We start from the raw sequence: 114,670 nt of genomic DNA on the forward strand, positions 1-114,670 counted from the left end.
AGGGACACTTCATGTTGCAGACTCGCGTCATTGCCCCTGCCGAGGGCGCTTATGAGTACCCGTTGCTGATCAAGCGCTTGCTGATGTCTGGCGGCCGCTACGAGAAAACCCGCGAGATCGTTTACCGCGACCAGTTGCGCTACAGCTACCTCACCCTGAATGAGCGTATTGCAAGGTTGGCCAACGTATTGACCGAGGCTGGGGTCAAGGCGGGCGACACGGTGGCGGTGATGGATTGGGACAGTCACCGTTACCTGGAGTGCATGTTTGCCATTCCGATGATTGGTGCGGTGGTGCACACCATCAATGTGCGGCTGTCGCCGGAACAGATTCTCTACACGATGAATCACGCCGAAGACCGTTTCGTGCTGGTCAACAGTGATTTTGTCGGCCTTTATCAGGCTATTGCCGGTCATCTGACCACCGTTGAAAAGACGCTGCTGTTGACCGACGGTGAGTCAAAAACCGCCGAGTTGCCAAACCTGATCGGTGAGTACGAACAGCTGCTGGCTGCGGCCAGCCCGCGTTACGACTTCCCGGATTTCGATGAAAATTCGGTAGCAACGACGTTCTATACCACCGGCACGACCGGCAACCCGAAAGGGGTGTACTTCACGCACCGGCAACTGGTGCTGCACACCTTGGGTGCAGCGGCTGTGACCGGCAGCATCGACAGCGTCCGCCTGCTCGGCAGCAACGATGTGTACATGCCGATCACCCCGATGTTTCACGTGCATGCCTGGGGTATCCCTTATGTGGCGACCATGCTCGGCATCAAGCAGGTCTACCCTGGGCGTTACGACCCGGAGCTGCTGGTGGAACTGTGGCGCAAGGAAAAGGTCACGTTCTCCCATTGCGTGCCGACCATCCTGCAGATGCTGCTCAACGCCAAGGGCGCGCAGGCCGAGGACTTTGCCGGCTGGAAGATCATCATCGGCGGCAGCGCCCTGAACCGTGCGCTATATGAGGCGGCCAAGGCCCGCGGTATCCAGCTCACGGCGGCTTATGGCATGTCGGAAACCTGCCCGCTGGTTTCCTGCGCTCACTTGAACGATGAGTTGCTCGCGGGCAACGAGGATGAGCGCATCACTTACCGGATCAAGGCCGGTGTACCGGTACCCCTGGTAGAGGCGGCGATCATCGACAGTGACGGCAACTTCCTGCCTGCTGACGGTGAGTCCCAGGGCGAGTTGGTGCTGCGAGCCCCTTGGCTGACCATGGGGTATTTCCGTGAGGAGCAGAAGGGCGCCGAGCTCTGGCACGGCGGCTGGTTGCATACCGGCGACGTGGCCACACTGGACAGCATGGGCGTGATCGACATTCGCGACCGGATCAAGGATGTGATCAAGACCGGCGGCGAGTGGGTGTCTTCCCTGGAGCTCGAAGACCTGATCAGTCGTCATTCTGCGGTGCGTGAGGTCGCGGTGGTCGGTATCGCCGATCCGCAGTGGGGGGAACGGCCGTTCGCATTGTTGGTGGTGCGCGAGGGGCACAGCATTGACGCCAGGGGCCTCAAGGAGCACCTGAAACCGTTCGTGGAATTGGGCCATATCAACAAGTGGGCTATCCCCACTCAGATCGCCCTTGTTACCGAAATTCCCAAGACCAGTGTTGGCAAGCTCGACAAGAAGCGTATCCGCCTCGATGTCATGCAATGGCAGGCCAGTAACAGTACCTTTCTTTCCACGCTCTGAGCCCCCGGGGTTCGCGCCGGTCGCGGTGCGAACCCCGAGCCAGACACCTCGCGACTTGTAAAACGGTAATTTTCAGCCATGCTTGGCGCCGCTCAGGCAGGGGTAGGCCCATTAGGGCCATGCCTGCCTGCTTGTACACAACAAATCACACTTTAGAGGGATCAAGCCCTGGTACCTGCTGGCTATAGTCGGCCCAGGGGATTTTTAGGAACGGGGGGGACGTGCAATTGAGCATGTATTCCATTGCGCCGTTTTTAGAAGGACTCACTGCCATAAAAATAAAGAACATGGAGTAGCGTCGATGACATCTGCACATCTGTTTTGGCGTCGGGCAAAACTGCCTTTGGCCGTCAGCCTCGCTTCTACGCTCGCTGGCCCTGCATTCGGCGTCAGTTTCAACATCGGTGAAATCGAAGGCCAGTTCGATTCGTCGCTGTCCGTTGGGGCCAGCTGGTCGACAGCCAAGCCGAACGAGAACCTGATCGGCGTCAACAACGGCGGCAAGGGGCTTTCGCAGACTTCTGACGATGGTCACCTGAACTTCAAGCGCGGTGAGACCTTCTCGAAGATCTTCAAGGGCATCCATGACCTGGAGTTGAAGTACGGCGATACCGGCGTATTCGTGCGCGGCAAGTACTGGTACGACTTCGAGCTCAAGGATGAACACCGCGAGTTCAAGGACATCAGCGACTCCAACCGCAAGGAAGGCGCACAGTCTTCTGGCGGGCAGATTCTTGATGCTTTCGTGTACCACAACTATTCCATCGCCGATCAACCCGGTTCGGTGCGCCTGGGCAAGCAGGTGGTGAGCTGGGGTGAGAGTACCTTCATCGGTAACGGCATCAACTCGATCAACCCGATTGATGTGGCGGCTTTCCGTCGGCCAGGCGCCGAGGTGAAGGAGGGCCTGATCCCGGTCAACATGTTCTATGTTTCCCAGAGCCTGACCGACAACCTGTCTGCCGAAGCGTTCTACCAGATCGAGTGGGACCAGACCGTAGTGGACAACTGCGGCACCTTCTTCTCGCAGCCGGACATCATCGCGGATGGTTGCTCGAACAACCTGCGCCTGCTGAACAGCAGCCGTAGCGTTCCAGGAGCGTTCCTGCCGTTTCTCGCTGCCAACGGCGTCGATATCAACGAGGAAGGTGTTCTGGTGCGCCGCAGTGCCGACCGTGATGCGCGTGACAGCGGTCAGTTCGGGGTGGCGTTCCGCTACATGTTCGAACCGCTGGATACCGAATTCGGCGCGTACTTCATGAACTACCACAGCCGCGCGCCAATTTTCAGCGCTACCGGCGCAGACCCGGCTGTGTATACGGGGGTTGCTGGTAACCCGCTGGCGCCGCTGATTGTCGCGGGCAATTCCAGTTATTTTGTCGAGTACCCCGAGGACATTCGTCTATACGGGCTGAGCTTCTCGACCACCTTGCCTACTGGCACGGCCTGGAGTGGTGAAATCAGCTACCGGCCAAACGCTCCGGTGCAACTCAATACCACCGATATCCTGTACTCCGCTGTGGTTCCACTGGGTGGCCGATACACCAACGCCTCCCTGCTGACCGGCGTGCCGGGCGAGGACCAGCACGGCTACCGTCGCAAGGAAGTCACCCAGTTCCAGACCACCCTGACCCATTTCTTCGATCAGGTCATGGGGGCCAGCCGCCTGACCGTTGTCGGTGAGTTGGGTGTTACCCATGTGGGTGGCCTGGAGGACTCCAGCAAACTCCGTTATGGCCGTGACCCGGTCTACGGCCCTGGCCCACTGCCAGCTACCGGAGGGTTGAATACCTGCTCGGCAATTCTCAACACCGGCACAATCAACGGTGCGGGCCCAGGTGCTTCAACCGCCAACCTCAGCCGCAATTGCGAAGATGACGGTTTCACCACCAGCACCTCCTGGGGTTACCGCGCACGGGCCATCTGGGATTACAACGACGTCTTTGCCGGGGTCAACCTCAAGCCGAACATCGCCTGGTCCCATGACGTTTCCGGCTACTCCCCAGGCCCTGGCGGCAACTTCGAGGAAGGCCGTAAAGCCGTCAGCCTGGGCCTGGATGCCGAGTACCAGAACACCTACACCACCAGCCTGTCGTACACCAACTTCTTTGATGGCAAGTACACCACGGTGGACGACCGCGACTTCATCGCCCTCAGTTTCGGCGTGAACTTTTAAGCGCACTGATTCAGGAAGAGCACAACTATGAAAACAACCAAGAGTCTGCTGCAAGCCGGTGTGCTGGGCCTGACCCTGCTGGCCAGCAGTGTCATGGCCGCCGTTCCCGCCAGCGAAGCTGCCAAGCTCGGCGCCAGCCTGACACCGATGGGGGCTGAAAAGGGCCCTAACGCCAATGGTTCGATCCCGGCCTGGAGCCCGTTGCCGAAAACCGCCGGCTCGGTGGATGCCAAAGGGTTCCTCGCCGACCCTTACGGTAACGAGAAGCCGCTGTTCACCATCACGGCGCAGAACGTCGATCAGTACAAAGACAAGCTGGCGCCGGGCCAGGTTGCGATGTTCAAGCGCTACCCTGACACCTACACGATTCCGGTCTACCCAACGCACCGTGGTTCTACCGTTCCCGACGAGGTGTTTGCGGCGATCAAGGAAAACGCCACCGCCACCAAGCTGGTGCAGGGCGGTAACGGCCTTGAGAACTTCAAGACAGCCATTCCGTTCCCGATTCCACAGAGTGGTGTCGAGGTCATCTGGAACCACATCACCCGTTATCGCGGCGGCAGCGTGACCCGTTTGGTGACCCAGGCCACCCCTCAGGCCAACGGTTCGTACAGCCTGGTGTACTTCCAGGACCAGTTCGTTTTCCGCGACAAGATGAAGGATTACGACCCGAACAACCCGGGCAACATCCTCTTCTACTTCAAGCAGAAAGTGACGGCGCCAGCGCGTTTGGCCGGTGGTGTGCTGCTGGTTCACGAAACCCTCGACCAGGTCAAGGAACCGCGCCTGGCGTGGGTCTACAACGCCGGTCAGCGTCGTGTGCGGCGTGCCCCGCAAGTGTCCTATGACGGCCCGGGTACGGCGGCGGATGGCTTGCGTACCTCCGACAACCTGGACATGTACAACGGCGCGCCGGATCGCTACGACTGGAAGCTTGAAGGCAAGAAGGAGATGTACATCGCCTCCAACAGCTACAAGCTCGACTCGCCGAACCTGAAGTACGCGGACATCCTCAAGGCCGGCCACATCAACCAGGACCTGACCCGTTATGAGCTGCGCCGTGTCTGGCATGTGGTGGCAACCCTCAAGCCTGGTCAGCGTCATATCTATGCCAAACGTGACTTCTACATTGACGAAGACACCTGGCAGGCAGCAGTAATCGACCACTACGACGGTCGCGGCCAGCTGTGGCGTGTGGCGGAAGCCCATTCCCAGGACTACTACAACGTTCAGGTGCCGTGGTACACCCTCGAGACGATCTACGACCTGCAGTCCGGTCGTTACCTGGCGCTGGGCATGAAGAACGAAGAGAAGAAAGCCTACGACTTCGGCTTCACGGCCAACACCAGTGACTTCACCCCTGCAGCGCTTCGCCAGGACGGCGTGCGCTAACGCTGTAACCTCCGTGTGATCCCCAGAACGCCCCGGCTTGCCGGGGCGTTTCTGTTTGCGCCGGTCGCCTGTCTGGCAATCCGTCGGTGGCTGATGCGATGTGCGTGCGGGGCGCTGACTTTTTTTGTTGTAGTCTTTTTTGGGTAATACGCGGCAATTGTCTTCAAATGTGCAGGTTAAGCCGTTAGTCTGCCCTGATCCGTTCTGCCGACAATCCAAACCAAAACGAGCCGGTCATGACTGATCTGTCCCGCACGCAAGGATTTTCCAGCCTGGCCGTCAGCGCCCTGGAGGGACGTTTCTATCGTCCGCCATTGCCCGACGCTCATGTGCCGCGCCCGAGGCTGTGCCAGCGTTTGCAGGCCGGATTGGGCGGGCGCCTGTTGTTGGTCAGCGCACCGGCCGGTTTCGGTAAAAGCTCGCTTGCGGTGGAGTTCTGTCAGGGCCTGCCAGCCCACTGGCAAAGCCTGTGGTTGAGCCTGAACCGACGCGACAGCGACCCGGGGCGTTTCCTTGAACGCCTGCTTGAAGGGCTGCAGCATCACTGCCCGGCACTGGGCGCCCAGGCCTTGGGCTTGTTGAAAATGCGCCAGCGGCATCAGCCATTCGCTTTCGAGGAGTGGCTCGACGGCCTGCTGGATGACCTCAGCCGGCATTTGCAGCCCAACAACCCGCTGTTGGTTGTGCTGGACGATTACCACTTGGCACAGGGGCCGGTGCTCGACCGTTGCCTGCAGTTCTTTCTCAACCATCTGCCGCCGGGGCTGGTGCTATTGGTCACCAGTCGCCAGCGCCCTGACTGGCACCTGGCGCGTCTGCGTTTGTCGCGCCAGTTGTGTGAGCTCAATGAACAAGACCTGCGCCTGACGCCGGATGAATCCCATGCGGTGCTCGTACAGCACCCCACAGCCCTGCGCGGTCAGGCCCTGGACAACCTGATCCAGCGCAGCGACGGCTGGGTCGCCGGCCTGCGATTCTGGCTGCTGGCAGCCAGCGAATCCGGTACCGACAACGCCTTGCCCCAAGCCCTGCATGGCGGGGAGGGGTTGATTCGTGATTACCTGCTTGAAGAGGTGATCGACTGCCTGCCCAGTGAGGTCCAGGCGTTCCTCTACGACACGGCCTGTCAGGAGCGGTTCTGTAGTGAACTCTGCGATGCCCTGCGCGAGAGCCATGACAGCGCCGACATTCTGCGTTTTCTGCAGGCGCATCAGGTGTTCCTGGTGCCGCTGGACGAGAACGGTCGCTGGTTCCGTTACCACCACCTGTTTTCCGACCTGCTGCGTAGCCGGCCGACCAGCTTGCCGCTGCCGAGCCTGCATCTGCGCGCCTGTCGCTGGTTCCACAGCCAGGGATTGCTCGATGAGGCTGTCGAGCAGGCGCTGCGTGCCGGGCATCTGGACGTAGCCGCCAACTTGGTGCAGAACCTCTCGGAAGAGCAACTGCTGGCCGAACAGAACGTTGGCATGCTGCTGCGCTGGAAGATGGACTTGCCCGACAGCCTGCTGGTCAGTACGCCACGGTTGATCGTGCTGTACAGCTGGGCGTTGGGGCTGGCCTGTCAGCTGGATGCCGCCGAAGAGCTGGCCAGTCACCTGAGCCGCTTTCTGCCGGCGCCGTCCGCCACGGCGCAAAAATCGATGCTGGCTCAGTGGCTGGCCTTGAGTGGGGTGATCGCCCGCGGGCGTGGTGACCGCGCGCGCACCTTGGCCTACTGCACCGAGGCCCTGCGCAGCCTGCCGCAGAAGCGCTACGGGCAGCGGTTGGTGTGTTTGTCGACCTTGTCCAACCTGGCGATTGCCGATGGTGATTTCTGGCGTGCACGTGGCTGGAACCGTGAGGCCCTGGAGTTGGCCCAGCGTGTGGGCAACCCGTTATTCGAGGCCTTGGCCCATTACGACCGGGCGCGCGTGCTGCATGCCCGTGGCGAAATACTCCGGGCGCAGGATGAAGTGCGCCAGGGGCTGCAGCGCCTGCAAGGGCTTTCGGCCCAGCGGCTGTACGCGGCGCGCGCCCGCTTGACCCTGTATGAGGGGTATCTGCTGGCCGCGCGTCTGCAGCCCCAGGCGGGTCGCAGCCGCTTGCGCGCGGGAGTGGTCGAGGCGCGGGCGTGTCGGGACATCAGCGTGTTGATCGGTCATTGCATGATCGCCACGCTCGATGGTCGTGAAGGACGCTTTACCGAGGCGTATGCCGAGCTCGCCGAAGCCGAACGGCTGATGCATATCTGGGACGTGCCACCGATTTTCTATCTGGCAATGATCACCTTGGTCAAATGTGAGCTGTGGTTGGCGCAAGGGCGCATCGACCTGGCTGACGCCTGGTTGCAGCGCCTGGGGCAGACCTATGGCGGCAAACTGGCCGCCGCTGCACCAGAGTTTCACCCGCTGTTGCCGTTGCATATCGAGCTGCAGCAAGCACGTTTGGAGCGCGTACAGGGGCGCAACGAGCAGGCCGAGCAGCGCTTGCTGGCCCTGAATGAGCGGGGGCAGGCCAACGGTGGGCAACTGCTGTGTGTCATGGCGTTGTGTCAGTTAGTGGCCTTGAAGCTGGCCGGCGGTCGCGAGAGCGAAGCCCGCAGCCTGTTTGTGCAAAGCCTGGACGCGGCGAAGGGCGGTACCCTGCAACCGTTCCAGATATTGCTGAACGAACAACCGGGCTGGCTGCGCGAGCAACTGCTTGGGCAACCTGTCGGGCCGGTTCGAACCAGTTTGCTAGCCATGTTGCCGGCGCCTGAAAGCGACACCTCTGGGGCGCCCAGCGAGGCCCTGAGTGCGCGGGAGCTGGCAGTGCTGGAGCTGATCGCCCAGGGTTGCTCGAACCAGGAAATCAGCGAGCGCCTGTTCATCTCCCTGCACACGGTGAAAACCCACGCCAGCCATATCAACAGCAAGCTTGGCGTGGAGCGACGCACTCAGGCGGTGGCGCGCGCCAAGGCGTTGGGCCTGTTGAACTAGCGATAAACGATGCTTGGTGATTGCAGCAAGCTTTACGTTAACGTAAAAGAGCAGGAGTGGTGTCCTCGCCGTTTCCTTGGCGTGGGACTTGCTTGAATCGGACAATCCGATCCGGAGCAGCTCATGAACAGAATAAAAACAACAACTGAAGTTCCGCCGTTCGATGCTCGCCTTGCGCGTGAGCGGCTGTCGCTGGAAGGGCAATTGCCCGACGGTATTCTGCGTGCCGAAATCGATGCGTCCTGGCGCCGTAGCCTGGGCCATGGCGTGCCGCTGAACAGCCGTCACGACTTCGACTTGAGTTCGTCGGCCAACCTCGACCTGCTGCTGGCCAGCAACCGCGTGTTGCTGGATGCAGCCACTGCCGAAATCGATTACCTGCGTGCGCGTCAGGGCAAGGACAGCGTGATCATCCTGGCCAACGCCGACGCCACCATCCTGACCATCGAAGGCCAGGCTGACGCCCTGAAGCACGCAGGCCTCGGTGATATCAGGCCGGGCACGTGCTGGAGCGAATCGGCGCGTGGCACCAACGCTCTGGGTACCGCACTGGTTGAGGCGCGTACGGTGCAGATCGATTGTGGCGAACACTACCTGGAGCGGCTCAGTGATTTTTCCTGCACCTCGGTGCCGATCCATTGCCCGCAGGGCGACCTGCTGGGTGTCCTCGACCTGACCCGCCAAGGGCCGTTGGGCAGGGTGCAGGATCGCACCGCGCTGCTGGCGCTGGCAGTCAGTCAGATTGAAGGCCGTTTGTTCAACACCAGCTACCCGGACCAGGTGGTACTGGCATTTCACAGCCGCCGACAGTTTCTCGACTCGCCCTGGCAGGGGCTGGTTGCCCTTGGGCTGGACGGGCAGATCCTCGCCGTCAGTAATCAGGCCTGCCAACTGCTGGGTGTGGCCCGTCCCCAGTTGGTCGGTCAACAGTGTGAAAGCCTGCTGGGCATGCGTTTGGAACAATGGTTGGCGCGCCTGCAATTGGGGCGCGTCGACGCCATCGAGACCGCCAAGGGCGCATTTTTCTACAAGACCCTGCAAGTGCCGCTGCGAGCGGTGAGCGTGCCTGTCACGCCCCGGCGCAGTCCTCGCCCGAACATGGAGCATCCTGACCTGCAAAGCCTGGGTGCAGGCAATAGCCGCTACGCCCGCGCCCTGCGCATGGCCCGCCAAGGGCTGGTCGGTGAGTTGCCGGTGGTGTTGTTGGGGGAGACCGGTAGCGGTAAGGAAGTGGTGGCGCGTGCGTTGCACCTGGCCAGCCCACGGGCAGCGAAACCCTTTGTCGCGGTCAACTGCGCGGCGATTCCCGAGGGCCTGATCGAGTCTGAACTGTTTGGCTACCGTGAGGGTGCCTTTACCGGTTCTCGGCGTGGCGGTGTGGTCGGGCGCTTGCAACAGGCCCATGGCGGCACACTGTTCCTCGACGAAATCGGTGATATGCCACTGGCTTTGCAGGCTCGCCTGTTACGGGTGCTGCAGGAGCGCAAGGTGGCGCCGTTGGGGGCCGCCGAAGAACAGGACCTGGATATAGCGTTGATCTGCGCCACTCACCGTGACCTGAAGCGTCAGGTCGAAGAAGGCCACTTCCGCGAAGACCTGTACTACCGCGTCAATGGCATCAGCGTGCAACTGCCGCCCCTGCGTGAGCGGGAAGACCTCATGGCGCTGGTTGCCAGCCTGTTGGAAAAACTCGGCGGCAAAGGGGCGTACCTGTCCGATGAATTGTCGGCGCTGTTCATCGGTTATCACTGGCCGGGCAACATCCGCCAACTGGAAATGACCGTGCGCACCTTGCTGGCCATGCGCGAGGAGGGCGAGCTTGAATTGGGCCTTGAACACCTGCCGGACAACCTGCTCGAAACCTTGCGGGGCACCCAAGCGGCTCAGGCCAGTGGGCGGATACGGGACAACGAATTGACCCTGATTCGTCAGGCGCTGGAGCGCCATCATGGCAATGTTTCGGCGGCCGCCCAAGACCTGGGCATCAGCCGTGCGACGCTCTACCGCAAGTTCAAGCAGTTGCAGTCATGATGCGCTGGCTTGCCCGGTTGATCGATCACAAGGACCCTGAAGCCTTGCAGCAGTCCCTGCGCTGGTTGTACGGCTTCGTTCGGCCGCAGCGCATGGCGATTGCCGGGCTGCTGGGGTTGTCCTTGTGTGCCACGCTGCTGGTGCTGGTGCAGCCGTGGCTGACCAAACTCTTGATCGATGATGGCCTGCTGGCGCGTAATTTCCCGGCCCTGGCCACCATTGCCGGCGTGATGGTCTTGGCCGGTATCCTCGGCACGCTGCTGTCGGGGCTTAACCGCTACCTGCACACGCGGCTGTCCGGGCGCATTCTGTTTGCCCTGCGCGATGAAATCTATCGCCACCTTCAGGGCTTGTCGCCGACCTTCTACGGCCAGCGGCGGATTGGTGACTTGATGTCGCGGCTCGACGGTGACGTGGCCGAGATCCAGCGCTTTGCTGTCGACTCGCTGTTCTCGGCCGTGTCCAGCGTGATCGGCTTGGTCTGTGCGCTGGGCATGCTGCTGGCGTTGTCATGGAAGCTGTCGTTGCTGGCGTTGGTGTTGATCCCGCTGGACGTGCTCTGGCTGCGCTGGATGCGGCGCAAGGTCGAGCGTGAGGTGCGCCAGTTGCGCGAGCGTTCGGCGGATGTGTCTTCGTTTCTGGTCGAGACCCTGCCCGCGATGAAGTTCATTCAGTCTGCTGGCCAGCAGCAGCGTGAAGCGCGACGCCTTGACGGGCTCGGCCAGGGTTACATGCAGCAGTTGCTGCGTTTGCAGGTCACTGAGTTCTTCACCCAAGCCGTACCCGGTACCCTGACTTCGCTGTCACGCGCCTGCGCCTTTCTGGTGGGCGGCTATTGGGTTGTGCAGGGTACCTGGCAACTGGGTGCACTGATTGCCTTTTCGACCTACCTGGGCATGGCCGTGGGGCCTGTGCAGAGCTTGCTCGGCCTGTACGTGGCGATGCAGCGCATGAGCGTCAGCCTTGGGCGGGTGATGGAGCTGCGCGGTGAGGTGCCGAACGTGGTCAACCCGGCATCACCCCGTGCGATGCCGAGCACGGCTGACTTGCAGTTCGAGGGGGTGTGTTTCGCCCACCCCGGTCGGCCGCCGTTGTTACGTGAGGTACAGGCGTCGATTCCTCAAGGCTGCAAAGTGGCATTGAGTGGTATTTCCGGCGCGGGTAAATCGACCCTGATCGACCTGCTGCAGCGTTTTTACGATCCCCAGGCCGGGCGAATCGTGCTGGGCGGCTGCGACCTGCGTGAGCTGGACCTGTTCGAGCTGCGCCGCCGGGTCGCGGTGGTCAGCCAGGACATTGTGCTGTTTCGCGGCAGCCTGGCCGACAACCTCGCCTACAGCGTGCCGGATGCCAGTCGTGAAGCCATTGCCGAGGTTGCACGTCTGGCGCAACTGGACAGCCTGATCGCCAGCTTGCCCGAAGGCCTCGACAGCCCTTTGGGCGAGCGCGGCCAGCAGTTGTCGGGTGGGCAGAAGCAGCGCATCGCGATTGCCCGGGCCTTGCTTCAGGATCCACTGATTCTGGTGCTGGACGAAGCTACCTCTGCGGTCGATGAAGCGACTGAGCGTGAGGTAATCGGCGCAATTGATCAGCTGTTCCGTCGGCGTACGCGGATTTTGATCAGTCACCGTTCTTCGACCCTGGCCGATGCCGATCTGCGCCTGGAATTGTTTGACGGTCAGTTATCCACAACTGGAGCCGTGAGCCATGAAGCCTGAGGTGCGTATTGGCGTGGTCGACAGTGGCCATGACCTCAGCGGGCAGCCGCCTGCGGCTGCCCGCCGGTTTGCCTTGGCGCACGCCGGTTTGCTTGAGCACGAAGCTGAAGCAGATGCACTGGGCCATGGCAGCGCGGTATCTGCGGCCATCCTTGAGCGTGCTGGCGAGGCGCGTTTGTATGTGGCGCAGGTGTTCGATGGCCGTGGGGTGACCAGTGCCTTGCAGGTTGCCGCTGCCATTGAGTGGCTGCTGGCCTGCCAGGTGCGGGTGATCAACCTGAGCCTGGGGCTGCGCGAAGATCGCCCCGTACTGCGCCAGGCCTGCGCCTTGGCGGTGGAGGCCGGCATCCTGCTGTGTGCTTCGAGCCCGGCGCAAGGTTCACCGGTGTACCCAGCAGCCTACCCAGGGGTGTTGCGGGTGACCGGCGATGCCCGTTGCCTGCCGCAGCAGTGGAGCTGGCTGGGCAGCGCCCAGGCCGATGTGGGGGCTTGTGTGCGCAGTGCCGATGGGCGGCTGTCGGGGGCTAGCCTGGGGTGTGCGGCCCTGACCGGACATCTCGCAGCATTCTTGCAGCAGCACCCGGATGCCAGCAATCAAGGGATCCGTGACTGGCTGCATGAGCAGGCACACTATCACGGCCCTGAACGGCGGCTGGCGCCATGAGCCGGGTACTGGTGCTGGGCGCCGGGCCGGCGGGTGCTGCCGTCGCCCTGGGCTTGCGGCGGCTCGGCCATGACGTGTGCGTGGTCAGTGAGTGGCGCCGTTTTGCGGCCCTTGAGGGCGTTTCACCGCGTGTACTCGAAGGCCTGCGTGGGGCGGGGTTGTTGCGTGCCTTGGCCGCTGCCAGCGAGCCTTCGCAGCGGCAGGTGCAGTGGAACGGGCAGCGCACGGCGCAGAACCTGGAATACCTGCTCGACCGACCGCGCTTTGATCAAGGCCTGCGCGATGATCTGCACGCGGCGGGGGTAGCGCTGATCGAAGGGCGGGTGCTGAGTGTCGAGCGTGACGCTGGTCAGATGGGTGTCACGCTTGAAGGTGCGGCGCCCGTGTTTGCTGATTTTCTGGTGGAGGCCCGTGGTCGACAGGCACCGCAGGCGAGCAAGGCGTCGTCGGGCAGGGCCTGGCGCGGGCCGGAAACCCTGAGCCTGTTGAACCGTTGGCAAGGGCAACCGGGCCCGAATGCCAGCGCGGTGCAGAGTTTTGCCGATGGTTGGGCGTGGATGGCACGCCAAGCGGATGGTCGTTGCTACTGGCAACTGACCCTCGACGTTGTCAGCACTCAACTGCCGGACAAGGCCGCGCTGTTGGACTACTGCCGTGCACGGCGTCAGCAATCGGAAATGGCCTGTCGCTTTTTCGGTGCCGCCGAGGAACACGACCTGCACCTGCATGCCCGCAGCAGCACAGCCATTCTCAGCCGGCAGACCGGCGCAGAGGGCTGGCTGCGTGTTGGCGATGCAGCGATGGCCGTTGATCCCTTGTCGGGCAACGGTATCTTTCAATCGCTGTCGTCGGCATTGCAGGCGCCAGCGGTGATCAATACGCTGCTGCAACGGCCTGAACGTGCGGCGTTGGCGTTGCAGTTTCACCAGCAACGGGTCGAGCACCTGTTCTGGCGCTTTGCCCGTAATGGGCGAGACTTCTACGCCCAGGAGCAACAATGGCCTGATGCGCCGTTCTGGCGGGCTCGCAGCTGCTGGCCCGACCAGGCGCCCGCACACCGGGAGGCGGACTTTGCTGCCTTGCAGGTGCAGGCCGGCCCGGTGCTTCGGGATGGCTGGGTGGATGAAGTGGAGCTGGTGGTCAGCCCTGATCAGCCAATGGGGATCTGGCATGTACAGGGCGTGGCGGTGGCGCCGTTGGTGAAGCGTCTGAAGCACGAACCGGCCGAGCAGGTGCTGGCCGGTCTGGAGCCTGAGCAGGCGCGGATGATCCGCAGCTGGTTGCTCAGTCAGGGCTATCGCCCCTGAGGCTTACAGCTTGATCAACACCGACTTGAGCTCGGTGTAGTGCTCGATGGCTGCTGCGCCCATCTCGCGGCCCACACCGGACATCTTGTAGCCACCGAACGGCAGCGCCGGGTCGAGGGCGCTGTGGCAGTTGACCCAGACTGAGCCGGAGCGAATGCGTGGGATCATCCGGTGGACGGCGGCCAGGTCGTTCGACCAGATACTCGCACCCAGACCATAAGGGCTGTCGTTGGCCATGCGCAGGGCGTCGGCCTCGTCATCGAATGGAATCGCCACCAGCACCGGGCCGAAGATTTCTTCCTGCACCAGCGGGTGACGCTGATCGACATCGACGATGACCGTTGGTTTGACGAAGTAGCCGGGACCGAACTGTTCACCACCACAGGCAATGCTGGCACCGCTGTTGCGGCCTTGCTCGATGTAGTTGAACACCCGCTGTTGCTGCCGTGCGGAAATCAGCGGGCCCATCTCTACGCTGGGGTCCAGGCCGTTGCCGAGCTTCATGGCGTTGGCAATACCGGCGATATCGGCGACCACATTGTCAAAATGCTTGCGCTGCACATATAGCCGCGAACCGGCGCAGCAGACCTGCCCCTGGTTAAAGAAAATCGCACTGGCAGCACCCGCCGCCGCGCTGGCAAGGTCGGCATCGGCCATGACGATGGTGGGTGATTTACCGCCCAGCTCCAGGGTGACCCGGGTCATGTTGTCCATGGCGATCTTGCCGATCTGCTGGCCGACAGCGGTCGAGCCGGTGAAGGTCAGCTTATCCACCCGTGGGTTACGGGTCAGGGCATCGCCAGCGACGACGCCGGTGCCGGTGACCACGTTGAAGACCCCGGCCGGGTAGCCGGCTTCGAGGGCCAGTTCGGCCAGCTTGAGGGCGCTCAACGGGGTTTCATCGGCGGGCTTGAGTACCACCGTACACCCGGTTGCCAGCGCCGGGCCGAGCTTCCAGCAGGCCAGCAGCAGCGGGAAGTTCCAGGCCACGATAGCGCCGACGACACCGACGGCTTCACGGCGAATGAAACCGTGAAACTGATCAGCGGGCATCAGCGGCATCGACACATCCACCGTGCTGCCTTCGACCTTGGTGGCCCAGCCGGCCATGTAGCGCAGAAAGTCGATGGACAGCTGCACGTCCATCACCCGTGCCACGGCGGCGCTCTTGCCGTTGTTCAGGCATTCGAGCTGGGCCACGATCTCGGCGTCCCGCTCCAACAGGTCGGCCAGGCGCCACAACAGGTTCTGCCGTTCGCGCGGGCGGGTGCGGCTCCACTCAGAGTCGTCAAAGGCCTTGCGGGCGGCGAGCACGGCGCGTTCGACATCGGCTGGCGTGGCGCTGGGCACCTGGCACAACGGTTCGCCAGTGGCAGGGTTGCGCAGCGTCATCAGCGCACCGTCGGTGGCTTCAACCCAATCGGCACCGATCAACATACGGGGAGCACGCTGCAGAAACGCCTCAACGGCAGGCAGCAGGGGGGCAGTGGCGGACATGGCAAACCTCGTTCTTGTGAGTGAATGCCGTGGGTATTCGCAACCCTTGTGCCAAGCTCAAGAACCCCTGAAAACAGGGGGCTTGGCTGCTCGAGGCGGGTTCTGGCGTCTCAAACTGAGACAGTGTTGAGACGCGACAACTGCCCTGTTGAAAACAACGCCCTGCGCAGAGGGCGTTGCTACAGGGTCAGACTTTGAACTGTGCCACCAGCCCGTTCAGTTGCACGGCCAGGTGTGCCAGTGATTGGCTGGCGGCGTTGCTCTGGTTGGCGCCGGCCGAGGTTTGCATCGACAGGTCGCGGATGTTGATCAGGTTGCGATCTACCTCGCGGGCGACTTGGGCCTGCTCCTCGCTGGCACTGGCAATCACCAGGTTGCGTTCGTTGATGGCGGCAATGGCCTGGGTAATCTGTTCCAGCGCATGGCCTGAGGCCAGTGCGGCATCCAGGGTGGCGTGTGCCCGTTCATTGCTGCTGCGCATGGCACTGACTGCGCCCTCGGTACCCTGTTCGATGGTGCCGATCATCGACTCGATTTCCTGGGTCGACTGCTGAGTACGGTGCGCCAGTGCCCGCACTTCATCGGCCACCACGGCAAAACCACGGCCCGCATCGCCAGCGCGCGCCGCTTCGATCGCGGCGTTGAGGGCCAACAGGTTGGTCTGCTCGGCAATCGCTCTAATCACTTCAAGCACCTGGCCAATGTTGCGCACATCACCGGCGAGGTGTTCAACCTGTTCACAGGTACGGGTGACGTCTTCGGCCAGCAGGCCAATGGAATCGACGGTCTGTTGCACCTGCTGACGACCATGGCGTGCGGTCTGGTCGGTTTCGCCCGAGGCCTCGGAAGTGCTGACCGCATTGCGGGCGACTTCCTCTACCGCGGTGGTCATTTCGTTGACCGCCGTTGCCGCCTGTTCCACTTCGTTGCTCTGCTGGAGCAGGGTCTTGGTGGAGTCATTGGTGACGGCTTGCAGCTCTTCTGCGGCCGACGCCAGTTGGCTGGAAGAGTCGGCGATGCGCTGAATGGTCGTGCGCAGGCTGGCCTGCATGCGCTTGAGTGCCTGCAGCAGTTGTGCCGGTTCGTCGCTGCCGACCACGGTCACTTCGCTGCACAGATCGCCACTGGCGATCACTTCGGCGACGCTCACAGCCTGGCTCAGCGGGCGCACGATGCTGCGGGTCAGGACAATGGCGAGCACGACCGTCAGCAGCACGACGACAATCATCATGGTCATGACCAGTTCATTGGCATTACTGAATACCGTGTCGCTTTCCAGAGAGGCCTGCTTGGCCCCTTGCTTGTTCAGGTCGACCAGTGCGATCAAGGCCTTGACCATGGCATCGGCATGTTCATAGAGGCTGCCGTTGGCAACATCAATGGCCTGGTCTTGATGCCCTTGCTGCGCCAGCGCGCTGAGTTTTTCCTGCTCAGTCATGTACAGCGCCTTGGCGCGCAGGAAGCCTTCGTAGGCGACCTTTTCTTCGTCCAGGCTAATGAGCTGCTCATAGTTGTGCTGTTGAGTTTGCAGCTGTTGCTTGAGCTCAGAGAGACGTTCCAGGTTGCTTCGCATGTCCGCGTCGGTGCGTACGGTCAGCAGGCGCAGGGTGATTGTCCGTATGCGCGATACGCTCAGAGCCGTGTCATTGAGGGCGAGAATCGAAGGCAGCCAGTTGCGATCAACCACACGCGACTGTTCGTTCATGCGGCGCATTTCCAGCAGCGAGAAGCTTCCGAGCAGCAGCGCCATAAGCGCGATCAAGGCAAAGCCAAGGCCCGCGCGGCGGGAAATTTTCATCGTTCTCAAGAGCATCTGTGTATTCCTTGTGGCAGCAACAAGCGCGACCTGCGAAGCCATTCGCGGGCCAGCGTCAATGCGGCGCTCTTAGGGTGGTAGACCACGGCGTCGTCAGGTTGTGCAGGCAAGGGGTGATGCAACGCACCGTCGAGTCACGCGAGAGGTGCTTGTCTTATGATGGTTTTTTATGACATGCAGGGCGTGGGAGCCCTGATGGAAAGTGGCTCAATGATGGCATTTTGTGCCAGAACGGTAAAGTGCAAGCCGTTCTGTCGCGCCGTCTCAGAGTGCTACAGCTGTCGCGAAATTAAACGCAGCGCAAGCGGTAAAAGTGCTGGAAGCCCTGTAGGAACGGGGTTTTGAGTTCTTGGCATGCAATATGTATCGCTACTGACAGTACCTCTTCAGCCTGTGCATTGCCTGATCCATCCCGGCCGGCAGGAAGAGACCACTAAAAAACAACGATAAGAATAAGCCCCGTGGGAGGTCAGACATCGATGAAGAGAACATTCCGGTTCGCCAGTGCCGGTGGCCTGCTGGCGTTGGCGGTAAGCCTTGCCTTGCAGCCCCAGACCAGCCAGGCACGCGAAGCCCAGGCCATCCTCAAGGAAACCTGCATGGGTTGCCATACGCCTGAGGGTGAGAATGCCTTTAGCCGCATCAGCCATCAGCGCAAAACCCCCGAGGGGTGGCTGATGAGCATTGCGCGCATGCAGACCATGCACCAGTTGAAGATCAGCGATGAAGATCGCCGCACCTTGGTCAAGTACCTGGCCGACAACCAAGGCCTGGCACCCAGCGAAACCGACGGTGTGCGTTATGCATTGGAGCGTCGCCTGAACACCGTCGAGCAGTTCGACGACCAGACCAAGCAGATGTGCGGTCGTTGCCACTCGGGGGCACGGGTGGCCTTGCAGCGTCGCCCGGCGCAGGAGTGGGAGCACCTGGTGAACTTCCACCTCGGTCAGTGGCCGTCGCTGGAGTATCAGGCACTGTCTCGCGACCGCGACTGGTTCGACCTGGCCCGCAAGGAAATGGTGCCATTGCTGGCCAAGCGTTACCCGCTCGACAGCAAGGCCTGGGCCGACTGGCAAAAGTCGATGCCCAAGGCTCAGGCCCTGGTCGGTGACTGGACGTTCAGCGGCCACCTGCCAGGCAAGGGCGAGCTTAACGGGGTGATGAAGGTTACCGCTGCCGAGGGCGATCATTTCACCCTCAGTGTTGATGGCCAGTACGCCGATGGCAGCCCGTTCAAGGGCCAGGGTACGGCCATTCTCTACAGTGGTTATGAGTGGCGCGGTAACGTCGATATCGACGGGGTGAAAATGCGCCAGGTTTTTGCTGCCAATGGCGCGCAGCTCAAGGGCCGGATGTTTGAGACCGCGCACGATGAGCGTGGCCTGGACTTTATCGCCGCGCGGCATGATCACCCACAACTGCTGGCGGTTCAGCCGGGTTACCTGAAGGCCGGCAGCGAAACCGAAGTCAGCCTGATCGGCAGTGGCCTGAACGGTACGCCATCGTTCGGCAAGGGGGTTGAAGTGGTCAAGGTGCTGGAGCAGAGCCCGCAACGTGTGCGCGTGCTGCTCAAGGCCGCCGCCGATGCTCCGGCAGGGTTGCGCGAGGTGACTGTCGGTGCACTCAAGGGCCAGCAATTGGCGGTGTACCGCGACATTGCCGAGGTCAAGGTAGTGCCGGCGTTCTCGGTGGCCCGTATCGGTGACAACGGTGGTTCGACACCGAAGGTTCAAGGCCGCTTCGACGCCGAAGCCTGGGGCCGCAGCGCGGACGGCAAGGCCTACCGCATTGGTGTGTTCCCGGCGCAATGGAAGGTCGAGCCGTTTGATGACCGTGCCCGCGAAGATGAAGACGTCAAGTTTGCCGGCAGCATGCAGGCCGATGCGGGTGTGTTCACCCCAGGCGATGCCGGGCCAAACCCAGAGCGCAAGATGTCGACCAACAACGCCGGCAACCTCAAGGTCATTGCGGCGGTGGACGATGCGGGTAAAGCCCATACGGGTGAAGGGCACCTGATCGTCACGGTTCAGCGCTGGAACAATCCACCGATTCCTTGATACGGGCCTCTTACCCCAGCCATATCAGCGGAATGAAAAGGGGGCCGGCATTACCCGGCCCCGCTTGAGGAGGTTGCGATGGGCGTTACCTTGAACCTGGTGGAGCGCAACCTGCACGAAGTGCAGGTTGATGACGCACGCATGTTGTTCCATATCCCCAGCAGCTCGCTGTTCGCCAGCGATGCGCTGACCGGGGAAATCATCGACGTCCTGCGTGGTGAGGGCTGTTCCAGCGAAACGCTGCAGCAGCGCCTGGCCCCGCGTTTTGGCGGCGAGCAAATCAATGAAACCCTGCGCGAACTGATAGCCCTGGAGCTGGTCAGCGACGGTTCGCCGTTGACCCCCGAAGTGGCGACCAGGCGGGTCGAGCGCACGGCGATCAATACGGTGGTGTTGAACGTCAACACCGGCTGTAACCTGAGCTGCACCTACTGCTACAAAGAGGACCTGGACAAGCCTTCGCAAGGCAAGCGGATGGATGTCGAGACCGCCGTGGCCTCGGTGGAAATGCTGCTCAAGGAGTCGCCGGACGAGTCGGCCTACACCGTGGTGTTCTTCGGCGGCGAGCCGCTGAGCAACCGCAAGCTGATCGAGTACATGGTCGACTACTGCGAGCGGCGTTTCAGTGAGGCGGGCAAGCGGGTCGAGTTCGTCATGACCACCAATGCCACCTTGCTCACCGAAGACATCGTCGACTACCTCAATGCCCACCGATTCGGTTTGTCGGTGAGTATCGACGGGCCGAAGACCGTGCACGACCGCAATCGCATCACGGTCGGTGGGCAGGGCACCTACGATGTGGTTCGGCGCAAGGTCGACATGTTGCTGTCGCGCTATGACAGCCGCCCGGTCGGCGCCCGTGTCACCCTGACCCGGGGCGTCACCGATGTCGAAACCATCTGGAACCACCTGTTCAACGAACTGGGCTTTGCGGAGGTCGGCTTTGCGCCGGTGACCTCTGGCGATATCAGCGATTACAACCTGAGTAGCGAAGAGCTGGTACAGGTGTTCGCCAACATGAAAGCCCTCGGGCGGCGTTACCTGGAGGCAGCGCTGGAGCACCGAAGCATCGGTTTCTCCAACCTGCACCAGTTGATCACCGATATTCATGAAGGGCACAAGAAGGCGCTGCCTTGCGGGGCCGGGCTGAAGATGCTGGCGGTCGATCACAAGGGGGAGTTGAACCTCTGTCATCGCTTCACCGGCTCGTCGTTGCCAACGTTCGGTAACGTCCACAGCGGGGTCAAGCAGGTCGAACTCAACGACTTTCTCTCACAGCGCCTGGACCGCACCAACACCGGGTGCGACAGCTGCCGCATTCGCAACCTGTGCTCAGGCGGCTGCTACCACGAAAGTTACGCCCGCTATGGCGACCCCGCTCACCCGACCTATCACTACTGCGAACTGATGCGTGACTGGGTGGACTTCGGCATCGAAGTCTACAGCCGGATCATGGCCGAGAACCCGGCCTTCATCAGCCGCTACATCACTCCGCGCAAGGTCCACTGACATGAAGCATCTCAAGCCGATCAATAACAAAGCGCTCAAGCTCGAACAGGCTGCCGACGAGAACCGCATTGAAGAGGTTGTGGCCATGAACTCGGTGGCCGGGTGTGCCTCGACCACGGACCCGGGCTGGGAAATCGATGCCTTCGGTGGCGTTTCGTCGCTGTGCCAGCCGATGGAATCAGACCTGTATGGTTGCTCTGACCCTTGCTGGTGGCCGGCCCAGGTGCCGGACATGATGAGCACCTACCCGGACTGGAACAAAGACGCCCAGGCCTCCAACGACAATTGGCGCAACCTGGGGACCGTGTTCCCGGAAGACAAATGAGCCCCCAGCCGAACAAGAGGGATACCCGCATGCTTCAGACTGCAACGCGCGGCCTGGCCGCCATTCTGGTGCTTGGCGCCTGCTCCGGGCCACTGTTGGCCGACGAGGGCAAGGCGCTCAACCGTGGCCACGAGTACATGGTCACCACCAACTACCCGAACAACCTGCACATTCTCGACCTGGCCACCGACAGCCTCTACAAGACCTGCCAGATGCCGGACGCCTTTGGGCCGGGCACCGTGCAACTGTCGCCAGACCGCACAATTGCCTATGTGTTGAACAACCATTACGCCGACATCTACGGGGTCGAGCTGGACACCTGCAAACAGGTGTTCCATGCCAGCATTACCCAGCAGCCGGGGGAAAAGGCTCGTTCAATGTTTTCCTTCACTGTCAGCCATGATGGCAAGGAGTTGTACACCGTCGCCAACCCGACACGGATGCTCAACGATCGCTATGAAGTGCAGCAGCCGCGCCTGGATGTCTACGCCACCAATGCCGGCATGAGTGCCAAGCCCGTGCGCAGCTTCCCGGCGCCACGCCAGCTGACCATCATGCAGACCGGTGACGACGGCAGCCTGTACATCGCCGGGCCGGACATCTACAAGGTCAACGTGCAGACCGGCAAGTTCGACGTGCTGGTGCCGAGCCGGCACTGGAAGCGCCCGCTGTACAGCGCCCCGGATGTGCTCTACGTGTGGAACCAGCAGACCTACCGGCATGATTTCTCGCTGCTCTACACGGCCGCCAAGTTCAAAGACAAGAAGGAAGACCCGGCAACCGCTGACTATGTTTACGGCTTCTTCAACATCGACCTGGCCACCGGCAAGACCAAGACTGTCGACTTTGGCCCGCTGACCGAGATCTACTTCAGCGGCATGGTGTCGCCCAAGGACCCTAACCTGGTCTTTGGCGTGCTCAACCGCTTGGCCAAGTACGACATCAAGCAGAAAAAAATGCTCCAGGCAGCCACCCTGGATCACTCCTACTACTGCATCTCGTTCAACAAGGCCGGCAGCAAGATCTACCTGGCCGGTACCTTCAACGATGTGGCGATTTTCGATGCCGACAGCCTGAAACCGCTGGGCAAGATCAAGTTGCCGGGGGGGGACATGGCAATCACCACGGCCCAGGTCTTTACCCGCTAGTAGAACCGGCGTGGATCTGGCGAGTCGATCAGGCTCGCCAGTTCCCGCCTCACCGAAACGGACCATCGGGTTAGCAGGCTTTTGTGTACAACTTGCTTCGATTAAGATGGCGATTAGCCATTTATTATCGAGTGCCCCGCTGTCATGACGGCAGTCCTGAACGTGCTACTTCTCTGGATGTGCCTTGGCATCGTGGTGCTGCTGATAGTGTGGCGCCGTGCGCTGCACCGCGAGCGCGACCTGAGTGCTCGCCTGGCTGAGCTTCAGGCGCAACTGGCGGGCTCGCCGCCGGGCGTTTGCAGCCAATGTGCCCAAGCGCGCGACATCCTCCCTGATGACATCGAGCGTTTCAAACGCAGCCAGTACTTTGCCCGTATCGGCACATGGGACTGGGATGTCGACACCGAGCAGTTGTACTGGTCTGAAGCCATCTACGGCATGTTCGGCTATCAGGTGGGCGAGATCACCCCCAGTTATGAACACTTCTGCAACAGTGTCCACCCGGACGACCGTCAGCAGGTCAGGGCGGGCGAGTTGCGCTGCATTGAAACCGGCGAAAACCATGACGAGGAGTACCGGGTGATCTGGCCCGATGGTACGGTGCGTTGGCTGCGCGAGACCGGCAATGTGATCAAGGACGCCCACGGCAAGGCCATCAAGATGATGGGGGTGGTACGCGACATCACCGAAGAAAAAGCCTGGGCCAACCAACTGCACAGCATGGCCCATCAGGATGCGCTGACTGGCCTGGCCAACCGCCTGGTCCTTGAGCAGCGGCTGTCGGCGGCACTTGAGCAGGCACGCATCCAGCGCACCCGAGTGGCGCTGATTTTTCTCGACCTCAATGGCTTCAAGGCGATCAACGACAGCTACGGTCATGCGGCGGGTGATCAGGTCCTGATTAGCACGGCCAAGCGCCTCAAGAATCTGGTGCGTACGGCCGATACAGTGGCACGTATCGGGGGCGATGAGTTCGTGCTGGTGCTCGAAGGTTTGTCGTCCGACCTGAACATACAACAAGAAATTCATGTGCTTTGCGAAATGATTATCCGGGCACTTTCAATGCCGATGGAGATTGCCAGTGAAACGTGTGTGATCGGCACCAGCCTGGGTGTGGCGGTATTTCCCGACCACGCCATGAGTATGGATAACCTGATCCACACCGCAGACCTGGCGATGTATGACGCCAAGCGCTCGGGGAACAATCAATATCGTCTGGGGAGCCAATTGGGTGTGTGACAGGGCGGTGTTGTATTGCGTGATAGCCCACTGTCGTTGGTTGTCAGCTACGCGCCGTAGTGGGCTGAAAGGCTGAGCCTGTCGTTGTAATCGTTGCGTGCGTGTGTCTCCTTACTACCCATGACAGGTTCCTTGGATGTTGGTTTACAGCCAAAAAAGTTTTCTTATCGTCGATGATTTCTCCGACTTCCGCAGCTCCGTCCGTTCCATGCTGCGCGAGCTGGGCGTGCGAGACGTCGACACTGCTGACTGCGGCGAGCAGGCGCTGCGCATGTGTGCGCAGAAACGCTATGACTTTATCCTGCATGACTTTCACTTGGGCGATGGCAAGAAAAACGGCCAGCAAACCCTTGAAGACCTGATGGTCGACAAGCTCATCAGCCATGAGTGCGTGTTCATCATGGTCACGGCTGAGAGCAGCCAGGCAGTGGTGCTCAGTGCTCTGGAACATGAGCCTGATGCCTACCTGACCAAACCGTTCAACCGGATCGGCCTGGCCCAGCGGCTGGAAAAGCTGGTACAGCGCAAAACCTTGCTCAAGCCGATTCTGCAGGCGCTCGACCGTGGCAAACCCGCCGAGGTCCTGGCCGCGTGCGAGAACCTCTGCCGCCAGGACCAGCGTTTTGCGCCGTTGTGCCTGCGCTACCGGGCCAACGCCCTGCGTGACCTGAACCGCTATGAAGACCTTGAGCGATTCCTCAAGGCGATTCTCAGCAGCCGTGCCACGCCCTGGGCTTATGCCGCCCTTGGCGCATTACTGTTCAAACGTGGCCAGATTGGCCAGGCCCAGGGCATCTATGAGCAAGCCTTGAAGGCCTTCCCGCTGATGCCTGGCCTGTACGACGGCCTGGCCGACGTACTGACGGCCACCGGCGAAACCAAGCGCGCTCAAAGCGTGCTTGAAGAGGCGGTGCGCCTTTCGCCACTGGCAGTGCGTCGGCAGATGCTGTTGGGCAAGCTGGCGCTGGGCAACGAAGACTTCGACAGCGCTTCACGCGCCTACCGTCAGGCGGTCAGCCAGGGCCAGCACTCGCGTTTCAAAGACCCTGAAAGCAACCTGGGCCTGGCCCAGGCCTTGATCAGCAAGAACGGTGGCGGCGGCATGGATGCGCGTACGCGCGTAGAGATCAACTCGGCCTTGAGCGAAGTGGCCAAGGAGTACACCGACGATCAGGGCCTGCAAGTGCGCGCCCGCCTGATGAAAGCCACCAGCCTGATCAAGGCGGGCGACCCCGAGACCGCCGCCAAGCTCACCGAGCAGGCCATGGCTCGCATCGAGGGCATGGACCAGTTCTTCTCTGCCGAAGCCGCCTTGCTGGTGGCGACCCAGCTGCAACAACTCGGGCAGGAAGCGGCCAGTAACGGCATCTTGAAGAACTGCGTTGAGGTGTATGGCGACGACCCGGCGGTGATGAAAAACATCGCAACCCTGACCGATGACCCGGCGATTCTGGGTGGGGGCAACGAAGCCGTCGACCTTAACCGTCAAGGTGTGCGCAGTTACCAGGCCGGCAACCTGGGGGGCGCCCTGGACCTGTTCCGTCGGGCACTGGTGTTGCAGCCGAAGAACATCAGTATCGCCCTGAACACTACCCAGGCACTGCTGCGCCTGGCCGGTGATACGCCAACCGCAGCCGTACTGGAAGAGTGCCGCGCCTGCCTCAGCCGGGTGGCCGGGATTCCTGAAAGTGACGCGCGCTACGAGCGCTATCGCAAACTGCACATACGGGCATTTGGTGGATGAGCGAAAACAAGCAGGGGCTCGACTTCTCCACGGTGATCGCCTCCACCGTACACGACATGAAAAACTCCCTGGCGATGCTCATGCAGACCCACAGCCAATGGCTGGCCCGTTTGCCTGATACGCAACGTGGCGGCAGTGAGCTGGGCGTCATGGAACACGAATTCGCCCACCTCAACGGCATGCTGGTGCAACTGCTGGGCCTTTACAAACTGGGCGTCAACCAATTGCCGATGTGCCCTGGCTACCATGAGCTGGACGACTTCATCGAAGCGCAACTGGCGGCTCACCAGGACGTGCTGAGCCACCGCGACCTGCTGGCCAGCTACCGGATCGACACCGTCAACCCGCTGGGCTTCTTTGATCGTGAGCTGATTGGATCGGTGGTGTCCAACATCCTCAACAACGCCATCCGTTACGCCGGCCACGCCTTGCTGATAACCGTTAGCGAAGAAGACGACCAACTAGTACTGAGCGTCAACGATGACGGCCCGGGTTATCCCCTGCAGATGCTCGAACGCCAGAGCGACTACGTGCAGGGCATCAACCCCAGCAGCGGCAGCACCGGCCTGGGCCTCTACTTCGCGGCCCGCATTGCTGCGCTGCATGAACGCGATGGGCTGCAGGGGCGCATTGAAATCGGCAACGGCGGGCCGTTGGGCGGCGGCGTGTTCAGGCTCTACCTGCCGTAAGTGCGCTGTATCGTTGCCATTGTGCTAATACTCCAGCATGTAGCATGGCTTAATGCTGGAATATTGGCACTTTGGGTCTTCTGTACCGTCTTTGGAATGAACTGCATACGCAGGGAACCCTGCGGGTTCCATCGCCACCAAGGTGTGCTCCCACGGTAGGTGCGCCACCGTGCTCACTTCCAATTTTATTCCTGCCTCAAGACACAAGTCGGCTTGGCGTTGAGATTGCCCAGGTTTTTTACTGCCTGCGAGTTACCGTCATCAGCCAATCATATCCTGCGCACTGAAGCTGTTGACGCCCACCAGGTGAATCTCGAAGTCTGCGTCCGGGGTGGCGTTGACGTTGCCGTAGAGGATGTGATCGACAAAGCGCACTTGCCCGGCGGCGCTGAACGCATCGGCACCAATGAAGCTGAAGGTGTTGATGCCTTTGGCGAGGACGTTGGCGTCGAGTTTCGACAGGTCGATCTTGTCGCCCTCGGCGCTGTTGAAGTCGGTGATGATATCGCGTGCATCGCCTTTGCCCAGTTCGTTCAGCAGGTTGAAGACGAACCGGTCGGCACCGCTGCCGCCTGTGAGCGTGTCGGTGCCGAGGCCGCCGATCAGCAGGTCGTTGCCCGCGTCGCCATTGAGTTGGTCATTGCCTGCTCCACCGATCAGGGTGTTGTTGGCACTGTTGCCGATCAGTACGTTGTCGAGTCCGTTACCGGTGCCGTTCAGGTTGGCAGTGCCGGTGAGGGTCAGGTTTTCCAGGTTGGCACCCAGGGTCCAGTTGACCGAGGCGCGCACGGTGTCGATCTCGCTGGCCAGGGTGCTGGTTTCAATGAGGGTGTCGCGCAGATTGTCGACCACGTAGGTGTCGTTGCCAGTACCACCGATCAGGGTGTCGATACCCGCACCACCGTCCAGCAGGTTGTCACCTGCGTTGCCGGTGATGCGGTTGTTGAGGGCGTTGCCGGTGCCTTCAAGGTTTGCGCTGCCAGTGAGCGTCAGGTTTTCCAGGTTGGCGCCCAGGGTCCAATTGACCGAAGAGAAGACGCTGTCGATTTCCTTGAGCGATGTCCCTCGTTCAATGATGAGGTCGTCGGTGCTGTCGACGTAGTAGGTGTCGTTGCCGGCGCCGCCGTCGAGGGTATCGGTACCACCTGCACCGTCGAGAATGTTGGCGCCACTGTTGCCGGTCAGGGTGTTATTCAGTGAGTTGCCGGTCAGCTTGAGTGCGCCCCTGCCCAGCAGCAAGCCGTCTTCGACGTTGTCGGCCAGGGTGTAGCTGACGCTGCTGCGCACCATGTCTCGGCCTTCGTCGCTGGCCTCGATGACTGTGTCGGCGATGTTGTCGACTACATAGATGTCATTGCCGAGGCCGCCGCTGAGGGTATCGGCACCCGCACCGCCGTTTAGCAGGTTGTTGCCTGCGTTGCCGATCAGGACGTTGTTGCGCGTGTTGCCGGTACCGCTGAGGTTACTGCTGCCGGTGAGTACGAGGTTTTCCAGATTGGCGCCCAGGGTCCAGTTCACTGAGGCACGAACCGTGTCGATTTCACTGGTCGAGGTGCCCTGTTCAATGATGACGTCGCGCAGGTTGTCGACCACGTAGGTATCGTTGCCAGCGCCACCGATCAGGGTGTCGATACCCGCGCCACCATCGAGGATGTTTGCTCCGGCATTGCCCGTGATGCGGTTGTTGAGGGCGTTGCCGGTGCCGTTGATCGCAGCCAGGCCGATGAGGGTCAGGTTCTCCAGGTTGGCGCCCAGGGTCCAGTTCACCGTTGAAAAAACGTTGTCGATTTCGGTGAGCGAGGCGCCTCGTTCGATGATGGTGTCTGCGAGGTTGTCGACGTAGTAGGTGTCGTTGCCGGCGCCCCCGTCGAGGACATCAGCACCGCCTGCGCCGTCCAGCACGTTGGCGCCACTGTTGCCGGTCAGGGTGTTGTCCAGCGCGTTGCCCACCAGCTTGAGCGCGCCACTGCCCAGCAGCAAGCCGTCTTCGACGTTGTCGGCCAGGGTGTAGCTGATGCTGCTGCGGACCAGGTCACGGCCTTCGTCGATGGCCTCGATGACCTTGTCGGCGATATTGTCGACCACGTAGATGTCATTGCCGAGGCCGCCGCTGAGGGTATCGGCACCCGCACCGCCGTTTAGCAGGTTGTCGCCTGCGTTACCGGTCAGCACGTTGTTGCGGATGTTGCCGGTGCCGTTGAGGTTACTGCTGCCCGTCAGGGTAAGGTTTTCCAGGTTGGCGCCCAGGGTCCAGCTCACTGAGGCACAAACGGTGTCTATCTCGCTGGCCAAGGCGCTGGTTTCAATGATGATGTCGGCGCTGTTGTCGACCACGTAGGTGTCGTTGCCGGTGCCACCGATCAGGGTGTCGACCCCAGCACCGCCGTCCAGCACGTTCGCTCCGGCGTTACCGGTGATGCGGTTATTGAGTGCGTTGCCAGTGCCGTTGATGTTGGCTTTGCCGGTAAGTGTCAGCACTTCGACGTTGTCACTAAGGGTGTAACTGACTGAGGCGAGAACGGTGTCGATCTCAGTGCTGAGCGTACTGGTTTCACTGACGATGTCGCCGATGTTGTCGACAATATAAGTGTCGTTGCCCGCACCGCCGATCATTGTGTCGCTGCCGCCACGACCATCCAGCACATTGTTCAGGGCGTTGCCAATCAGGGTGTCACCAAAGGCCGACCCCGTGGCGTTTTCGATTTTTGCGCCATAGGCGATAGCCAGCCCGTTGTTGATGGCAGCTCCGCTCGGGTCATAGAAGGCCTTGCCGATGTTGCTGAACTGGCCTTCATTCAGATTGAGCAGCACCGAGGCGTTCTGGTTGCTCGCATCAAGTGTATCGATGCCGCCGGCATCCCAGAGGGTTTCGAAGACTGATTGTTCGGCGCCCCACTGGTAGGTGTTGTTACCTGTTTGCCATTTGGTGTTTGCGCCATAGAGCTTCTGGATCGCCAGGATGTCCAGCAGCATGGGCGAGGTGGGCTCAAAGGAATAGGCGTTGTTGTAGCTCATTACGGAGTAGTGGACATCGTCGAGCTCTGGCGCCAGTACGGTGTAGTTGTAGGTACTGGTGCTGAAGGGGTGTTTCAGGCCGAGTGCATGGCCAATCTCATGCACAAAGGTCATGTAGTCATAGGTACCCTTGACCGGTGCCTTGATGTTGGTTGCTGGCCCGATCCAGACATCGCCAGCACTGGGCGTTCTGTCAGGAAAGTAAGCCCAGGCTGCGGTGTCGTCACTCATGTAGGCGTAACCGCCAAAACGCAGGTCGCCGACGTTGCTTGCAGTTTCCTTGACCTGGGTAAACTTGATGTTGGCCACCGCAGACCAGTTGCTCAGGGCGCTGGAGACAGCGGCCTGTTGCGGCGCGGTCAGGGCATAGCTTGCCTGGTACTCGTTGTCGTACGTGTAGCTGCGGGCGAAAAGCGAGACGTATGGATTGATGAAGCTGTACGTCAGGTTCGTCGTACTCGCGCCGTTGCCCCAGGCAGTACCAAACAAAAGGCTGTTGAGCTGGACGTTGTTGCTGAGAGAGGCGTACCAGACAGAGGAGTAACCGAGTGGACTGGGCATTTTAGCTTCCTGGGCGAACGGCGGCCTTTCCTTGGGTGGCCGCTACGGTATCGCGCTTTTTATCAGAATCTGTAGCGTTGATACAGGCGAGTTGGTTAATTTGGCGTCAAAAAAACGCGAATTTCATCTGGAGCCTTCAGATGGGGATGCGCTGCTGACCTCACGATGATTTATGGAATTCAGGGCATGTCCTACGTATTCAAGATGATGGGTTCACCTGTCGGCCAATTGACCCTGATTGCAAGCGCCTCCGGGCTCGCCGCAGTGCTCTGGGAAAACGAGAAGCCCAATCGGGTTCTCTTGAGTGCCGTGCGTGAGGCGGTTGAAAACCCGGTGTTGCTGGCCACCGAGCGGCAGCTCGGTGAGTACTTCGCCGGTACGCGAAAGCGCTTTGAGTTGGACCTCGACTTTGTCGGTACTGAGTTTCAATGCAAGGTCTGGCAAGCGCTGTTGACGATCCCGTTTGGCGAAACCCGTAGCTACAGTGACATCGCCCGGCAGATTGGCTGCCCGAAAGCGGTGCGCGCCGTAGGGGCAGCCAACGGCAAGAATCCGATTTCGGTCATTGTCCCTTGCCACCGGGTGATTGGCGCCTCGGGCAGTTTGACCGGCTATGCCGGTGGGTTGGCGGCCAAGCAGTTCCTGTTGGCACTGGAAGGCAGGCAGACGCTGGCGCTGGGGTTTTGAATCGACCACCGGCCTGTTTTCACGAAAGTGATATCGGCGGGTTCAGCCGGCTGTGCCAAAATATGCCATCACCTTTTGGCAGGATCACTTCATGCAAACCGCCAGCCCCGCGCTGATCCGCGAAACCTTCCCCGTCGGCCCTTTGCAGTGCAACTGCACCCTGATCGGCGACCCGATTACCAAGAAGGCCATCGTTGTCGACCCGGGCGGCAACCATGAGCAGATTATCGCGCGCCTTGACGCTCACGGTTTGAAGCTGGTCAGTATCATCCATACCCATGCGCACCTGGACCATTTCCTGGCCTCCGGCCTGTTGAAGGAAAAGACCGGTGCTACGCTGCACTTGCACAAGGAAGACCAGTTCCTCTGGGATAACCTGGAAATGCAGTGCCGGATGTTCGGCGTACCCTACACGCCGGTACCGTCGCCGGATCGCTGGCTGGCCGATGACGAAGAGTTGGCGTGCGGTTGTGGGGTTGCCTTGCACACGCCGGGGCATACCCCGGGTTCGATGAGTTTCTGGTTCGCCGATGCCAAGTTGCTGATCGCTGGCGACACGCTGTTTCGTCGTGGTATTGGCCGTACCGATTTATGGGGCGGCGATCAGCCGACCATTGTCCGTTCGATCAAAGAGCGCCTGTACCGGCTGGATGAGGACGCTACCGTTATAACCGGGCATGGACCAGACACCCGTTTGGGTGATGAAATGCGTGAAAATCCATTTGTTCGGGCCTAAGCCAGGGAATTATTTGCGTTTGTCGCGTTCCAAGGCCCGTATAGGTCTGCCAATTTTCGATGTGCTTTAGAATCCCTGTAGGAGCTTTTCCATGTTCACCTCGCGTCGTCTGATTATCGTCGCTACTGCTGTTGCCATGCTGTCCGGTTGTGCCACCCCAAGCCCTTACGATAACCAAGGGCAGGCACAGCAAAGCACTGGAATGAGCAAAACTGCCAAGTACGGCGGCCTGGGCGCGCTGGCCGGCGCAATCGCGGGTGCTGCAATCAACCACGACAACCGTGGCAAGGGCGCACTGATCGGTGCGGCAGCTGTGGGTGCAGCGGCGGCCGGTTACGGTTACTACGCCGACAAGCAGGAAGCGGCACTGCGTGAAAGCATGGCCAACACCGGCGTGGAAGTGCAGCGCCAGGGCGATCAGATCAAGCTGATCATGCCGGGCAACATTACCTTCGGCACCGACTCGTCGGATATCGCCCCAAGCTTCTATTCGCCGCTGAACAACCTCGCCAACTCGTTCAAGCAGTTCAACCAGAACACCATCGAAATCGTTGGCTACACCGACAGCACCGGCAGCCGCCAGCACAACATGGACCTGTCGCAGCGCCGTGCGCAGGCTGTCAGCACTTACCTGACATCCCAGGGCGTGGACAGTTCGCGTCTGTCGGTACGTGGTGCTGGCCCGGATCAGCCGGTTGCGAGCAACGCCGATGCCAATGGCCGTGCACAAAACCGTCGTGTAGAGGTCAACCTGAAGCCGATTCCTGGTCAGCAGTACCAGTAACCGTCGGCCTGTGGCCAGCAAGGCGGATTGCTACGGTATGTAGTAACCCGCCTTGCGGGTATCAGCGTTGACGGTGTAACTGCGCCAAATGCTGATCCTTCTCTTCCCATAGCCGGTTGATCCATTGCTGGAACGCCAGCCGGTACGCGTCATCCTGGTCATAGCTTTTGCCGAGGAACTCCTCGGGAATGGCCAGTTCCTGAATATGCACCGCTACCCGTGTCATCCGCCCGCACAGCAGGTCCCAGAAACCCGGCGCACCGTCTGGGTAGTAGAGGGTCACGTTGATGATCGATTGCAGTTGTTCACCCATCGCATCCAGCACGAAGGCGATGCCGCCGGCCTTGGGCTTGAGCAGGTGCTGGAACGGTGACTGCTGTTCGACATGTTTGGCCTGGGTGAAGCGGGTACCTTCGGCAAAGTTGAAGATGGCGGTTGGCGTGCCACGAAACTTTGCGCAGGTGCGGCGCGTGGTTTCCAGGTCCTTGCCTTGCTTCTCCGGGTGTTTGGCCAGGTAGGCCTTGGAGTAGCGTTTCATGAACGGAAAGCCCAGTGCCCACCAGGCCAGCCCGATCACCGGTACCCAGATCAGGGCGTGCTTGAGGAAAAACTTCAGCGGCCGAATACTCCGGTTCAGCACGTACTGCAGCACCAGGATGTCCACCCAGCTCTGGTGGTTACTGGTGACCAGATAACTGTGCTGGTAGCCGAGCCCTTGCAGGCCCTCCACCTGCCAGTGGGTATGCCTGATCAGGTTCATCCAGCCCTTGTTGTTGCTGATCCAGGCTTCGTGGATGTGGCGCATCAGTTCGTCGGTCAGCTTCTGTGCCGCCGGAAACGGCAAGCACAGCTTGAACAGGCTGACGATGAACAGCGGGGTACAGCACACAAGGGTGTTCAGCCCCAGCAGCAACGAGGCAATGATCCCGCGCACAGGCGCGGGCAGAAAAGCGAGCATGGTTCAACTATCCAGAGAGCGGTTGGCCTGAATCGCAGTCAGGGCAATGGTGTAGACGATGTCGTCGACCTGGGCGCCGCGGGGCAGGTCGTTGACCGGTTTACGCAGGCCTTGCAGCATTGGCCCGAGGCTGACGCAGTCGGCACTGCGCTGCACGGCTTTGTGGGTGGTGTTGCCGGTGTTGAGGTCTGGGAAGACGAACACCGTGGCGCGACCTGCTACCGGGCTGTTTGGCGCCAGTTCGCGGGCGGTGTTTTCGTTGGCCGCCGTGTCGTATTGAAGTGGGCCGTCAATCTGCAGGTCGCGTTGGCTTTCCTGGGCGAGCAGGGTGGCTTCGCGTACTTTCTCCACCTCTTCGCCGCTGGCTGAGTCGCCACTGGAGTAACTGATCATCGCCACCCGTGGCGTGATGCCGAAGGCTTCGGCCGAGTCGGCGCTCTGCAGGGCGATTTCGGCCAGCTCGCTGGCGCTGGGGTGCGGGTTCATCACGCAGTCGCCGTACACCAGCACCTGCTCGGGGAAGAGCATGAAGAATACCGACGAGACCAGGGTGCAGCCCGGCGCGGTCTTGATCAGTTGCAAGGCCGGGCGGATGGTGTTGGCGGTGGAGTGCACCAGGCCCGAGACCAGCCCGTCGACTTCGTCCAGCGCCAGCATCATGGTGCCGATGACCACAGGGTCTTCCAGTTGCTGCTCCGCCATTGGCGCATTGAGGCTCTTGCTTTTGCGCAGGTTGACCATCGGCTCGACATAGCGCTCGCGGATCAAGTCCGGGTCGAGGATTTCCAGGCCCTCTGGCAGCTCGATACCTTGGGCGCGGGCCACCGCCTGTACCTCTTGCGGTTTGGCCAGCAGCACGCACCGGGCGATGCCGCGGGTCTGGCAGATGGCCGCAGCCTGCACGGTCATGGGCTCGGCGCCTTCCGGCAGGACGATGCGCTTGTTGGCCTGCTGGGCACGTTGGATCAGTTGGTAGCGGAACACCGCAGGTGACAGGCGCATCTCCCGTGGGGTGCCACAGCGCTGATGCAGCCAGCTGGCGTCGAGGTGGCTGGCGACGAAATCGGTGATGATCTCGGCGCGCTCGCGGTCGTCGACCGGAATTTCCTTGTTGAGCTGGTTCAGTTGGTTGGCCGTGTCGTAGGAACCCGTGCTCACCGACAGTACCGGCAGGCCCGCCGCCAGTGCTCCCCGGCAGAGTTCGAGGATGCGCGGGTCGGGTTTGCTGTCGCTGGTCAGGAGCAGGCCGGCCAGTGGTACACCATTGATCGATGCCAGGCTGACGGCGAGGATGATGTCATCGCGGTCGCCGGGGGTTACCACCAGGGTGCCAGGTGTAAGCAGTGGCACCGTATTGGCGACGGTACGGGCACAGAGGATGATCTTGTTCATCCGCCGTTGTTCACAGTCCCCGGCGTTGAGCACCTGGGCGCCAAGCAGTTCAGCCACATCGCGGGTGCGCGGTGCGTTGAGGTCGGCCTGATAGGGAATGCAGCCAAGCAGGCGGAAATCGCCGCTGCGCAGCACCGGCGAGTGTTCTTTGAGGCGTGTGGCGAAGGCGTGCATGCTTTCGTCGCTACGCACCTTGTTGAGGATCACCCCAAGCACTTTCGGGTCCTTCGGCCCACCGAACAGCTGCGCTTGCAGCTCGACCCGCCCGGACAGTTCGGCCAGCACGTCGTTCTCCGGTGCCGAGACCAGGATGACCTCGGCATCCAGGCTTTTCGCCAGGTGCAGGTTGACCCGCGCAGCGTAGCTGGCGTGGCGGGTCGGCACCATGCCTTCTACGACGACCACGTCCTTGTCCTCGCAGGCTTGCTGGTAGAGGGTGACGATTTCTTCGAGCAGCTCATCGAGCTGGCCGTCGCCCAACATGCGCTCGACGTGGGCCAGGCTCAGTGGCTTCGGCGGCTTCAAACCGTGGGTGCGTGCGATCAGCTCGGTGGAGCGCTCTGGACCGGTATCACCTGGGTGTGGCTGGGCGATCGGCTTGAAAAAGCCCACCTTCAGGCCGGCCCGCTCCAAGGTGCGGACCAGGCCCAGGCTGATGGAGGTCAGGCCGACACCAAAGTCGGTCGGCGCGATAAAAAATGTCTGCATGCGAGCGTCTCGAGGTGAGCTGTGCAAAAGAATCAATTGCCAAGGGTATCGCTATCGACACCCTGCGCGCACCAGCCGCAGGAAAAAGGCTGGCCGATACGCTGTTGGCGCTGGTCGGCGTCCAGCACCCACGCGCGCGATTGCCAGGGCGGCTGGTGGCGCAGGTGCTGAGTATGGCCGCAGGACAATTCGACCACCCAGTGGCCGTCCTCGTCCTGATGAAAACCGAGAATGCGGCTGTCGCTCATGGTATTCCGTTTGTCTGGGTTACGTTCGCTTTCGGACGAGGCCTTGGTTACACTTATGGCTCTATATTCTTCTGCAAAAGGTCTCGCCCCATGCTGATCGCCGCCAACAAGGCTGTCTCCATCGACTATACCCTGACCAACGACGCTGGTGAGGTCATCGACAGCTCCGCCGGCGGCGCTCCGCTGGTCTACCTGCATGGCGCAGGCAACATCATCCCGGGCCTGGAGAAGGCTCTGGAAGGCAAGAAAGCCGGTGAGGAACTGAATGTTGCCATCGAACCTGAAGATGCCTACGGCGAATACCTGGCTGAACTGGTCAGCACCCTGAACCGCAGCATGTTCGAAGGTGTCGACGAGCTGGAAGTCGGCATGCAGTTCCACGCTTCGGCGCCGGACGGCCAAATGCAGATCGTCACCATCCGTGATCTGGACGGCGACGACGTTACCGTCGATGGCAACCACCCACTGGCTGGCCAGCGCCTGACCTTCCAGGTCAAAGTGGTTGACGTTCGTGACGCCAGCGAAGAAGAAATCGCACATCGCCACATCCACGGCGAAGGTGGTCATCACCACTGATTTTCTGCGCTAAGCTCAGAAAGTCGCGAAGGCGGTCGGGACGATCGGTCAGGCACCCACTGGGACCTGCGATCAGCCCGGGCGCCTTTTTAGTGGGCGAGCCAAAAGGGCGCCGTGGCCTGGATTGGCAATAGAGGAGTTAGTCATGAGTGTATTTCACGACCTGAAGTTGCAAGCGCTGGATGGCCAGGAGTTACCCCTGGCGCCCTTCAAGGGCCAGGTGGTGCTGGTGGTCAACGTCGCCTCCAAGTGTGGGTTGACGCCGCAATACGCTGCGCTGGAAAACCTCTATCAGCAGTACAAAGCCAAGGGTTTCAACGTGCTGGGCTTGCCGTGCAACCAGTTTGCCGGGCAGGAGCCGGGCACCGAGAGCGAGATCCAGGCCTTTTGCAGCCTTAACTATGGGGTGAATTTCCCTCTGGGCAGCAAACTGGACGTTAACGGTCCGCAGCGGCACCCCCTGTACCGTTTGCTGGCTGGCGAAGGCGCGGAGTTCCCAGGCGATATCACCTGGAACTTCGAAAAATTTCTGGTTGGCAAGGATGGTCGGGTGTTGGCCCGCTTTGCTCCGCGTACCGCGCCGGATGATCCGACAGTGGTGCAGGCGATCGAGAAAGCCCTGGGCTAACCCGTTCTAACGGGCGACTTCGTTCACCCGTGAGGTGCGGATGAGCCCGGTTTGATCGTCAGTGGGACAGGTGGTTGGCGCACGCTGGCCGCTTGTTCGCACGCTGTACGCAAGTAGGCCTCGAATTGCTCGACAATCGCTGGCCAGCATTGGCGGCTGGCATGTTGGCGAGCATTCAGGCGTACCCGGCGCAAGGTCTCACTGTCTTCAAGTAGCCAACTGGCGGCGTCGATGAATGCATTCTCGTCACCTGGCATGGCCAGTGCGCCACTGTGCCCGTGGCGGATATGCTGAGCCGCAGCGGCTTCATCGTAGGCGACGACGCCCAGCCCTGACGCCAGTGCTTCAAGCACGACATTGCCGAAGGTTTCCGTGAGGCTGGGGAAGAGGAAGATATCCCCGGACGCATAGTGTTCGGCCAAGGCCGTGCCGCGTTGGGCACCACAGAAAACCGCCTGTGGCAGTTGCTGTTCCAGTGCAGCCCGCTGAGGGCCGTCGCCGACCACAATCAGCCTGATGCGCCGCTGTGGATAAGCCTGGCACAGCGCCTCGACACTGCGGCGTAACAGGCCCAGGTTCTTTTCCACAGCCAATCGCCCGACGTACATCAGGGCAATGTCCTCGTTACCCAACCCCCAGTGTTCACGCAGCGTCTGGCTGCGTCGCGCCGGGTTGAACAGGTGGCTGTCGACACCGCGGGCGAGCAGGCCCAGGCGCTCGAAACCTCGTCGTTGCAGTGTCTGGCGCTGGCTGATACTCGGTACCAGGGTGGTGTGCGTGCGGTTGTGAAACCAGCGCAGGTAGTGGGTGAGTGCATGCTTCAGCAGGCCCAGACCGTATGGGACGGTGTACAGCTGAAAGTTGGTGTGAAAGCCACTGACCACGGCAATCCCCAAGCGCCGTGCAGCCCGAAGGGCGCTCAAGCCGAGGGGGCCTTCGGTCGCGATGTACAGCACGTCCGGGCGCTGCCGGCGCCAGTGACGCAGGAGTTTGTGCATCGACACCTGGCCCCATTGCAAGCCGGGGTAGCCGGGCAGTGGCCAGCCACGGCACAACAGTGCCTGGTCGTCGCCTGTGCCAGGTAAATCACTTGCCTGGCGCGGGCGCACCAGTTCGACGTGATGCCCGCGTGAGCGCAACCCTTCGCTGAGGCGGCCCAGCGTGTTGGCAACCCCGTTGATTTCGGGTGGGAAGGTCTCGCTGACCAGGGCGATGCGCAAGGTATGTGCTGTCATGACGTACAGTTTCATGCCCGCGGATTGCGCAGGCGTGACGGTGGCATGACGGCTTTGTGACGCCTGACCTCGGGGCTTGTGTGACCGAAATATTTCGTATTGGCGCGCTCAAGAATGTCGAACAATCGGCCGATGCAGATGCATTCAATTGAAGGTCTTGCGCTCCAGGGGCGGTAATGTTCAACAGCAAACTGAAAAAAGAAATCCTCCAGCTGCGTGAAGACCTGCTTTCCATGGAACAGGTCAAAAGCAGTCTCGACAGTGAGATGCTGGTACTGCACCTAGACCCGCAGGGCCGTATCGAGTCGGTTAACAGCAACTTCGAGAAAGAGATGCTGTACGACAGCAGCCAGTTGGTTGGCCGCAACATCGAAGAAATCGTTCCGCCTCACGTCAAACAGCTCGATTTTTACACGAAAATGAGGGGTGCCATCACCCGCGGTGAACACCTCAATGGTGCTTTCCGTCTGCTGCGTGGCAACGGCGAGGAAGCCTGGCTGCGTTCGATTTTGCAGCCAGTCAAGAACAGCGCAGGGCGGCTGCAGTACTTTACGCTGCACTCCAGCGACCTGACCCGCACCATTGAAACCTCTCGTGAGCATGAAAGCCTGATCAATGCGCTGATGCGCTCTACGGCTGTGATCGAGTTCAATCTCGACGGCGAAGTGCTCACGGCCAATGACCGCTTTCTGCAGACGATGGGTTATACCCTCGAGAAGCTGCGCGGCAAGCACCACCGGGTGTTCTGTACGCCGGAAGATTACAACTCGCCCGATTATCAGGCGTTCTGGGACAAGCTGCGCCGTGGCGAGTTCATCGTTGACCGTTTCAAGCGCATTGATGCCCATGGGCGTGAAGTCTGGCTGGAGGCGTCCTACAACCCGATCATCGATGCGCACGACGTGCTGTACAAAGTGGTCAAATTCGCCACGGTAATCACCGATCAGGTCAAGCAGGAACAAGCTGTTGCCGAGGCAGCCAACATTGCCTACGAGACCTCTCAGCAGACCGACGCCAGCGCTCAGAAGGGTGCCGAGGTTGTGAACAATACCGTTGAAGTCATGCGTGGCCTTGAGGCCTACATGCAGGATGCAGCGGAGGGTATCGAGGCATTGGACAAGCAGTCTCAGGTGATCGGCTCGATCATCAAGACCATCAGCGACATTGCCGGGCAAACCAACCTGCTGGCGCTCAACGCGGCCATTGAAGCCGCTCGCGCGGGTGAACAAGGCCGTGGTTTCGCGGTGGTTGCCGACGAAGTACGGCAATTGGCGTCGCGTACCAGCGCCGCCACCGAGGAAATCGCCCGGGTGGTGCAGCAGAACGAACAACTGGCCAAAGCCGCAGTGGACATTATCGACAGCAGCAAGCGTCAGGCCGAACAAGGCCTGGAGCTGGTCGGGCAGACCGGAACGGTGATTGTCGAGATTCAGGACGGCGCCAAGCGCGTGGTTAGCGCGGTGGGCCAGTTCTCCAGCCACCTGGCGAGCTGATGTCGGCCTGACCAGAGACGCTACGGCCTGCCAGAAGGCAGGCCGTATCAAGGCGTCAGCTTACCTTCGTCGGCGCTAGCGCCTTGTCACCGTCTTCACGCACCCAGAACACCACGGCCCCCGCTACCGCCGCCGGCATCATCAGGATGTTGACGAACGGGATCAGCAGCGCCAGGTACACCGAGCCGCCGAAGCTCAGGCTCTTCCAGCGTTTTTCCCGCAGCCAGGCGAGCATTTCGTTCCAGCCCAGCTTGTGGTTGTCGGCCGGGTAGTCGATGTATTGAATGGCCATCATCCAGATCCCGAACACCAGCCACAATGGCGCCGCGATCAGGTTGACCACCGGAATCAGCGACAGAATGAACAGGGCGATGGTGCGTGGCAGGAAGTAGCCCAGTTTGCGCAGCTCACGGCTCAGCGTGCGCGGCACCATGGCGACCAGTTCGCTCCAACTGAACGGCGGCGACTGATCGCTGCCGCGTATTACCGCTTCGACCTTTTCAGCCAGAAAGCCATTGAACGGGGCGGCGATGATATTGGCGAGCAGGGTGAAGGTGAAGAACACCATCAGCGCTACCAGCACGACAAACAGCGGCCACAGGATATAGCTGAGAAAGCTCAGCCAGTTCGGCAGGCTGGGCATCAACGTGTCGACCCACAGGCTGAACTGGTGCCCGGCAAGGTAGATGAGGCCGAAAAACAGTACCAGGTTGATCGTCAAAGGCAGCAGCACGAACAGTCGCAGGCCCGGGCTGAGTACCAGTGTTAAGCCCTGGCGCAGGTAGTCCGGGCCAGAAAGAACAGGGGCTTGCATAGAAGGCTCCGCGTGAGGATAAAACGCGCTGACATTACCGAGTTTGGGCACCCGGTGAAAGCCGGCAAGGCTTGGCGACACGCGATGTAACAAAAGCCGAGGTCGCTTGTGACCCGTAGGTCATAGAGGATCAGGCCATTCCCAAGACGGTAAATAGAGGTCGTCTATAAGGTAGATTGTCTAAGGATATTTCCTTAATCTCTGCCACCTCGCTACAGTGCGCACAACTTTTCAACGCCTTCGAATTCAATCTTCAAGGAGTTTTCATGAGCATTCTGGTTAACAAGCAAGCCCCTGATTTCGATGCCGCGGCAGTGCTGGGTGACGGTTCGATCGTTGACAGCTTCACGCTTTCCTCCCTGCGCGGCAAATACGTCGTGCTGTTCTTCTGGCCGCTGGACTTCACCTTCGTCTGCCCGTCGGAAATCATTGCCCACAACAACCGTATGGATAAGTTCCGTGAGCTGGGTGTTGAAGTGGTCGGTGTTTCCATCGACTCGCAGTTCACCCACCACGCTTGGCGCAACACGCCGGTGGAGAAGGGCGGCATTGGCGAAGTCGAATTCACCATGGTCGCTGACGTTAAACACGAAATCACCCGTGCCTATGGTATCGAGCATGACGCTGGCGTTGCTCTGCGCGCTTCGTTCCTGATCGACCAGAAAGGCGTGGTGCAGCATCAGGTGGTCAACAACCTGCCGCTGGGTCGTGAAGTCGACGAGATGATTCGTCTGGTCGAAGCCCTGCAGTTCACCGAACAGTACGGTGAAGTCTGCCCGGCCGGCTGGCGTCCAGGTCAGAAAGGCATGAAGGCCGATGCCAAGGGTGTTGCCGACTACCTGGCGGAAAACGCCAAGAGCCTGTAACCCACTGTTTTCAGGACCTGCGGACAAAAGCCTTCCCCAAGTGCTTCGCAGGTTCTTTTTTATTCCAGCCGGCGATCCCGGCGTTACGACACTGGCCGCTACAGGCCAGGTCGACAGGAGAGTGTCATGTCTGAAGTACGTCATTCGCGAGTGATCATCCTCGGTTCCGGCCCTGCCGGTTACAGCGCCGCGGTGTACGCTGCCCGTGCCAACCTCAAGCCGCTGCTGATCACCGGCATGCAGGCTGGTGGCCAGTTGACCACTACCACCGAAGTCGACAACTGGCCGGGCGACGCCCACGGCCTGACCGGCCCGGCACTGATGCAGCGTATGCAGGAGCACGCCGAGCGTTTCGAGACTGAAGTGGTGTTCGACCACATCAACGCCGTAGACCTGGCGCAAAAGCCGTTCACCCTCAAAGGTGACAGCGCCACCTACACCTGTGATGCACTGATCATCGCCACCGGTGCCAGCGCTCGCTACCTGGGCCTGCCGTCGGAAGAAACCTTCATGGGCAAAGGTGTTTCGGCCTGCGCTACCTGTGACGGTTTCTTCTACCGCAACCGTGAGGTGGCCGTAGTGGGTGGCGGTAACACCGCTGTCGAGGAAGCCCTGTACCTGGCCAACATTGCCAGCAAGGTCACTCTGGTTCACCGCCGCGAGACCTTCCGTGCCGAGAAGATCCTGGTCGACAAGCTGCACGCCCGTGTGACCGAAGGCAAGATCGTGCTGAAGCTCAACGCCACGCTGGACGAAGTGCTGGGTGACGACATGGGCGTGACTGGTGCGCGTCTGAAGAACAACGATGGCAGCAGCGAAGACATCAAGGTCGACGGCGTGTTCATCGCCATTGGCCATACCCCGAACACGTCGCTGTTCGAAGGCCAACTGACCCTCAAGGACGGCTACCTGGTAGTCAACGGCGGCCGTGACGGCAACGCCACTGCCACGAACATCGAGGGTGTGTTTGCTGCCGGTGACGTGGCTGACCACGTGTACCGCCAGGCGATTACCTCGGCCGGTGCCGGTTGCATGGCTGCACTGGACGTCGAGCGCTACCTGGATGGCCTGCAGAACGCGGCACATTGATTCTGCGCAGGTAGATGACAAACCCCCGCCTTTGAGCGGGGGTTTGTTTTTTCAGGCCAGGGGCCGCGTAGGTGCGGTAAGCCCTCTGAGCCCTTACAGGCTAAGGCGCATCGACAGATCCACCGCCTTGACGTCCTTGGTCATGGCACCGATGGATATGTAGTCCACCCCCGTTTCGGCGATCACCAGCAAGGTGCTTTCGTTGATCCCGCCGCTGGCTTCGAGTTTGGCACGGCCAGCATTCAGACGGACGGCTTCGCGCATGTCGTCCAGGCTCAGTTCGTCGAGCATGATGATGTCGGCACCAGCGTCCAGTGCCTGCTTCAGCTCGGCCAGGCTTTCCACTTCGATTTCCACGGGTTTGCCGGGGGCGATGCGGTGTGCCGCGGTGATCGCTTCGGCGATGCCGCCGCTGGCCGCAATGTGGTTTTCCTTGATCAGGAAGGCGTCGTAGAGGCCGATCCGGTGGTTGTGGCAGCCGCCGCAGGTGACGGCATACTTCTGCGCCAGGCGCAGGCCTGGGAGCGTCTTGCGGGTGTCGAGCAGTTTGACCTGGGTATGGGCAACCTTGTCGGCGAGGAACTGCGCGTGGGTGGCAACACCGGAGAGCAACTGCAGGAAGTTCAAGGCGCTGCGTTCACCACTGAGCAGCGAGCGTGCCGGCCCTTCAAGGGTGAGCAGGATCTGGTTGGGCCTGGCCCGGTCGCCGTCCCTGACCTGCCAATGCACCGCCACCCGAGGGTCGAGCTGGCGGAACACCGCATCCACCCATGCAGTACCGCTGATGACGCAGTTCTCACGGGTGATGATGGTGGCCTTGGCCAGGCGTTCGGCGGGGATCAGTTGGGCAGTGATGTCGCCGCTGCCAATGTCTTCGAGCAACGCACGGCGCACGTTGGCTTCGATTTCGGCAGTCAGATCGGCGAGGCGTAAATTCGGCATGGCGGGCTCCACAAGCTAAGTGGCCGGGATTATAGGTCAGCCCGTGCAGGGGTTGCAGCAAACAAGCGGCGTGTTGTGCAGGGTTTGGCTACTCGAGAACACACTTTTTCACGATACATCTGCCTGTGCGACGGGGCATACTGGCGTTGTCTTTGGGTTGCTTTCAGGAATTTCTATGCAGTTGGACCGTGCTACCGGCTGGGTTGCCGGCATCACCCATTGCCCTTCGCCAAACTTTAACGCCCGCCCTGATGGCGAAGCCATTTCCCTGCTGGTGATCCACAATATCAGCTTGCCGCCAGCGCAATTCGCCACCGGCAAGGTTCAGGCGTTCTTCCAGAACCGTTTGGACCCTGACGAGCACCCGTTTTTCGAGACCATCAAGACCTTGCGCGTTTCTGCGCATTTTTTGATCGAGCGTGATGGTGCCGTCACCCAGTTCGTGTCCTGCCTGGATCGGGCCTGGCACGCCGGTGTCTCGGCATTTGACGGTCGCGAAGGGTGTAACGACTTTTCTTTGGGTATCGAACTGGAGGGCACCGACGATATGCCCTTCACCGATGCCCAGTATCAGGCCTTGCAGGTGCTGACCCGGCAACTGCAGGCGGCCTGGCCAGCGATTAGCCGCGAACGGATTCGCGGCCACAGTGAGATTGCCCCGGGTCGCAAGACGGATCCGGGCCCAGCCTTTGATTGGGCGCGTTACCGCGCCGCCCTGCAGGATAGCGAGGAGAAATCATGAGTTTTCTGGTGTTGTTGCTGGTGTTGTGGATCGAGAAGTTTTCGGCATTGCGTCAGCGCCTGCAACGCGATGGCTTCTTTCTTGGCGAGTTGGCACGACTGGAGCGTAGCGGCAAAACCCATCCGTGGTGGGCGCTGGGCATTCTGGTGCTGCTGCCGGTGGCGTTGCTGGCGTTGCTCGTGCATGCGCTGGAACCGGTGGCGTATGGTTTGCTGGTCTTTCCGATCCACTTGCTGGTGCTGATTTACAGCTTGGGACGTGGTGATGTGAAGGCGTCGCTGGGCGCATTTCGCGATGCGTGGCGGCGTGGTGATGAGCAGGCCGCACTGCATGTGGCTGAACGTGATCTGGGCTTGGCCGCTGACAATGAAACCATGTTGATTGAGCGGGTTGAAGGGCATCTGCTGTGGCAGGCCTACCAGAGCCTGTTCGCGGTGATTTTCTGGTACTTCCTGCTGGGCCCGGCCATCGCGTTGGGTTACCGCCTGTTGGCACTGACGGCGGCTCATGCGCGTAACGAGGCATTGCGTGACTGTGCAGGGCAGGTACGGCATGCCTTCGATTGGCTGCCCGTACGCTTGTTGGCCTTGAGTTTTGCCTTGGTCGGCAATTTCGTTGCGGTCAGCCGTGCGTTGTTGCACGAATTGCTGAACTGGCACATCAGCGCCGGTCGGCTGATTCACATCGCCGGCCGTGCGGCGGGTGAGCTCTCTCAGGGCGCAGCGGTCGGCCCTGATGGCCTTGCCGATCTGGACACCCTCTGGGAACTGCTGCTGCGTTCCGCCGTACTCTGGTACGCCGGCTTCGCCCTCTGGACCGTCCTTGCCTGAAACCATGGCGGATCGAGCTCGGGCTCGATCCGCCGGTTAACCTTAAGTTACAAAACCCCGCATCGATATGCGTTATACAGGACCTGGTGAACATCGCCGGTGGCCTAGAGCCATTGCGCCTATAGAACAATAAGAATCAAGGAGACGACCCGTGAAGCGCCTCTTGTATCCCGCCGTTGCGCTGATGAACCGCCTGAGTTTCGGGATGAAGTTCAGCCTGATCAGCGTCCTGTTTTTCCTGCCCATGCTGGTGACCAATTTCTATCTGGTCCGCGACGCGTATGCCCAGCTCAATGCCACCCGTGTCGAGCTGCAAAGCCTCGATCTGCTTGGCAGCAGCCTGATGTTGCGCAGTGATCTGGAAACCTTGGGCAACCTGGTGCAGATCAATGCTGTGCTGGGGCAGTCGGGCAAGGCCGAAGATGTCGAGGTAAAAATCTCGGCCCTTGAACAGCAACTGTTGTCCCGCCTGCAGGGTTTGAGCACGGTGTCGGTCGATGAGGCGCAGGTGCGAGCCTTCGAGGACAAACGCAGTGAAATGCTGGCCGTGTTCCAGCGTGCGCAGAGCGAATCGTCCTTGTTGAGCAAGGCAGCCCTGTTTGACAAGCTGCTGGCCCAGGCCCAGGTGCTGAGCAAGCTGATCGCCAGCCAGGCCGGGCTGAGCCAGGATGATGAGCGTGTCATCCGCCAACTCAGTGAGCTGTTGATCAGCGCAACCCCGCAGGTCACTCAGGCCTTGGGTGAGGGGCGAGCCATGGGCGCCTATTCCCTTGGTCAAGGCTTTCTCAATTCGTCCTCCAGTACCCGTTTCGAGGAACTGCTGCAGGCCCTCGACAAACTCGCAGCGGACTATGCGATCAAGGTGCAGGACGCCCTGGCCACTGAACCGCGGGCGAAGGCGAGCCTGGGTGCGCACGCTGCAGCCAGCCAGGCCACTTTGAAGCAGGCCAGTGAGCTGTTCGAGGAGCAGGTGGTCATGGCCGACACCCTTGATGCGCCGTGGCCAGCTTTTTATCAACAGGCTAGCGACTTGATGGCGCAGACCTACCAACTCAACAGTGCAACCCTGGACTTTCTGCGCCTGGAGTTGCAGCAGCGACTGGGGGAATACCGTCAGCACATGACACTGCTGGTGGCGGCACTGGCGGGCATATTCCTGTTGATCGTCTACCTGTACAGCGGCTTCTATGCCTCGACCCGCAGCACGCTGAAGCGTCTTGGCGTTGTGATGGACGAGGTGGCGGCTGGTGACATGACCGTGAACTTCCAGGCCCACAGCCGCGATGAGCTGGGTGAGTTGGGGCAGGTGTTCAATGCCACGGTGCGGCGTATTCACGACCTGATCGAGCAGGTTGGCCAGACCGTGGCGCAGGTTGAGTACCAGGCCGGGCAGGTGCATGCCGTTTCTGCGCGCAGCAACCAGGCGGTCAGCGGTCAGCGGGGGCAGATCGAACAGGTGGCCACGGCGATGAACCAGATGTCGGCGACGGCCCAGGAGGTCGCACGAAGCACGACGGCGGCGGTCAACAGCGCCCATGGGGTCAATCGGGATACCGTCAGTGGGCGCAGCCTGGTGGCGTTGCAGCAAGGCAGCATTGCCCGCCTGGCCAGTGAGATTGATCAATCGGTACAGGTGATCAACCAGTTGGCCAATGACAGCCAGGCCATCAGCCGGGTACTGGAGGTGATCAAGAGCATTGCCGAACAGACCAACCTGCTGGCATTGAACGCGGCTATCGAAGCGGCCCGAGCCGGCGAACAAGGCTGTGGCTTCGCCGTGGTGGCCGATGAGGTGCGAACACTGGCCAAGCGCACTCAGCAATCGACCGAAGAAATCGAGCAGATGATTTCACGCTTGCAGGGTGGCGTGGGCGCTGCGGTCAAGGCGATGGACAGCAGCCATCAGATGGCATCGGGGACGGTGGGCCAGTCCGAGCAGGTGCAGCAGGCGTTGGAGAACATTCTGGGGGCCGTCAGTACGATCGTCGACCAGAACCAGCAGATTGCCGCTGCGGTAGAGCAGCAGACCGCGGTAGCCCATGACATCGACCAGAACATCGTGCAGATCAACCGCGCCGCCGAGCATGCCAGTGACGGCGCGCACCAGACCGAAGATGCCAGCCGGCAACTGTCTACCCAGGTGCTGGAGCTCAAGCGTTTGATTGGGGCGTTTCGGGTCTAGGATCAGGCACGTTCGCTCTACGATGGGTTACCAGCCAAATAGCTCACAGGCCGTGAGGCTGCTGGCCTCGGCCAACTGCTCGGGCGCAATACCCATCAGCTCGGCCAGCACGGTGGCAATCTGTGGCAGGTGTTCCGGGCTGTTGCGCAGCCCGGCAAACATCACCGGTGCCATGTCCGGTGCGTCGGTTTCCAGTACCACGCTGTCCAGTGGCAAACGCGCAATGGTTTTGCGCAGGCGCAGTGCCTGTGGCCAGGTGGCCGCGCCACCCAGGCCGAGCTTGAAGCCCAGCTTGATGTACTCCCTGGCCTCTTCGTAACTGCCGGCAAACGCGTGGATTATTCCACCGCGTGCCAGCTTGTAGCGCTTGAGGGTTGCAATGACCTGGGCGTGGCTGCGCCGTACATGCAGCAGTGCTGGCAGGTTGAAGTCAGCTGCCAGCTGTAACTGGCCTTCAAACAAGGCGTGTTGCCGATCCCGGTCGAGGGTTTCCAGGTAGTAGTCCAGGCCAAACTCACCCACTGCACACAGCTGGCGCGCGCCGTGCAGGCGGTTCAGCCAGTCTTTCAGTGCCAGCAGATCCTCGGCGCGGTGCTCATCCAGGTACACCGGATGCAGGCCAAACGCGGCATACAACTGTGCGTCGCTTTGCACCAGGTCCCAGATCCGCTGCCAGTTGTCCCGATACACCCCCAGCACCACCATGCGTTCGACACCCTGGGCCCGGGCATTGGCCAGCAATGCTGTACGGTCAGCATCGAAGTCCGGAAAGTCCAGGTGCGTGTGGGTGTCGATCAGGCGCATGGTCAGGCCGCAAAGATCCGTTGTTTGAAGGTCCGGCCAATGGCATGGACACCCGGTGTGTAATCGTTTTTCTCAACCGCCGCCAAGGCCAGTTTCAGCGCCGTTTCGGCAATCAGCCCGTGTTGCTGGGCCATGGCGTTGACTGGCAGTGGCAGGAAGTCCAGCAACTGGGTGTCACCAAAGGTGCCCAGATGCACAGTACGGGAGTCGGCTGGACGGCTTTGCAGTACGTCGAATACACCCTGCAGCAGCACGTAGGAGGTGGTCACCAGTGCGTCGGGCAGGCGGCCTAGATCGGCCAGCAGTTCGCCCATCAGGCGGCGACCGCAGTCACGGCTGAAGGCCTCGCCCTGATAGTGGCTGATGCTGCCGGTAAAGCCTTCCAGCGCCTGATCGAAGCCACGGGTACGGGCCTGGCTGACGCTCAGTTCGGCACGCGCACCAATCAGGGCGATGTGCATGGGCGCCGATTCCAGCAGGCTGCGGGTCAACTGCAGGCTGGCGTTCTGGTCATCACTGACCACCGAGCAGAAATGCGCGGCGTCCAGCGTACGGTCGATGGCAATGATCGGCAGGCCTTTAGCCTGCAATTGCCGATAGCTGTCGTCGTCTTCTGGCAGGCAGGTGGCGACAAACAAGGCATCACAACGGCGGGCGCGGAACAACTGCTGCAACTGCCGCTCGCTCTCGGGGTTGTCGTCGCTGCTGGCGATCAGCAACTGATAGCCCTGGGCGCGGGCGCCTTGCTCCAGCCGTTTGGCGATGCACGCGTAGGAGGGGTTTTCCAGATCAGGCAGGATGAACCCCAGGGTGCGCGTGTGTCTGCTGCGCAGGCCCGCGGCCTGTGGGTTGGGCGTGAAGCCATGTGCATCGACCACTGCACGCACCCGCTCTACAGTACTGTTACTGATGCGTTGCTGTTCGGCCTTGCCATTGATGACATAGCTGGCGGTGGTCACAGACACACCGGCCAGGCGAGCGATATCGCTGAGTTTCACCGAATTATCCTTGTTATTACCAGGTCTTGGCTGCGAAGCCTGACTGGGTAGTTTCGCCGATCTCATCGCAGTAGCGCAGACGACTATTGTCGCAGTTGCCCGACAAGATGGGGCTTCATAGATCGCAGATTATCGAGTAACGTGATCGTCATTATAGATTAAACGTTTCAGCTGGCGCTTTTTCTGCCCTGCTAGCCACCGGCGCCAAGGCCAGACCTCTGAGGACTGTGCTGAAATATCCACAACAATACCTCGGCGCCCACCTGGCGCTGCAAAGGAGAGGGTCATGCTCGAGCTCACCGTAGAGCAGATATCCATGGGCCAGACGGCTGTGGATAAACCGGCCGCACTGCAACTGTTGGCGGACCTGCTGGTCGCTGACGGGTTGGTCGCCGAAGGTTACCTGGCCGGGTTGCAGGCCCGCGAGACACAAGGCTCGACCTTTCTTGGCCAAGGCATCGCCATTCCCCACGGCACTCCACAGACCCGCGACCTGGTGCATACCACCGGCGTGCGGCTGTTGCAGTTTCCCGAAGGCGTGGACTGGGGCGATGGTCAGAAGGTTTACCTGGCCATTGGCATCGCCGCCAAATCCGATGAGCACCTGCGGCTGCTGCAACTGCTGACCCGGGCCTTGGGTGAAACCGACCTGGGTGAGGCGCTGCGCCGTGCTTCCTCTGCCGAGGCACTGTTGAAATTGCTGCAGGGCGCACCGCAAGCGTTGGCGCTGGATGCCCAACTGATCGGCCTTGGCGTGCCGTCGGAAGATTTCGAGGAACTGGTCTGGCGCGGTGCACGCCTGCTGCGGCGTGCCGAATGCGTGGGGAACGGCTTTGCGGCGGTGCTCCAGCAAGTCGAAGCCTTGCCGCTGGGCGATGGGCTTTGGTGGTTGCACTGCGAGCAGACGGTGCGGCAACCGGGCCTGGCGTTCGTGACCCCGGCACAACCGCTGCGTTACCTAGGCCAGCCCTTGAACGGGTTGTTCTGTCTGGCCAGCCTGGGCGAAGCCCATCAGGCGCTGCTCGAACGTTTATGCACACTGCTGATCGAAGGCCGTGGCCAGGAATTGTTCCGCGCCACCAGCAGCCGCACGGTATTGGAAGTGTTGGGTGGCGAAGTGCCGGTCGACTGGCCCAGCGCACGCATTACCCTGGCCAATGCCCATGGCCTGCACGCGCGCCCGGCCAAAATCCTTGCGCAGTTGGCCAAGGCCTTTGAGGGCGAAATTCGCCTGCGCTTGCCGGAAACCGGCCAGGCTGCCGTCTCGGCGAAGAGCTTGAGCAAGCTGCTCAGCCTGGGCGCTCACCGTGGGCAGGTGCTGGAATTCATCGCCGAGCCAAGCATTGCGGCTGACGCGTTGCCGGCCTTGCTGGCGGCAGTGGAAGAGGGGCTGGGCGAGGAGATTGAGCCGTTGCCGACTCTTGCGCTCGAGCCTGTGGTTGCCGAGGTGATACAACCGCTGGTTCAGGCCCCGGTGGCAGGTGCGTTGATTCAAGGGGTGGCGGCCGCCCCTGGAATCGCCAGCGGCCCGGCGCATGTGCAGGTGTTGCGCGAATTCGACTATCCGCTGCGCGGTGAATCACCTGCTGTGGAGCGCGAGCGATTGCAGCAGGCGCTCGCGGCCGTACGTGACGATATCGACGGGGTGATCAAGCGCAGCCAGGCCAAGGCGATCCGTGAAATCTTCATCACCCACCTGGAAATGCTCGACGACCCCGAACTGGGCGATGAGGTTGAGCAGCGTCTGCGCCAGGGCGAAAGCGCCGAAGCCGCGTGGATGGCGGTAATCGATGGCGCAGCCCGACAGCAGGAAGCCCTGCACGATGCCCTGCTCGCTGAACGTGCCGCCGACCTGCGCGACGTCGGTCGCCGGGTGCTGGCGCAGTTGTGTGGCGAGGCCGATGTAGCCTTGCCGGACGCACCTTATGTGCTGGTCATGGAAGAGGTTGGGCCTTCCGATGTCGCCCGGCTTGACCCGGCCCGTGTTGCCGGCATTCTTACCGCCCGCGGGGGCGCTACCGCGCACAGCGCCATTGTTGCCCGTGCGCTTGGCATTCCTGCGGTGGTGGGGGCGGGGGCGTCAGTGTTGTTGATTGCCCAAGGCACGCCGTTGCTGCTCGACGGCCAGCGCGGACGTTTGCATGTGGCGCCCGAGCCTGCGCTGTTGCAGCGCTCACTGGCCGAGCGTGACCGTCGTGAACAGCGTTTGCAGGCCGCCCGTGCGCGTCGTCTGGAACCGGCGCACACCCTGGATGGGCACGCGATCGAAGTCTTTGCCAACATCGGTGAAAGCGCGGGTATCGCGGCGGTGGTCGACCACGGAGCCGAAGGTATCGGCTTGTTGCGCACTGAGCTGATTTTCATGGCCCACCAGAGCGCTCCCGATGAAGCGACTCAGGAGGCGGAGTACCGCAAGGTGCTCGATGGTCTCGACGGGCGGCCACTGGTGGTGCGAACCCTTGATGTCGGGGGGGACAAACCGTTGCCCTACTGGCCGATCGAACAGGAAGAAAACCCGTTCCTCGGTGTACGCGGTATTCGCCTGACACTACAGCGGCCACAGATCATGGAGAGCCAGTTGCGGGCCCTGTTGCGCGCTGCCGACAACCGCCCGCTGCGGATCATGTTTCCGATGGTCGGGCAGTTGGAGGAGTGGCGCGAAGCGCGGACGATGGTCGAGCGCCTGCGTCAGGAAATCGAGGTCAGCGACCTGCAGGTCGGGATCATGATCGAAGTGCCTTCGGCGGCCATACTGGCGCCGGTGCTGGCCCGCGAAGTGGACTTCTTCAGCGTCGGCACCAATGACCTGACCCAGTACACCTTGGCCATTGACCGTGGTCACCCGACGCTTTCCGCCCAGGCCGATGGCCTGCACCCTGCGGTACTGCACTTGATCGACACGACGGTGCGTGCGGCCCATGCCCACGGCAAGTGGGTCGGGGTATGCGGCGAACTGGCGGCCGACCCACAGGCGGTGCCAATCCTGCTGGGCCTTGGGGTGGATGAACTGAGCGTGGCGGCGCGCAGCATAGCCGAGGTCAAGGCTCAGGTACGTGAACTGAATTATGAACACACCCGGCAGTTGGCGCGTGACGCGTTGGCTCAGGGTAGCGCCGCCGATGTGCGGGCGCTGGTGGAGATACTCTGATGGCCAAGATCCTGACGCTGACCCTTAACCCGGCACTGGACCTCACCGTTACGCTGGAGCACTTGCAGCCGGGCACCGTCAACCGCAGCAAAGGCCTGCAGGCTCATGCCGCTGGCAAAGGGCTCAACGTGGCTCAGGTGCTGGCCGACCTGGGGCACCAGGTGACAGTAAGCGGTTTTCTGGGGGCGGATAACCTTCAACCGTTTGAGGCGCTGATGGTACAGCGTGGCTTTGTTGACGGCTTCATTCGTGTACCGGGGCAGACCCGTAGCAATATCAAGCTGGTCGAAGGCACAGGGCGGGTGACGGACATCAATGGCCCGGGGCCGGAGGTCAACGAATCGGCCTTTGTGGCGCTGTTGGAGCGTCTTGAGCACATCGCTCCGGGGCATGACGCCGTGGTCGTGGCCGGTAGCCTGCCGCCTGGCGTCACCGTGCAGTGGTTTGCACAACTGCTTGCCCGCCTCAAGGCCTTGGGGCTGAAGGTGGCGCTGGACACCAGTGGCGAGGCCTTGCGGGCCGGCCTTGCCAGCATGCCGTGGTTGGTCAAGCCCAACACCGACGAACTGGCTGAAGTGCTGGAAACGCCGCTGCACAGTTTTACCGAGCAGCACGCCGCAGCGCGCCGTTTGCTGGACCTGGGCATTGAGGAAGTAGTGATTTCTCAAGGGGCCGAGGGCGTTACCTGGTTCAACGCCCAGGCCACCTTGCACGCCTCGCCGCCCCGCGTGAAGGTCGCCAGTACCGTGGGTGCCGGTGATTCGTTGCTGGCGGGCATGGTCCACGGGCTGCTGACTGGCGACGACGCCAAGACCACCTTGCGGCGGGCAACTGCCATTGCGGCCATGGCCGTGAGCCAGATCGGCTTTGGCATTACCGACCCACAGTACCTCGTGCAGTTGCAGCGTGAGATCCGTATCCACACCCCGGCAGCAGAACAAGAGGGTTGAACATGAAACTGGCGATTGTCACGGCTTGTCCCAACGCCATGGTCTCCAGCGTGCTCAGTGCACGCTTGTTGGAGGCTGCGGCCCGCCGCCAGGGCTATGGCACCAGCGTCGAAGTTCACGACCCGGCACACCCTGAGCGGCAACTGCAGGCGGCGGATATCGACGCGGCTGACTGGGTTCTGGTGGTCAGCAGTGGCCCGCTGGACCTGCAGCGTTTTGCCGGCAAGCGGTTGTTCCGCAGCACCCCATCGCAGGCGCTGCAGGATGTTGATCACTTCTTGCGCGATGCGGCCGAGAAGGCCGAGGTTTATCAGCCGGTGGTCGAGGCTGCGGCGCCCGTCGCACAGGGCAAACGCATTGTCGCCATCACCGCCTGCCCGACCGGTGTGGCTCACACCTTTATGGCCGCCGAGGCGTTACAGCAGGCAGCCCAGCAACTGGGTTACCAGCTTGAAGTGGAAACCCAGGGTTCAGTCGGCGCCCGCACACCGCTCAGCGCCCAGGCGATAGCCGACGCGGATGTGGTGTTGCTGGCCGCCGATATCGAAGTGGCCACCGAGCGCTTTGCCGGTAAGCGGATCTACCGCTGCGGCACCGGCATTGCCCTGAAACAGGCGCGAGCTACCCTGGATAAAGCGTTGGCCGAAGGCAAGCAGGAGTCTGCGTCGGCTGCCGGGCAGGCTGCACCGGCCAAGGGTGAAAAGACCGGTGTCTACAAGCACCTGCTGACCGGTGTTTCGTTCATGTTGCCGATGGTGGTGGCAGGTGGTTTGCTGATCGCCCTGTCCTTTGTTTTCGGTATCGAGGCGTTCAAACAGCCAGGCACGTTACCGGCGGCGCTGATGCAGATCGGTGGTGAGGCGGCCTTCAAGCTGATGGTGCCGTTGCTGGCCGGCTACATCGCCTACTCGATTGCCGACCGCCCGGGCCTTGCGCCAGGCATGATTGGCGGCCTGCTGGCCAGCACCCTGGGGGCCGGGTTCATTGGCGGCATCGTCGCCGGTTTTCTCGCCGGGTACAGCGCCAAGGCCATCAACCGCTGGGCGCGACTGCCCAGCAGCCTGGAAGCGCTCAAGCCGATCCTGATCATTCCGTTGCTGGCCAGCCTGTTCACGGGCCTGGTGATGATCTATGTGGTCGGCCAGCCGGTGGCGCAGATGCTCGCGGGGCTGACCCATTTCCTCGACAGCATGGGCACCACCAATGCCATTCTCCTCGGCATCCTGCTGGGCGGGATGATGTGCGTTGACCTTGGCGGGCCGATCAACAAGGCTGCGTATGCGTTTTCCGTGGGGCTGTTGGCCTCGCAGAGTTATGCACCGATGGCTGCGACCATGGCGGCGGGTATGGTGCCGCCGATCGGGCTGGGTATTGCCAGTTTTATCGCACGGCGCAAATTTGCCCAGAATGAGCGAGAGGCGGGCAAGGCCGCCTTGGTACTGGGGCTGTGCTTCATTTCCGAAGGCGCAATTCCGTTTGCGGCCAAAGACCCGCTGCGGGTGATTCCCGCCAGCATTGCCGGCGGGGCGTTGACCGGTGCCTTGTCGATGTACTTCGGTTGCAAGCTGATGGCACCCCATGGCGGGCTGTTCGTGCTGTTGATCCCGAACGCCATCAACCACGCGCTGCTCTACCTGTTGGCGATTCTCGCCGGTAGCCTGCTGACCGCCGTGTTGTACGCGCTGCTCAAGCGCAGCGACGTTGCCGAGTTGGCGGTCGAGCCGGTCAAGGCCTGAGGGGGCTCAGGCCAGTTCGTGCAGGGCGCGGACCAGCGCCTGGATATCGTCCGGTGTTGTCGTGAAGCCGGGCGTCACCCGAATGCACGGTCCGCAGGCTGAGCCATCGCGGGCCACGGTGAACAGGTTGTGCTCGTCCAGCAGGCGCCGAACCATGGCCGGCTGGTCAGGCTGGCGGGTAAAGCGCAATGAGGTGATACCACAGTACAGGCGCGGATCGTCCGGGGTCAGCACTTCGATACCGGGCAATGCGCGCACCTGCTCAACCCAAAGGTCACGCAGGTAACTCAGGCGTGCCCCTTTTACGGCGGCGCCACCCATGGCCCGGTGCTCTTCGAATACAGTCGGCAAGGTCATCCAGGCAGGAATGTTCGGCGTGCCGTACGGCGCCCGCGAGCGGATGTCATCGCGTTGGTAACTCGCCTCGCTCATGTCGGGGTCGATGGCCTGCAGGCGTTCTTCGGCGATGTACAACACGCCCAGACTCAGCGGCGCGCCGATCCACTTCTGCAGGTTGAAGGCGGCGAAGTCGATGCCTAACTGATCCAGTCTGAAGTCCACCAACCCCAGGGCATGGGCACCGTCGAGCATGACCTCGACACCGTGTGCTCGGGCACAGGCGGCAATGGCCTGCACCGGCATCACCAATCCGGTGCGGTGGGTCACGTAAGTCAGAGCCATCAGCTTGAGTCGAGGGTAGCGCTCGAACGCCTGGCGGTAACTGTCGAGCAGGTTGTCAAAGGTGGCTGGATGCGGATGGCGCAGCTCGATCACTTCCACACCACGGTGGTGCGCCAGCCAGCGCATGGCGCGCTGCACGCTGTCGTATTCCAGGTCGCTGATCAGTACCTGATCGCCTGGGCGCAGGCCGTTGTAGTTGCGGATCAGCGACAGCATTGATGCCGATGCGCTTTGCGTCAGGGCCACCGTGTGTGCTGGAACCTGCAACAGCTCAGCCAGGGCGGCGTGGATCTGCAGGGTGCCGACCTGATCGAACTGCTGACGCACCGGCAGTGAATTGCCTCGGTTGATCGCCATGATATGCGCTTGGTAGCGCTCGGCGACCGTGCGAGTCATGCGACCGAAGTAGCCGTACTCAAGGTTGATCGGCCCAGGCTCGATGTCGTAGCGCGAGGCAATGTTTTGCCAGTAGCTCTCGTCGCGGGCCAGAAGGGAGGACTCAGACAGGGGCAGGTGCTTCATGCGCAGGCTCGCTGTGTCAGGGGCGGGGGCGTGGGTGTTTTTTACGCAGGGGAACGAGCAAGTCCGACAGACCGTTGTGGTCGACTTCATGCATCAGTGCCAACAGGCTGCCCAACTCGCCCTTTGGAAAGCCTTCACGGGCGAACCAGTTCAGGTACTGGCCGGGCAGGTCCGCGATCAAGCGGCCTTTGTACTTGCCGAAAGGCATTTCGCGGGTGACCAGCAGTTCAAGGGCTTCGGGGTTCATGATGCGGCAACAACCTGTGACGTCGAGGGCACGACGATACATGCATTCGACAGGTGGGCCAAAGGACAGATCCCGTCGAAAAACAGCATACAGATGTGCACCCGGCCGGCGCTGAGGCTAAACGACCTGATTGCGGCCGTTGTGCTTGGCTTGGTAAAGCGCCTCATCGGCAGCCCTCAACAACGCGTCGAGGCTGTGCTGCGGGCAGTCTGGCGCGTGGGTGGCAACGCCGATGCTGACAGTTACCGGCTGCACATCGTTGGCGTACGGCGGTTGCATTTCGATCTGGCGGCGCAGGTTCTCGGCCAGTTGATGGGCGCCCTGCGTATCGGTTTCCGGCAGGATGATCAGAAACTCTTCGCCGCCATAACGGGCGGCAAGGTCTGCTGGCCGACGGATGCAGCGCTGGATGGTCGCGGCCACTTTGCGCAGTGCCTGATCGCCGCCCTGATGGCCGTGCCGCTCGTTGAAGGCCTTGAAGCGGTCTACGTCCACCATCAGCACCGACAAGGGGCGTTCGTTGCGCTTGGCCCTGGCCCATTCCTGGCGCAGCACCTGGTCCAGGCGCCGCCGATTCGGCAGGTTGGTCAGGCTGTCGGTGGCGGCGAGGGTGGCCAGGCCTTGTTCGGCATCCTGGCGGCGGCGCAGCTCGCGACCCAGCAACAGCGTGAGCCAGAGAATGCCGAGGCACAGCACGCCTGTTGCGGTACCCACGACCAGTGCGGTTCGCAGCCACGATGCGAATACTTCTTCAGTGGGCAGGGCCACGACCACCATCAATGGCAGGTCGGTGACGCGGGAAAAGGTGAACAGACGTTCTTTGCCATCCAGTGACGAGGCTGCGCTAAAGCTGCCTTTGCCTTCTTGCATGGCGCGCTGGAAGTTCGGCTCCTGACTGAAGTCCTTGCCCACCAACTGGCGGTTGTCCACCGCCGAGTGCCGGGCGAGCAGTACGCCGTTGGTATTGATCAGGTTGATGCTGCCTTCCTGGCCGATGTCCAGGCGCTGGAACAGCTCGTCGAAGTACGACAGGCGCAATGCACCGGCAGCGACGCCAGCAAATCCGCCATGGATGTCCGAGATCCTGCGGCTGAAGCCAATGCACCAGTCCAGGTCGCCAAGCCGTGCCTTGAACGGTTGGCTGATCAGCAGGCCCAGGCCAGGGTTTGCCCGGTGATCCTGGAATACCTTGCTGTCGGAAAAGTTGGCGCTGCGTGGTGTCGTACTGGCGGAGTCGGCGACCACATCGCCATTACTGTCGAGCCAAAGGATGTCGCCGCGCAATGGCACACTGAAGGCCTGGTTGAACAGCACCTGATGGCGCAGCTCAGGCGGAATCGTCAACAGCTCCGGGCGCTGTGCCGCCCAGATCAGGCCCCGCAAGGACAGGTTGTAGAGTTCCACGTTGCGCACAATGTCGGTGTCGATCAACTGCACGATGTTGCGTGCCGAGCGAACGGCGGCCTGCTCGACGTTCGCACGTTCGCGCATCAACAGAAACGTGACGATAGCAACGATTGCCAGAACCGTCAGGCAACTGCCCAGGTTAAGAACCAGTTCCGGATGGCTTCGGTACAGGGCAGAGCGTTGAGGCCGGGTGCGCGAAGTCATGGTTGCCAGTGTTTGACCATAGGTCATGAGCAAGAAGGTGCACGGAGAGTGCGCGGCGTCGTATTTTAGGGATCTGTTTATTGTCGGACAAGATCCAGAGTGATTTGTCTTGTTACATTGGCGAATTGAACAGATGAACGGCGGGGGTCTGTTTATATGTGGGGCGCCGCATACTTGCTGGCGCCCCAACGGATCCCATCGCAGATCAGAAAATGTTCAGCGGATACTCGACGATCACTCGGTATTCATCGACGTTGTTATCCACCTGCGAATAGCCCTGGCTACCCCGGTGGGCGGCCCAGCGCAGCAGGACGGAAAGGTCCTTGAGGTTGCCTTCCTGGAACACGTACTGCAGGTCGATGTCGCGCTCCCAGTGCTGCGCGTTCTTGCCATCGGGGTTGTACCAGGTTTCGCCGTAGCCTGCGCTGTTCGGGTCGACTTTGGTCAGGTCCAGTTCACCGCGTGAGTAGGACACCACCGAAGTCAGGCCGGGTACGTCAAGGCCCGCGAAGTCATACGCGTACTTGAGCTTCCAGGAGCGCTCGTTGGGGCCGTTGAAGTCCGAGTAGATCTGCGAGTTGTCCAGGTAGATGCTGTCGCCCTGGGTGATGTAGTCGAACGGGGTGTTGCCGTTGACGCGCTGATACACCGCGGTGATCGCATGAAAACCGATACCGACGGTGAAGTGCAGGCTGTACGTGTTGTTGTCGATGTTGCCCAGCAGCGCATCGCCCGTGTCCTGGGTGTGATAGAAATGCACGCCCGGGTTGAGGCTGACCAGATCGTTCACCTGATAGGTGTAGTCGAGGTCGGCATAGTACTGGTTCCAGATGTCCTTGAGTTCCGCGGCATACAGGCTGGCGGTGAGGTTCGGAATCGAACTCCAGGCTACCCCGGCCCAGTTCAGGTGGCGGCTTTCGCGGTCGTCTGGCAGTTCGCCATAAGAGGTGCCGATGCGGCTGTGCCCGCTTTGGTTGTAGAGCTTGGTGAAGCTGGCCTGGCCGGCGTCGAACATCAGGCCGTCGAGGCTTTTGTTGGTCAGGCTGACCCCGCGAAAGGTCTGCGGCAACATGCGGCTTTCGCCCCCGGCGATCACCGGATTGTTCAGGAACAGGTCGCCGGCCTTGAGCTCGGTGTCGAAGGCCTTGAGCTTGAGCGCCGCCCCTGCGGTCGAGAAGGAATCCGGAGCCTTGCCGTACTCGTAACCTTCTTTGCTGGTACTGCTGACCGGCAGGATGCTGGAGTTGCCGGTACCGCCACCGCCATCGAGTTTCAGGCCGAGCATGGCATGCGCATCAAGGCCGAAGCCGAGTGGGCCTTGCGTGTAGCCCGACTCAAACTTGCCAATGAAGCCCTGGCCCCACTCCTTGTTATCGCGCTGGCCTTGCGAGAGCTGGTTGCGATTCATGTAGTAGTTACGGCTAAGCAATTTGAGGCTGGAGCCTTCGATGAAACCTTCAGCGGGTTCGTCGTCTGCTTGGGCTGTGAAAGGCATCGTTGCAGTCAGTGCAACGAATAGCGGTGTGAATCGTAAAGCAATGCTCACCGTGGTTAACTCCTTGGGTGAAGGTGTGGCTGTTTTTTATTGTGCGAAACAACGATCGTCAGGGGGTAAGGACGATCAAACTCAGGCACTTTTTACCGCGCCAAAAAAAGCCGCTGATCAGCAGCGGCTTTAGACGAAAACCGCACCGGTGAATGCATCACCGGTGCGGTTTTCGGGGGGAGAGCAAAGGGGGCGCTGGGCGCCTGTCAGCTGTCGCTACGGTCACTCGCCGAAACCTTGGACGCTGTGTTTTTCTGGGTTTCCAAGCGGTCTTTACCCTGTTCTGCAATCGCGTGGCGAGCGTTGTCGAGTGCGGCGGCGCGGGCGGCATTCTGAGCCACGAACGCTTGCGACTCTTCGGCCATTACGACCGGCGACAACAACAAAGAAGACAGAACAAAAACGCTGGCAATACCCATACTGTTGGACATTTCGACAAACCTTCTTGCAGAGCAAGTGCTAGTTAGGTGTACATAAATTAGTCGGAAATGTTCGAATGAAACAGAGAGTATTCGGATAAGAACTGTTGCATTTTCGGTAATAATTACGATGGCGCGTGTATATCCTGGGCGATGTGACTGATCAGTCTGTGAGCATTTTTCGGCCAATAACGCGAGTATGGCCATTTGCCAAAATGCTGCTCCAGGTCAATGTTTCAGAAAAAAAACACCTTAGAGTCGAACGCCCTGCCGATTTTCTGCCAACAATAATGAGCGCCCACAATGAAGAGCAATCTGCCTGTGACTGGCCGCAATATGGATTATCCCGGCGATGCCAACATCCTCTCTACCACCGACCTTACCAGCGCGATTACCTACGCCAATGATGACTTTGTCAGCGTCAGCGGTTTTAGTCGCGAAGAGCTTATAGGGCAGCACCATAACCTCGTGCGCCACCCGGACATGCCACCGTTGGCCTTCGAGCAGATGTGGCAGACGCTCAAGCGCGGGCGTTCGTGGATGGGGCTGGTGAAGAATCGTTGCAAGAGTGGTGATCATTACTGGGTCAGTGCGTTTGTGACACCGATCACCAGCCAGGGGCAGACGGTTGAGTACCAGTCGGTACGCACCAAACCGGCAGCTGCGCATGTCGAGGCCGCCGAGCGATTGTATGCCCAGTTGCGCAGTGGTCGCACCAGCTGGTTGCAGCGCCTGCCTGTGCCGGGGCTGGAGTGGCAGTTATGGGGCGGCATGAGCCTGGCATTTACCGTGGCAATGGCCGCGCACTGGCTGCTGCCACTGTCGGATCTACTGACCCTGGCGCTGAGCTTTGCACTGAGTGCTGCCGTGGTATTTCCCCTCTTACGGCCCTTTGAACGCTTGCGACGCCGTGCCAAGGCAGTTGCGGACAACCCATTGAGCCAGCAGCTGTATACCGGTCGCCGGGATGGCGTCGGGCAAATCGAGTTTGCCATGCTGATGCTGGAGTCTCAGGTGGGCGCTGTGGTTGGGCGCATTGGCGACACGTCCAAGCGCTTGGCGGTGGAAGCGGCTGAGCTGGCCAGCCACCTGCACAGCAGTCACAACAGTACGCTGGGCCAGCAAAGTGAAACGGATCAGGTGGCTACTGCCATCCACCAGATGGCGGCCAGTGTGGCTCAGGTCGCCAGCAGTGCTCAGCAGGCCTCACAGGCGGCGGACCAGGCTGAAGATGAAACCCAGAGCGGGCAGCAGCTCGTTGATCAGAGCCAGAACGCGATTTTGCAGTTGGCCCGTGAGCTGGAGGTTGCCACGGAAGTTATCCACAACCTGGAGAGCCACAGCAGTGAGATTTCCAGTGTGCTGGATGTCATTCGCAGCATTGCCGAGCAGACCAACCTGCTGGCCTTGAACGCCGCCATCGAAGCGGCTCGGGCAGGGGACCAGGGGCGCGGCTTTGCCGTGGTGGCTGACGAAGTGCGCGGCTTGGCGAAGCGCACTGCCCAATCGACTCAGGAAATTCAACGCATGATCGGTGTGTTGCAAAGCGGTGCGCGCAATGCCGTGCTGGCGATGCAACAGAGCAGTACCTATGTCGGTAATAGCGTTGAGCAGGCACAGCGTGCTGCCAGTGCGCTTGATGGCATCAGCCAGCGGGTTACTCAGATCAATGAAATGAGCCTGCAGATTGCGGCGGCGGTCGAAGAGCAAAGCAGTGTCAGTGAAGACATCAACCGCAACATCACCAGCATTCGCCAAGCCAGCGAAGTCACGGTCAGTGCCGGGCAGCGCGGCCACCTGAACTCCAGCAATGTTGCCGAGCTGGCCGAGGGCTTGCGGCAACTGGCTGACGAATTCTGGCGCCGCCGCAGTTAACCGGCCTGAAGTGGAATGAAGCTGTAGTAGGTCGCCGGTTCGCTGGTGACCTGCGCACCCAGCGTTTGCAATTGCTCGGCCAATAGCGGATCGGTCACGTGCAGGCGCCAAGCGCTGCCGGTATCGGCAGAGGCCTCGACGTCACGGATCGCGCTCGCCATGGCCTCGACGGTGGGCAGGTAGGCGGTGAAACCGTTGCCCTTGACTGCGCTGACATCAATGCCAAGGTGTTGGCAGATCGCAACTTTGGCGCGGATATCCTCGCGGTCAGCCTGACGCGATTGCTCGATCAGTGCTGCCAGTTCCGGGTCCTGGAGCTGGTCGCGGTGAATCAACAGCGGCCCATCCTGCCAGGCTTCGGGTGGGCAGTCCTTGGCCTCGGGGCGCAGCGGAATGTGCGGGTTTATTTCCATTGGGTAGATGCGGCACACCAGTGGCCGTTCCGTGTAGATGCGGCAGCGGTAATCCGCATCCAGGTTGCGGCAGGGGCCGACGTTATACGCCGCAAAGGTCACCGCCAGGTGGATCTGGCTCGCGCCGCACGCCACCGGAAAACTGCGGCGCAAGGCATGCTCGCGCTGGCCGTCGGGCAGCCCTGGGCCCTGCTCGAAAAACGCTTCGAGCAAGACAATCAGTTGGCCGCCGGATGCGCTCCAGCGCCCGGCTTCGGCCAGGGTCAGGGGCACATGATGATCGGTACAGCATTTGCCGCAGCCGACGCAATTGAACGGGGTGGAAAGAGACACGGTAGTGGGCTTCTTCTTAGCGGACGGGTGTGACGGCATCCCACTCGGTCACGTGGGCAGTACGGGTTTCACGGTGGTACAGGCACAGTTCGGTACCGGCCGTGTTCTTCATGTGCGCAGGCTTGTAGTGCCCCTGCAAGAGGATCGCCGTGTAACCCACGCTGTCATCGAACAAGGCACTCTGCTTGAGCGGCTTGACTGCGGTGAGTTGGCTGGCGGCTACGCAGGTGGCCAATGCCTGGTGTTGCGCGTCGGCCCAGGCTGCATCGCTGGAGGCGTTCGCCTGGGTGAGAGGCAAGGCCAACAGGCACAGGGTCATTACGGCGTTTCTCATGGTGCGCGCCTCGTGGGCAGTGACGGTTGCTTGCGATTATGCCTCAGACCGACTGCCCGACAAGTGAGCACAATGCCTTCACTGGCCGAAGTCGGCCACCGTACGTGCAGCATGGATCAGGCAGTCGGTCAGCTCCGGTGAGGAAAACTTGGTCAATACGGCATTGGCTCCGGCGGCCTTGGCTTTCTCGCTGTTCATGGCGCTGTCCAGCGAGGTGTGCAGGAGCACGTAGAGGTGCTGGAAGTCCGGCGTTTCGCGCAGGGTGCGGGTAAAGGCGTAGCCATCCATTTCGGACATCTCGATGTCCGAGACCACCACATTGATCTCCTGATCAGTGCCTTGCAGCTCCAGCAGTTTGTCGATGGCTTCCTTGGCGCTGCGGGCGGTGTGGCACTCGATACCCAGGTTGCGCAAGGTGTGTACCGACTGCTGCAGGGCCACCTGGCTGTCGTCGACCACCAGAATATTGGCAGCGCCAAGCACCGCAGCGTCTTCTGGAGCCAGCTCGATATGGGTGTGATCGTGAGGCGCAGGGGTAATGCCGTGAATCACTTTTTCGATGTCCAGCACTTGCACCAGCGTACCGTCGACCTGGGTTACCCCGGTAATGAACGACTTGCCGCCCGAGGCGAAGGGTGGCGGGCGAATGTCGGTACTCAGGCAGTGAACGATCTTGCTCACGGCTTGTACGTGCAGGCCCTGTTTTGAACGGCTGATATCCGTAACGATCAGGCAGCCCCCGTCCGGGTCGAGCAAGGGGCGCTCGCCGATGGCGCGGGACAGGTCGATCACCGACAGCGAGTTGCCGCGCAAGGTGGCGACGCCTTTGACATGCGGGTGGGACTCAGGCAACCGGGTCAGCGGTGGGCAGGCGATAATCTCGCTGACCTTGAGCAGGTTGATGGCCATCAGCTTGCCGCTGCGCAGGGTGAACAACAGCAGCGACAGCGAGTCCGCACGGGCTTTTTGCGAGACCATAGGCACCTTCAAGGTTTAAGAACAGGGTGAGATGTCGGGTTATCGGCCCGGCATCGGCTGGCTTTAATGCGTCAGCGTAGACCGAGGCGCTTGGCCAGGCGATTGAGGTTGGCCCGATCCAGGCCCAGCTCGCGTGCGGCACTCGCCCAGTTGTGTTGATGGCGTTCCAGGCTGGCTTTGATCAGGTCGCGCTGGTAGGTGTCCAGCGCCAGGCGCAGGTCGCCGACCACCGTCGCACTGGCAGGGCTTGCATTGTTGCTGACCGATGCTGCCTCACTGTGGGGTGCCGGCAAGTCGAGGTCGCTGGCGCTCAGGCTGAGAATTTTCGGTCGTTCCGGGTGTTGTCCAAGGGCCTTGAGTGCCGAGCGGCCAATCAAGTGCTCCAGCTCGCGGACATTGCCTGGCCAGTTATAGGCCAGCAGTGCGGCCTGGGCGTCGGGGGTCAGGCGCAGGCTGTTCAGGCCCATGCGGGAGCGGTTCTGTTCAAGGAAGTAGCCGCTGATCAGCAGCACATCGCGCCCACGCTCGCGCAGCGGCGGCACCTGCAGCGGGTAGACGCTCAGGCGATGATAGAAGTCGGCGCGGTAGCGACCGGCGCGCACCTCTTCGGAGAGGTCGCGGTTGGTGGCGGCAATCAGGCGCACATCCACCCGATGATCCTGATCCGAACCCAGCCGTTGCAACTGGCCGCTTTGCAGCACGCGCAACAATTTGGCTTGCACCTGCAGGGATAGCTCGCCCACCTCATCGAGAAACAGCGTACCGCCGTTGGCCAGCTCGAACTTGCCGCGGCGTTCACCCACCGCGCCGGTAAAGGCCCCGCGTACATGGCCGAACAGTTCGCTTTCCACCAGGGTGTCGGGCAGGGCGGCGCAGTTCAGGCTCACCAGCGGCTTGTCGGCGCGTGCCGAGGCTGCATGAATGGCCTGGGCCACTAACTCTTTGCCGACCCCGGTTTCGCCGGTGATCAACACCGTCAGGTCGCTGCCGCCTACCAAGGCGATCTCTTCAAGCAGACGTTTGTGCGGCTTGCTCTGGCCGATCAACTCCCGCTCCTGAAAACCACTGGCCTCGCGGTAGAGTTCGGCTCGTTGGTGTTCGTCCTCTATGCGCAGGGCCAGGCGCTCGATCCGTTCGGCCACCTTGACCGTTGCGGCGGCCAGGCTGGCGAAGGCTTGCAGGGCATCAAGCTCGATCTGCTGAAAGCGTTCCGGGGCGAGTGCGTCCAGGGTAATCAGCCCCCAAGGCTGTTCATCAACGAACAGCGGACAGCCCATGCAGTCGTGTACTTCAAGGTGCTGGTGCAGACCTTCGACCAGGCCGTCATAAGGGTCGGGCAGGTCGCTGTCGCTGGCAAAGCGTGTGGGTTCGTGACGGCTTAGCAACACCTGAAAACGCGGGTGCTCGCTGATTTTGAAGCGCCGCCCCAGGGTGTCGGTACTCAAGCCGTCGACCGCCAATGGCACGAGCCATTCGCCCTCACGTTTCAGCAAGGCCGCAGCGTCGCATGGCAACAGGGTTCGCATGGCCTGCAGCAGGCGTCGATAGCGTTCGCGCTCCGGCAACTCGCGGGACAGGTCGCTAACCAGTGGCAGCAGGGCGGTGAGCAGGGGCTTTGCGGTCATAATGACTCCTGTTGGTCGAAATGACTATAAAACAGATGGGGTCATAATGACTCTATATTTTTAAGTTATTGATTTTATTGGATTTTAAACTTGGCACGGTTCCTGAATTACTCATGGCAGTTTTTACAGAAGCCATAGGCTCAGGAGTCCCCTCATGCTCAATGCCCAAGACCGTGCAATCATCAAAGCAACCGTGCCGCTGCTGGAAAGCGGTGGTGAAGCGCTGACCACGCACTTCTACAAGCTTATGCTCAGCGAGTACCCCGAGGTGCGTCCGCTGTTCAACCAGGCTCACCAAGCCAGCGGTGATCAGCCACGTGCTTTGGCCAATGGCGTACTGATGTATGCGCGGCACATCGACCAGCTCGAGCAACTGGGTGGCCTGGTCGGGCAGATTATCAATAAGCATGTGGCCTTGCAGATCCTGCCAGAGCACTACCCGATCGTCGGTAGCTGCCTGCTGCGCGCCATTGAAGAAGTGTTGGGCAGTGAAATTGCCACCCCTGAAGTCATTGCCGCCTGGGGTGCGGCCTATCAACAACTGGCCGACATCCTGATCGGCGCCGAAGCCCAGGTTTATGACCAGAAAGCCGAAGCCGTCGGTGGCTGGCGTGGTGCGCGGGTGTTCAAGCTGGCTGCGCGGGTGGAGGAGAGCAGCGAGATCGTTTCCTTCTACTTCGCGCCTGAAGATGGCGGTGCGATTCTGGCGGCAGAGCCTGGTCAGTACATCGGCCTGCAGCTGTTCATCGACGGCGAAGAGCATCGTCGCAACTACTCGCTGTCGGCATTGAGCAAGGGCGGCCAATACCGCATCAGTGTCAAGCGTGAGGAGGGCGGTAAAGTCTCCAACTACCTGCACGAGCAACTGCAGGTGGGCGATACCCTGAACCTGTTCCCGCCGTCGGGCGAGTTCACCTTGGCTGCCAGCGACAAGCCGCTGGTGCTGATCAGTGGTGGCGTAGGCATCACGCCGACGCTGGCGATGGTGGAGGCAGCGCTGTCCACGGGCCGCTTGATCCACTTTATCCACTGCGCCCGTAACGGTGCAGTGCATGCCTTCCGTGGCTGGATCGATGACCTGGCGGCGACGCATCCGCAGTTCAAGCGCTTCTACTGCTACGCCGAAGACGATGGCGCCAGCCCGGCTGCCGATGCCGTGGGGCTATTGACCCTCGACCAGTTGGATCAGTGGCTGCCGGCTGAGCGTGACCTGGATGCCTACTTCCTCGGGCCCAAGGGCTTCATGGCGACCGTCAAGCGTCACCTGAAAGGCTTGGGTGTGCCGGAGCAGCAGAGCCGTTATGAGTTCTTCGGGCCGGCGGCAGCGCTGGAATAACCCGCCACAGTCCCCAACAAGGCCGACTCCTGCCTGGAGCCGGCCTTGTTGGCGGTTCGATACGCTGCGCCGCAGCGGAAAAAGCTCGATGTGTAAAAACCTTTAAAGGTTAATCCTGCATTAATCAGCTTATCCTTCACTGCCTGATGTCTATCACGCATGCCTCCTTTCCGATACGGTCCGTTGCCCCGAGGTAACGGTCGGCGATCGGCCGAGCCGCGATGGCTGATGCGGGGCGCGAATTTTGCACATTCAAAGGCCAGAGCCAGCGTGTAGACTTTCGTGTGGCGGTGGGCCGCCAGCGGAGTCATTTATCTATTAAAGGGAACGGCAATGAATGAACACGTACAGCGCCTGAATCGAGAGCGGCGCTTTCTGGTTCTGCTGGGGATAATCTGCCTGGCGTTGATCGGAGGCGCACTGTATATGCAGATCGTCCTTGGTGAGGCACCGTGCCCGCTGTGTATCCTGCAGCGCTATGCGTTGCTGCTGATTGTCCTGTTTGCCTTCATCGGTGCGGCCATGCCCGGTAAGCGCAGCCTGACGGTCTTCGAGATACTGGTAGTACTGAGCGCCATAGGCGGCATCGCCGCTGCGGGCAACCATGTCTATATTCTGGCCAACCCGGCCGTCAGTTGTGGTATCGACACCCTGCAACCGATCGTCGACGGGTTGCCGCTGGCTTCGGTTCTGCCGCTGGTGTTTCAGGTCGATGGCTTTTGCTCCACGCCCTACCCGCCGGTGCTGGGTTTGTCGCTGGCGCAATGGGCGTTGCTGGCCTTTACCCTGACGGCTGTTCTGGTACCGCTGGGCATCTACCGCAACCGTCGTCAGCCTTAGACAAAAGTCACGCGTCGGGCAAGTGCGCTGCGACATCCGGTACGCCTTGAATGTCGCAGCAGCATTGATCTGGATCAAGTTGCAGCCCTTGTAGTGCGGGCCTTTCAGGCGTACCGGGAGGGGTGCGACAAACTGTCGCAAAATTGATTTTGAACGATTTATTGTTGCAGTTTCTGTAAAGGACTGTTGCGTAATAAGTCATAGTCAATGCCAAGTTACATATCTACAATCGCCCCCAATTTCCGTTCGGCACCGCTTGCGAGTCGCAGGATTAAAGGAGCTAAGGCTCTTTTCGCTGACTCTGTCGAGCATCGCCAGCGGCGATGCCGGGCTGACCCCCCTCCGTGATTTCCCGCACCAAATGGACTTGGTCTGAAGACAGGCCCGTTGCCTACGAAGTCAAAATAATAACCGTCGTTATATAAGGTTTTGCTGAGTCGCCACTGTGCTCCTCCATGCATGACCCTATTCGATCCCGTAAATGCTAACGCTTGGCAGGACGAAGTGTTGGCGACCAAAACACAAATTGCATTGAAGCAAGCTGCTCTAGAGGTCGTGAAATGAGTAAAAAGCGTTACCCCAGACTGTTTGGCATTCTGCCCTTTTTAGGCATGCTTTTTCTCAGTGGGTGCAATTGGACCCTGCTCGACCCTAAGGGTCAGGTCGGCATTGAGCAAAAGAACCTTATCCTGATCGCTACCGGCCTGATGCTGTTGGTGGTGATTCCGGTCATCCTGATGACCATCGCATTCGCCTGGAAGTACCGTGCTTCCAACAAGGCGGCCAACTACACGCCTGACTGGTCGCACTCGACCAAGATCGAAGTGGCGGTCTGGACCATCCCGGTGCTGATCATCATTGCGCTGGGCTATGTCACCTACAAGACCACCCACTCGCTGGATCCGTATCGTCCTCTGGACTCCGAGGTCAAGCCGGTACAGATCGACGTGGTCGCGCTGGACTGGAAATGGCTGTTCATCTACCCGGAACAAGGCATTGCCACGGTCAACAAGATCGTCTTTCCGGCCAACACCCCGGTTAACTTCCGCGTGACCTCCGATGCGGTCATGAACTCGTTCTTCATCCCGGGCCTGGGCGGTCAGATCTACGCCATGGCCGGTATGACCACCAAGCTGCACCTGATCGCCAACGAGAAGGGTGAGTTCGACGGTATCTCCGCCAACTACAGCGGTGCGGGTTTCACCGGTATGAAGTTCAAGGCAATTGCCACCTCTCAGGCTGATTTCGACGCCTGGGTAAACGAAGTCAAGCAGTCGCCTAAGCAGCTGGAAGCAGCTGAGTACGAGGCTCTGGCCAAACCAAGCGAAAACAATCCGGTTGCGCTGTACGGCGCTGCACCGGCTGACTTCTTCCAGACCATCGTCGACAAGTACGAAGGCATGAAACGTGGCAAGCCTGTGCACCACGAGAAGGAAGCCAGCAAGGAAGTAGCCGCTGTGCAAGAGGTGGACACGAGTATGCATTCAGCTGCTGGGGCAGAGGAGTAAGAGATGTTCGGTAAACTAAGTCTGGATGCGATACCGTATCACGAGCCGATAGTCATGGTGACCATTGCCATGATCGCGCTCGGCGGTATCGCGCTGATCGGTGCTATCACCTATTTCCGCAAGTGGACCTACCTGTGGACTGAGTGGCTGACTTCGGTCGACCACAAGAAAATCGGGGTGATGTACATCATCGTCGCGATGGTCATGCTGCTGCGCGGCTTTGCCGACGCCATCATGATGCGTACCCAGTTGGCCATGGCCACTGGCGGCGGCGAGGGCTACCTGCCGCCCGAACACTATGACCAGATCTTCACCGCTCACGGTGTGATCATGATCATTTTCATGGCCATGCCATTCTTCACCGGCTTGATGAACATCGTTCTGCCGCTGCAGATCGGTGCGCGTGACGTGGCCTTCCCGTTCCTGAACTCCCTGAGCTTCTGGCTGCTGGTGTCCGGCGTTGCGCTGGTCAACATCTCCCTGGGCGTTGGTGAATTCGCCAAGACCGGCTGGGTTGCCTATCCGCCGCTGGCCGGGATTCAGTACAGCCCTGGCGTCGGTGTGGACTACTACATCTGGGCGCTACAGATATCCGGATTGGGGACAACGCTAACGGGCGTCAACTTCCTCGCCACCGTGCTGAAAATGCGCGCGCCTGGCATGAAGCTGATGGACATGCCGATCTTCACCTGGACCTGCACCTGGGCCAACATCCTGATCGTCGCATCGTTCCCGATCCTGACCGCTACACTCGCACTGCTGACTGTTGACCGTTATCTGGACTTCCACATTTTCACCAACGAGCTTGGTGGGAACCCGATGATGTACGTCAACCTGTTCTGGGCGTGGGGTCACCCTGAGGTGTACATCCTGATCCTGCCGGCGTTCGGCGTGTTCTCGGAAGTCATTTCGACCTTCACCGGCAAGCGTCTGTTCGGCCACAAGTCGATGATCTACGCCAGCGGCGCGATCTCGGTACTGGGCTTCGGCGTTTGGCTGCACCACTTCTTCACCATGGGTTCGGGCGCTAGCGTCAACACCTTCTTCGGTCTGGCGACGATGCTGATTTCGATCCCGACCGGTGTGAAACTGTTCAACTGGCTGTTTACCATCTACCAGGGCCGTCTGCGCTTCACCGCGCCAGTATGCTGGACCCTGGGCTTCATGATCACCTTCTCCATCGGTGGTATGACCGGAGTTCTGCTGGCGGTTCCAGGTGCTGACTTCGTTCTGCACAACAGCCTGTTCGTGATTGCTCACTTCCACAACGTGATCATCGGTGGCGCGGTATTCGGCTACATCGCCGGTTTCGCCTTCTGGTTCCCGAAAGCCTTCGGTTTCACCCTGAACGAGAAGTGGGGCAAAGCGGCCTTCTGGTTCTGGATCTCCGGCTTCTACGTGGCCTTCATGCCACTGTACGCGCTGGGCTTCATGGGTATGACCCGTCGTCTGAACAGCTCGACCAACCCTGCCTGGGAACCGTACCTGTACGTTGCCGTGGTCGGTGCGGTGCTGATCCTGTTCGGTATCGCCTGTCAGCTGATCCAGCTGTACGTTTCGATCCGTGATCGCAAGCAGAACATGGACGTCACCGGTGACCCGTGGAACGGCCACACCCTGGAATGGTCGACTTCGTCGCCACCACCGTTCTACAACTTCGCCACCCTGCCAGTTAATGCCGGCCTGGATGCATTCACCGAAGCCAAGCGTGATGGCTCTGCGTACAAGGCACCTGCCAAGTACAGCGCGATCCACATGCCGAACAACACCGCCACTGGCGTGTGGATGGGTGCACTGATCACTGTGTTCGGTTTCGCCATGATCTGGCACATCTGGTGGCTGGTTGTCGCCAGCCTGGTTGGCACCATTGCTGTCTTCGTTGCTCACGCTGCACGTGACGACCAGGGCTACATGGTTCCTGCAGAGGAAGTCGCCCGCATCGAGGGTGAGCGTTTGAAGGCCTTGGGCCTGGCAACCGGCTCCCCAGTGCATGGCGCACGTGTCGAATCGTTTGAACGGGTTTAATCAATGTCCAGTCATGTATTGAATGCTGATGCTGCTCATGGTCACGACCATGGGCACGAAGAACACCACGACTCGGGCCCGATGACCGTATTCGGTTTCTGGCTCTACCTGATGACCGACTGCATCCTGTTTGCGTCGATCTTCGCGGCCTTCGGGGTACTGTCGAATAACTTCGCCGGTGGCCCGTCGGGTCATGACATCTTTGAACTGAACTACGTACTGGCTGAAACCGCGCTGCTGCTGTTCTCCAGTATCACCTTCGGTTTCGCGATGCTGGCGATGTACAAGGGCAACAAGAATGGTGTGCTGGCCTGGTTGGCCATCACCTTCCTGTTGGGCCTTGGCTTCATCGTGATGGAAGTCAACGAGTTCCACCTGCTGATCTCTGAGGGCTTCGGTCCTCAGCGCAGTGGCTTCCTGTCGGGCTTCTTTGCACTGGTGGGTACTCACGGTCTGCACGTGACCGGCGGCCTGATCTGGATGGCTGTAATGATGTACCAGATCAACAAGAAGGGTATCACCGCGACCAACAAGACCCGCATGAGCTGCCTGAGCCTGTTCTGGCACTTCCTGGACGTGGTCTGGATCTGCGTGTTCACCGTTGTCTACCTGCTGGGGGTTCTGTAAATGGCTAACGCTCACCATAGTCACGACGCCAGCCACGGCAGCTACAAGTCGTACGCGATCGGTTTCATCCTGTCGGTCATCCTGACGGTCATTCCATTTGGTCTGGTGATGTACCCAAGCCTGCCAAAAGACATGACCATCCTGATCGTGGTGGCCTTCGCAGTGATCCAGGTAGTAGTCCATCTGTTCTACTTCCTGCATCTGGACAGCTCGCGTGAGCAGCGCTGGAACGTCAGTGCCTTCCTGTTCACAGGGCTGGTTATCGTGCTGCTGGTCGGTCTGTCCCTGTGGATCATGTTCAGCATCCACACCAGCATGATGGCGAAGTGAGGTAGACGGCATGTCCTTTAAGCACTTTATCCAAATCACCAAACCGGGGATCATTTTCGGTAACGTGCTTTCTGTGGCAGGCGGTTTCTTCCTTGCCGCGCAAGGGCATGTCGACTTCGCACTGTTCCTGGCGACGGTTATTGGTACTTCGTTGGTGGTGGCGTCCGGTTGCGTGTTCAACAACTGCATCGACCGTGACATCGACCTGAAGATGGAACGTACCAAGAACCGCGCCATGGTTCAGGGCCTGATCTCGCTGAAACTGGCGCTGGTCTACGCCACCCTGCTCGGGGTGGCCGGCTTTGGCCTGCTGTACGTCAAGGCCAACCCGCTGGCGGCGCTGTTTGCCCTGATCGGCTTCATCATCTACGTCGGCTTCTACAGCCTGTACCTGAAGCGTAAGTCGGTGCACGGCACCCTGGTTGGCAGCCTGTCCGGTGCCATGCCTCCGGTGATCGGTTACTGCGCCGTGAGCAACAGCTTCGACCTGGCTGCGCTGACCCTGCTGGTGATGTTCAGCCTGTGGCAGATGCCGCATTCCTATGCGATTGCGATCTTCCGCTTCAACGACTACCTCGCAGCGTCGATTCCGGTATTGCCGGTAAAGCGCGGCATTGGGGTCGCCAAGAAGCACATCCTGCTGTACATCATCGCGTTCTTGCTTGCCACCCTGATGCTCACCATCGGCGGTTACGCCGGCATGAGCTACATGGCGGTAGCAGCGGCCATGGGCATGTACTGGTTGTACATGGCCTGGACCGGCTACAAGGCAGTAGATGATCGCCTCTGGGCACGCAAGCTGTTCGTGTTCTCGATCTTCACCATTACCGCCCTGAGCGTGATGATGTCGCTGGACACCAAAGTGCCGACCGAGTTGTTGCTGACTTACGCGCACTGACAGTCGCCTGCTTCATGAAAAGCCCCGGCTCAATGCCGGGGTTTTTTTGGGCGCGTTTCCGTATGCCTGCGTTTTTTCGCTGCGTTTAGTCTGCTGCCATCTTCAATCAGATCGAGTTGGCAGCATGAGCATTTTGACAGTGTATTTTTGTGGTACCGGTTCCCATCGCTTTGACGACCTTCACCCCAATTTCTGGGATGGTGAGTTGGTGTCGACGCTGGCCTCTAACACGCAGGGCCGGGAGTTTGCTGATTGGATCATCATTGATGGCCCAGGAAGCGGCAACCTGCAGGCGGATGAAATGTTTGTCGAAAACAAGGCGTACGGCATGACCGGCACCTTGTTTGGCAGAGGTTGGGATGAAAACGTAGGTCATGCACTGCAGATCATCAAAGGCCGCTGCGATTGGCAGCGTCAGGATTTGACCGAGCAGGAGTACAACCAGCTGAAAGCCGCCGGTGTTCCGATCAAGGACCTTGAGGCTAGTGGTTCCTGGTTCTGGCGTCGCTATAGCTATGGTAAGCGTGACGTTACACCACAGCAGTTGCAGGAACAGATCATCAAGACCTTCCGCAAGAACGGCGTCATCCCTACCCAAGTGAACATGGTTGGCTGGAGCCGTGGTGGCATCAGTTGCCATATGCTGGCCAACGCCATGGCCAACGACGCAGCGCTCAAGCACATACCGGTGAATATCTTTGCAATCGACCCGGTACCTGGCTTGCTCAATTTCCAGGATAACCGGGTAAAACTGGCAGCGAACGTGAAGGAGTATGTAGCGTTCTACGCACGCGACGAGCGCTCCAAAGGCTTTGCTTGTGTCATTCCGCAGACCGCCAGCAGCACCCGTACATGCGTGTACCCGATGCCGGGCCGACACGCTACCCTGGTGGGCAATGCCGCTGCCGACGGTGCCTCGGGGGACAAGGCGTTGGCCGAGCCGGGGTTGATCGTGCGGCATTTCGCGGAAACCTGCCTGACCCGTTGGGGCACCTCGTTGAGCAAGCGTCTGCAGTTGAATGAAGGGCAGTTGAAGGTGCATCACAAGGTCTTGAACGACCACGACCCGCGCTATCAGGCCATGCGCAAGCACTCTTATACCCTCATCACCGAATCGGATAAAAACGAGCGAGCGGTGAGCCTGGGCAGTAACGGTGTGCCGTTTTCTTCGATTCAGGGTAGCCACCTGAGCCCCAAATCCGGCTTGGCCACGCCGCTGGAGTGGCATGACGGGGCGTACAAAGACATTTGTTAAGCCACACAATTTTCTTCGGTAGCTCTGGACAGCGGTGACCTTGGCGCTCTATTGTTTGCCTCGGCCACCGCAGTGGCCAACGTCGCTCGGACGGTTCCGGGCGCTTACGTCTTCGAGGAAGCCATGGCTGACCAAGGTTCGCCGCGCCGCTTTGCGCGCATTGATCGTCTCCCCCCTTACGTCTTCAACATCACCGCCGAACTCAAGATGGCTGCACGCCGTCGTGGCGAGGACATCATCGACCTGAGCATGGGCAACCCCGATGGGGCTACGCCACCGCACATCGTCGAGAAACTGGTGCAGGTTGCCCAGCGTGAAGACACCCACGGCTATTCGACATCCCGCGGCATTCCACGCCTGCGCCGCGCCATCTCGCGTTGGTACAAAGAACGCTACGAGGTCGACATCGACCCTGAGAGCGAAGCCATCGTGACCATTGGTTCCAAGGAAGGTCTGGCGCACTTGATGCTTGCCACCCTCGACCATGGCGACACGGTGTTGGTGCCCAACCCCAGTTACCCGATTCATATCTACGGGGCCGTGATCGCAGGCGCCCAGGTGCGTTCCGTGCCGTTGGTGCCGGGCGTGGACTTCTTCAATGAGCTGGAGCGGGCGATTCGCGAGTCGATCCCCAAGCCGAAGATGATGATTCTCGGCTTCCCGTCCAACCCGACCGCGCAGTGCGTAGAGCTGGACTTCTTCGAGCGCGTGGTGGCACTGGCCAAACAGTACGACGTGCTGGTGGTTCACGACCTGGCCTACGCCGACATCGTCTACGACGGCTGGAAAGCCCCGTCGATCATGCAGGTGCCGGGTGCCAAGGACATTGCAGTGGAGTTCTTCACCTTGTCCAAAAGCTACAACATGGCGGGCTGGCGGATTGGCTTCATGGTTGGTAACCAGGAGCTGGTCAATGCCCTGGCGCGGATCAAGAGCTACCACGACTACGGCACCTTCACACCGCTGCAGGTCGCGGCGATTGCCGCTCTGGAAGGCGATCAGCAGTGCGTGCGCGACATCGCCGAGCAATACCGGCAGCGGCGCAACGTGCTGGTCAAAGGCCTGCACGAGATTGGCTGGATGGTTGAAAACCCCAAGGCCTCGATGTACGTCTGGGCAAAAATCCCCGAGCCGTATGCGCACCTGGGGTCGCTGGAGTTCGCCAAGAAAATGCTGGCCGAGGCCAAGGTCTGCGTATCGCCAGGCATCGGGTTTGGTGATTACGGCGACGATCACGTGCGTTTCGCCCTGATCGAGAACCAGGACCGTATCCGTCAGGCACTGCGTGGTATTCGCCAGATGTTCCGCGCAGACGGCCTGGAACTGCCGAAAGCGACCAAGCCAGCCCGCGATTAAGATCGCAGGCAAGCCTGCACCCACAACGGTTGGGGCAGGCTTGCCTGTGATACTCAAGCCCTCTGCAGGCGCATCTGCACCAACGCCACCCGCTCACCGCGCTGATTGCTGCGCTCTTCGATCCCGTAGGGCACAAAGCCCAACTGTGGGTACAACAACAGGCCGGCGGTGTTCTGGTTGAAGCAGGACAATTCCACCTCCTTGGCCTGGTAGTGCTCCCGTGCCATCGCGATCATTTGCTTGATCAGGTAACGGGCTACACCTTGGCCCCGGGCTGCCGGGTCGACAATCACATTGCCAATCGAACAGCGCCCACCTCGCTCCCATTCATAGAAGTTGGCGAAGCCGACAACCCGCCCATTCAGCTCGACCACCGTTGAGTTGGCGCGCTGATCAATGGAGGCTTGCAACTGTGCCTCGGTCAACGGAAACGAGGCTTTCGGGAACATGAAGTAGAGCTCTTCCGGGCCTTGTGGGAAGGTGCAGAGCAGTGCGAGATCAGCAGCGACAACAGGGCGGTGAGTCAACGGCATCAAAGGCCTCCTTGGCCGGGCAGTAGCAGTCTGTCGGGAACGCGAATTTAATTTTTGCGCCCACTGTTCAAATACTGGGCGAAGCATAGAATATTGCTCGGGTTTCTCCCTATAACGATATTCCTCCCCCCTGTTCCCCATCATGTCCGAAAACAATCCTTGTTTGAATTGCGGTGCCTGCTGCGCGTATTTCCGTGTGTCTTTTTTCTGGGGTGAATGCAGCTCGGCTGGCGGGCTGGTGCCCGACGAACTGGTCGAGCAGATCAGCCCTAGCCGCGTTGCCATGCTGGGCACAGGGTGTAAGCCCAGCCGTTGCATCGGCCTTGAGGGTGAAGTGGGCAAGGCGGTCAGTTGCTCGCTGTATGAGCAACGCTCAACGCCTTGCCGTGAGTTTGATGCGGCCTGGGTCAATGGCCAGCCCAATCCGTCCTGCGATAAGGCGCGGGCGGCCCATGGGTTGCCACCGCTGGAAGCCAACGAGCCGAGTTGGCCGGACGACGACGGCGCCTCTGCCGCCTGAGCTGTCTGGTTTTGTGCGTAACAGGGCGAAAATACAAGCGTCGAGCGGCGTGATCGCTTAGGGTGGCGCACTTTTGAAACGGTCAAATGGATATGACAGTGCGCCCAAGTTACCTCTCGATCAGCGTGATGCTGTTCCTTTGCAGCCTGTTTTTTGATGCACTTGAGCTGAATACGGGCAGCGCGTTTTCGGCGATGCATTTGCTGATTGCCGGCTGGTGGGGCGTGATTTTCGAGCTCTATGGCTGGTTCGCCAACCCGTTGCTCGGCCTGGCCTTGTTGTGTCGACGGCGCTGGCCGTGGTTGGCGTTAGTCATAGCCCTGGCGGCCTGGGGGCTGGCGCTTTCCTGCCTGTGGATAAGCCGGGTGCCGGACAACCATAGCTATGATTTTGCCCGTGTGGCCGGGTTTGGTTGGGGCTACTACCTCTGGCTCGCCGCGTTTACAGTGTTTGCCGCAGGGCAGGGCTGGCATTGTTGGCAGCGACGAAAGGGTGTCGAAATACCCCGTTGGCGCCTGCTCGACTGGCTGCTTCTGATCGCACTGAGTGCCACAGTGTTCTGGGCCAGTGGCAACCTTGGGCCGCTGCATCAGGTAAAGGTCGAGCGCCAGACGGTATCTGCCGAGGACAGCATGGCGCCTCAACGGCTGGCTGAGGTGCCCCACTGAACCACCACTCTACCGACCACGATCAGGCACGGCTGTGTAGTCAGGCGTATCGCGCCATCAGCCCGTTGCGCCTGCAAATAGGCCACCCAAGGGGGCAATGCTTCCCATTGTCTTGGCGCTGTCCGGCCTGCATGCTGCGTCTTTCTGTCGATCTGCTGACGTTCCCAAGGACCTAGAACATGAAAAAAACGACCCTTTGCGCCGCGCTATTGCTGTGTACAACGACGCAAGCGGTGCTGGCGAAAGACGGCTACTCGGCGGCGTACAGCCAGTGCATGGATGCCTCCGGCGGTGTCACCTCCACCATGAATGAATGCAGCGGCGCCGAGATCAAGCGTCAGGACGCTCGCTTGAACCAAGGCTATAAAACCGCCATGGCCGGCCTGGAACCTGCCCAGCAAGGCAAATTGCGTGATGCTCAGCGTGCATGGATCAAATACCGTGATGCCAACTGCGGTATGTACTACACCCTTACCGGCGGCACCATGGACATACTCAATGGTGCAGCGTGTACCCTGCGCATGACCAAGGAGCGGGCAGATGAGTTGGCCACGTTGCTTGGGCCATAATGGTGCTTAACCCTGGCAGATGAGCGGTGTTGCATGCATCAACTGATCTGCAAACAGTCATATATGTTCCGGGGTATAGTTGCAGGCCTTGGAACATACTCCGGCAACGCAGTAGTTATGCCTGTTTGAAACAGCACATACCATCTTTGATGAATCGTTTAATGGCTTTTATCAGGGTGAAGTTCACGGTGTGCCGTGCCCGTGCAGCGTGGCCCATGCAGCGCTTGAACGGCTGCTTGGCGTTGCTACTTATTGACTTTGATAAGGGGCAAAAGGATGATGGCAATATGATGGTGTTTTTGAGTTTGTTAGAATTCTGTACGCCACGGTTATCCCCATGGGTAGCGGCCGGGTCAAGTGTTTAGTTGCTCTATGGAAAGAAGGTCAGCCATGTCCCTGTTGTCGAGCGAACCCTTGCCCCCGACGTTGGAACATAAGGCGCTGCTGAGCATCCTTGATGACTCGTTGGCGATTGCCGAGTTTTCACCCGACGGCACCCTGCTGTCTGCCAACGGCCTCTACCTGAAACTCTTCGGCTATTCACCTGCGCAACTCTGCGGCCTTCACCATCGAATGCTATACGCCAGCAGCCTGAGCGATGTCTCGGCGTGTGATCGGCTATGGGGCAGCCTCAGGAACGGGCAGGCCATCAGCGGCCAGTACCCGTACACGAGTGCTGATGGTCGCCAGCTGTGGTTGGCCGCAACCTATAAAGCGGTCTTCGCGGCTGATGGGCGAGTGGCCAAAGTGGTCCAGTTCGCGGCCGATGTCACTGCCCGTGTCGAGCAGGAGCACCTTGAACACGAGCGTACACGGCTGATCTCGCTGTTTGCCGAGCATTCGCACAATGCGCTGGTGCTGGCGGATCACAAGGGCTGTGTGCTGTTTGCGAATGACGCGGTGCACAGGCTGTTTGGCTACACGCCGCAGGAGTTGCTCGGCAAGCCGCTCATGCAACTGTTCAACAGCCTGCAGGCCCAGATCACGCCCTTGAGCGAGGTGCTTGAACACCTGGACACCGGGAACTCCTACAGCAGTGAAGAACTGCTTTACAGCAAGCATAAACAGCCCCTGCTGTGCGCCTTGCGGGTCAACCCTATTGTTGATGGGCAGGGTGCGTTCAGTCACGTCGTCTGCGTGGTCAACGACCTCACCGATGCCAAGATCCATGAAGTGCTGCAGCGCAAGGCGCTGGAGTCGATGGCGGGTGAGGCACCGCTGGCCGAAGTGATGACGCTGATCTGCAACGAAGTCGAGCGCATTGCGCCCGAGGTGGTTGCCTCGATTCTGCGTGTCGATGAACACTGCATGCTGCGCCCGCTGGCCAGCCCAAGCCTGCCGCAGAGTTTCGCACGCGCGCTGGACGGTGTGGTGATTGGCCCCGATGTCGGCTCCTGTGGCACGGCTGCCTTTATCGGTTCGCCGGTACACGTGCGTGATATTGAAAACGACCCGCTCTGGGCTCCCTATAAACACCTGCCACTGCCTCTGGGATTGCGCGCCTGCTGGTCGACACCGATCAAAACCAGCGCAGGCCAGGTGATTGGTACCTTCGCCTTCTATTATCGGGAAGTGCGCGACCCCAGTGAGTTTCACAAGCGGCTGGTGCAGATCTGTACCCACCTGTGCGCCTTGGCCCTGGAGCGTGATAGCGCGCGCCTGAAGATACGTCAGTTGGCGTTCTACGACAGCCTCACCGGGTTGCCCAACCGAAATCTGCTGCTGGCCAATGCCGACCAGGCGATTGCCAGCGCCGAGCGTAACCAACAGTCGCTGGCGGTCCTGTTCATCGACCTTGATCGCTTCAAGCAGGTCAATGATTCCTTCGGTCACCCGGCGGGCGATGACCTGCTGTGCCTGATCGCCGAGCGCTTGCGCAGCGACGCCTACAACAGCGAGATCATCGGGCGCTGGTCGGGCGATGAGTTCGTCATCGTCCTCAACCCCTGTACCGCCGCCCAGGCTGTCGACACCGTAGAGCGCCTGCAGGCATTGATTTCCATGCCCTGTGACATCGGTGGTATCACCCTGATGCCGTCCGCCAGCATTGGCATCAGCCAGTACCCGGATGACGGTCAGGATATGGAAACCCTGCTGCATTGTGCCGACCTTGCGATGTACCAGGCGAAAACCCGTGGGCGTGGCCGCTTCAGTTTCTTCAGCAACGACATGAACCAGCTTGCTCAAGAACGCCTCACCCTCGAAATCGCGCTGCGCAATGCCTTGCAGGGGCAGCGCCTGCAACTGCACTACCAGCCATTGGTGAACCTGAAGACGGGCGCCCTGTTGGGTGTTGAGGCGCTGGCACGCTGGCATGACCCGGTCTTTGGCCATGTGTCGCCGACCCGCTTTATTCCACTGGCTGAAGAGTCCGGCTTGATTGGCGCGCTAAGCGATTGGGCGCTCACGCAAAGCTGTCGGCAACTGGCCCAATGGCGCAGCGAGGGTTTGGCGGTGCCGGGGGTATCGGTGAACCTGTCAGCGACCAACTTCCATAACCGCGACCTGCCACGGCAGATCATCGACACGCTCAAGCAATACGCACTGCAGCCCCATGACCTGACCCTAGAAATTACCGAAAGCGTCATGCTCGATCCCAACCCGAGCATCATGCTCAACCTGCACGAATTGCATGCGCTGGGCATTGAGTTGGCGATGGACGATTTCGGCACCGGTTATTCCAGCTTGAGCTACTTGCGGCGCATTCCGTTGAGCACCCTCAAACTGGACAAGAGCTTCGTCCATGACATGGAGCACGACACGGCCGCACAGGCCCTGACCCGCGCAGTGATTCGCATTGGCGAGAGTCTGAACCTCACCGTGGTAGCCGAAGGTGTGGAGAACGAAGCGCAACGTGCGCTGCTTCAGATTCAAGGTTGCGAAGTGGGGCAGGGCTACCTGTTCACCCGCCCGTTGCCTCCCGAACAGTTGGCGGAATGGTTGGGGAGCAGCGCCGGGGGCCTGTGATGCGACCTGTTGTGCTCAGAAGCGGTAGCCGACGTTGATCATCATCGCCGCCGTGCCGAGCAGTACCACTTCCGCGCCCACCGGGCCCAAATGCGCACCAACTGAAGGGACGATTGCCGGGGCGATCCCCAGGTGGTTCAGCGGGATCTTGTCCTGATAGTCATCCTTGTAGCCGTAGATCAACCCACCGGTGAGCTTGGCGTACACTGGCCAGGTGTCGTTTTCCCAGGTTTTTCCCACGTAGCCGTAATACGAGCGTTGATAGAACGAGTTACGAAATGTCGTGATTCCCCAGAGGGTCGAATCCGCATAATTGCGTTCCAGGCCGATCAGCTCCTGGTTGTTGTTGTGTTCGGGGTCGTAGCTCCAGTGTTTGGTATAGGCACTGGTCTGCAGGTACCAGAAGTCTTTCTTTTCTGCCGCCATGCTGGTGCCGCACACGGCCAGCATCAGCAGCGGTACACCCAGCCGTCTGGCATGACGAGAGGCGGGTTTCAGGCGGCGAGGGCAAGGCAAGGCCGGCCTGAGGAGGGAGGCGGTAGCTGGAATCATCGCGGTTCCTTGCGCATGAAGCCTGTCTGGGACAAGGCAGCGCAGTTGTTGATCGCCGAGCAGAGAGCGTCGCATTTCACTCTAGCGCGACCGCTTGATTACGCCACTTCAGTGCGTTTGGCGATCACTTGTGCCGTAGCAGTTCACAGCGCCGTTTTTCCAGGTTGAGGTTCTGTTTTGCCAGTTCTTCGGCCAGCTCCGCCAAGCGTCTTTCACCGTAAGCGATGACGGCCTCTTTCGAGGGGTACAAGTCCTTGATGTGGTAGTTGCGACCGGCTTCGGTGCAATCGTACGCACTGCCAATGTAGCCCCTGGCGACCAACTCTATCTCCAGGGGCTGAAAGCTGCGTGTCAGCAGCCAGGCTTTATAAGGGTAGGTTCTCTCGTTCATACCTGTGTTCTGGGTGTCAGGCCAGCAGGTCTTCGTAAAATGCCCCATAAGGCTTTTCGGGGTGGGCAATCTGGATTTCAAGGATCCACAGGCCGGCATTCGGGCAGCGCTCGAAATCCCCCAGGTCGCCTCCCCGATAGATCGCATGCGGGAAATCGCTGACACGGTGGCCCTTGATGTTCAGGTTCAAGCGCCAGCCCATGGCCTCGGCTTGCTCCTCGGCGTAGCGATAGAGTTCCTGCCCCGCGACGCGCTCATTGGCCCAACGCTGTTGCACCGTGTCGAACAGCGTTTTGGCGGCAGCGGCGCAGGCCGCCATTTGCGCATCCGTACCGGTGGTGAAGGTTGCCCCGGCGTCGCCCTCGTGCCCGCGCCACACCGCACCCATGTCGATGAAGAAAATATCGTCTTCACCCAGCACCGGGTCACCCTCGGAGCGCTCCTTGAACATCTTCAGGGTGTTGCTGCCAAAGCGCACCAACAGCGGATGCCAGATGCGTTGCATCTCCAGCTCGGCGAGCACCTGTTTGCCCAGTGCAATAGCCTCGGATTCGCGCATGCCGGGACGGATCAATGCCGACAGCGTGTCGATCGCACGCCAAGTCATGGCTTGCGCGTACTTCATGGCCTCGATGTCGTAGACCTCGCCCACGGCTTCCTTGGCTTGTGCGTTCATGCAGGGCTTCCTTTCCTGATAAGGGTGTTTCGCTATATTAATATCTATATAGCGCTGGGTGCGACGGCTTTTTTGGCCAGGTGCTCGAAGTGTCTATCTGCCTGATGTAAGTCAAGCGCAAGTGGGCACGTTGGCCTAGAGTGAAACAACGACCTCCACCCGTTAAGGTGTTTGAACATGAGCAGATCACTCCCCGTTGTTGGTTTGGCGTTGTTACTGGTCAGTTGTGGTGTCGGCGCGCAAACGCCGCCTGACGCAGACCAGCAGTGGCAGCAGCACATGACCGAAATGCGCACAATGCACGAACGCTGGATGGCCAGCAAAACCCCTGAAGAGCGTCAGGCAATGATGAAGGCTCACCAGCAGGCCATGGGTAACGGCATGTACGAAATGGGCGGCTGCATGGGCGGTGGCAAAATGATGGGGGGGATGAACCAGGGTTCGATGATGAACCAAGGCCCCATGATGAACCTCGACTCCGTGGAAAAAGTCGACAAGGCCATTGCACACATGGAGCAGATGATCGAGCAACTGCGCAAGCATCGGGAAATGCTTTCCAAGCCGTGAGCCTAGACCGTCGGCCAGTGTTCACATACCCTGACGCCGACGTTTACCGAGCCACCTGTTTCCTATGATTGCCCACCTCGCGATATTCCTTTGTACCCTGACGGCCATGGAAGGTGTCGGCTACCTGGCGCACAAGTACGTCATGCATGGCTGGGGCTGGTTTTTGCACCGGTCCCACCATGAAAAACACCTGGGCGCCCTGGAAACCAACGACGTTTACCTGCTGGCCCTCGCACTGGTGGCCGTCGGCCTGATCGCAGAGGGCAACGCCGGCCATGACCCGCTGCAGTGGATCGGTGCCGGCGTAGCCGCGTTTGGTGTGATCTATATCGTCATCCATGACGGCATCGTGCACCGCCACTGGCCGGTGCGACCCAGGCCGCGCCATCCATACCTGAAGCGGCTGTACCGCGCCCACCTGATGCACCACGCGATAAAAGGCCGGAAAAACAGCGTGTCGTTTGGGTTTCTCTATGCCCCGCCAGTGCGGCGGCTGAAACAGCAACTGCGCGAGCGACACCTGAATGGCAAAGCGTTGACCTGAGACCAGGTTTCGTTTGCTGGATACGTTACTGTCGGCCATGCAAAGTGGCGGGCCGAAAATGCGACCCACTACGAACAGCGTTATTCACGGGAGAAAACCTGAAGGGTTGCTCAGGGAGAGCAGCGTATCGACCTTATGGCGTATTACAGAGTTCAGACATGATAAAACAACAAGAATCAAAGAGCAGGGATGCCATCCTCAAGCGGCTGGCCCGCGTCGAGGGGCAGGTTCGCGGCATCCAGGCAATGATCACGCGCGGTGATGAGTGTGAAGCGGTTGCCCAGCAGTTCAGTGCGGCACGCAAGGCCCTCGACAAGGCCTATCAGGAAATGTTGGTGTGCCTGGTGGAAGACGCGATCCTCAGCCCTGAACAGAGCAATCAGGAAAAACTCGCCCAGGTTCGCGCCATCTTTACCAAGTACACCTAAGCCACGGCTTGAACACGGGCTTGCCAGAGGATGGCATAGCCCAGCCCCATCAGCAGCCATCCCAGCAGGGGATGGAAGACGCTGCGCCACAGCCGGCTTTGCGGGTCAAAACCCACCCCATGAATGAAGCCGCTGGAGATACCCAGCATGCTCAGCATGATCAGCCGATGACTGTAGTGGCCATCGGCGTCCAGCATCACCGCCGGGTGGATCAGGAAAATCAACGTCAACGGTGTCGCCAGCAGCAGCGACACAGCGCGGCTGTAACCGCGCTGTAGCCACGGACGGGGCTTACTGGTCACCCGTCACCTCTTCATCAAGGTTCTGGTGGGTTTCCAGCCACAGGGCGTTGATGATGCCGAAGCTGCAGGCCAACAGTACGCCGAGTATCCAGGTGAAGTACCACATGATGTTCTCCTTGCCGCGTTGGGCGGCGGGTGTGCTGTTCGGCGCAAGGCAGACCTGCGCCGAACAGGCTCGGATCAATACAGCCCGTGAGGGTTGGCTTCGATGGTCTTGTTGGTCAGGCGTCCCCACATGCGGGTGTAGCACCACAGTGTGTAACCCAGGATCAGCGGCACGAAAATGCACGCCACGATGAACATGATGCCCAGGGTCTTCTGGCTGGAGACCGCGTCCCATACCGTCAGGCTGGAGGCGGCATCGAGGCTCGATGGAAACACGAACGGGAACAGCGCAAAGCCGGCGGTGCAGATGGTGCCGACAATCGTCAGGCTACTGCCGAGGAAGGCCACGCCCGCGCGGTTCAGTTGGGCACCGAGCAGGGCCAGCAACGCGCCGGCAAAGCCCAGCACCGGGGCGATGATCGTCAGCGGGTAGTGGCTGTAGTTGGCCAGCCAGCCGGCGTTACCCACCGCCACCTGTTTGCTCAGCGGGTTGATCGCACCACCGGTGTTGAGCCCATCGGCCAGGGTCAACCCAGGAATCGAGGCTACCAGCCAGGCGCCCGCACCGGCAAAGGCCGTCAGGTACACCAGGGCGCACAAGCGGGTGGCCACGCGGGACCGTGCATGCAGATCGGCATCGGTACGCAGCATCAGCCAAGCCCCGCCGTGCATACTCAGCATGCTCAAACTGACCACGCCAGCGAGCAGGGCGAACGGGTGCAGCAAACCGAAGAACGAGCCTTCGTAGCTGGAGCGCATCAACTCGTCGAGGCGGAACGGCAGGCCCAGAAACAGGTTGCCGAAGGCCACGCCAAACAGCAGGGCCGGTACGGCGCCACCGGTGAACAGGGCCCAGTCCCAGGCGTTGCGCCACTTCTGGTTTTCCAGCTTGCTGCGGTAGTCAAAGCCTACCGGCCGGCAGAACAGGGCAAACAGCACCAGCAGCATGGCCCAGTACAGCCCGGAAAACGCCACCGCATAGACCATCGGCCACGCCGCGAACAGCGCGCCACCGGCGGTGATGAACCACACCTGATTGCCATCCCAGTGCGGGGCAATGGTGTTGATCGCCACCCGCCGCTCATTGTCGGTTTTACCCACGAACGGCATGAGCGCCATGGCCCCCATGTCAAAGCCATCGGTCAAGGCGAAGCCGATCAGCAGCACGCCGATCAACACCCACCACACCAGCTTCAGTGTTTCGTAATCAAACATGATCTGCTCCTCAAGCCTTGACGGTGTGCGCGACAGCGTCACGCTCGAAGTGATAGCGCCCGGTGTGCAGGCTGGATGGGCCAAGGCGGGCAAACTTGATCATCAGGTACATCTCGATCACCAGCAGCAGGCTGTAGAAGGCGATCAGTGCCAGCAACGAGCCCATCACATCGCCCGCAGACAGCGACGAGGTCGAGAGGTGAACCGGCAGCACTTCGGCAATCGACCACGGCTGACGACCGTGCTCGGCGACCACCCAACCGGTCTGGGCGGCAATCCACGGCAGTGGCAGGCTGCACACGGCAAACTTGAGCAGCCATGGCTTGTTCTCGGCATTACGCTTGATCGAGGCCCAGGCGGCCAGCACGAACAGCACCAGCATCAGGAAACCGGAGGCCACCATGGCGCGGAAGCTCCAGAACATGGTGAAGACATTCGGAATGGTGTCTAGCGAGGCTTGCTTGATATGCGCTTCGCTGGCGTCGACCACGCTCGGGGTGTACTTCTTCAGCAGCAGGCCGTAGCCGAGGTCTTTTTTCACCTCATTGAACGCGGCGATATTGGCCTCGCTCTTGTCGCCATGACGCAGCTTCTCCAGCAGGCCATAGGCGATCATGCCGTTACGAATGCGCACCTCGTGGTGAGCGATCAGGTCCTTGATGCCAGTGACCTGCTTGTCCACCGAACGCGTTGCGATGATGCCCATCACGTACGGGATCTTCACCGCATAGTCGGTACGCTGCTGTTCCTGGTTCGGCAAGCCAAACAGGGTGAACGCAGCAGGCGCCGGTTCGGTTTCCCATTCGGCTTCAATCGCGGCCAGCTTGGTCGTTTGTACATCACCGATCTCGTAGCCGGATTCATCACCCAGCAGGATCACCGAAATGGTCGAGGCCAGGCCGAACACTGCGGCAATCGCAAACGAGCGACGGGCAAACGCCAGGTCACGTTTCTTCAGCAGGTAGTAGCTGGAGATCGCCAGCACGAACACGGCGCCTGTCACATAACCGGCAGAGACGGTGTGAACGAACTTCACCTGCGCGACCGGGTTGAACAGCAGCGCGCCGAAATTGGTCAGCTCCATGCGCATGGTTTCAAAGTTGAACTCGGCACCCACCGGGTTCTGCATCCAGCCGTTGGCGATCAGAATCCACAGCGCCGACATGTTCGAGCCAATCGCTACCAGCCAGGTCACGGCCAAATGCTGCACACGGCTCAGGCGGTCCCAGCCAAAGAAGAACAGGCCGATGAAGGTCGACTCGAGGAAGAACGCCATCATCCCTTCAATGGCCAGCGGCGCACCAAAGATGTCCCCCACATAGTGGCTGTAGTAAGCCCAGTTGGTGCCGAACTGGAATTCCATCGTCAGCCCGGTGGTTACCCCCAGAGCAAAGTTGATCCCGAACAGCTTGCCCCAGAACTTGACCATGTCCTTGTACACCTGCTTGCCGGTCATGACATAGACCGACTCCATGATGGCTAGCAGAAACGCCAGCCCCAGGGTCAAGGGCACAAACAAAAAGTGGTACATCGCGGTGACTGCAAATTGCAGGCGCGACAGATCGACTACGGATTCCGAGATCATCTCGGTTTCTCCTCGGTGAGTTGCGAAGGGGGTGGCGTGCCGAATAGGTGGGCGTCGAAGCGCGCACTGCCGTTGACCGGCACCGTTGGTTCACTGAACCAGATGGCTTTTATGCTGAAGAGGATGACCAGCTTGACCACGAGGATGATGCCAATTTCCCGCACCAGCGGGATTCGCCATGGGGACTTGGGGGCATCGTTGGGCACGCTGTGACTCCGAGGTCGATCAGGCGGGCATTGCGACGACGTTCGAGGGGTAAACCTGGCGCCATCCAGCAATGTCTGCTGAGGAGTTTGGCGAGTGTTCCGGGGCTCAGAACACTCATGGCGCAATGCTACGTTATACCCGCGGGGGTATGTAAGGCGCGACCATTGACGCAAGTCAAGGCCACGCCAAGTAGTGCCCAAACAGGGCAAAAAAACACGGATTGCTCGGCCACTACTGCGCGCGTAAGCCTGCCAGCGGTTTGCGCCCGCCATGGATCAGCAGATGAACCACCAGGCCCGCGACCAGCCCCCAGAACGCCCCACCGACACCCAGCAAGGTGACATTGGCTGCGGTGGCCAAAAAGGTAATGAGGGCGGTCTCGCGGGTTCGGGCATCCACCATGGCATTGGCCAGGCTGCCGCCAATTGCGCCCAGCAAGGCCAAGCCCGCCAGGGTGGTGACGAAGGTGCGCGGCAACACCATGAACAGCGTTGCCAGGGTGACGCCGAAAATACCGACCATCACATACAGCGCGCCACACACCAGCCCGGCGATGTAGCGCTTGGACGGGTCCTCGTGGGCATCCTTGCCCGTGCAGATGGCTGCGGTAATCGCCGCCACATTGAACGCGTGCGCGCCGAACGGGGCCATCAGCAACGAACCCAGGCCGGTGACGGTGAGGATCGGGTTGGCGCTGGTCTTGAAACCGTCATTGCGCAACACCAGCATGCCCGGCATGTACTGCCCGGTCAGGGTGATGACAAACAGCGGCAGCGCCACACCCAGCAGCGAACCCAGCGAGAACTGCGGCACTTCAAACACCGGTGCGGCCAGGCTCAACTGCAGTTGCTGCACGTCGATTCTGTCCTGGGCCAAGAGCAGGGCCAGGCCGATCAGCAGAATGCCGACCACGGCAAAGCGCGAGGTGAAGCGGCGCAGCACCGCATAGGCCAGCACCAGCACAATCACCAACAGCGGGTCGGCGCTGGCGCCACCAAACGCGTTCACGCCAAACTGCAGCAGAATGCCTGCAAGCAGGCCTGCGGCAATACCACTCGGAATCCAGCGCACCAGTCGCTCAAACGCACCGGACAGGCCCAGCACGATAAAGCCGATTGCCGACAGCATGTAGGCACCGACTACCTCGCCATACGGCGTGAACGGCATCACCGTCGCCAGAAAGGCCACACCCGGTGTAGACCAGGCGGTAATGATCGGCTCACGGTAGCGGTAGCTCAGCCAGGCGCCGGTCACGCCGACGCCGATACTCACCGACCACACCCAGGACGCCGTTTGCGCCGGGCTGAGTTGGGCCAGTTGCGCCGCCTGAAACACCAGCACGAACGTGCCGCCATAGTTCACGATGACTGAAATCAGTGCCGCAATGCTGGGGGATACAAGGTCGCTTGCGCGCAGGCCGGTTGTTGATCGAATCACGCGGGGGTTCCTTCCTGATGGGCTGACAACAGCAGGGAAGCACGTGCCGCATTCCCCGCCGAGTGAGGGGAGGAGCGTAGCGCCTGGCTGGTGGGCCCGATCAGTCCAGTTAGCCCACGGCAACCAGACCACATCGGGCCAGCAGCAGGGCGTTAAACGGCTAGGTGATGGCCTTGACCAACCGTTGTATCGCCGTCTCGATTTCATGCGGGGTCAGCGCGGCAAACCCCAGCAACCAGCCGCCGACCGCTGGCGGCGTGGCGTACAGCCGGCTCAGCCCGGGCAACAAAATACCGGCCCTGGCCGCTTGCCGGATGGTCTCCGGCTCCGACCAGCCCTCGGCCAGCACACATGGCATGTTCAAGCCGCCCGGTGGCAGGCGCGCCGTAACGATAGGCGAGAGGTGGCGCTCCACCGCATCGGCCATCGCCTCACGGCGTACCGCATAGATCTTGCGCATGGCGCGGATGTGCGCGCCAAAGTGCCCGTCCTCGATAAAGCGCGCCAAGGTCAACTGCGCCAGTTGCGGGGTGTGGCCATCGAGAATGCTGCGGGCGTAGCTCATGGGTTTCACCAGTTCTTGCGGCAGCACCATGTAGCCCATGCGCAAACCGGGGAACAGCGACTTGCTGAACGTGCCCAGGTAGATCGTCCGATTGTACTTATCCACACCCTGCACGCAGGCCGTCGGCAAGCCCTCGTAATGAAACTGGCTGTCGTAATCGTCCTCGATGATCCAGCCCTGGCGCTCGGCCGCCCAGGCGGTCAGTTCCAGGCGCCGCTCCAGCGCCAGCGTGGCGCCGGTGGGGTACTGGTGCGATGGCGTCACATACAGGGTGCTGGCGCCGCTGGTGTCGGCGTACAGCCTGTCAGTGCGCAAGCCTTTCTCATCCACCGGCACCGGCACAATCTTCAACTGCGCCAACTCAAAGGCCTTGCGTGCGCCGAAGTAACCGGGGTCTTCCATGAGGATGGGTTTACCAGCATCGACCAACACCTGTGCACACAAGAACAGCGCTTGCCGGGTGCTGCTCAACACCAGCACCTGGTCTGCCGTCACCTTGGCCCCGCGCTCCAGGTTCAAGTAACCGGCGATGGCCTGGCGCAGCGGCTCGGCCCCTTGCGGGTCGCCATGTAATAGGGCGCTGGGGCGATAGTCCTTCAAGGCCTGGCGCTGCAGGCGCTCCCAGATGTTCATCGGGAAGGTACGGGTTTCCGGCAGCCCGGTCGCGAACGCCCTGACCTCCTGCTGATCGGCGACGCCGCCACTGGCCAGGATGTCTGCACCCCGCGCACTGAGCGCCACAGCGCCATCCGCACGGGGCGGCAACCCGGCAAGGTTCGCCTTGCGCGTGCGGGTGCCACGCAAACTGGGCCCGATCTTCTCGGAGACAAAACTGCCAGAGCCTTCACGGCGAACGATATAGCCGTCCAGCTGCAACTGAACGTAGGCCATCTCGACCGTGTCACGCGAGACACTCAACGACTGTGCAAGCGTGCGCGTGGCCGGCAAGCGCGAACCGGGTGCCAGCACACCGTCCAGAATCAACTGGCGCAGCGCACGCTGCACGCGTACACGCAGCTCCAGGGGCGCCAACTTCGGGTCGGCAATGCGGATCTTGAGCGTATCCAGCTCGAAATTGTGGGGCATGTGGTCCGTCAACCGCGCAACGCTATTCCTTGATAAGCCGGCCATCTTGGTGCGAGCGCACGGCGATGTCCATGACGAACACCACCGTGCCGTGTTGGCCCTGAGCGTTACAGCGCCATGCGGTACTCAATAAAGCCGGAGTTCTCAGCCACCCAGTTGTACAGCTTCTGTGCCCGCTTGTTGGTGTTGTGGGTGTGCCAATACAACCGCGCACACTGCTGTTGCCGGGCAAATCGTTGCACCCACTCGATCAACAACTTACCGGTACCGCCACCCCGAATCGTCGGGGCTACGTACAAGTCTTCGAGGTAGCAGAAGTTATCCACCGACCAGGTTGAACGGTGCAACACCGCATTCACAAAACCGACCAGCTCATCACCCTGCACCGCAACGGCCGAATACACCGGCTCGTTCGGGTCGAGCATGCGCTGGAAGGCCATGCGCGTGGTTTCCTCGCTCAACGCCACCTCATAGAAATCCTGATAGGCCAGCCACAGCGGCAACCACTGATCATAGTCGCTGCTTTGCACTGCACGTACCGTTACTGCGGTTTGCTCATTAGCCATTGCACTCACCTGCTACACATCAAGGTTGAACCGGGAAGACGTGCAGGGTAGAGCCTTCAACGGCTACCAAACCGACCACTTTACAGCGCCCGGGCAGGCCAATTACCACCTGTGGGCAACGCCTGCCCGAAGCCCGCCTCAATCCACCCCATGCTCCGCCAGCGCCAGGCTTACATCATCCGTCAGCGCCTTGGCCATCTCCCCCAAATACCACGCCGACCACGCCGCCTGCGCAGAACCCTCGCCCATGGCGATATCCAGCGCCAGCGTGTTGGCGCACTTAAGCAGGTTCGAGGCGTATTCAAGGGCGAGGGAAATGGGGATATCAGGACTGACGCGGAAGAGGTGGTCATCCTGGCCGTAACGGCCGAAGGTGGTGGTGCCGGTGGTTTTCAGGTTTTTGAGGTTGGGCATGAAATGGAACTCCTATTTCCTAGAAGCCATCACCGCCTGCCGCCAAGCAGGTAAGGGTGACGGGTTGCACAAGGTTGGCGGACCGGGAAATAGGAAACCCAGCACTTCCGAAGAAGTCCCTGCACAACCCGTCATAACGCGGTTTCACGGGCACGCAAAAGCGCCCGCAACCAAACGAAGGGTTGCGCCTATTTTCCTCGGGCCGCCAAGCCCGGATCACTGATGTGCAGTGACTGGGGGCAGGGTAGCGTGGTGTTGTAGAAGGGACAAGTGAGAGGCTTGGTGAGTCGGGGGGATGGAGTGAGTAGCGATTCGATTTGCGGGGTATGGGTGGGCCTGTTTCTGCTGTCGGTAGTAGATTTTTTTGATGTTCTATTTGGGCTAGAAGCCCTTCGTGGCGGACTGCTTTCGGCCCAGAGTGTGTAAAAACACTTTTGTATCTTGGATACCTCAGCCCAGCGCAGTTGGGCGAGTCGATTGCCCAGGCATTTGCCACGATCAGCACCGGTAACGCCCCAGGGCGCTTATGAAGCGCTTTAGCGCCACCTAGAGCAGCAAAAGCCGGGGCTTTTATGCCGCCAGCGCCTTCAGCAAGCTTTCCGTACCGATGATTTTCATGACTCGCTTCATGTTGTAGGCGAGCACATTGAGGCTCATCTCCGCGCTGACGCCGACCAGCCTACGTGTAAGAAAATGCGTGGATCCCATCCATTGCTTGAGCGTCCCGAAGGGATGCTCAACAGTGCGTTTTCGGATTCGCATCATGTCCGGCGCGTGGTTCAGCCGGATCTGCATTTCATCTAGCACTGCTTCATGCTCCCAACGCCGCACTCGTCGCTGCTTGCTCGGCGTGCACTGAGTTTTCAGGGCGCAGCTCTGGCAGTTCGAACTCCAGTAGCAGTGCATGTTCAGGCCTTTCTCGACGCTAGAGAAACGCCAAATCAATGCCTCACCAGCTGGGCAAACGTATTCATTTTTGGCTGCGTTAAAAACGAAGGCATCTTTGTTGAAACGCCCGTCCGCTTTAGCTCCTGAAGTCATCGGCTTGGGTAAATAAGCGGTAATTTTTGCATTATGGCAGGCCAGGATTTCCTCGCTTTTGAAGTAGCCCCGATCAGCCACTACCGACAGCGTTTCTGAACCAATGGCTTCCCGAGCCTGCTTCGCCATCGAGCTGAGTTGGTCGCGGTCAGAGCCAACGTTCGTGACCTCGTGAGCAACGATCAAATGGTGCTGGGTATCGACCGCCGTCTGTACGTTGTAGCCGACAATGCCATTGCCACGCGTCATCATCGAGCGGGCATCGGGGTCGGTCAGTGAAATCTGTTTGTCTGGAGAGTCGTTGAGTTGAGATTCGATCACCTGAAGCGCTTTCATCTGAGCTTTGAGCTTGGCGATTTTCTCTTCCAGGCGCGTAGCATCTGGCTCAGCGGCGCTTGGCAATTGCCGATCAGCTGCATCAAGGGAGGTCAGGTAACGGTTGATGCTCGACTCGATTTCCTCCATTCGCCGCTTTAGTTTGGCGCTGGTGAAATTGCGGTCGCGGTTGTTCACTGCCTTGAATTTGCTCCCGTCGATGGCCACCAGGTTTTCGCTAAACAGCCCCAACTGCTGGCACAGCACAACGAACTGGCGGCACGCGCCGCGAATAGCTTTGCTGTTGTCTTTTCGGAAGTTGGCGATGGTTTTGAAGTCGGGCATCAAGCGCCCGGTTAACCACATCAGCTCGACATTGCGCTGAGCTTCTCGCTCAAGGCGTCGGCTCGATTGGATGCGGTTCAGATAGCCGTAGATATAGATCTTCAGGAGGATCGCAGGGTGGTATGCCGGTCTGCCGGTTTCGGCTGGAATGACGCCATCAAAACCCAGCGTGGCCAAGTTGAGTTCATCGACGAAGACATCAACCACCCGTACCGGGTTGGTATCGCTGACGTAGTCGTCGAGGCTCTCGGGAAGTAAGGTGCTTTGCCCTCGGTGCTCACCCTGGATAAACCGTTTCATGGGCTTCCCTTGCGATGAAGTTCTCAGAAATCATAGCAAGGGTATGTCCGGGCGTTTTTACACACTCTGGGCCATGAGCGGCCACTCGAACACATCACCTGACCGGCTGTTTTGTAGGGCGACGCAGTCACCGATGTTCCGCTGCCAACATTGTTCTGAATTGAGAAGTGGTCTCGGAAGATAGCCCAGCGGCTTCGAACACTGCGCAGGTGAAGCTAACGGGTGCAGGGCCTGGAGCAGTTATGATGCGGTCTGCAACCACAGCTACTGGGCTGCTTCGATAAAGCGTGCCCCCCTCATAACCCATGGCATTCTGTTGCAGGAAGTCGGCGCTGTTCGATGTATGAGGAACGGTGTCGAGAAGGCTGGCCCTGGCAAGTGCCAGCGTTCCCCCACAGATACCGGCAATTGTCGCTCCACTTGCACGACTAGCATGAAGAAACTCCCGAATATCAGGTGCTTCTGCACGTTCCCAGACCATTCCTCCAATCACGACTACAACGTCCGGTTTCCAGTCCAGACATTGTTGCAAACTGCTCTCGACCGTTACCGCCAATCCACCCTGCGAGCGAAACTGCCCCGTAGCAGAAGCGAAAAACCTGACATCGATCCCGTAAAACGGAGACGCAGTTCCAGCAATGAAAGCGTATTCCCAGTCCGCAAAACCGGGTGTCAGTATCAATCCCACACGTGCCATCAGTCAGAATCCTCCATGAATGCCAATAACATATGGCGACAACACACATACATCAAGGGCAGCTATGGGTCGGTTGCTGTCCTTCACGATAGGCAGCTATTGGCTGACAGATGCCCACCGTGAAAGGCAGCTGTGGGGCAATTCAATGCGCCGCATGAGCGAGCCCTTGCTACAAACCGGCAATGGTAAATCCCCGTTTGATTGGCGAGTCGCTATCAGGCTCGCTAGCCTTGGCGAGGGGCGCTGTGATTTACCTGCGCTTGTGTGTATCGCCACGACTTCGTTCTTTCGTGTTGGTGCGACGCGCAGTTGGGGCAACTCAGCAGGTACACACTCGGAAACCCGTTGATCAGATGAGGTGGCTCCATGAACAAGGCAGTCTTTGCAGCGCTGGCCATTACGGTACTTGCGCAATCACCGGCTTATGCCATCAGCGAAAAGTACCGTAAGCAGTTGGAGCAGTCGGGTTGCACCCAGATGAGCGAGCTTCAGGGGTGCGATATCACCAAGAGCAAGGCCGAAAATGCCAAGGCGGGGTTTGGTGAGCCCGCAGCACCGGCAGCAGACAGCACCAAAAGCCAGACCCCATATGCCGGGCAGTGGGTTGCTAAAAGTGCTTCAGGTGCGACGGTTGCCACCATTCGTATCGATGAAAAAGAGCATGTTTGGGTGAACGGCAAACCGGTCAAAGCCAAACGCACCGATGGCGGGCTGCAATTTCGGGCTGGCACGATCCTATTCATGATTCAGGGGGATCGGCGGCTGAAGGATGAGGATTACTGGACGGATAGTGATGCCGGGACCAAAGGCCTTATTCAGGCCGAATGATGGCGGGGTTTGCAGCCCTCTGTGCGCACTGGCCACTTCTCACTGATCAGAAACGTTCGTCAAGAATCGCTGGCAGTGCCCAAGCACACGAGCTGTACGACGTCGAGCACCGGGATCAGGTGGCCCAGGCGCAAAAGGTCACCTCTGGCCGCCCGCTTTTGCTCGACGCGCGTCTTCGTCGTCCTGGAGGGGATTAAGTCAATTTTCGCGGTAGATACCTTCATTCAGGCGTTGATCGCTTGGGGTTGCCCGATTGCAGATCAGGATGCCTGTGATGATCAGGGCGCCTCCTATCAACATCGGACTCGTCAGTTGCTCACCGAGCAACAGTGCGCCCAGCAGAACGGCGGTTAGCGGGTTAAGAGCAATGAACACCCCGGAGCGTGTGGCGCCGATTGTCTGGATGCCCTGGTAGTACCAGATGTAGGCCAATGCGGAACCTATTGCACCCAGGTACAGCAGGCTAAAAAAGTCGCCTGTGGATAGCGCACTCACTGAAGCAAAATTGAATTGCCCTGTAGCGGTGGCTGTCGCCGTCAGCATCGCTGCGCCAGCCCAGATGGAGTAGGTCACTGTATGTAAGGAGCCAATTTCGTTGACTATGGTTTTGCAGAACACGCTATAGACCACCCAGCTCAATACGCACCCGAAAATTAAGGCATCACCGCGCCAGTCGCTGTTCTCCGCAAGAAAGGTGTTTGGTGATTTACTGAAAATCACCGCTGCCGCACCCATAAGGCAGAGGCCTATTCCGGAGGTCTTCGTAATCGTGAGTTTTTCCCGGTAAAAGAGGAAGGAAAAAAAGGCCATTACTGCTGGGTTGAGGGCGACGATCAGTGAGGCCCGGGATGCGGTGGTGTAATGGAGCCCATAAAAGAAGAAAAGGTTGTAGGTGTATATGCCGCAGAATCCAAGGCCAAGTATTTTCACCAGTTGAGATCGGTTGATCTTGATAAACATTGTTCTGGAGAAAATCAGGAATAAGGTAAGCGTAGCGCCAGCAAGCATGAACCTCAGGCTTGCCGACAGCATTGGTGGGGTGTCGGAAGAAATGTAGCGACCCGCAACAAACGTTCCGCCCCAAATGATCGCCACCAAGGATAGCTTGAGGTACGTGAGGCTGTCGGACGCAGGTGTTCTTGCTTTTGATTGAAGGCGCATGATGTAAGCCTGACGTCAGAGTATGGAGGTGGACTTGAATGTGTATGAGTTATCTAGAGCCTGAAGTCTCGGGTTGACCTCGTTAACGTAGTTGCCGGTAATGGCCTCAAACACCGATAGTGTTTGTTTGGATGGTTCTTTAATTTCATTCCTGAGTGCGTATTGGCCAGCCATTCCATACGAAGCCAAGAGTGGTCCATTGATCTCTGGCCATAGCGCCGATACGCCTTCAGTTTTCCATTGAGCGCCCATAAAAATCTCCTTGATTACTGCGATGTCAAAAGGCGCCTAGGCCTATCTCGTTATGCTTCAGTGTTCTATCCTTATGCTGAATTGGGCTCATATGGAAATGAGTGATTACTCATGGTTGTGCGATGACGCTGACTCAGCTCGAAATTTTTATCGTCGTCGCCGGGCGACGTGGGTTCACGCTGGCGGCTGCCCAACTGAGGATCTCCCAGTCAGCGGTGTCTCATGCCATCAGGGCGCTTGAGCAGGAGCTGGGCGTTGAGTTGCTTTTTCGGCACCAGGGCCAGGTCGAATTGACGGATATTGGGGCAAGGTTGCTCCAGCGCGCTCAATCGATGCTCGGGCTGGCTGATGCAATTCGACAAGAAGCCTCTGATGCGCGGAGCATGAAGCTGGGCACCCTGCGCATCGGTTCATTTGGCCCCACGTCATCACAACGATTGCTGCCGCGAATCCTTGCCGACTACCGCAGGATCTATCCTGGTATCGAGGTACATGTGGACGAGGGGCCCGACCGCCAGGTCGTTCAGTGGCTATTGGATAGGCGAGTGGACGTTGGGTTCGTTGCCCTGCCGGAGGCCCAGTTCGATACCTACCCGTTGATCGAGGACCAAATGGTTGCCTTGCTACCTTGTGGGCACCGTTTGGCGGCCAAGGAGGCGGTGACGTTGAATGACTTGTGTTCAGATCCGTTCGTACTGACAGAAGCCGGTTCGTCTGAGTTGGTTTCGCGACTCTTTGTGGCCGCGAGATTGAACCCCAAAATCCGCTATAGAACCTCTCAGCTAATGAGCACCTTGGCTGCAGTGGCGCGGGGCGATGCTGTGACGGTAGTAGCCGAATCCGCTTTGCCTGAACGTGATGCCTCGCAGTACCTCACGAAAGTGCTCGACCCGGCAGTCAGGCGACATGTTGGGATTGCCGTGTTGGACAAGAGCCAATCGTCGCCGGCAGCCCGGGCTTTCATTGCCTTGTCTGTGAAGATCTTTCGCAATCAAGTGGTTTGACCTCATGGGCACGCAAGAACCATAGAATCTCCCACAGAACATGCAGTGTTTTGCATGGATCCCTGTGGGAGTTGGCTTGCCAACGATGCAGGCGCCGCAGACTGGTTGACACCCCGCTGACGCTATCGCAGGCAAGCCTGCTCCCACAGGGAAAACTCACATACTCTGTGTGGCCCCCTGTGGTTGGCTTGCCCACGATGCGGGCGCGTTGACACCCGCAGGCCAGCCTGCATCCCACGCGTTCCGCTTACACCTCCGCGGTCACGCTTTGCAGGGCCGTACGCTTGTTCATCAGCCAGTAGTAACTGAGTGCCGGGAACACCAGGCCGACGGCCCATGCCAGGTCAACGCCCTGCAAAGCGGTAGCAATCGGCCCGGCGTAAAGCGAGGTGTTCATGAACGGTACTTCAAGCAGGATGGTGCTCAGAAACACGCCGATGGCGATCCAGTTCACCCGGCCATAGATACCCTTTGGCTCGAAGATGTCGGCAATCTGGTAAACGCCTTTGCGCAGCGCGTAGTAGTCCACCAGGTTGATGGCCGTCCAGGGGATGAGGAAGTAGCTCATGAAGAAGATGAAGTTCAGGAAGAACTGGATGAAGTCATCTTGAGCCAGGGTGCATAAGCCCGTGGCGGCGGCGCAGATGATGAACATGAACCCGGCCCGTGCGCGGGGCGTGACTTTCAGCGGGGCGAACGGTTCGATTACCGTGACGGTCGACATGAACGCGCCGTAAAGGTTGAACACGTTGATGGCGACCTGGCCGTACAGAATGAACGCGAACATCAGCAGCGTTCCACCGCCGAGCAGCCCCACCAGGTTCAAGCCCACATTGTCTGCAAAGCCGGCCATGGCCTTGGCCAGTACGGCACCGAGCAGCATCATCCAGCTGCCGCCGATGACAGTGCCCAGGTAGCTGTACCAGAACACGTGCCGGGTCGGGGTGCTTGTGGGCAAGTAGCGGGAGTAGTCCGCCACATACGGCGCATAGGACAACTGCCAGGTGACTGCAATGCTGACCGAGGCCAGGAAGCTTGCCAGGTGGAAGCCCTGTGGTGACCATTGCTCAGGCGCCACCGGAAGCGCAAGCGCCAGCAGCGTAGCCGTACCAAACACGCCGATGGAGATGAACGAGAGGGCCTTCTGCAGGCGATGGATCAGTTGGTAGCCGAACAGGGCGACCAAAAAGCACAGTACGCCGAGCAGGACGATGTTGCCCTCGTTGCTGAGCGGGCTCGTGGTGGCGACGGCCTGGGCGGCGAGCAAGGTGTTGCTGACGAAGAACCCCAGGTAGATGAGCATGACGAACAGTAGCGGCACTATTGCGCCGAATACGCCGAACTGGGCTCGGCTCTGGATCATCTGCGGTATGCCCAGCCTCGGCCCCTGGGCGGAATGCGAGGCCATGAAGATCGCGCCGATCATGGAGCCCAGCAGGATGGACAGTGCGCTCCAGAACAGGTTGAGCCCCAGGCTGATCGGCAGCACACCCGCAGCAACGGTGGTGATGTTGGCGTTGGCGCCGAACCAGACAAAGAACAGTGAGCGGGGCTGGCCGTAGCGCTCATGTTCTGGAATGAAATCAATGCTTCTGTTTTCTATTTTCATGGCAGTCTCCGCGTTCAGCAGTCACGGGCAAGGCGGTTTTCGAAGCTGTGGATCGCTTCGACGAACGCTTCGGGGTGGAAGGCGAGGTGATCAGGTTCGAGTGTTCGCACCGAAGACGCCGGTTGGTTTTGCCAATGGCGAAGGAGATGCGCGGTGGAATAGATTTCCAGCCCGTAAATCCAGTTGGAGAGGATCAGCAGCGATGAGTAATGCGCTGCCAGCGTCGTTGCCGTGCAGGCATCTGAAACGAGGCTGAGCTGGAAGTCATGTTGGTAGGCATCGAACAGGCTGGTCATCACGCACACATCGGTCAGCACGCCAAACACCACCAGGTGGCGGATCCCCCGGCTGTGTAACATCTGGGCCAGCCGGGTGCCATGAAAGGCGCTGTAGCGGTGCTTGTCGATCACCACATCGCCGGCCTGTGGGGCCAACGCGTCGATGATCTCAATAGCAGGCGTACCTGCCAGGTAACTGGTCGGCTTGCCGTGCTCGTCCACGGGCTCTCCGGGGGCCAAGTCCCGGCCTTGCGCATCGTTGACGTGGCGGGTGTAGAACAGCGGGATACCCAAGCCACGGGCGGCGTCGATCAGCGAGGCCGCGTTGGCGACTACGTGGTCAAATCGTTCTAGTGCAAAGCCATCTTCTTTCTGCAAGTCGATAACAAGCACTGCGGTTGTGTCGGTCATCAAGGTCTTCCGGGTGCAGGTCTCCAGGAACGGGCGATTGAAGCCGTTTCCAGGGAACCATCGGATGAAGGGCCGCAGCACACCGGCAGGGCGGGCGCTACGGTAATGATCGAGAAGAACTCTCGTCGGGAAGACCGATCAGACTATCTGCCAGAAACCATTCTGTTTGGCCGCAACGCAGGCCGGTAGGCGTTTGAGCATGACCCGCAATGGCGCTGCTGCGCGGCGGAGAAAACCTCTCATGGCACCGGTTGGCAACGCACGCTCACGCCCACAGGCCTTCTGCCAATGACAGGCATGGGTTTTGCCAGTGGGTAATGAGCGATTGGCCATTTGAGGTGTGTCTCGGATGGATTGCCAGAAGGTTCAGCAATATCCGGGCCAGGGATGATGGAACTCTGTAAGGCGCGTTCTTGAGCGGTTGCGTTTTCAGGTGTTACTAGTGGTATGCGGGATGCCATAATACTGTGCTACCAGGCGTAGCATCCGTTCGGTATCCCGCTTCTTTCTGAAGCGGCTGCTTCGCCCTCTTTAAATACCCAATAGGCGCCTCGCGCGGCCTGATAGCCGCGCGAGGGCAAGGCCCTGTGTGAACCTAAGCCTCCCAGCCCGAGCCACTGAGCGCCGCCTGCACCAAGGGGTGCAAGTCCGCGCCTTTGTGCGCCGTCTGCCAGGCCAGCAATTCCTTGCGCATGGCGGGCGTCCAGAACATCTGCAAGTGATTACGCACGCCGAGCACGGCCTGTTGTGGGTCGGGTTCGCTGGCGAAGTACTGCGCGATCTGGTTGGCCATCTTGATCAGGTTGGCAGTGCTCATCGGCGTCCCTCGGTGTGTGTGCCGGCGGCGCGAGCCTGGCGGCGTTCGTCGAGCAAGCGCTGTTGTTCGTCACTGAATTCCTGATAACGCTTCTGCCACTCGGAAGGGTGGTAGACGCGGCTGACTTCCACGGCGGTGACCTTGTACTCCGGGCAGTTGGTGGCCCAGTCGGAGTTGTCGGTGGTGATGACGTTGGCCCCCGACTCTGGGAAGTGGAAGGTGGTGTACACCACGCCTGGCGCTACCCGTTCAGTCACCCGTGCACGCAGTACGGTCTGGCCGGCGCGGCTGCCGATGCCTACCCAGTCACCTTCGTTGATGCCACGGCTTTCGGCGTCGGTCGGGTGGATTTCCAGTCGGTCTTCTTCGTGCCAGGCGACGTTGTCGGTACGCCGGGTTTGGGCGCCGACGTTGTATTGGCTGAGGATGCGCCCGGTGGTCAGCAGCAGCGGGTAGCGGTTGTTGACCTTTTCCTCGGTAGGCACGTAGCCGGTGAGCATGAAGCGCCCCTTGCCGCGCACGAATTCCGTGATGTGCATGGTGGGCGTGCCGTCCGGTGCCTCGGCGTTGCACGGCCATTGCAGGCTGCCGTGGCGGTCCAGGGCGGCGTAGCTGACGTTGCTGAAGGTCGGCGTCAGGCTGGCGATTTCATCCATGATTTCTGACGGGTGCTGGTAGTGCATCGGGTAGCCCAGGGCGTTGGCCAGGGCCATTGTGCCTTCCCAGTCAGCCTTGCCACCCAAAGGTTCCATGACCTTGCGCACCCGGGAGATGCGCCGCTCGGCGTTGGTGAAGGTGCCGTCCTTTTCCAGGAACGAGCTGCCCGGCAGGAACACGTGGGCGAACTTGGCGGTTTCGTTGAGGAAAATGTCCTGCACCACCACGCACTCCATGGCCGACAGCGCTGCGGTGACGTGCTGGGTATTGGGGTCGCTCTGGGCGATGTCTTCGCCTTGGCAGTACAGGCCCTTGAAGCTGCCACCCAAGGCGGCCTCGAACATGTTGGGGATGCGCAGGCCGGGGTCCGGTTGCAGGGTGACGTTCCAGGCCTGTTCGAACTGCGCCCGTATCACCTCGTTGGAGATATGCCGGTAGCCGGGCAACTCGTGGGGGAAGGAGCCCATGTCGCAGGAGCCCTGAACGTTGTTCTGCCCACGCAGCGGGTTCACGCCCACGCCTTCGCGGCCGATGTTGCCGGTGGCCATGGCCAGGTTGGCGATGCCCATGACCGCCGTGCTGCCCTGGCTGTGTTCGGTGACGCCCAGGCCATAGTAGATCGCCGCATTGCCGCCCGTGGCGTACACGCGGGCAGCCGCACGGATGTCGGCAGCCGCTACGCCGCAGACGGGGCCAAGGGCTTCCGGCGAGTTTTCCGGGCGGCTGACAAACTCGCGCCAGCGGGCGAAATCGCTGCCCTCGCAACGGGCGTCGATAAAGGCCTGGTTGAGCAGCCCCTCGGTAACGATGACATGGGCCAGGGCGTTGAGCATGGCCACGTTGGTGCCCGGGCGCAGGGCCAGGTGAAGTTCGGCACGGGCATGCACCGAGTCCACCAGATCAATGCGTCGTGGGTCGATGACGATCAGCCGTGCGCCTTCACGCAGGCGGCGTTTGAGCTGGGAGGCGAACACCGGGTGGGCGTCGCTGGGGTTGGCGCCGATCACCAGGATCACGTCGGCCTGCATCACCGAGTCGAAACTCTGGGTGCCGGCGGATTCGCCAAGGGTTTGTTTCAGGCCATAGCCGGTCGGCGAGTGGCAGACCCGCGCACAGGTGTCGACGTTGTTGTTGCCGAAGGCGGCGCGCACCAGTTTCTGCACCAGGTAGGTTTCTTCATTGGTGCAGCGGCTGGAGGTAATGCCACCAATGGCGTCGCGGCCGTATGTTTGCTGCAACCGGCGGAATTCGCTGGCGGCGTAGGTCACCGCTTCGTCCCAGCTGACTTCCTGCCAGGGGTCGTTGATGTGCTTGCGGATCATCGGCGTGGTGATGCGATCCGGGTGGGTGGCGTAGCCCCAGGCAAAGCGCCCTTTGACGCAGGAGTGGCCGTGGTTGGCCTGGCCGTTCTTGTCTGGAACCATGCGCACCAGTTGGTCGCCTTTCATCTCGGCGCGGAACGAGCAGCCCACACCGCAATAAGCGCAGGTGGTGATCACACTGTGTTCGGGTTGACCCTGTTCGATCACGCTTTTTTCCATCAGGGTCGCGGTGGGGCAGGCTTGCACACAGGCGCCGCAGGACACGCATTCCGAGTCGAGGAAGTTCTCGCCACCGGCTGCGGCAACCCGGGACTCGAAGCCGCGCCCGGTAATGGTCAGGGCAAAGGTGCCCTGGGTTTCTTCACAGGCGCGTACGCAGCGGTTGCAGACGATGCACTTGCTCGGGTCGTAGTCGAAGTAGGGGTTGGAGGTGTCTTTCTGGTCGGCCAGATGGTTGGCGCCCTCATAGCCGTAACGCACCTCGCGCAGGCCGACCTGGCCGGCCACGGTTTGCAGCTCGCAGTTGCCGTTGGCCGAGCAGGTCAGGCAGTCCAGCGGGTGATCGGAGATGTACAGTTCCATGACGTTGCGGCGCAGGGTCGCGAGCTTCGGCGTCTGGGTGTGCACGCTCATGCCTTCACTGACCGGCGTGGTGCAGGACGCCGGGTAGCCGCGCATACCGTCGATTTCCACCAGGCACATGCGGCAGGAGCCGAAGGCTTCCAGGCTGTCGGTGGCACACAGTTTGGGAATGGTGGTGCCCATCAGTGCTGCGGCGCGCATTACCGAGGTGCCTTCGGGCACGCTGATGCTGCGGCCGTCGATCTTCAGGGTGACTTGCACCTGGCTGTCGCGGGCCGGGGTGCCGAGGTCGATATCGGTGTTCGGGTCGAAGAGCGTGATCATTGGTCGGCCTCCGAGGGCTGCAGACCGAAGTCGGCGGGGAAGTGCTTGAGGGCGCTGGCCACGGGGTAGGAGGTCATGCCGCCCAGCGCGCACAGGGAACCGTACTGCAGGGTGTCGCACAGGTCCTTGAGGATGATCACCTGCTCATCGCGACCGCGCTGGTCGGGTGCGGCCAGCAGGCGGTCGATCACCTCCACGCCCCGGGTCGAGCCGATGCGGCAGGGGGTGCATTTGCCACAGGATTCCTCGGCGCAGAACTGCAGGGCGAAGCGCGCCATGTGGGCCATGTCCAGGCTGTCATCAGCCACCACCACACCCCCATGGCCGAGCATGGCGCCAATGGCAGCGAAGGCTTCGTAATCCAGCGGCGTGTCGAACTGCCCGGGTGGCACCCAGGCGCCGAGCGGGCCGCCGACCTGGGCGGCCTTTAGTGGTCGGCCACTGGCGGTACCACCACCGTAGTCTTCCACCAGCTCCCTGAGGGTCAGGCCAAAGGCCCGTTCCACCAGGCCGCCGTGACGAACATTGCCCGCCAGTTGGAAGGGCATGGTGCCCAGGGAGCGGCCCATGCCGTAATCGCGATAGAACTGCGCACCCTTGGCCAGAATCAGCGGCACCGAGGCCAGGGTCAGCACGTTGTGCACCAGGGTCGGCAGGCCGAACAGGCCCTGCAAGGCGGGAATGGGGGGCTTGGCACGGACGATGCCGCGCTTGCCTTCGAGGGAGTCCAGCAGCGCGGTTTCTTCACCGCAAATGTAGGCGCCGGCACCGACGCGCACCTCCAGATCGAAGGCCAGGCCGCTGCCGCCGACATTGGCGCCGAGGTAACCGGCAGCCCGGGCGATATCCAGTGCCTCGCGCAGTGTGGCCACGGCCTGTGGGTACTCCGAGCGCACATAAATGTAGCCGTAGCTGGCCCCGACGGTGAGACCGGCAATGGCCATGCCTTCGATCAGCAGGAAGGGGTCGCCTTCCATCAGCATGCGATCAGCGAAGGTGCCGGAGTCGCCTTCGTCGGCGTTGCACACCACATACTTCTGCTCCGCCTGTGTGCCGCGCACCGTGCGCCACTTGATGCCGGCCGGGAAGGCTGCGCCGCCACGGCCGCGCAGGCCCGAATCGAACACCATGGTCGCGGTCTGCTCGCCACCCAGTGCAATGGCCTGGGTCAGGCCTTCAAAGCCACCATGGGCCCGGTAATCGTCCAGGGACAGCGGCCGGGTAATACCGGCGCGGGCGAACAGCAGGCGCTGTTGGCTTTTCAGATAGGGCAACTGCTCCACCAGGCCCACGGCCAGCGGGTGGGCGGACGGATCGCCGTGCAGCGCATCGAGCAGGGAGGGCACATCGGCAGCGGTCAGCGGGCCGAAGCCTATTCGGCCTTGCGGGGTGTCCATTTCCAGCAGCGGTTCCAGCCAGTACAGGCCACGAGCGCTGGTGCGTTGCAGATCCAGCGGCAGGTTGCGCTCCCGGGCCTGCGTGGCAAGGGCGGTGGCTACCGCATCGGCACCCACGGCACGGGCAAGCGAATCACAGGGCAGGTAGAGGCGCGGCATCATGCGTCCTCCTGGCAAGCATCGAGCAGAGTATCCAAGCGCTCGGCATTGAGCCGCGCATGCACCTGGCCATCCAGCTCCAGGGCTGGCGAGCAGGCGCAGGCGCCAAGGCAATACACCGGGCGCAGGCTGATGTTGCCGTCAGCGCTGCTGCCGTGGTCGTCCAGTTGCAGGCGTTCGCGCAATTGCGCGGCGAGCTGCTCGGCGCCGCGACTCTGGCAGGACTCGGCCCGGCACAGGCGCAGGATATGCCGGGCCGGCGGCGCGGTGCGAAAGTCATGGTAGAAGCTGATGACCCCACGAACCTCGGCCTGGCTCTGGTTGAGGGCATGGGCAATCTCAGGGACGGCGGCATCGGGGATGTAACCGATGCTTTCCTGAATCTCATGAAGAATCGGTAACAGTGCGCCGGGTGCGCCTTTGTGGCGCTCCAGCAGACGGGTGACCAAAGGCAGGTGCAACATCTCATCAGGCATACAGCATTCCTCACGGTCACGAGCAAACCAGACGGTTGTCGATTGTCCGAGAGTGTCGGCTGCGGCACTCACACCACGTCACGGCAGCGTGGCATGTTCAGGCCGTTGGCCAGGCACCCTGAGCGGGCATCTTGTTGGGCCCCGTGCGGTCTTTGCCGCACCTGTTCAGGGCATAACGGGCAGCTTGCCACGCCGCTGTTGATTCATCTGCACCAAAGCGACGTGCTCTGTTCTTTCTGCGACTACCTATTGAGTCTAGAAGAGTACGGCCTGGTGTGTCGTCCTTGGCGGTGGTTCGGCGCAATTTCCGGGATGCTCCTACAGTCGCTAAGGAAGCCTCTTTGATTAAAGACGGAAAAAGTTTATTGCGGTCCAGTGAAGATAAATATGATTCTGTTTTTCGTGCTGTGCCAAACCCTATATCAAATACAAGAGGTGATTGTGGCGATTTTACATCCCACGCGGCAGGATTTTTCGGGTCTCATTCATTTGCCAAACATTGCTGCCGAAGTGCGTGGTGCGGTTACGTATACCCAGAGCAATGGTTTTGGACCCACAACCTGGGACAAGGCATTCAATGCATGTAAGCAAGCGGCGATAATACGAGGTCGACATCGCCCGGATGTAATCTGGGCACAGGTTCCAGAAAAGTTCTCCAGCATCAGTCAGCGTTCGCAATGGGACGTAATGCTCCAAACCGCCTATGATCGAGCGTTGCATCGATTTGGTCGCGTTGATCACATAAAGCGTTGCAGGAATGAAAGCGGTTACGGGTTGTACTATTATTTTGGAAATGAGTTTGTCGTTGTTGAGCATACCAGCGACACTAACAGCGTCGTAATAGTAAATAACGTTCCCAAGGTCTATGGTCATTTTCATATAGAAAAAGGTATAAATATTACTAGCGGTGCCGGAGATTGTTTTGCTGTGGAGCGTGCTGTTCGTTTGTCAGTTTGGTCGCCGCTTATCGCACATGATGCTCGTCCGAATTTTGGCCATCACATCTATTATTTGTAATGCTCCTGTGCAGTGGTTATGAAAATAAGGGGAGCTTTATCATTGAAGCAGGTGTCTGCATGTTTGGCGCAAGGCCAAGTCCTGCTACGCATCAGGAAGCTGCCACCTAGGCCGCCCCCATTACTCCGTCGATAAAAGGCGCCTTCTTTGCCAGGTATTCACCGATGCCGCCGGTGTTGCTGGCTTCCAGCTCAAGTTTCAAGTCTTGATACTGCTGGCGAAGAACGGGGTCGCGCCTGAGGCGATCCCGGAAGCGAAGCATGCGTTCGATTTGACGATGGCCTGTGAGGCAAACGTGGGCCTTATGGGTTCGTATGCCATCAACATCGCGGCGATAAAAATGGTGGCCTGCGGACAGATCACTTCCCCGGGCGTAGCCGAGCTCACGCATGACGGTGTCTCGACGGGCTTCGTTCAGGTGCGCCGAAACTTCAATGAGAAGGTCAATCTCAGGCTTGGCTGCAAGCCCTGGAACAGCGGTGCTTCCGACATGGTGAATGGCAACAAGCTCTGCGCCGAACGCCGCCTTGATCTGCTCTTTGGCAGTGAGAAAGAGGGCAGGCCATCGGCTGTCATAGAGGGATATCGTGCTGGTCAGCCCCATGGTGGTTCTTCCTTGAATCCGCAGGCAGGCATCGGCGTAGCGCAGGCACAAAAAAACCGGCTCAATTGGCCGGTTTTTCTGGATCTGAAGGTTGGTAGAACCGTTCAGTTACTGCTGTTTGGTGCCCCGAGGGAGACTCGAACTCCCACTCCTTTCGAAAACGGATTTTGAATCCGCCGCGTCTACCAATTCCGCCATCAGGGCTTGTGGACGCGGAGTATAAAGAGGTGCCTACCGTTGGTCAATCAGCTTTCATGGTGAATTTTTGTCGATTCCGCTAAACTTTCCGGCCCTGTCAAACCGAACACCATCATGCGCGTCGCCGATTTTTCTTTTGAGCTCCCAGATTCCCTGATCGCCCGCCATCCTTTGGCCGAGCGCCGCAGTAGCCGGCTGTTGACCCTCGACGGGCCAACAGGGGCATTGGCGCACCGGCAATTCACCGATTTGCTCGAGCACCTGCGCCCGGGCGATCTGATGGTGTTCAACAATACCCGGGTGATCCCGGCGCGGCTGTTTGGCCAGAAGGCCTCCGGCGGCAAGCTGGAGATTCTGGTCGAGCGTGTGCTGGACAGCCACCGCGTGCTGGCCCATGTGCGCTCCAGCAAGTCGCCCAAGCCCGGTTCGCAGATTGTGATCGACGGCGGCGGTGAGGCCGAGATGGTCGCGCGCCACGATACGTTGTTCGAGCTGCGTTTCGCCGAAGAGGTGTTGCCGCTGCTCGACCGCGTCGGGCATATGCCGCTGCCGCCGTATATCGACCGCCCGGATGAAGGCGCCGACCGCGAGCGTTATCAAACCGTGTACGCCGAGCGTGCCGGTGCGGTGGCCGCGCCAACCGCTGGCCTGCATTTCGATGAAGACCTGCTGGCGAAGATCGCCGCCAAGAGCGTCGACACGGCATTCGTTACCTTGCACGTAGGGGCGGGCACCTTCCAGCCGGTGCGGGTAGAGCGCATCGAAGACCACCATATGCATAAAGAGTGGCTGGAGGTCAGCCAGGACGTGGTCGACGCCGTTGCCGCCTGCCGTGCGCGTGGCGGTCGGGTGGTGGCGGTGGGCACCACCAGCGTGCGTTCGCTGGAAAGCGCCGCGCGCGATGGCGTGCTCAAGCCGTTCAGCGGCGACACCGACATCTTTATCTTCCCGGGCCGGCCGTTTCATGTGGTCGATGCCCTGGTCACCAACTTCCATCTGCCCGAGTCCACGCTGCTGATGCTGGTTTCGGCCTTCGCCGGTTACCCGGAAACCATGGCTGCCTATAAGGCCGCGGTGGAAAACGGTTACCGCTTCTTCAGTTACGGTGATGCCATGTTCATCACCCGCAATCCGGCGCCACGTGGGCCCGAGGATCAAGCATGAGTCGCACCTGTCGTATGTCCTTTGAGTTGCTGGCCACCGACGGCAAGGCCCGTCGTGGTCGGTTGACCTTCCCCCGTGGCGTGGTGGATACCCCGGCGTTCATGCCGGTGGGCACCTATGGCACGGTCAAGGGCATGCTGCCGCGGGATATCGAGGCGATTGGTGCGCAGATCATCCTCGGCAACACCTTCCACCTGTGGCTGCGCCCGGGTACCGAGGTCATCAAGGCCCATGGCGACCTGCACGACTTCATGCAGTGGAAAGGCCCGATCCTCACCGACTCCGGTGGTTTCCAGGTGTTCAGCCTGGGCGCCATGCGCAAGATCAAGGAAGAGGGCGTGACCTTCGCCTCGCCGGTAGACGGCTCCAAGGTGTTCATGGGTCCGGAAGAGTCGATGCAGGTTCAGCGTGACCTGGGCTCGGACATCGTGATGATCTTCGACGAGTGCACCCCGTACCCGGCCGATGAAGACGTGGCACGGGTATCGATGGAGCTGTCGCTGCGTTGGGCACAGCGCTCGAAGAACGCCCATGGCGACAGCACTGCGGCGTTGTTCGGTATCGTTCAGGGCGGCATGCACCAGGACCTGCGCATGCGCTCGCTGGAAGGCCTGGACAAGATCGGCTTCGATGGCCTGGCCATCGGTGGCCTGTCGGTGGGCGAGCCGAAGCATGAAATGATCAAGGTACTGGATTACCTGCCAGGCCAGATGCCTGCTGACAAACCTCGTTACCTTATGGGGGTAGGCAAGCCGGAAGATCTCGTTGAGGGTGTGCGCCGCGGCGTCGACATGTTCGATTGCGTGATGCCTACGCGCAACGCGCGCAACGGTCATCTGTTTGTCGATACAGGCGTGCTTAAAATCCGCAATGCGTTCCATCGCCATGATGATTCGCCGCTGGACCCAACCTGTGATTGCTACACCTGCCAGAACTTCTCCCGCGCTTATTTGCATCATCTGGATAAATGCGGCGAAATGCTGGGTAGCATGTTGAATACCATCCATAACTTGCGACATTACCAGCGCTTGATGGCTGGTTTGCGCGAGGCTATTCAACAAGGTACATTGGCCGCTTTCGTTGATGCCTTCTACGCCAAGCGCGGGCTACCTGTGCCGCCTTTGGATTGATGTTTTGCCGACCCTTACAAGTACTATTTCGCAACTGGAGTGCTAAATGAGCTTTCTGATTCCTGCCGCATACGCGGACGCCGCTGCCCCTGCCGCTGCTGGCCCTGCCGGTACCGGTTTTGAGTGGATTTTCCTGGTAGGTTTCCTGGTCATCTTCTACCTGATGATCTGGCGCCCACAGGCCAAGCGTGCCAAAGAGCAGAAGAACCTGCTGAGCAATCTGCAGAAGGGTGACGAAGTTGTTACCAACGGCGGTATCGCCGGCAAGATCGTCAAAGTTGCCGATGACTTCGTAGTGCTCGAAGTGTCCGACTCGGTTGAGCTGAAGTTCCAGAAGGGCGCCGTTGCTGCGACCCTGCCAAAAGGCACGCTCAAGGCGATCTAAGTTTAAGTCTTTTACCAATCGACGGGGCGCGCAAGGCGCCCCGTCTCTTGAACGGGCGGCGTGATGCTGAACAAATACCCTTTATGGAAATACGCGCTGATCGTGCTGGTGCTGGCGGTCGGTTTCATTTATTCCGCTCCCAACCTCTACCCTGACGATCCGGCTGTTCAAATCAGCGGTGCAAGTACTGCGCTGCAGGTTGGCCAGGCCGATCTGGATCGTGCCAGCAAAGCGTTGAGAGATGCCGGTATTCAGGTCAAGGGCGCGAGCCTGGGTGAGAAGGGCAAGGGTGGCCTGCTGCGTTTGACCAAGCAGGAAGACCAGTTGCCTGCCAAGGACGTGGTGCGCAAGGCGCTGGGTGACGATTACGTCGTGGCGCTGAACCTGGCTCAAACCACTCCGCAATGGTTGCGCAAGTTGGGTGCAAGCCCAATGAAGCTGGGCCTGGACTTGTCCGGTGGTGTGCACTTCCTGCTGGAAGTGGACATGGACAAAGCCATTACCGCACGCCTGAAAGTGTATGAAGGTGAAGTCAAAACCCTGCTGCGTAAAGAGCGTGTGCGCTACCGCAGCCTGCCGCAACAAGACGGCAGCATTCAGTTGGGCTTCGCTGACGATGCAACCCGCGAGCAGGCACGTGCCCTGATCCGCAAGAATTTCAACGATTTCGAGCTTACGCCAAGCGAGCGTAACGACATGGCCGTATTGGGCCTGTCGATTTCGCCGGCCAAGCTGATCGAGATTCGTGAGTACTCCATCAAGCAGAACTTGACCACGGTACGTAACCGCGTCAACGAGCTGGGTGTTGCCGAGCCACTGGTTCAGCGCCAGGGTGCCAACCGCATCGTGGTGGAGCTGCCGGGCGTGCAGGACACCGCTGAAGCCAAGCGTATTCTCGGCAAGACCGCCAACCTCGAGTTCCGCCTGGGTGCAGAGCCGGGTGCCTCGAAAGCCACCACCGAATCCTTCGAGTTCCGTGAAGGCGGTCGTCCGCCAGCTGCGGTTGAGCGTGGCCTGATCATCACCGGTGACCAGGTAACCGACGCCCAGGCAAGCTTCGACGAGCATGGCCGCCCGCAGGTGAACATCCGTCTGGATGGCCACGGCGGCGAGCTGATGAGCCGCGCTACCCGTAGCAACGTCGGTCGCAGCATGGCGGTGATCTTCATCGAGCAGAAGCCGACCACTCGCTACGAGAAGCAGGTCGTCAATGGTGTCGAGAAAGACGTTGCCATCCAGACCTTCAAGGAAGAGAAGCGCATCATCAGCCTGGCGACCATTCAGTCGCCGCTGGGTAGCCAATTCCGCATTACCGGCCTGAACGGCCAGGGCGAATCTTCGGAACTGGCCCTGCTGCTGCGTGCCGGTGGCCTGGCTGCGCCGATGTACTTTGCTGAGGAACGTACCATTGGCCCAAGCCTGGGTGCGGACAACATCACCAAGGGTATCGATGCGTCGCTGTGGGGCATGCTGTTCGTCTCGCTGTTCATCATCGCCATTTACCGCTTCTTCGGTGTGATCGCTACCGTGGCACTGGCAGGCAACATGGTGCTGCTGTTGGCCCTGATGTCGGTGCTGGGTGCTACCCTGACCCTGCCGGGTATCGCTGGTATCGTACTGACCATGGGTATGGCGGTTGACGCCAACGTGCTGATCTTCTCGCGGATTCGCGAAGAGCTGGCTAACGGCATGTCGGTTCAGCGTGCGATCCATGAAGGTTTCGACCGTGCCTACACCGCGATTCTCGACGCCAACCTGACCACCCTGTTGGTCGGCGGCATCCTGTTCGCCATGGGTACCGGGCCAGTCAAAGGCTTTGCGGTGACCATGTCCCTCGGGATTTTTACCTCGATGTTCACAGCCATCATGGTGACCCGTGCAATGGTCAACCTGATCTTTGGTGGGCGTGACTTCAAGAAGTTGTGGGTTTAAGGGGCTGCCATGTTACGTACCATTAACTTCATGGGCGTGCGCAACGTTGCGTTCGCCGTCACCATGCTCCTTACCGTACTGGCCTTTTTCAGCTGGTTCCACAAGGGCTTGAACTTTGGTCTGGATTTCACCGGCGGTACGCTCATCGAGCTGACCTACGAAAAGCCGGCTGATCTGGGCAAGGTGCGCGAGGAGCTGGTCAAGGCTGGCTTCGGCGATGCCGTGGTGCAGAGCTTTGGCGCTACCACCGATTTGCTGGTGCGTATGCCGGGCGATGACCCGCAACTGGGCAACCGCGTTGCCGAGGCGCTGCGCAAGGTCAGTGGCGACAACCCGGCCGTGGTCAAGCGTGTCGAGTTCGTCGGCCCGCAGGTAGGTGAAGAGCTGCGTGACCAGGGCGGCCTCGGCATGCTGCTGGCACTGGGTGGCATCATGATCTACCTGGCCTTCCGTTTTCAGTGGAAGTTCGCGGTCGGTGCAATTGTGTCGCTGATCCACGACGTGGTTGTGACCCTGGGTATCCTGTCGTTCTTCCAGATCACCTTCGACCTGACGGTGCTGGCGGCAGTTCTGGCGATCATTGGTTACTCGCTCAACGACACCATCGTGGTCTTTGACCGGGTACGTGAGAACTTCCGCGTACTGCGCAAGGCTTCGCTGATCGAGAACATCAACATCTCCACCACCCAGACCCTGCTGCGTACCGTGGCCACCTCGGTTTCGACCTTGCTGGCGATTGCGGCGTTGCTGTTCTTCGGTGGTGACAACCTGTTCGGCTTCTCCATTGCACTGTTCATCGGTGTTCTGGCGGGTACTTACTCCTCGATCTACATCGCCAACGTGGTGTTGATCTGGTTGAACCTGAGCAGCGAAGACCTGGTTCCACCGGTGAAAGCCGAGGAAGTGGACGAGCGTCCGTAAATACGCCGTTTACCCGGTCAGTGGTCCCCAAAAGGCGCGAGTGTTGAACTCGCGCCTTTTTTTATGCTCCAAGGCTAGGAGAAGCACGGGCGATAACCCGTCTGTACGGTCTGGAGGTTTCACGTGAACAAGTCGATGCTGGTGGGTGCGGTACTGGGTGCTGTCGGTGTGACTGCCGGGGGTGCCATAGCAACCTACAAATTGGTGAACCATGGGCCTGAGTATGCTCAAGTGCTTGGGGTTCAGCCGGTCAAGCAAACCATCAAGACGCCACGGGAAGTCTGTAAGGATGTCGCGGTAACCCGCCAGGCGCCGGTCAAGGATCAGCATCAGATTGCGGGTACCGTGATCGGTGCCGTGGCTGGTGGCCTGCTGGGCAACCAGATTGGCGGTGGTACCGGCAAGAAGATTGCAACCGTGGCCGGTGCGGTGGGTGGTGGTTATGCCGGTAACAAGGTGCAGGAGAACATGCAGAACAAAGACACCTACACCACCACCGAGACGCGCTGCAATACGGTTAATGACCTGAGTGAGAAGGTCGTGGGCTATGACGTGAAGTATTCGATTGGTGACAAGGTCGGCAAGGTGCGCATGGATCGTGACCCAGGCTCACAGATCCCGCTGGACAAGAATGGCCAGTTGATTCTGGGGCAGGCCCCGGCGGGGCAGTGAGTGGGTGATGTGACGCTGGCTTGCCAGTGATCAGCGCTTAAACAAAAAGCCCCTGGCCTTTCGGTCAGGGGCTTTGTCATTAGCCTTGTTGCTTGGCTGGAACTCAGCGTTTCAGCGAGGCCGGCAGGTGCGGCTGGATGGCCGTCAGTACCGCCTTGAAGCACTTGATGTTGCCGGCAACGATGTGGCCTTTTTCCAGGAAGTCGTGACCGCCGGTGAAGTCGCTCACCAGGCCGCCCGCTTCTTGAATCAGCAGGGTGCCTGCAGCCATGTCCCATTCAGACAGGCCCGACTCCCAGAACGCATCGAAACGACCGGCGGCCACATAGGCCAGGTCGAGGCTGGCGGCGCCAGCGCGGCGGATGCCTGCGGTCTGGCCAACCAGGGAGCGGAACATGCCCAGGTAGTTGTCCAGGTTGTCCATCTGGTTGTCACGGAATGGGAAGCCGGTGCCCAGCAGTGCGCCTTCCAGGCTGGTGCGGGAGCTGACGCGCAGGCGACGACCGTTCAGTTGGGCGCCACGGCCACGGCTGGCGGTGAATTCTTCCTGGCGGACAGGGTCCAGAACTACGGCGTGTTCCAGGCGGCCGCGGTACTTGCAGGCGATGCTGACAGCGAAGTGCGGTACGCCACGCAGGAAGTTGGTGGTGCCGTCCAGTGGGTCAATGATCCACAGGTAGTCTTCACCTTCTCCGCTGCCGGCGTGCAGGCCGGTTTCTTCGCCGTAGATGGCGTGGGTAGGGTAAGCCTTGCGCAGGGCCGCGATGATGGTTTGCTCGGCGGCGCGGTCGACCTCGGACACGTAGTCCTTGGCGTCCTTCTCATCAACCTTGATGGTATCCAGGCGCTCGATGGAGCGGAAAATCAGTTCACTGGCGCTGCGGGCGGCGCGCAGCGCGATATTCAGCATGGGCTGCATGGACGTTTCACCTGGGTCGTTAAAGAAAGCCGGACATTCTATCAGAAAACTTTCTGTGAAGAAGGGTGACATTTGCTTTCGTAGCGTAACGTCGGTCGGTTCTGTAAGATTTGCTCCCCCTTTACCGTGTCTGTGAGCCCTTGCCGTGCTGCAAAATATTCGTGTTGTCCTGGTCAATACCAGCCACCCCGGCAATATCGGTGGGGCTGCGCGTGCCATGAAGAACATGGGCTTGTCGCGTCTGGTACTGGTCGATCCGCTCCATTTCCCCTCCCACGAAGCCAGTGCCCGTGCATCGGGTGCCGATGACGTGCTGGCGGGTGCCCAGGTGGTGGCCACGCTTGAAGAGGCGCTGGTCGGTTGTACGTTGGTGATCGGTACCAGTGCCCGTGATCGGCGCATCCCCTGGCCGATGCTCGACCCGCGCGAGTGTGGCGCGAAGGTGATCGAGGATGCCGGGCAGGGCGCTGAAGTCGCCCTGGTGTTCGGGCGTGAGCACTCCGGCCTGACCAACGACGAGCTGCAGCGATGTCATTATCACGTGCATATCCCGTCCAACCCCGACTTCAGTTCGCTGAACCTTGGGGCCGCCGTGCAGGTGCTCGCCTATGAGGTGCGCATGGCATGGCTGGCCATCGAGGGGCGGCCGTCGAAAGTCGAGAAAGTCGAAGTGGCGTCGGTACGCAGTGGCGAGCTGGCGACCATGGATGAGATGGAGCTGTTCTACGAGCATTTGGAAAAGACCCTGGTCGAGATCGGTTTTCTCGACCCGGAGAAGCCCAAGCACCTGATGTCGCGCTTGCGTCGACTGTATGGGCGTAGTTCGGTGAATCGTTCGGAAATGAGTATTTTGCGCGGCATCCTCACGGAAACCCAGAAAATGGCCCGTGGCGAGCCGCATAAGCGGAAGGATCAATAGATGTTCGAGCGTCTGCGTGAAGATATCCAGAGCGTTTTCCACCGTGATCCGGCGGCGCGCAATGCCTTTGAGGTGCTGACCTGCTACCCGGGT

At 60.3% G+C, this 114,670-nt stretch carries 101 protein-coding genes, 1 tRNA gene and 1 pseudogene (1 of these 103 cut by a window edge); 57 read left to right on the top strand and 46 right to left on the bottom strand.

All coding sequences use genetic code 11. The features are described 5' to 3' along the window. Positions 1-11 precede the first annotated feature (11 nt). From CS390_RS04090 to CS390_RS04125, 8 genes are all read left to right on the top strand, one after another. Positions 12-1,694, top strand: a complete 1,683-nt coding sequence (locus tag CS390_RS04090; RefSeq protein WP_065759142.1) for a fatty acid--CoA ligase — start codon at positions 12-14, stop codon at positions 1,692-1,694. Between the two features lie 301 nt (positions 1,695-1,995). Beyond that, the gene (locus tag CS390_RS04095; protein ID WP_065759141.1) at positions 1,996-3,870 is read left to right on the top strand and encodes a DUF1302 domain-containing protein; all 1,875 of its coding nucleotides are present in this window, start codon (positions 1,996-1,998) and stop codon (positions 3,868-3,870) included. Positions 3,871-3,897: 27 nt separating this feature from the next. Then, the gene (locus CS390_RS04100) at positions 3,898-5,262 is read left to right on the top strand and encodes a DUF1329 domain-containing protein (RefSeq protein WP_065759140.1); all 1,365 of its coding nucleotides are present in this window, start codon (positions 3,898-3,900) and stop codon (positions 5,260-5,262) included. Between the two features lie 236 nt (positions 5,263-5,498). Beyond that, entirely contained in the window at positions 5,499-8,219 is a 2,721-nt protein-coding gene (locus CS390_RS04105) for a LuxR C-terminal-related transcriptional regulator (protein ID WP_099773551.1), read from the top strand. Positions 8,220-8,342: 123 nt separating this feature from the next. Next, positions 8,343-10,250, top strand: a complete 1,908-nt coding sequence (locus tag CS390_RS04110) for a sigma-54-dependent Fis family transcriptional regulator (protein ID WP_099773552.1) — start codon at positions 8,343-8,345, stop codon at positions 10,248-10,250. Further along, a complete protein-coding gene (locus tag CS390_RS04115) occupies positions 10,247-11,968 on the top strand; it encodes an ABC transporter ATP-binding protein (protein WP_099773553.1) in 1,722 nt (573 codons plus the stop codon). Before CS390_RS04110 ends, CS390_RS04115 begins: the two co-directional genes overlap by 4 nt. Then, the gene (locus CS390_RS04120) at positions 11,958-12,632 is read left to right on the top strand and encodes a S8 family serine peptidase (RefSeq protein WP_099773554.1); all 675 of its coding nucleotides are present in this window, start codon (positions 11,958-11,960) and stop codon (positions 12,630-12,632) included. Before CS390_RS04115 ends, CS390_RS04120 begins: the two co-directional genes overlap by 11 nt. Beyond that, the gene (locus CS390_RS04125; RefSeq protein WP_099773555.1) at positions 12,629-13,939 is read left to right on the top strand and encodes an NAD(P)/FAD-dependent oxidoreductase; all 1,311 of its coding nucleotides are present in this window, start codon (positions 12,629-12,631) and stop codon (positions 13,937-13,939) included. The genes CS390_RS04120 and CS390_RS04125 overlap by 4 nt, the downstream gene beginning before the upstream one ends. 3 nt (positions 13,940-13,942) lie before the next feature. Here CS390_RS04125 and CS390_RS04130 read toward each other — a convergent pair whose 3' ends face one another. Continuing rightward, positions 13,943-15,436: an aldehyde dehydrogenase gene (locus CS390_RS04130; RefSeq protein ID WP_099773556.1), complete on the bottom strand. Its 1,494-nt coding sequence runs from the start codon at positions 15,434-15,436 to the stop codon at positions 13,943-13,945. Between the two features lie 187 nt (positions 15,437-15,623). Then, positions 15,624-17,249 carry a methyl-accepting chemotaxis protein gene (locus CS390_RS04135; protein ID WP_099773557.1) on the bottom strand — a complete coding sequence of 542 codons (1,626 nt, stop codon included), beginning with the start codon at positions 17,247-17,249 and terminating at the stop codon, positions 15,624-15,626. A gap of 482 nt (positions 17,250-17,731) precedes the next feature. On the opposite strand from CS390_RS04135, the gene peaA reads away from it, so the two are divergent. The 7 genes from peaA (at position 17,732) to CS390_RS04170 (ending at position 25,963) form a co-directional block, all read left to right on the top strand. After that, complete coding sequence (gene peaA, locus CS390_RS04140) at positions 17,732-19,309, top strand: quinohemoprotein amine dehydrogenase subunit alpha (RefSeq protein ID WP_099773558.1); 1,578 nt, start codon at positions 17,732-17,734, stop codon at positions 19,307-19,309. A gap of 78 nt (positions 19,310-19,387) precedes the next feature. Beyond that, positions 19,388-20,818 (top strand): quinohemoprotein amine dehydrogenase maturation protein, encoded by a 1,431-nt coding sequence (gene peaB / locus CS390_RS04145; protein ID WP_099773559.1) that lies wholly within the window; start codon positions 19,388-19,390, stop codon positions 20,816-20,818. Between the two features lies 1 nt (position 20,819). Beyond that, the gene (gene qhpC, locus CS390_RS04150; RefSeq protein WP_065759130.1) at positions 20,820-21,143 is read left to right on the top strand and encodes a quinohemoprotein amine dehydrogenase subunit gamma; all 324 of its coding nucleotides are present in this window, start codon (positions 20,820-20,822) and stop codon (positions 21,141-21,143) included. Between the two features lie 29 nt (positions 21,144-21,172). Then, positions 21,173-22,291 (top strand): quinohemoprotein amine dehydrogenase subunit beta, encoded by a 1,119-nt coding sequence (peaD, locus tag CS390_RS04155; RefSeq protein ID WP_065759129.1) that lies wholly within the window; start codon positions 21,173-21,175, stop codon positions 22,289-22,291. 162 nt (positions 22,292-22,453) lie between these two features. Further along, complete coding sequence (locus tag CS390_RS04160) at positions 22,454-23,530, top strand: sensor domain-containing diguanylate cyclase (RefSeq protein WP_099776534.1); 1,077 nt, start codon at positions 22,454-22,456, stop codon at positions 23,528-23,530. 136 nt (positions 23,531-23,666) lie between these two features. Then, the gene (locus CS390_RS04165; protein ID WP_065759128.1) at positions 23,667-25,274 is read left to right on the top strand and encodes a tetratricopeptide repeat-containing response regulator; all 1,608 of its coding nucleotides are present in this window, start codon (positions 23,667-23,669) and stop codon (positions 25,272-25,274) included. Continuing rightward, the gene (locus tag CS390_RS04170) at positions 25,271-25,963 is read left to right on the top strand and encodes a sensor histidine kinase KdpD (protein ID WP_065759127.1); all 693 of its coding nucleotides are present in this window, start codon (positions 25,271-25,273) and stop codon (positions 25,961-25,963) included. Before CS390_RS04165 ends, CS390_RS04170 begins: the two co-directional genes overlap by 4 nt. 261 nt (positions 25,964-26,224) lie before the next feature. Here CS390_RS04170 and CS390_RS04175 read toward each other — a convergent pair whose 3' ends face one another. Next, the gene (locus tag CS390_RS04175) at positions 26,225-29,539 is read right to left on the bottom strand and encodes a M10 family metallopeptidase (RefSeq protein ID WP_099773560.1); all 3,315 of its coding nucleotides are present in this window, start codon (positions 29,537-29,539) and stop codon (positions 26,225-26,227) included. A gap of 186 nt (positions 29,540-29,725) precedes the next feature. Here CS390_RS04175 and CS390_RS04180 point away from each other — a divergent pair, with 186 nt between their 5' ends. The 3 genes from CS390_RS04180 (at position 29,726) to CS390_RS04190 (ending at position 31,746) form a co-directional block, all read left to right on the top strand. Continuing rightward, the gene (locus tag CS390_RS04180) at positions 29,726-30,226 is read left to right on the top strand and encodes a methylated-DNA--[protein]-cysteine S-methyltransferase (protein WP_099773561.1); all 501 of its coding nucleotides are present in this window, start codon (positions 29,726-29,728) and stop codon (positions 30,224-30,226) included. Positions 30,227-30,317: 91 nt separating this feature from the next. Then, positions 30,318-30,962 carry an MBL fold metallo-hydrolase gene (locus CS390_RS04185; RefSeq protein WP_065759120.1) on the top strand — a complete coding sequence of 215 codons (645 nt, stop codon included), beginning with the start codon at positions 30,318-30,320 and terminating at the stop codon, positions 30,960-30,962. Between the two features lie 91 nt (positions 30,963-31,053). Further along, positions 31,054-31,746: an OmpA family protein gene (locus tag CS390_RS04190; protein ID WP_065759119.1), complete on the top strand. Its 693-nt coding sequence runs from the start codon at positions 31,054-31,056 to the stop codon at positions 31,744-31,746. 61 nt (positions 31,747-31,807) lie between these two features. On the opposite strand, the gene CS390_RS04195 is transcribed toward CS390_RS04190, so the two are convergent. The 3 genes and pseudogenes from CS390_RS04195 to CS390_RS04205 all read right to left on the bottom strand — a co-directional run bounded on the left by CS390_RS04195 (position 31,808) and on the right by CS390_RS04205 (position 35,174). After that, a complete protein-coding gene (locus CS390_RS04195) occupies positions 31,808-32,704 on the bottom strand; it encodes an acyltransferase (RefSeq protein WP_099773562.1) in 897 nt (298 codons plus the stop codon). A gap of 3 nt (positions 32,705-32,707) precedes the next feature. Continuing rightward, entirely contained in the window at positions 32,708-34,804 is a 2,097-nt protein-coding gene (gene pta / locus CS390_RS04200) for a phosphate acetyltransferase (protein WP_099773563.1), read from the bottom strand. A gap of 32 nt (positions 34,805-34,836) precedes the next feature. Next, a pseudogene (locus tag CS390_RS04205) lies at positions 34,837-35,174 on the bottom strand (DUF3565 domain-containing protein). On the opposite strand from CS390_RS04205, the gene CS390_RS04210 reads away from it, so the two are divergent. Next, a complete protein-coding gene (locus tag CS390_RS04210) occupies positions 35,143-35,628 on the top strand; it encodes a peptidylprolyl isomerase (RefSeq protein WP_065759116.1) in 486 nt (161 codons plus the stop codon). The pseudogene CS390_RS04205 and the gene CS390_RS04210 overlap by 32 nt on opposite strands. A gap of 145 nt (positions 35,629-35,773) precedes the next feature. Then, positions 35,774-36,256 (top strand): glutathione peroxidase, encoded by a 483-nt coding sequence (locus tag CS390_RS04215; protein WP_065759115.1) that lies wholly within the window; start codon positions 35,774-35,776, stop codon positions 36,254-36,256. A 23-nt stretch (positions 36,257-36,279) separates the two neighbouring features. Here CS390_RS04215 and CS390_RS04220 read toward each other — a convergent pair whose 3' ends face one another. Further along, positions 36,280-37,491: a glycosyltransferase family 1 protein gene (locus tag CS390_RS04220; protein WP_099773564.1), complete on the bottom strand. Its 1,212-nt coding sequence runs from the start codon at positions 37,489-37,491 to the stop codon at positions 36,280-36,282. 176 nt (positions 37,492-37,667) lie between these two features. On the opposite strand from CS390_RS04220, the gene CS390_RS04225 reads away from it, so the two are divergent. Next, complete coding sequence (locus tag CS390_RS04225) at positions 37,668-38,984, top strand: PAS domain-containing methyl-accepting chemotaxis protein (RefSeq protein WP_099773565.1); 1,317 nt, start codon at positions 37,668-37,670, stop codon at positions 38,982-38,984. A 55-nt stretch (positions 38,985-39,039) separates the two neighbouring features. Here the strand turns inward: CS390_RS04225 and cysZ are convergent, their stop codons facing one another. After that, positions 39,040-39,798, bottom strand: a complete 759-nt coding sequence (cysZ, locus tag CS390_RS04230) for a sulfate transporter CysZ (protein ID WP_099773566.1) — start codon at positions 39,796-39,798, stop codon at positions 39,040-39,042. 266 nt (positions 39,799-40,064) lie between these two features. Between cysZ and CS390_RS04235 the strand changes: the two genes are divergently transcribed. Together CS390_RS04235 and trxB are read left to right on the top strand one after the other, a co-directional pair. Then, complete coding sequence (locus CS390_RS04235; RefSeq protein ID WP_065761144.1) at positions 40,065-40,664, top strand: peroxiredoxin; 600 nt, start codon at positions 40,065-40,067, stop codon at positions 40,662-40,664. A gap of 126 nt (positions 40,665-40,790) precedes the next feature. Next, complete coding sequence (gene trxB / locus CS390_RS04240; RefSeq protein WP_099773567.1) at positions 40,791-41,753, top strand: thioredoxin-disulfide reductase; 963 nt, start codon at positions 40,791-40,793, stop codon at positions 41,751-41,753. 93 nt (positions 41,754-41,846) lie between these two features. Here the strand turns inward: trxB and nadC are convergent, their stop codons facing one another. Then, on the bottom strand, positions 41,847-42,695 hold the full coding sequence (nadC, locus tag CS390_RS04245) for a carboxylating nicotinate-nucleotide diphosphorylase (protein ID WP_099773568.1): 849 nt from the start codon (positions 42,693-42,695) through the stop codon (positions 41,847-41,849). Between the two features lie 175 nt (positions 42,696-42,870). On the opposite strand from nadC, the gene ampD reads away from it, so the two are divergent. The 3 genes from ampD to CS390_RS25605 all read left to right on the top strand — a co-directional run bounded on the left by ampD (position 42,871) and on the right by CS390_RS25605 (position 46,449). Further along, positions 42,871-43,437, top strand: a complete 567-nt coding sequence (gene ampD, locus CS390_RS04250; RefSeq protein ID WP_099773569.1) for a 1,6-anhydro-N-acetylmuramyl-L-alanine amidase AmpD — start codon at positions 42,871-42,873, stop codon at positions 43,435-43,437. After that, a complete protein-coding gene (gene ampE / locus CS390_RS04255; RefSeq protein WP_099773570.1) occupies positions 43,434-44,267 on the top strand; it encodes a regulatory signaling modulator protein AmpE in 834 nt (277 codons plus the stop codon). The genes ampD and ampE overlap by 4 nt, the downstream gene beginning before the upstream one ends. Positions 44,268-45,744: 1,477 nt before the next feature. Next, complete coding sequence (locus tag CS390_RS25605; protein WP_371918255.1) at positions 45,745-46,449, top strand: methyl-accepting chemotaxis protein; 705 nt, start codon at positions 45,745-45,747, stop codon at positions 46,447-46,449. 27 nt (positions 46,450-46,476) lie between these two features. Here the strand turns inward: CS390_RS25605 and CS390_RS04265 are convergent, their stop codons facing one another. Together CS390_RS04265 and cra are read right to left on the bottom strand one after the other, a co-directional pair. Further along, entirely contained in the window at positions 46,477-47,253 is a 777-nt protein-coding gene (locus tag CS390_RS04265) for a TatD family hydrolase (protein WP_099773572.1), read from the bottom strand. A gap of 2 nt (positions 47,254-47,255) precedes the next feature. Next, on the bottom strand, positions 47,256-48,251 hold the full coding sequence (gene cra, locus CS390_RS04270; RefSeq protein ID WP_099773573.1) for a catabolite repressor/activator: 996 nt from the start codon (positions 48,249-48,251) through the stop codon (positions 47,256-47,258). A 286-nt stretch (positions 48,252-48,537) separates the two neighbouring features. Between cra and ptsP the strand changes: the two genes are divergently transcribed. Genes ptsP through CS390_RS04285 form a run of 3 tightly spaced genes read left to right on the top strand, consistent with a single transcriptional unit; the run spans position 48,538 to position 54,085 of the window. Further along, the gene (ptsP, locus tag CS390_RS04275; protein ID WP_099773574.1) at positions 48,538-51,399 is read left to right on the top strand and encodes a phosphoenolpyruvate--protein phosphotransferase; all 2,862 of its coding nucleotides are present in this window, start codon (positions 48,538-48,540) and stop codon (positions 51,397-51,399) included. Then, positions 51,399-52,349 (top strand): 1-phosphofructokinase, encoded by a 951-nt coding sequence (gene pfkB, locus CS390_RS04280; RefSeq protein ID WP_099773575.1) that lies wholly within the window; start codon positions 51,399-51,401, stop codon positions 52,347-52,349. The genes ptsP and pfkB overlap by 1 nt, the downstream gene beginning before the upstream one ends. Positions 52,350-52,351: 2 nt before the next feature. Continuing rightward, the gene (locus CS390_RS04285) at positions 52,352-54,085 is read left to right on the top strand and encodes a PTS fructose-like transporter subunit IIB (protein ID WP_099773576.1); all 1,734 of its coding nucleotides are present in this window, start codon (positions 52,352-52,354) and stop codon (positions 54,083-54,085) included. A gap of 6 nt (positions 54,086-54,091) precedes the next feature. Here CS390_RS04285 and CS390_RS04290 read toward each other — a convergent pair whose 3' ends face one another. From CS390_RS04290 to CS390_RS04310, 5 genes are all read right to left on the bottom strand, one after another. Continuing rightward, positions 54,092-55,273: an aminotransferase class V-fold PLP-dependent enzyme gene (locus CS390_RS04290; protein WP_099776536.1), complete on the bottom strand. Its 1,182-nt coding sequence runs from the start codon at positions 55,271-55,273 to the stop codon at positions 54,092-54,094. Between the two features lie 31 nt (positions 55,274-55,304). Further along, the gene (locus tag CS390_RS04295; RefSeq protein ID WP_083199871.1) at positions 55,305-55,538 is read right to left on the bottom strand and encodes a DUF3820 family protein; all 234 of its coding nucleotides are present in this window, start codon (positions 55,536-55,538) and stop codon (positions 55,305-55,307) included. Between the two features lie 114 nt (positions 55,539-55,652). Further along, the gene (locus CS390_RS04300) at positions 55,653-57,173 is read right to left on the bottom strand and encodes a diguanylate cyclase (protein ID WP_256587565.1); all 1,521 of its coding nucleotides are present in this window, start codon (positions 57,171-57,173) and stop codon (positions 55,653-55,655) included. A gap of 178 nt (positions 57,174-57,351) precedes the next feature. Further along, a complete protein-coding gene (locus CS390_RS04305) occupies positions 57,352-58,641 on the bottom strand; it encodes an OprD family porin (protein WP_371918237.1) in 1,290 nt (429 codons plus the stop codon). A 257-nt stretch (positions 58,642-58,898) separates the two neighbouring features. Beyond that, the gene (locus CS390_RS04310) at positions 58,899-59,123 is read right to left on the bottom strand and encodes a hypothetical protein (RefSeq protein ID WP_065758897.1); all 225 of its coding nucleotides are present in this window, start codon (positions 59,121-59,123) and stop codon (positions 58,899-58,901) included. Between the two features lie 291 nt (positions 59,124-59,414). On the opposite strand from CS390_RS04310, the gene CS390_RS04315 reads away from it, so the two are divergent. After that, positions 59,415-60,986, top strand: a complete 1,572-nt coding sequence (locus CS390_RS04315) for a PAS domain-containing methyl-accepting chemotaxis protein (RefSeq protein WP_099773578.1) — start codon at positions 59,415-59,417, stop codon at positions 60,984-60,986. Here CS390_RS04315 and CS390_RS04320 read toward each other — a convergent pair. The 4 genes from CS390_RS04320 to norR all read right to left on the bottom strand — a co-directional run bounded on the left by CS390_RS04320 (position 60,983) and on the right by norR (position 64,669). After that, positions 60,983-61,771 (bottom strand): YkgJ family cysteine cluster protein, encoded by a 789-nt coding sequence (locus CS390_RS04320; RefSeq protein WP_065758895.1) that lies wholly within the window; start codon positions 61,769-61,771, stop codon positions 60,983-60,985. The genes CS390_RS04315 and CS390_RS04320 overlap by 4 nt on opposite strands. Beyond that, complete coding sequence (locus tag CS390_RS04325; protein WP_099773579.1) at positions 61,749-62,066, bottom strand: hypothetical protein; 318 nt, start codon at positions 62,064-62,066, stop codon at positions 61,749-61,751. The genes CS390_RS04320 and CS390_RS04325 overlap by 23 nt, the downstream gene beginning before the upstream one ends. A gap of 78 nt (positions 62,067-62,144) precedes the next feature. Next, complete coding sequence (locus CS390_RS04330; protein WP_065758893.1) at positions 62,145-63,044, bottom strand: chemotaxis protein; 900 nt, start codon at positions 63,042-63,044, stop codon at positions 62,145-62,147. A gap of 71 nt (positions 63,045-63,115) precedes the next feature. Next, positions 63,116-64,669, bottom strand: a complete 1,554-nt coding sequence (gene norR, locus CS390_RS04335; RefSeq protein ID WP_099773580.1) for a nitric oxide reductase transcriptional regulator NorR — start codon at positions 64,667-64,669, stop codon at positions 63,116-63,118. A gap of 154 nt (positions 64,670-64,823) precedes the next feature. Here norR and hmpA point away from each other — a divergent pair, with 154 nt between their 5' ends. The 9 genes from hmpA to alaC all read left to right on the top strand — a co-directional run bounded on the left by hmpA (position 64,824) and on the right by alaC (position 74,844). Beyond that, complete coding sequence (gene hmpA / locus CS390_RS04340; RefSeq protein WP_065758891.1) at positions 64,824-66,005, top strand: NO-inducible flavohemoprotein; 1,182 nt, start codon at positions 64,824-64,826, stop codon at positions 66,003-66,005. A gap of 333 nt (positions 66,006-66,338) precedes the next feature. Next, a complete protein-coding gene (locus CS390_RS04345) occupies positions 66,339-66,845 on the top strand; it encodes a disulfide bond formation protein B (protein WP_099773581.1) in 507 nt (168 codons plus the stop codon). Between the two features lie 560 nt (positions 66,846-67,405). After that, complete coding sequence (cyoA, locus tag CS390_RS04355) at positions 67,406-68,353, top strand: ubiquinol oxidase subunit II (protein ID WP_065758889.1); 948 nt, start codon at positions 67,406-67,408, stop codon at positions 68,351-68,353. A 3-nt stretch (positions 68,354-68,356) separates the two neighbouring features. Further along, the gene (gene cyoB, locus CS390_RS04360) at positions 68,357-70,378 is read left to right on the top strand and encodes a cytochrome o ubiquinol oxidase subunit I (RefSeq protein WP_065758888.1); all 2,022 of its coding nucleotides are present in this window, start codon (positions 68,357-68,359) and stop codon (positions 70,376-70,378) included. 3 nt (positions 70,379-70,381) lie between these two features. Next, the gene (gene cyoC, locus CS390_RS04365; RefSeq protein WP_099773582.1) at positions 70,382-71,005 is read left to right on the top strand and encodes a cytochrome o ubiquinol oxidase subunit III; all 624 of its coding nucleotides are present in this window, start codon (positions 70,382-70,384) and stop codon (positions 71,003-71,005) included. Then, positions 71,006-71,335 carry a cytochrome o ubiquinol oxidase subunit IV gene (gene cyoD, locus CS390_RS04370; RefSeq protein WP_065758886.1) on the top strand — a complete coding sequence of 110 codons (330 nt, stop codon included), beginning with the start codon at positions 71,006-71,008 and terminating at the stop codon, positions 71,333-71,335. A 10-nt stretch (positions 71,336-71,345) separates the two neighbouring features. Beyond that, the gene (gene cyoE, locus CS390_RS04375; protein ID WP_065758885.1) at positions 71,346-72,233 is read left to right on the top strand and encodes a heme o synthase; all 888 of its coding nucleotides are present in this window, start codon (positions 71,346-71,348) and stop codon (positions 72,231-72,233) included. Positions 72,234-72,357: 124 nt separating this feature from the next. Further along, positions 72,358-73,488 carry a hypothetical protein gene (locus CS390_RS04380; RefSeq protein ID WP_065758884.1) on the top strand — a complete coding sequence of 377 codons (1,131 nt, stop codon included), beginning with the start codon at positions 72,358-72,360 and terminating at the stop codon, positions 73,486-73,488. 123 nt (positions 73,489-73,611) lie between these two features. Next, positions 73,612-74,844: an alanine transaminase gene (gene alaC / locus CS390_RS04385; RefSeq protein ID WP_099776539.1), complete on the top strand. Its 1,233-nt coding sequence runs from the start codon at positions 73,612-73,614 to the stop codon at positions 74,842-74,844. A gap of 53 nt (positions 74,845-74,897) precedes the next feature. On the opposite strand, the gene CS390_RS04390 is transcribed toward alaC, so the two are convergent. Then, the gene (locus tag CS390_RS04390) at positions 74,898-75,377 is read right to left on the bottom strand and encodes a GNAT family N-acetyltransferase (protein ID WP_099773583.1); all 480 of its coding nucleotides are present in this window, start codon (positions 75,375-75,377) and stop codon (positions 74,898-74,900) included. A gap of 142 nt (positions 75,378-75,519) precedes the next feature. On the opposite strand from CS390_RS04390, the gene CS390_RS04395 reads away from it, so the two are divergent. The 4 genes from CS390_RS04395 to CS390_RS04415 all read left to right on the top strand — a co-directional run bounded on the left by CS390_RS04395 (position 75,520) and on the right by CS390_RS04415 (position 80,101). Then, positions 75,520-75,897 (top strand): YkgJ family cysteine cluster protein, encoded by a 378-nt coding sequence (locus CS390_RS04395; RefSeq protein ID WP_065758882.1) that lies wholly within the window; start codon positions 75,520-75,522, stop codon positions 75,895-75,897. Between the two features lie 98 nt (positions 75,898-75,995). After that, positions 75,996-76,565: a hypothetical protein gene (locus CS390_RS04400; protein WP_157767114.1), complete on the top strand. Its 570-nt coding sequence runs from the start codon at positions 75,996-75,998 to the stop codon at positions 76,563-76,565. A gap of 179 nt (positions 76,566-76,744) precedes the next feature. Continuing rightward, entirely contained in the window at positions 76,745-77,134 is a 390-nt protein-coding gene (locus CS390_RS04405) for a lysozyme inhibitor LprI family protein (protein WP_065758880.1), read from the top strand. A 390-nt stretch (positions 77,135-77,524) separates the two neighbouring features. Beyond that, positions 77,525-80,101: an EAL domain-containing protein gene (locus CS390_RS04415; RefSeq protein ID WP_099773585.1), complete on the top strand. Its 2,577-nt coding sequence runs from the start codon at positions 77,525-77,527 to the stop codon at positions 80,099-80,101. Positions 80,102-80,116: 15 nt separating this feature from the next. On the opposite strand, the gene CS390_RS04420 is transcribed toward CS390_RS04415, so the two are convergent. From CS390_RS04420 to CS390_RS04430, 3 genes are all read right to left on the bottom strand, one after another. Continuing rightward, a complete protein-coding gene (locus tag CS390_RS04420; RefSeq protein ID WP_371918238.1) occupies positions 80,117-80,653 on the bottom strand; it encodes a sn-glycerol-3-phosphate transporter in 537 nt (178 codons plus the stop codon). A 124-nt stretch (positions 80,654-80,777) separates the two neighbouring features. Next, the gene (locus CS390_RS04425; RefSeq protein WP_099773586.1) at positions 80,778-81,044 is read right to left on the bottom strand and encodes a hypothetical protein; all 267 of its coding nucleotides are present in this window, start codon (positions 81,042-81,044) and stop codon (positions 80,778-80,780) included. 16 nt (positions 81,045-81,060) lie between these two features. After that, positions 81,061-81,720, bottom strand: a complete 660-nt coding sequence (locus tag CS390_RS04430) for a M24 family metallopeptidase (protein ID WP_099773587.1) — start codon at positions 81,718-81,720, stop codon at positions 81,061-81,063. Between the two features lie 177 nt (positions 81,721-81,897). Here CS390_RS04430 and CS390_RS04435 point away from each other — a divergent pair, with 177 nt between their 5' ends. From CS390_RS04435 to CS390_RS04445, 3 genes are all read left to right on the top strand, one after another. Further along, positions 81,898-82,287: a hypothetical protein gene (locus CS390_RS04435; protein WP_065758875.1), complete on the top strand. Its 390-nt coding sequence runs from the start codon at positions 81,898-81,900 to the stop codon at positions 82,285-82,287. A gap of 64 nt (positions 82,288-82,351) precedes the next feature. Then, on the top strand, positions 82,352-82,831 hold the full coding sequence (locus CS390_RS04440; protein WP_065758874.1) for a sterol desaturase family protein: 480 nt from the start codon (positions 82,352-82,354) through the stop codon (positions 82,829-82,831). A gap of 158 nt (positions 82,832-82,989) precedes the next feature. Then, complete coding sequence (locus CS390_RS04445; protein ID WP_065758873.1) at positions 82,990-83,259, top strand: metal-sensing transcriptional repressor; 270 nt, start codon at positions 82,990-82,992, stop codon at positions 83,257-83,259. Here the strand turns inward: CS390_RS04445 and CS390_RS04450 are convergent. The 11 genes from CS390_RS04450 to CS390_RS04500 form a co-directional block, all read right to left on the bottom strand. Then, complete coding sequence (locus CS390_RS04450; RefSeq protein ID WP_065758872.1) at positions 83,256-83,561, bottom strand: cyd operon YbgE family protein; 306 nt, start codon at positions 83,559-83,561, stop codon at positions 83,256-83,258. The genes CS390_RS04445 and CS390_RS04450 overlap by 4 nt on opposite strands. Next, positions 83,551-83,667: a cytochrome bd-I oxidase subunit CydX gene (gene cydX / locus CS390_RS04455; protein ID WP_065758871.1), complete on the bottom strand. Its 117-nt coding sequence runs from the start codon at positions 83,665-83,667 to the stop codon at positions 83,551-83,553. The genes CS390_RS04450 and cydX overlap by 11 nt, the downstream gene beginning before the upstream one ends. A gap of 74 nt (positions 83,668-83,741) precedes the next feature. Beyond that, complete coding sequence (gene cydB / locus CS390_RS04460) at positions 83,742-84,881, bottom strand: cytochrome d ubiquinol oxidase subunit II (protein WP_099773588.1); 1,140 nt, start codon at positions 84,879-84,881, stop codon at positions 83,742-83,744. Positions 84,882-84,891: 10 nt separating this feature from the next. Beyond that, the gene (locus CS390_RS04465) at positions 84,892-86,466 is read right to left on the bottom strand and encodes a cytochrome ubiquinol oxidase subunit I (protein WP_099773589.1); all 1,575 of its coding nucleotides are present in this window, start codon (positions 86,464-86,466) and stop codon (positions 84,892-84,894) included. Continuing rightward, positions 86,463-86,672, bottom strand: a complete 210-nt coding sequence (gene cydP, locus CS390_RS04470) for a cytochrome oxidase putative small subunit CydP (protein ID WP_065758868.1) — start codon at positions 86,670-86,672, stop codon at positions 86,463-86,465. Before cydP ends, CS390_RS04465 begins: the two co-directional genes overlap by 4 nt. Before the next feature lie 232 nt (positions 86,673-86,904). Beyond that, the gene (locus CS390_RS04475; protein ID WP_099773590.1) at positions 86,905-88,110 is read right to left on the bottom strand and encodes a benzoate/H(+) symporter BenE family transporter; all 1,206 of its coding nucleotides are present in this window, start codon (positions 88,108-88,110) and stop codon (positions 86,905-86,907) included. Between the two features lie 160 nt (positions 88,111-88,270). Further along, positions 88,271-89,761, bottom strand: a complete 1,491-nt coding sequence (locus tag CS390_RS04480) for a PLP-dependent aminotransferase family protein (RefSeq protein ID WP_099773591.1) — start codon at positions 89,759-89,761, stop codon at positions 88,271-88,273. 107 nt (positions 89,762-89,868) lie between these two features. Then, positions 89,869-90,327: a GNAT family N-acetyltransferase gene (locus CS390_RS04485; protein ID WP_099773592.1), complete on the bottom strand. Its 459-nt coding sequence runs from the start codon at positions 90,325-90,327 to the stop codon at positions 89,869-89,871. A gap of 138 nt (positions 90,328-90,465) precedes the next feature. Further along, the gene (locus CS390_RS04490) at positions 90,466-90,741 is read right to left on the bottom strand and encodes a DUF3077 domain-containing protein (RefSeq protein ID WP_099773593.1); all 276 of its coding nucleotides are present in this window, start codon (positions 90,739-90,741) and stop codon (positions 90,466-90,468) included. Between the two features lie 570 nt (positions 90,742-91,311). Next, on the bottom strand, positions 91,312-92,742 hold the full coding sequence (locus CS390_RS04495; RefSeq protein ID WP_099773594.1) for an IS1182 family transposase: 1,431 nt from the start codon (positions 92,740-92,742) through the stop codon (positions 91,312-91,314). A gap of 127 nt (positions 92,743-92,869) precedes the next feature. Next, on the bottom strand, positions 92,870-93,439 hold the full coding sequence (locus CS390_RS04500) for a DJ-1/PfpI family protein (protein WP_099773595.1): 570 nt from the start codon (positions 93,437-93,439) through the stop codon (positions 92,870-92,872). A gap of 366 nt (positions 93,440-93,805) precedes the next feature. On the opposite strand from CS390_RS04500, the gene CS390_RS04505 reads away from it, so the two are divergent. Continuing rightward, positions 93,806-94,267: a hypothetical protein gene (locus CS390_RS04505; protein WP_065758861.1), complete on the top strand. Its 462-nt coding sequence runs from the start codon at positions 93,806-93,808 to the stop codon at positions 94,265-94,267. A 198-nt stretch (positions 94,268-94,465) separates the two neighbouring features. On the opposite strand, the gene CS390_RS04515 is transcribed toward CS390_RS04505, so the two are convergent. Both CS390_RS04515 and CS390_RS04520 read right to left on the bottom strand, forming a co-directional pair. Then, positions 94,466-95,428: a DMT family transporter gene (locus tag CS390_RS04515; protein WP_099773596.1), complete on the bottom strand. Its 963-nt coding sequence runs from the start codon at positions 95,426-95,428 to the stop codon at positions 94,466-94,468. A 15-nt stretch (positions 95,429-95,443) separates the two neighbouring features. After that, positions 95,444-95,680, bottom strand: coding sequence for a hypothetical protein (locus tag CS390_RS04520; protein WP_065758858.1), 237 nt, complete (start codon positions 95,678-95,680; stop codon positions 95,444-95,446). A 122-nt stretch (positions 95,681-95,802) separates the two neighbouring features. Between CS390_RS04520 and CS390_RS04525 the strand changes: the two genes are divergently transcribed. Then, positions 95,803-96,684 (top strand): LysR family transcriptional regulator, encoded by an 882-nt coding sequence (locus tag CS390_RS04525; RefSeq protein WP_099773597.1) that lies wholly within the window; start codon positions 95,803-95,805, stop codon positions 96,682-96,684. A gap of 247 nt (positions 96,685-96,931) precedes the next feature. Here CS390_RS04525 and CS390_RS04530 read toward each other — a convergent pair whose 3' ends face one another. The 6 genes from CS390_RS04530 to CS390_RS04560 form a co-directional block, all read right to left on the bottom strand. Continuing rightward, positions 96,932-98,293 carry a cytosine permease gene (locus CS390_RS04530; protein ID WP_099773598.1) on the bottom strand — a complete coding sequence of 454 codons (1,362 nt, stop codon included), beginning with the start codon at positions 98,291-98,293 and terminating at the stop codon, positions 96,932-96,934. A gap of 14 nt (positions 98,294-98,307) precedes the next feature. Beyond that, positions 98,308-98,982: a cysteine hydrolase family protein gene (locus tag CS390_RS04535; protein ID WP_099773599.1), complete on the bottom strand. Its 675-nt coding sequence runs from the start codon at positions 98,980-98,982 to the stop codon at positions 98,308-98,310. Positions 98,983-99,577: 595 nt separating this feature from the next. Then, complete coding sequence (locus CS390_RS04545) at positions 99,578-99,799, bottom strand: formate dehydrogenase subunit delta (protein ID WP_065758854.1); 222 nt, start codon at positions 99,797-99,799, stop codon at positions 99,578-99,580. Beyond that, the gene (gene fdhF / locus CS390_RS04550; RefSeq protein ID WP_099773601.1) at positions 99,796-102,684 is read right to left on the bottom strand and encodes a formate dehydrogenase subunit alpha; all 2,889 of its coding nucleotides are present in this window, start codon (positions 102,682-102,684) and stop codon (positions 99,796-99,798) included. The genes CS390_RS04545 and fdhF overlap by 4 nt, the downstream gene beginning before the upstream one ends. Then, positions 102,681-104,243, bottom strand: a complete 1,563-nt coding sequence (locus CS390_RS04555; protein WP_177442390.1) for an NADH-quinone oxidoreductase subunit NuoF — start codon at positions 104,241-104,243, stop codon at positions 102,681-102,683. The genes fdhF and CS390_RS04555 overlap by 4 nt, the downstream gene beginning before the upstream one ends. Next, positions 104,240-104,716 carry a formate dehydrogenase subunit gamma gene (locus CS390_RS04560; RefSeq protein ID WP_099773602.1) on the bottom strand — a complete coding sequence of 159 codons (477 nt, stop codon included), beginning with the start codon at positions 104,714-104,716 and terminating at the stop codon, positions 104,240-104,242. Before CS390_RS04560 ends, CS390_RS04555 begins: the two co-directional genes overlap by 4 nt. A 387-nt stretch (positions 104,717-105,103) precedes the next feature. Here CS390_RS04560 and CS390_RS24895 point away from each other — a divergent pair, with 387 nt between their 5' ends. Next, complete coding sequence (locus CS390_RS24895) at positions 105,104-105,733, top strand: hypothetical protein (RefSeq protein WP_157767115.1); 630 nt, start codon at positions 105,104-105,106, stop codon at positions 105,731-105,733. A 106-nt stretch (positions 105,734-105,839) separates the two neighbouring features. Here CS390_RS24895 and CS390_RS04570 read toward each other — a convergent pair whose 3' ends face one another. Both CS390_RS04570 and CS390_RS04575 read right to left on the bottom strand, forming a co-directional pair. After that, the gene (locus tag CS390_RS04570; protein WP_099773604.1) at positions 105,840-106,337 is read right to left on the bottom strand and encodes a GrpB family protein; all 498 of its coding nucleotides are present in this window, start codon (positions 106,335-106,337) and stop codon (positions 105,840-105,842) included. 119 nt (positions 106,338-106,456) lie between these two features. Continuing rightward, a tRNA-Leu gene (locus CS390_RS04575) sits at positions 106,457-106,541 on the bottom strand. Positions 106,542-106,649: 108 nt separating this feature from the next. On the opposite strand from CS390_RS04575, the gene queA reads away from it, so the two are divergent. The 6 genes from queA (at position 106,650) to CS390_RS04605 (ending at position 112,739) form a co-directional block, all read left to right on the top strand. Continuing rightward, the gene (gene queA, locus CS390_RS04580) at positions 106,650-107,699 is read left to right on the top strand and encodes a tRNA preQ1(34) S-adenosylmethionine ribosyltransferase-isomerase QueA (RefSeq protein ID WP_099773605.1); all 1,050 of its coding nucleotides are present in this window, start codon (positions 106,650-106,652) and stop codon (positions 107,697-107,699) included. A 14-nt stretch (positions 107,700-107,713) separates the two neighbouring features. Beyond that, entirely contained in the window at positions 107,714-108,829 is a 1,116-nt protein-coding gene (gene tgt, locus CS390_RS04585; protein ID WP_176717408.1) for a tRNA guanosine(34) transglycosylase Tgt, read from the top strand. A gap of 46 nt (positions 108,830-108,875) precedes the next feature. After that, the gene (yajC, locus tag CS390_RS04590; RefSeq protein WP_065758839.1) at positions 108,876-109,214 is read left to right on the top strand and encodes a preprotein translocase subunit YajC; all 339 of its coding nucleotides are present in this window, start codon (positions 108,876-108,878) and stop codon (positions 109,212-109,214) included. 63 nt (positions 109,215-109,277) lie between these two features. Then, positions 109,278-111,146 (top strand): protein translocase subunit SecD, encoded by a 1,869-nt coding sequence (gene secD, locus CS390_RS04595; protein ID WP_099773606.1) that lies wholly within the window; start codon positions 109,278-109,280, stop codon positions 111,144-111,146. Between the two features lie 9 nt (positions 111,147-111,155). Next, positions 111,156-112,067 (top strand): protein translocase subunit SecF, encoded by a 912-nt coding sequence (gene secF / locus CS390_RS04600; protein WP_099773607.1) that lies wholly within the window; start codon positions 111,156-111,158, stop codon positions 112,065-112,067. A 123-nt stretch (positions 112,068-112,190) separates the two neighbouring features. Next, positions 112,191-112,739 carry a glycine zipper 2TM domain-containing protein gene (locus tag CS390_RS04605; RefSeq protein WP_099773608.1) on the top strand — a complete coding sequence of 183 codons (549 nt, stop codon included), beginning with the start codon at positions 112,191-112,193 and terminating at the stop codon, positions 112,737-112,739. Between the two features lie 103 nt (positions 112,740-112,842). Here CS390_RS04605 and suhB read toward each other — a convergent pair whose 3' ends face one another. Next, on the bottom strand, positions 112,843-113,658 hold the full coding sequence (suhB, locus tag CS390_RS04610; protein ID WP_065761348.1) for an inositol-phosphate phosphatase: 816 nt from the start codon (positions 113,656-113,658) through the stop codon (positions 112,843-112,845). A gap of 145 nt (positions 113,659-113,803) precedes the next feature. Between suhB and trmJ the strand changes: the two genes are divergently transcribed. Both trmJ and cysE read left to right on the top strand, forming a co-directional pair. Further along, positions 113,804-114,577 carry a tRNA (cytosine(32)/uridine(32)-2'-O)-methyltransferase TrmJ gene (gene trmJ / locus CS390_RS04615; protein ID WP_099773609.1) on the top strand — a complete coding sequence of 258 codons (774 nt, stop codon included), beginning with the start codon at positions 113,804-113,806 and terminating at the stop codon, positions 114,575-114,577. After that, positions 114,578-114,670 carry the 5' portion of a serine O-acetyltransferase gene (gene cysE, locus CS390_RS04620; protein ID WP_065761350.1) on the top strand. It continues 675 nt past the right edge of the window, so 93 of the gene's 768 nt are visible here — the first part of the coding sequence; its start codon is at positions 114,578-114,580; the stop codon falls past the right edge of the window. It abuts the gene before it with no gap.

Source organism: Pseudomonas sp. HLS-6, assembly GCF_002753995.1.
GTDB lineage: Bacteria > Pseudomonadota > Gammaproteobacteria > Pseudomonadales > Pseudomonadaceae > Aquipseudomonas > Aquipseudomonas defluvii.

Excerpts from the sequence above, each read along its gene's own strand:
- CS390_RS04345 (WP_099773581.1), top strand. The coding sequence starts at position 66,339 with ATGAATGAACACGTACAGCGCCTGAATCGAGAGCGGCGCTTTCTGGTT.
- CS390_RS04190 (WP_065759119.1), top strand. The coding sequence starts at position 31,054 with ATGTTCACCTCGCGTCGTCTGATTATCGTCGCTACTGCTGTTGCCATG.
- peaB (WP_099773559.1), top strand. The coding sequence starts at position 19,388 with ATGGGCGTTACCTTGAACCTGGTGGAGCGCAACCTGCACGAAGTGCAG.
- cyoC (WP_099773582.1), top strand. The coding sequence starts at position 70,382 with ATGTCCAGTCATGTATTGAATGCTGATGCTGCTCATGGTCACGACCAT.
- CS390_RS04100 (WP_065759140.1), top strand. The coding sequence starts at position 3,898 with ATGAAAACAACCAAGAGTCTGCTGCAAGCCGGTGTGCTGGGCCTGACC.
- CS390_RS04225 (WP_099773565.1), top strand. The coding sequence starts at position 37,668 with ATGTTCAACAGCAAACTGAAAAAAGAAATCCTCCAGCTGCGTGAAGAC.
- CS390_RS04325 (WP_099773579.1), bottom strand. The coding sequence starts at position 62,066 with ATGAGAAACGCCGTAATGACCCTGTGCCTGTTGGCCTTGCCTCTCACC.
- CS390_RS04165 (WP_065759128.1), top strand. The coding sequence starts at position 23,667 with ATGTTGGTTTACAGCCAAAAAAGTTTTCTTATCGTCGATGATTTCTCC.
- CS390_RS04560 (WP_099773602.1), bottom strand. The coding sequence starts at position 104,716 with ATGCCTGATGAGATGTTGCACCTGCCTTTGGTCACCCGTCTGCTGGAG.
- ampD (WP_099773569.1), top strand. The coding sequence starts at position 42,871 with ATGCAGTTGGACCGTGCTACCGGCTGGGTTGCCGGCATCACCCATTGC.
- secD (WP_099773606.1), top strand. The coding sequence starts at position 109,278 with ATGCTGAACAAATACCCTTTATGGAAATACGCGCTGATCGTGCTGGTG.
- CS390_RS04220 (WP_099773564.1), bottom strand. The coding sequence starts at position 37,491 with ATGACAGCACATACCTTGCGCATCGCCCTGGTCAGCGAGACCTTCCCA.
- CS390_RS04215 (WP_065759115.1), top strand. The coding sequence starts at position 35,774 with ATGAGTGTATTTCACGACCTGAAGTTGCAAGCGCTGGATGGCCAGGAG.
- qhpC (WP_065759130.1), top strand. The coding sequence starts at position 20,820 with ATGAAGCATCTCAAGCCGATCAATAACAAAGCGCTCAAGCTCGAACAG.
- ampE (WP_099773570.1), top strand. The coding sequence starts at position 43,434 with ATGAGTTTTCTGGTGTTGTTGCTGGTGTTGTGGATCGAGAAGTTTTCG.
- CS390_RS04485 (WP_099773592.1), bottom strand. The coding sequence starts at position 90,327 with ATGGCTAATGAGCAAACCGCAGTAACGGTACGTGCAGTGCAAAGCAGC.
- CS390_RS04520 (WP_065758858.1), bottom strand. The coding sequence starts at position 95,680 with ATGGGCGCTCAATGGAAAACTGAAGGCGTATCGGCGCTATGGCCAGAG.
- CS390_RS04310 (WP_065758897.1), bottom strand. The coding sequence starts at position 59,123 with ATGTCCAACAGTATGGGTATTGCCAGCGTTTTTGTTCTGTCTTCTTTG.
- CS390_RS04495 (WP_099773594.1), bottom strand. The coding sequence starts at position 92,742 with ATGAAACGGTTTATCCAGGGTGAGCACCGAGGGCAAAGCACCTTACTT.
- CS390_RS04210 (WP_065759116.1), top strand. The coding sequence starts at position 35,143 with ATGCTGATCGCCGCCAACAAGGCTGTCTCCATCGACTATACCCTGACC.
- CS390_RS04180 (WP_099773561.1), top strand. The coding sequence starts at position 29,726 with ATGTCCTACGTATTCAAGATGATGGGTTCACCTGTCGGCCAATTGACC.
- cyoA (WP_065758889.1), top strand. The coding sequence starts at position 67,406 with ATGAGTAAAAAGCGTTACCCCAGACTGTTTGGCATTCTGCCCTTTTTA.
- nadC (WP_099773568.1), bottom strand. The coding sequence starts at position 42,695 with ATGCCGAATTTACGCCTCGCCGATCTGACTGCCGAAATCGAAGCCAAC.
- CS390_RS04305 (WP_371918237.1), bottom strand. The coding sequence starts at position 58,641 with ATGCCTTTCACAGCCCAAGCAGACGACGAACCCGCTGAAGGTTTCATC.
- CS390_RS04095 (WP_065759141.1), top strand. The coding sequence starts at position 1,996 with ATGACATCTGCACATCTGTTTTGGCGTCGGGCAAAACTGCCTTTGGCC.
- CS390_RS04570 (WP_099773604.1), bottom strand. The coding sequence starts at position 106,337 with ATGGGGCTGACCAGCACGATATCCCTCTATGACAGCCGATGGCCTGCC.
- CS390_RS04170 (WP_065759127.1), top strand. The coding sequence starts at position 25,271 with ATGAGCGAAAACAAGCAGGGGCTCGACTTCTCCACGGTGATCGCCTCC.
- CS390_RS04500 (WP_099773595.1), bottom strand. The coding sequence starts at position 93,439 with ATGGCACGTGTGGGATTGATACTGACACCCGGTTTTGCGGACTGGGAA.
- CS390_RS04135 (WP_099773557.1), bottom strand. The coding sequence starts at position 17,249 with ATGCTCTTGAGAACGATGAAAATTTCCCGCCGCGCGGGCCTTGGCTTT.
- CS390_RS04315 (WP_099773578.1), top strand. The coding sequence starts at position 59,415 with ATGAAGAGCAATCTGCCTGTGACTGGCCGCAATATGGATTATCCCGGC.
- CS390_RS04330 (WP_065758893.1), bottom strand. The coding sequence starts at position 63,044 with ATGGTCTCGCAAAAAGCCCGTGCGGACTCGCTGTCGCTGCTGTTGTTC.
- CS390_RS04555 (WP_177442390.1), bottom strand. The coding sequence starts at position 104,243 with ATGATGCCGCGCCTCTACCTGCCCTGTGATTCGCTTGCCCGTGCCGTG.
- CS390_RS04320 (WP_065758895.1), bottom strand. The coding sequence starts at position 61,771 with ATGCCGTCACACCCGTCCGCTAAGAAGAAGCCCACTACCGTGTCTCTT.
- norR (WP_099773580.1), bottom strand. The coding sequence starts at position 64,669 with ATGACCGCAAAGCCCCTGCTCACCGCCCTGCTGCCACTGGTTAGCGAC.
- CS390_RS04130 (WP_099773556.1), bottom strand. The coding sequence starts at position 15,436 with ATGTCCGCCACTGCCCCCCTGCTGCCTGCCGTTGAGGCGTTTCTGCAG.
- pta (WP_099773563.1), bottom strand. The coding sequence starts at position 34,804 with ATGCAGACATTTTTTATCGCGCCGACCGACTTTGGTGTCGGCCTGACC.
- cydB (WP_099773588.1), bottom strand. The coding sequence starts at position 84,881 with ATGTTTGATTACGAAACACTGAAGCTGGTGTGGTGGGTGTTGATCGGC.
- CS390_RS04465 (WP_099773589.1), bottom strand. The coding sequence starts at position 86,466 with ATGATCTCGGAATCCGTAGTCGATCTGTCGCGCCTGCAATTTGCAGTC.
- CS390_RS04125 (WP_099773555.1), top strand. The coding sequence starts at position 12,629 with ATGAGCCGGGTACTGGTGCTGGGCGCCGGGCCGGCGGGTGCTGCCGTC.
- CS390_RS04395 (WP_065758882.1), top strand. The coding sequence starts at position 75,520 with ATGTCCGAAAACAATCCTTGTTTGAATTGCGGTGCCTGCTGCGCGTAT.
- CS390_RS04110 (WP_099773552.1), top strand. The coding sequence starts at position 8,343 with ATGAACAGAATAAAAACAACAACTGAAGTTCCGCCGTTCGATGCTCGC.
- CS390_RS04285 (WP_099773576.1), top strand. The coding sequence starts at position 52,352 with ATGAAACTGGCGATTGTCACGGCTTGTCCCAACGCCATGGTCTCCAGC.
- CS390_RS04185 (WP_065759120.1), top strand. The coding sequence starts at position 30,318 with ATGCAAACCGCCAGCCCCGCGCTGATCCGCGAAACCTTCCCCGTCGGC.
- CS390_RS04120 (WP_099773554.1), top strand. The coding sequence starts at position 11,958 with ATGAAGCCTGAGGTGCGTATTGGCGTGGTCGACAGTGGCCATGACCTC.
- fdhF (WP_099773601.1), bottom strand. The coding sequence starts at position 102,684 with ATGATCACGCTCTTCGACCCGAACACCGATATCGACCTCGGCACCCCG.
- cydX (WP_065758871.1), bottom strand. The coding sequence starts at position 83,667 with ATGTGGTACTTCACCTGGATACTCGGCGTACTGTTGGCCTGCAGCTTC.
- cysZ (WP_099773566.1), bottom strand. The coding sequence starts at position 39,798 with ATGCAAGCCCCTGTTCTTTCTGGCCCGGACTACCTGCGCCAGGGCTTA.
- yajC (WP_065758839.1), top strand. The coding sequence starts at position 108,876 with ATGAGCTTTCTGATTCCTGCCGCATACGCGGACGCCGCTGCCCCTGCC.
- CS390_RS04530 (WP_099773598.1), bottom strand. The coding sequence starts at position 98,293 with ATGAAAATAGAAAACAGAAGCATTGATTTCATTCCAGAACATGAGCGC.
- CS390_RS04405 (WP_065758880.1), top strand. The coding sequence starts at position 76,745 with ATGAAAAAAACGACCCTTTGCGCCGCGCTATTGCTGTGTACAACGACG.
- CS390_RS04435 (WP_065758875.1), top strand. The coding sequence starts at position 81,898 with ATGAGCAGATCACTCCCCGTTGTTGGTTTGGCGTTGTTACTGGTCAGT.
- cyoE (WP_065758885.1), top strand. The coding sequence starts at position 71,346 with ATGTCCTTTAAGCACTTTATCCAAATCACCAAACCGGGGATCATTTTC.
- CS390_RS04515 (WP_099773596.1), bottom strand. The coding sequence starts at position 95,428 with ATGCGCCTTCAATCAAAAGCAAGAACACCTGCGTCCGACAGCCTCACG.
- CS390_RS04415 (WP_099773585.1), top strand. The coding sequence starts at position 77,525 with ATGTCCCTGTTGTCGAGCGAACCCTTGCCCCCGACGTTGGAACATAAG.
- CS390_RS04505 (WP_065758861.1), top strand. The coding sequence starts at position 93,806 with ATGAACAAGGCAGTCTTTGCAGCGCTGGCCATTACGGTACTTGCGCAA.
- CS390_RS04235 (WP_065761144.1), top strand. The coding sequence starts at position 40,065 with ATGAGCATTCTGGTTAACAAGCAAGCCCCTGATTTCGATGCCGCGGCA.
- secF (WP_099773607.1), top strand. The coding sequence starts at position 111,156 with ATGTTACGTACCATTAACTTCATGGGCGTGCGCAACGTTGCGTTCGCC.
- alaC (WP_099776539.1), top strand. The coding sequence starts at position 73,612 with ATGGCTGACCAAGGTTCGCCGCGCCGCTTTGCGCGCATTGATCGTCTC.
- cyoB (WP_065758888.1), top strand. The coding sequence starts at position 68,357 with ATGTTCGGTAAACTAAGTCTGGATGCGATACCGTATCACGAGCCGATA.
- CS390_RS04105 (WP_099773551.1), top strand. The coding sequence starts at position 5,499 with ATGACTGATCTGTCCCGCACGCAAGGATTTTCCAGCCTGGCCGTCAGC.
- CS390_RS04380 (WP_065758884.1), top strand. The coding sequence starts at position 72,358 with ATGAGCATTTTGACAGTGTATTTTTGTGGTACCGGTTCCCATCGCTTT.
- CS390_RS04420 (WP_371918238.1), bottom strand. The coding sequence starts at position 80,653 with ATGATTCCAGCTACCGCCTCCCTCCTCAGGCCGGCCTTGCCTTGCCCT.
- cyoD (WP_065758886.1), top strand. The coding sequence starts at position 71,006 with ATGGCTAACGCTCACCATAGTCACGACGCCAGCCACGGCAGCTACAAG.
- CS390_RS04440 (WP_065758874.1), top strand. The coding sequence starts at position 82,352 with ATGATTGCCCACCTCGCGATATTCCTTTGTACCCTGACGGCCATGGAA.
- CS390_RS04390 (WP_099773583.1), bottom strand. The coding sequence starts at position 75,377 with ATGCCGTTGACTCACCGCCCTGTTGTCGCTGCTGATCTCGCACTGCTC.
- CS390_RS04175 (WP_099773560.1), bottom strand. The coding sequence starts at position 29,539 with ATGCCCAGTCCACTCGGTTACTCCTCTGTCTGGTACGCCTCTCTCAGC.
- CS390_RS04480 (WP_099773591.1), bottom strand. The coding sequence starts at position 89,761 with ATGCCCCACAATTTCGAGCTGGATACGCTCAAGATCCGCATTGCCGAC.
- CS390_RS04445 (WP_065758873.1), top strand. The coding sequence starts at position 82,990 with ATGATAAAACAACAAGAATCAAAGAGCAGGGATGCCATCCTCAAGCGG.
- suhB (WP_065761348.1), bottom strand. The coding sequence starts at position 113,658 with ATGCAGCCCATGCTGAATATCGCGCTGCGCGCCGCCCGCAGCGCCAGT.
- CS390_RS04545 (WP_065758854.1), bottom strand. The coding sequence starts at position 99,799 with ATGAGCACTGCCAACCTGATCAAGATGGCCAACCAGATCGCGCAGTAC.
- CS390_RS04535 (WP_099773599.1), bottom strand. The coding sequence starts at position 98,982 with ATGACCGACACAACCGCAGTGCTTGTTATCGACTTGCAGAAAGAAGAT.
- queA (WP_099773605.1), top strand. The coding sequence starts at position 106,650 with ATGCGCGTCGCCGATTTTTCTTTTGAGCTCCCAGATTCCCTGATCGCC.
- CS390_RS04195 (WP_099773562.1), bottom strand. The coding sequence starts at position 32,704 with ATGCTCGCTTTTCTGCCCGCGCCTGTGCGCGGGATCATTGCCTCGTTG.
- CS390_RS04430 (WP_099773587.1), bottom strand. The coding sequence starts at position 81,720 with ATGAACGCACAAGCCAAGGAAGCCGTGGGCGAGGTCTACGACATCGAG.
- CS390_RS04265 (WP_099773572.1), bottom strand. The coding sequence starts at position 47,253 with ATGCGCCTGATCGACACCCACACGCACCTGGACTTTCCGGACTTCGAT.
- trxB (WP_099773567.1), top strand. The coding sequence starts at position 40,791 with ATGTCTGAAGTACGTCATTCGCGAGTGATCATCCTCGGTTCCGGCCCT.
- peaD (WP_065759129.1), top strand. The coding sequence starts at position 21,173 with ATGCTTCAGACTGCAACGCGCGGCCTGGCCGCCATTCTGGTGCTTGGC.
- CS390_RS04300 (WP_256587565.1), bottom strand. The coding sequence starts at position 57,173 with ATGACCTATGGTCAAACACTGGCAACCATGACTTCGCGCACCCGGCCT.
- tgt (WP_176717408.1), top strand. The coding sequence starts at position 107,714 with ATGTCCTTTGAGTTGCTGGCCACCGACGGCAAGGCCCGTCGTGGTCGG.
- ptsP (WP_099773574.1), top strand. The coding sequence starts at position 48,538 with ATGCTCGAGCTCACCGTAGAGCAGATATCCATGGGCCAGACGGCTGTG.
- CS390_RS25605 (WP_371918255.1), top strand. The coding sequence starts at position 45,745 with ATGTCGGCGACGGCCCAGGAGGTCGCACGAAGCACGACGGCGGCGGTC.
- hmpA (WP_065758891.1), top strand. The coding sequence starts at position 64,824 with ATGCTCAATGCCCAAGACCGTGCAATCATCAAAGCAACCGTGCCGCTG.
- peaA (WP_099773558.1), top strand. The coding sequence starts at position 17,732 with ATGAAGAGAACATTCCGGTTCGCCAGTGCCGGTGGCCTGCTGGCGTTG.
- CS390_RS04525 (WP_099773597.1), top strand. The coding sequence starts at position 95,803 with ATGACGCTGACTCAGCTCGAAATTTTTATCGTCGTCGCCGGGCGACGT.
- CS390_RS04425 (WP_099773586.1), bottom strand. The coding sequence starts at position 81,044 with ATGAACGAGAGAACCTACCCTTATAAAGCCTGGCTGCTGACACGCAGC.
- CS390_RS04090 (WP_065759142.1), top strand. The coding sequence starts at position 12 with ATGTTGCAGACTCGCGTCATTGCCCCTGCCGAGGGCGCTTATGAGTAC.
- CS390_RS04115 (WP_099773553.1), top strand. The coding sequence starts at position 10,247 with ATGATGCGCTGGCTTGCCCGGTTGATCGATCACAAGGACCCTGAAGCC.
- CS390_RS04490 (WP_099773593.1), bottom strand. The coding sequence starts at position 90,741 with ATGCCCAACCTCAAAAACCTGAAAACCACCGGCACCACCACCTTCGGC.
- CS390_RS24895 (WP_157767115.1), top strand. The coding sequence starts at position 105,104 with ATGATTCTGTTTTTCGTGCTGTGCCAAACCCTATATCAAATACAAGAG.
- pfkB (WP_099773575.1), top strand. The coding sequence starts at position 51,399 with ATGGCCAAGATCCTGACGCTGACCCTTAACCCGGCACTGGACCTCACC.